Origin of the sequence: Lentibacillus saliphilus, from assembly GCF_019093865.1 — a bacterium.
GTDB classification, from domain to species: domain Bacteria; phylum Bacillota; class Bacilli; order Bacillales; family Amphibacillaceae; genus Lentibacillus_B; species Lentibacillus_B saliphilus.
Window position 1 is genome coordinate 1 of the sequence record NZ_JABJXD010000002.1, and the last position, 115,343, is coordinate 115,343.

A 115,343-nucleotide genomic window follows, 5' to 3' on the forward strand; every position below is an offset into this window, starting at 1 on the left:
TCAATACCAACGTCATTTGACTTAGAACCAAAATAGAACTTAAACAAACAGGCCGATCGCTCCTTCATAGAGTGATCGGCCTGTTTGATGCGTGAATGAACGGGCTGTAAAATGCCCTCTGATTGAATTTTACTTGGGTGAGAATTTACTGATATGCGGCTGATTAACCAAATATGAGCTGCGTTTTGGATATATGCGCTGAAAACTGGAAATATCCGTTACTTTCTCCATATATACGTGTGAAATACATGATATGCGTTTAAACGCTCTTATTCATATAAGTGTCAAAAGCGAAAGCGCGAATGAACCTGCAGATGGCAATTATGATGCGCTTATATCTAATTTTTCCTGGGTGCCAGCCCCAATCTTTTTCTTTAGGTGGTGGCTGATGATGATCCATGACAAAAATCCGACCATAGCATAAAAGCCAGCGAAAGACGTGAATAAGATGCTTAAGGTCATGAGTTTAAAAGGATACACAATGCTGTAGATGATGCCACTCATAATTGTTCCGATTGTAATCGCTAAACCGCTCCATAAAAGCACTTCTCTTAAATAAAGGCTGAGAATGTGGCGGGGTTGCCAACCGATTGATCGGAACTTGATGATCTCTTTTTCCCGTGCCTTTAATAAGGACAATAAACTTTCACTCAAGGTCAATGTTGCTAGGACATAAGCTGCTATGATTAATAGTAGGTGCCAGCGACTTGCTGCCATGTTTACATATTCACCAAGGAGGGTGACACTTGTTTCTGTAACGGTTTCAGTTAACGACACGTAAACAAATGATGCTAACAGACTAACGACAGTGAGCTGAATAAATGGTGAACGAATAAATGATTTAAAATACGTCATATTTTTGATGACGAGAAATCTATGACCACGGCGTCTTTTTTTAATGGTCGTTGCTTTAAAAGGTTTAGCTGCTATAAGTTGGCGTACCTTTCGGCGAATAATGCCGAACATAAATATTAGTCCGAGCAATAACGCGGCAAACTGCCAAAGAAACGGATGTCCAGAAAGACCAGAACCTTGATTGAGTCCAAACAGTAACGGAATCGATAAGACATATGCAACACCGATCACCATTAATAGATCACTCATATAAAACTTTAAAATATGGCGCTTCTGCCAGCCGAGCTGATGCATCATGCGTACATTTTCTGCTTGACTCACTTGCCAGAAGGATAAGCGGGTGAATACATACAACACTGCCACAATCATAAACAAAAAACCCAGAATAATATTAGTAACTTGCCATTCTTCTATTAGTGTTCCTGCTGCTCCGAGTGTTGTCCATGACTGCTCCACGAGTCCCACACCCTCAACGTCAATTTCAACCGTTTGTGGGGAGGCTCCAGCTACAACCGTTGCTTTCAATCCCATTGCTTCGATGTCGCGAGCGACTTTCTCAATGGTGTTTGCTGCTTCCTTTGTGTACCCGTTGATACCAGCCACTTTGACGCGAATCGCATCGATAGGCTTATCGCCTTTAATGATTGCAGCGCTTTCGATGTTCGTAACCCCTCGTGCCGGTGCAGGCACAAAGCTGCCTGGTGTAATTGTCGGAACGAGCTTCTGTTTTTGCTGAGCGTCATCACCAGTGTAAAGAACGGGTGCAAATTGATAAATGCCGAGAGGGCTTGATGAAAGTGTTTCCTCATGTTTGCCTGCATCAACCTCTCCGACTGGATCGATGATATAAGGAACAAGCTCATCCCGATTTTCCTTGGAGTGAGCATCCGTCATTTTTATACCTTTTTTCTCAATAGCTCTGTAGGTCGGAACGCCTTTATCGTCACCTGTAATAGGTATTTTTATAGTGTCGTCTGTGATGTGGTATTGCGGATAATCAGTAAAATAGTGGACATTTAAAAAATTAGAACCGATTAATTGATTATACCCAGCATTAAACATGTCACTCTGTTCGTCAAGCAAGGATTCTATTTGACCTTCTTTTGTAACGAAAGGAGCAGAATCAGTTTGATTAAAGCCTTTTAAGTAAGAGCCGAGATCTAGTTCGTATGCTTGTCTATTATCTTCTTTTAAAGCGATTAACTCATCGACGACTTCGTGATATTCTGGCTCAGACCATCTGAATGTATATCGATCAGGGACAGTCTGGGTAACCTTATCCAAGACGTCAAGCTGTAAATGATCTCTATAGTCTTGTATTTCACTCATACTAATGTTGAGGCGATCTACATGAAGTTTGCTCGTAAGTGGAACGTTACCACCCAAAATTTCAAGAATAGGGATGACGGCAGAATCTGGATAATGATCATTACGCCACACTTTTCCCCAGCCACTCTTGGAACCATTTGGATGAATGCCATCAAATTCAATCCCTGTCAATCGTGCCTCTTGCTCGGGATCAATTCCAGCCAGCAAATTATAGACCGGTGGCATTTTAAATTGAACAACATTATCTTTACATTCATCAAATAAATCCTCATGGTTATATAGTGCTTGGAAAGCCCCATCTTCAAACGGTGAATCAAGCTGTATACAGGCATATTGAGGACCGACATCATACGTATTTAACCCATCACTTGTCTGAAACTGCATAAGATACCTTGATGTCGTATCAGGCGGAAATACGCTCATCGTTGTGAACAGCCCAGTAAAATACCCTAAAGAGGAGACGGGTGCAGCTATGTCTATGTCTGTTCTCGATTTAATCGATTCCCACTGGTCAAGTGATATGCCACCTTTCCCGACACCGAGATAGTTTTCGGGTACAAGGCCAAGCTGTTTTTCCATTGGATGCTCATGGTCTGGTGCGCGAACGAGAATGTCATATGCCCCTCTAGCATAATGGCTTACATCAGATTCGACCTCCGTCTGAACCGTTTCTAAGGAGGCTCCGGCAAAAGGGATGATGACAAAAATAAGAATAAGCGCAAGCAGCATCATAGATCTCGTTAGTTTATCACGTTTCAATTGATTGATGAGAAGTCGTTTCATACACTAATAGCCCCTTGAAAGCTTCCGTCTCTAATGTACATATTGTGGTCTCCCCATTTAGCAACTTCCGGGTCGTGTGTAACTAATATGATTGTAATGCCTTCATTTTTTTGTAGGTCATAAAGGATGTGTAAAATGTTCTCTCTGTTTTCTTCATCAAGATTTCCTGTCGGCTCATCGCAAAGCAGTATGCTCGGTTTTCCTAACAACGCCCTAGCAATCGCAGTCCGTTGCCTTTCACCCCCTGATAATTGTTCAGGTAAGGCATGTTTTCGATGGCTCATGTCCAAGTGCTCCAATAGTTCTTCGGCTCGTTTTTCGAGTTTTTTATGGTGTTCATATGGCCATTGCGGAAGCATCACATTTTCCATAACGGTAAACTGATCGAATAAACGATAGTCTTGAAAAATGTATCCAGTGACTGTGCGTTTATAATGCTGCTTTTCGGTGGAAGTTTTTTTATTGATGTCTGTTCCGTCCACTGTGATCGTTCCACTATGAAGCTGTTCAAGACCAGCGATGACGTTAAGCAACGTCGTTTTTCCTGATCCGGACGGCCCTAAAATATTGACCCACTCTCCAGGCTCGACTTGTAAAGAAACGTCTTTTAATGCTTGAACAGGTTGAACACCCCCGAACATGACTGAAGCATTTTTGATATGTATGGTCATCTATGAAACCCTCCTTTATTGATCGTTGACTGAGGTCATCATGATGTCTTTAATATGTCGCCTTTGTTGATAGCGCTTAGATAAATACAGGTCAAGATCTTACTATGATCGTAACATCAACCGATTAAATTATCAATATATTTTGTTTTTTGTATGTTTTAGTTTTCGGGTGCGTTTTGTATACTTTTCACCAGTACGTACGAGACTTGGGTTGTTGTACAAATGATAACGGCTATTAAACCATAATTAGAGATTTTACTTAAATGGAAAGAGAACATCCCCATGTAAACCTGTTCCATTTACCCATTGTTTGCATAAACTATCGTAAACTGTAACGAGGAAGTTGATGTGAATGAAACCTTTCATGAACACAAATATGCATCCCGATATGTATGAGAACTCGGAGAAGATTACAGCTCCTAATCAAGATTATTATATGAGAAATGCGTTTGATATGTGGAAACGCGATCAACAACAGGCGCGAACACAGCTATTTCAAGCGGTTCATCATTTAAATCAGCAGTTTACAATATTATCTACTCAGCACAAAAAAGAGATAGATGACATTCGGTCACAGCTTGCGACGCTCGATATGGAGGCGGGTGTACAAGAGCAATTCAGGGAAGAGACAGAAAGGTGGTTAGCCATGCTCGATGAAAACCAAGGGAAGCTGGAACAATTGCTTGAGCATGATCGTGCCTTTAAACAGACGATTCAACAGGAGATGTCTGATTTGAATGCATCGCAGCAAACTGTCCTTGAGGAGTTAACCGGTGCACGTACACAGCTGCTGGCGCAAATGGATCGCGTTCTGGAATTGCATGAGCAGGTTACGGAAAGCTTAGCGGCTCATGAAGCAGAACAGACGCATTTGGTCAACCGTATGGCAGATCAAGAAGCGCTACTAGAAAAAGTGACACGCCAGATCAGCCATGTTCGCTCGATTTTGTTTGAGCGGTCTACCTACCTTGCTGACAAGATTGATGATAGCTGGCGGCAAACGTCAGATTATCTGTACCAATGGGTGAAAGGAAAAGATCAACCATTGACATTGCTTAATACGAAAAAGTCAGAACAGACGGAAAGAACGCGTGAAACACAGTGAGCTCACGTGTCATGAGCTCGTGTTGGACCATCGCTTAAATATGTGTGATGTTGAAAAACGAAAGGCACCCCGAACCGCCTAGAAAAATAGGCTGTCAGGGTGCCTTTTTCCGTGCGCGTTAACGATAAATAACCATTGCCTTTACTGCTTGCGTAGTGCCTAAATAACAGAAATGGCGATCGATCCTGACTAATGAGGATGTTTATAATGATATGCAAAATGTAAATGATTGTTTTATAATATACTTACAATTAAAAAAAGTTACGTGTCAAATGCAAAATGGTTTTTTTGATTAAATAAGGGTGTTGATCATGTGACGGGAGTGAGAGAAAGTGTTTAGGGCATAAAGATAATTTGAGGAGGGGTTTTGTGAGGAAGTCTTACGTTTGCTTATTCGTGATCATTGTTTTTCTTCTCATGACAACGACCAGTTGTTCAGAAAGTAAAAGCGAAAACACGTTACCAACGATTTCAATTGCTCAGGATTCCAATTATGAGAAGACGTTCGATGATTTGGGCTTAGGGATTTTATTTGATTTTAATTTTTATTTGCCCCAAGCAGATAAGAGGGTGGTTAAGCTATCGGTAGAAAAATACGAGAATGGAAGAAAAGCTTCAGAGCCAGTTGCTCAATTAGTCTACGGGAACAGTCTGAATGAGGTCGATGAAGGTCGCTTAGGATTTGGCATGCTTAACACGGATTCTGAAGACATGTTATCGGTGCTTTATTCACCTCATGTCTCACAAATAGATGCTATGAATGTTTCATCAGACAGGCCCCGGGCATCGGCCTGGTATTACGCTTTTGGAGAAGAAGAGGAAATCAAACTCACGTTGGGAGAGCCGCAACTGCTTGCAGCCTATCGGGAAACAGAAAAAAGTGTCATTAAAATAGTTGATTTACAAGATGAAGCATCAGTTCAGCAAATGATTAAAGATCATGACCTCGTCTTACTTTTAAAACTAACAGTAAAAGAAGGTGAGATAAGTGTGGATTAAAGGGGGGGTAGGCTATCCAGTTTTTCATTTAAATCTCAATCCTTAGAGGATGAATTATTTGATGACACAATCGCTCCTAGTACCGTCTAGGTGGTTTTAAAGGTGGAGTGGTGGGCAGGTTTCAATCAATCTACCGACCGGGAAAAAGCACCTGAACAACCGAAGATTTGGTTGCCAGATGTCTTTTGCCTAGTGCTTTAATCATGGATCCTGGTTTTCCCGCTCGCTCAGTGTTGGAACAGAGCTCGTGTCCTGATCAACGAATAGGCGTCTGCTTGGAATGGCGATTGAGACGTTTTCGTGTTCAAGAATCTCGAGGATACGAAGGTTCACATTTTCTCGTGTTTTTAAATACGCGCCCCAGTCGGTCGTTTTCGTGAAGAAATATAAAAATATGTCCAGGCCATTCTCTTTATATTGGTCAAAAGAAACGAAAATGGTTTCTTGATGAATGCCGTCATGGTGCTTCAGCATATCTTCAATTTGAGCGACAACGGCTTCTATTTTATGGCGTGGTGTGTCATATGTGAGACGTAAATTGAACGTGATCTGCCTTTTGCCCATTTTACTCCAATTCGTAATCGATTCGTTCGCTAAGGTCGCGTTCGGGACGGTTACGACCGCTTGAGCAAATGTACGGATTTTCGTGCTTCGGAATGTAATATCCTCTACCGTACCTTCCACACTCGGTGTTAAAATCCAGTCATTGATTGTAAATGGCTTTTCGGTAATAATGACGACACCACCGAACAGGTTCGCAAGTGCATCCTTGGCCGCTAGAGAAAAGGCAAGGCCACCAACACCAAGCCCTGCTATGAGACCACTAATTTGATACCCCAACACTTCAAGGATTATTGTTGTACTAATGGCGACGACTAAAAATTGCACGGCTCTTGATAGAAATGGAATTAAAATCTCATCTATTTTAATCGACGTTCTTTCATTAATACGTCTAAACAGCATGGACGATGATGACGCTAAATTGAACAAGCCCCAGCTTATTAAATATATGACGAACGCTCTGTATAGTTTCAGAAATAATTCATTTTGATGATCTAGATACGGATAACTTAATATCGCTGCATACACCCCAATGATAATAAAGAACCATTGAACCGGCTTTTCAAACGCGAGCAGCACGTTCGGAAGAAGCGGGTGCTTCGTTTTACGGCTTATTTTTAATAACAACGCAAAAATATATTTCGTAAATAGCTTACGGAAAAGTAAAAAGACAAGCAGAATCCCGACTGCAATGCCGAGGTGTTTTAAATGCTCTGCGGATATTAGAAATTGTATGGTCTCATTCGCTGTGATAAATCCCCAATTCATATGGCTACTCCAATCGTGTTAATACTTTTAAGAGTATCATATAGCAACACATCACACATGTAAAGGTGCTAAAAGTGCTAAATATGGTGCTGTTAGATACGATGCAAGCTCTATATTTTGTATAAAAGTCTTCATTTGCATCATCCTATTAATAGACGCCATAAAAGACCTGCGATAATATGTTAAAACAAAAATAAACACGCATGAAGCTATCAAGGTTCAACTTATCAGTAAATATCATGTGATTAACATATGATGTAGGTTCATTCATCTATGAAATAGTAGACGCTCATACTGAGTTACCTGAAACGGAAGGCGGCGACTCCAGCGGGAACAGCACGCGTCCGAAGACCCCGCAGAGGTGAGAGGAAGGAAGGTTAAAGACGCGACGTCCTGTCGCAACACCTTCATGACCAACATCCTGTTGGCCCGAGGCTGAGGCCGTGCCCGCGGAAAGCGTCCGCCTTCAGTGAAAGGTAACGGCGTTATAGCTGAATGTATGTTAGAAAATCACTTAGAATAAATAGGCTTAAAGCCAATGCCTAAATATATTATAAGAGGGAGGATATTCATGAATAAACAACAGAAATTTAATAAACAGTTCAAGGAACGAAAGCCGCATGGTGAGCATCGCAACGGGCGAAAAAGCCCATACAAAAACGCTAGTGTTCATGGTGACGGTGCACCTGATGAATATGTAGACAACACTAAACAGGACTAACATAAGGGCTAAGAAGATGGGCTGGAGGTGGTCACATTGACGCATGGTATGTTTCTTGATCGGGACGGGGTTATTAATGAGGTGTTGACAGACCGGGTGAAGTTTGTGAATAAGCCAGGAGATTTATTTTTTCTAGAAGGTGTTGGACCCGCAATTAAGCAGTTTAATGATCTCGGGTTTAAAGTGTTTGTCATTACCAATCAAGGCGGCATCGGTCTCGGTTATATGACATCAGCACAGCTTGAGCACATTCATAAAGCCATGGTTGATCGACTCGCTCAATTCGGCGCACATATTGATGACATCGCTCTTTGTCCCCACAAGCCTCATGCTGGCTGTGCCTGTCGAAAGCCTAAGCCAAAGATGATCGAGGATTTGGCAGAGCGTCATAACGTAGATTTATCAAAAAGCTGGATGGTTGGAGATCGTGATGTCGACATTCAAGCTGGAAAAAAAGCAGGAACAGGGACGATTCTCGTTGGCGATCGTAACGATTCAAAGGACAAAGTTGAAGCAGACTTATCGTTTCCCGACCTCGCTGCCGTTGCCGAATGGTTTGCCGCAGAGCAGCACTCATAGGCTGTAAAACGCCCACTGATTGAGCTTCATTATATTTGGATGAAAAAACGCGCATGAAAGGGGCGTTATGACCCGACACATGCACGTTTTTTCTGAAGCTCTAATGTCGTTTATGTAACCATAAGACCCCTGATTTCGCAACACGTGGCAGCCAGCCAGTAAAAGGCTGCTGAAACATATTGCCGAATCCGTCAGAGCTGCCGAGTGAGCCGAGCGTTCCCTTTAGTTTCGGCGGCTTCGGTACACGTGGCGCTTTGCCATGAAGTACGGCATGAAGAACGTCCGAAATGGCCTCACCCTGGGCACCGGCAAGCTGTCCACTTGGAGAAAACTCTGATGACGCACAGTCGCCAACGACATATACAGACGGATCAGCTGGTACTTGGTAAAATTCATTTAACTTAATTTTTTCCTGCTTGTCCTTGTCATAAGAAAGTGCTCGGACGAGGTGGTGTGGTTGTACGCCGGCTGTCCAAATGGTAACGTCATTGACGTAACAAACCCCGTTATTGCACACACCATCCTTTTCGACATACTCAACGTTGGCGTGGTGTAGGACGTCAACGTCATTTTTTAAAAACCAGTCAGCGACATGCGCTTGGATGCGTGGATCAAACGCTCGTAACACAGAGGCGCCTCTGTCTAGCAATCTAATGTTTAAATCAGAACGGCTTTCGCGAATTTCGGAAGCCACCTCTATACCACTCAGGCCAGCACCGACGACGGTGACTTTACCATAAGCTTTTAAGTTGCCTACAGACATCCCTGTATGACGCGCCTTTGAAAACGATTGAACACTTTCCACATATTCCGGTGCGCCTTCTACCCCATGATAATTGTCCTCACAGCCAAGCCCAATAATTAAATAGTCATAGCTGACGTTCTCGGTTCTATCACTAAACATCAGTTCTCGTGTTTCTGTATCAATTTTTTCGACAGTGGCAAATACGTATTGAACGCGGTCACTGTTAGGGAAATCCATCCGCACATCTCTTTCCGCGGCTGTTCCTGCTGCAATGGTGAAAAACTCAGTTTTGAGCGAGTGGTACGGATTTTTATCGACAACAATGAGCTGTACATCGTCAGGAAGTGTACGGGCAAGCAGTCCATTTAACACTTGTATACCACCATAGCCACCACCCAGTATCACAACATTTCTCATGCTCCCAACCCCTTAATGATAATGTTTACTGTATCAATGATAAAAACATATATTTCCACTTTAAACATTAACAAATCAAAGGCTGAAAAACTAGCAAAATCCATCTCGTCTGGTTATATGTATTATTTGAAATACTCTGTTGTTTGTGGGTGTTTGTGATATACTGTGCGCAAAGACATTGTATAAGGGGGCGGTTTTTGTGAAAGAGGTCAAACAGGCGATTCAAGATGATTATAGCGAAGATTTTGCATGGTGCTACGGGTGTGGTCGGATGAATGAAACGGGTTTACACTTACGCACAGGCTGGGAAGGTGAACAGACAGTAACGATCTATACACCTCGATCAGAGCATATGGCGCTACCGGGATTTGTTTATGGCGGCTTACTCGCATCACTTATCGACTGTCATGGGACAGGCTCCGCGGCATTAGCATTACATCGAAAAAATGGGCATGAGCCAGGTGATGAGGTGGAGCCACCACGATTCGTCACCGCGTCACTTCACGTGGATTATAAGAAGCCAACACCACTCGACGGTCCACTCAAAGCCATTGGCACCGTTGAAGAAATTCATCCGAAAAAATGGCGCGTGCAGACAAGCGTCTATGCCGGCGATGTCTGTTGTGCCACCGGAGAAGTCGTTGCGGTTGTGATGCCAGATACGTTTTTAAAAGCATAATGCTAAGGGGGTGAGTCACATCTGGTGCATTCACCCTTTTTTTATTGGTATGGAAATACGGACCAAGCTTAGCACTTAGCGGTAAATTAAAAATCGCTACATATATATGCTCTGAACGCTCACCGTATAGAGTAAACAGAATGAATACAAAAAGAAGGTGAGCGGATGAGTAAACGATTTAAAATACCTCTAATAAGCGTCATGATCGTATGTGTGATGCTCATGGCAAGCTGTGGAATGAATACAAATGCCATTCATCAAAGTGGAAATAGCGCTCATTCATTGGCAATAAAAGATCACGATCGTGACAAAGGTACACAAGATCAAAGGCTACTTGTAAAACAACTCGCAAACAAAAAAAGACAAGCAAAGATCGATGAACAGAAGGAGGCGCGTCAGGAAGAAAAGTCCCGCGATGTGCGTGGCATTTATTTAAGCCGGTCCTCATTAACGGAAGCAGCATTACAAGAAAAGATCGACCTCATTACATCCACAAAACTGAATGCTGTTGTCATCGATATAAAGGACGACTTCGGAAAGCTCACATATGATTCTCAGCTTCCTGATGTAGATCATATCGGTGCTGATAAAGGCGCAGCCATTCCTCATATGACTGAATGGCTAAAGAAGCTCAAGGCGCATGATATTTACGTCATTGCGCGAATGGTCGTCTTCAAGGATCCGTTCCTTGCAAAGCATAAGACCGACCTTGCCCTCAAAAAACGTGATGGAACCGTTTGGCAGGACGCAAGCGGCGTGCAGTGGCTCGATCCTTTTAAAGAAGAGGTCTGGTCATATGTGGCAGATGTCTCAGAAGAAATTGCTGAGCTCGGCGTTGATGAAATTCAATATGATTATGTCCGTTTCCCTGAAAATGCCAAAAAAGTCGACCAAGAAGTTCAGTACGACAAACAAGGCAAAACGACCAAAGCAGAAGCCATCATGACCTTTTTAAAAGAGATGAATGAGCGGCTTGACCGATATGCAGTTAACGTGTCAGCTGATGTGTTTGGGCTAGTAACTTCAGCCGAGGATGACATGGGGATTGGACAAGTATGGGAACAGGTTTCACCGTATGTCGATTATATTTCGCCAATGACCTATCCATCGCATTACGGACCAGGATCATATGGCGTCGATAACCCCGACACAGAGCCATACGACATTATCAAGCATGCAGTCAAGGATGCGTTAAAGCGCAATGCGACTTTAAAGGAAAACGGTGTGACACCCGCACGCATCCGACCATGGATTCAAGACTTTGACTTGAGAAGCAATTACGGGCCAATCGAAGTGCGTGAACAGATAAAAGCACTTGAAGAGTTAGGCATCCATCAATACCTTGCTTGGAACGCAGGCAGTATCTACAATAATGAAGCCTATCGATGAGCATTGCACACACCCTTATAAACGACGATAAGGGTGTTTTTTTCTACTATAATAAACCTTCATGATATGATACACACGTGAGTGTACTATGTTATGAAAAATAGAAGCTATGGCGTGCGGGTTATTCGGCGCATGGCACGCGGAAGTCAGTAAGAGCGCGCTTGGAATCGGCGAACCCGCGCGCGAAATCGGCGGGCCCGCGCGAATAATCGGCGAACCCGCCCGGAAAATCGTCACACTTGCACCGCACCACCTAAACAAACAGAATAAGATTAAGCCTCGAATCATCTACAGCTACAAAGGGGGACATACAGATGGAGCATCTGACAAACAGAGCATTGTTGAATGTTGTTGGGGAGTTGTTTTCAGATGAATTATCTATTGCGGTCGCGAACAAAGACACATATATCTATTACCGACCGAGTAAGCGGATTGATTTGAAAATAAAACCGGGTGATCCGGTTAAAGAGGGGACAATTGCTCATAAAGCCCTTAACACAGGCCAGCATGTGTCGGAGTTTATCGATCGCAATATTTTTGGCGTACCTTATCACGGTATGGCCGCGCCAATTGAAGGCAATGGCGAGGTGGAGGGGTGTGTGATGGCGATTTCACCAGCTCTAACTGAAGGGAAATCTGTTATTACGGTGAAAACAGCGGATGGCTGGAGACCGCTACCGTTTGATGATGTGAAATATTTAGAGGTCAAAGCACGCAAAACGTACGTGATCGCTGACGGATATACCGGCACACATAAATACCCACTGCAATCCTTTGAATATATGTTACCGCGTGAATTATTTGTCCGCTGTCACCGCTCGTTTATCGTGAATGTGCAACATATTAGAGAAATTTTTCCAGATACGCATTCGACATTCGTTTTGGAAATGGATGATGGTGCACATGTCCCAGTGAGCCAGACGTACGCCAGCTATTTTAGGAAACTACTCGGATTTTAAATGGCGGTATGAGTCGAACCGAACACCTTGAACATCTACAGAAACAACAGGAAAAAGCACCCTTTAAACAAAAAAATGCTGCTTTAAGAGTGTGATTGTGTCATTCATCCCTAAATTATTTGTTCCCGTTCCTTTTTCGCAATTGAAAGACATAATTAGTTAAAATGATTCTAAATAGGATAAAAATATATATAAAGATGAGGGATGGGAATGACACAGAAAGAGGGGCGAATTCAAATAGCTGAACTGCACGAACGTGTTGTTACAGCAGAAGAAGCAGCGTCCTGGATAAAGGATGGGATGACGCTCGGCCTGAGCGGATTCACCCGAGCTGGGGATGTGAAAGCTGTTCCGACTGCACTTGTGGAACGGGCTAAAATGGAGTCATTAAAAGTAAACGTATTCACAGGTGCATCGCTCGGGTCTGATGTTGATCAATTATTTGCTGAACATGGCATGCTGAATAAGCGGTTGCCATTTCAAGCAGATCCAACCATGCGCAAAAAAATAAACCAAGGTGAGCATCTGTTTGTCGATCAGCACCTGTCACATACGGCAGAGTTGATCAGAGCAGATGTGATGCCAACGATTGATTTCGCTATTTTGGAAGCGGTTTCTGTCACTGAGGATGGGTACCTCATACCAACGACTTCTATAGGGAATTCACTCGTATTTGCTGAGCATGCTGAGAATATCATTATTGAAATTAATTTGGCCCAGCCGGAAACGCTCGTTGGTGTTCATGATTTATATAGTCCAGCACAACAGGGGGAGCGTAAACCGATCCCACTTGAAAAGGCAGATGACCGTATTGGTACGACAGGCATTAAGATTAATCCTAACCGGGTTAAAGGCATCGTGTTTACGAATCAAATGGACTCACCATCGACCATTGTGCCGCCAGACGCGGAAACCAAACAGATGGCTGATCACCTTTTGACATTCCTTCGCAGTGAGATCAAGGCTGGCAGACTGACCGAAACGTTAGCACCTTTACAGTCTGGCATCGGCTCTGTTGCGAACGCAGTCCTCCATGGCATGTTGGACTCGGAATTTGAAAATTTGGAGGTCTACTCTGAAGTGCTGCAGGATGCGGTGTTTGATTTGATCGATGCTGGAAAGGTGTCATTCGCATCATGCTGTTCCATGACGATCTCCCAGGAGAAGATGGATCACGTCTTCCCGAACTTTGAAAACTATCGGGATAAAATAATGATGCGACCACAGGAAATTTCCAATCATCCGGAAATTATTCGCAGACTCGGTCTCATTTCAATAAATACTGCGCTTGAGTTCGACATTTACGGAAATGTGAACTCAACACACGTGACAGGCACAAAAATGATGAATGGCATCGGTGGCTCAGGAGACTTTGCCCGCAACGCACGTCTTGCTATTTTTGTAACGAAATCGATCGCTAAAGACGGAGACATATCGAGCATCGTTCCGTTTGCATCTCACATCGACCATACAGAGCATGATGTTGATGTCGTTGTGACAGAACAAGGATACGCTGATTTACGTGGTCTCGCACCACGCGAGCGTGTTCCGCTTATCATCGAAAATTGTGCCCACCCGATGTACCGCCAGCAGCTATGGGACTATTACGAAGAAGCCCTAGAGCGCGGCGGTCAAACACCACATGTCCTAGAAAAAGCGCTGTCCTGGCATACACAATTCAAAACGCACGGCACAATGCGAGAATTGGAAAAAGCACGCGTATAACTAAGTTTTAAGAAAGCCCCCCTGCTTGAGCTTGATATGAGCCGCGGGGCTTATTTTATTTTTGGGGCGAGTGCGTGTTGGTCTGGAATCGGCGAGAATGCGCTCAAAATCGGCGAACGCACGGTAAGAATCGGCGAGAATGTGCTCAAAATCGGCGAATGCACGGTAAGAATCGGCGAGAATGTGCTCAAAATCGGCGAATGCACGGTAAGAATCGGCGAGTATGTGTTCAAAATCGGCGAACGCACGCTATGAATCGGCAAGAATGCACTCAAAATCGGCGCTCGTCCGCAATAAAACGTCAAGCCCACGCACGAAATCCGCGCTCCTCTCAATCCTCAATAATGTCATCCAAAACTCACGTGATTAAAAGATGACAGACCGCTATGAAATCAGTAAAATAAGCGGGAGGGGGGAAGCGATTCAATGAAACAGATCAAAACAGCTTGTCGAACGATCTCACAGCATCCTATTTTTATGAATGTGATCATCGGTTTAATTCTCGTTAATGCAGTCCTCGTTGGCTTGGAAACGTATGAAGCCATCGCGAGTCGATATGCGACGTTGATATATATATTAGATCAGATTCTGCTGTGGGTATTTACGATCGAAATTATCATTAGACTGATCGGCAGTACGTCATTAAAAGCGTTTTTTACTGATCCGTGGAGTCTATTTGACTTTATAATTGTTGCGAGTGGTCATATTCTTGTCGGTGCCTACTATGTAACTGTTCTACGAATATTGCGCGTGCTTCGTGTGCTCCGGGCGATTTCGATTGTGCCGTCACTACGGCGCATGGTTAATGCGCTACTGTTAACAATCCCGTCGATGGGCACAATTTTGCTGTTGCTCAGTTTGTTTTTTTACATATACGGTGTGATTGGTACGACGTTATTTAAAGACGTGGCACCTGAGTATTTCGGCAGTTTACATGCGTCGTTGTTGACCTTATTTCAGGTTGTGACGTTAGAGTCGTGGGCGAGCGGGGTCATGCGTCCGATCTTGGCAGAGGACCCTTCATCATGGTGGTTTTTCGTCACCTTTATCCTCGTTGGGACGTTTGTCATTTTTAACTTGTTCGTCGGTGTTGTCGTCAACAATGTCGAAGAGGCAAACGCTGAGGAGCGTCCATCACCAACTGAGGTTAAGCTCGCCGAGGTCCAAAAAGAACTTGAGGATATTAAAGAACTTTTGAAAAAGAATTCAAGCAATGACGTGGGTAAATCATAGCGCACATGAACAAACCGGGAGAAAAGATTTCTCCCGGTTTTGTTTACCTTCACCCTACCTGCTTCATCGTCTCACGGTCGTGTTTTCGGTTTAATCTATAATGAATGACCACAAATGATAGGGTCAATACGATGAGGTAAAAGCCTAGAAAGGATGCGCCTAAACGGAGTAGCATCGTTTGATTGAGCGTATACAACACGCTAAACGTTAGGCCGCTCAAAATGGTTCCGAGGGCAATTGCGATGCCGCTCCAAACTGCGACTTCACCCATATATAACGTTTTTATATGGCGTTGCTTCCAGCCAATACGATTGAATAGCACAATTTCCTTTTGCCGCACGTGTAACAATGATGTGAGGCTCTCGATTAATGTAAACACTGTGAGTAAAAAGGCAGCCGCCATTAAGATGACGTGCCATTCACTCGTTTGCACGTTAATGTACTCACCGAGCAAGGTTAGATTTGTCTTTTCGACTGTTTCTGTAAGCGATAAATAGACGAAAGACGCCAACATACTGACCGATATGAACTGGAAAAACGGTGCTTTAATGAATGATGAAAAGTGTTTAATGTTTTTAACAATAAGCGATTGCCCTTTTATCCGCTCTTTTGATCTTTTGTCTGTTGATATGCTCGTTTGTTTCATGACAGTATGAATCTTTCGTGTCGTAAGCAAAAGCATGAATAGAATGATAAGAGATGCATCGACAGTCAACCACATATAGATGCTGTTCGGAAATAACAGCCATTGATTAAGAGCGTATAGGACGGGCAAAGAAAACACTGCTGAAAATCCAAGTAAATAGATCATTTCTTTCCTGAAGAACTGCAACACTTGGCCTGTTTGCCAACCGAGCTTGTTGAATAATAAGATATCCTGTTTTTTATTAATGTGCCAAAAAAACTGCCGGTTCGTCACGTACGTTACGGCGACGACAATAAAGAGGACGCCTAAAACGAGATTCGTCACGCTCCATTCACTAACAATGGTTCCTGCTGCACCCAAGGTCGTCCATGATTCTTCCACTAAGCCGACGTCCTCCACTTCAAACTGAATCTTCTGTGGAGAGGCACCTGCAATCATCGTCACCTCATATCCCATTGCTTCAATATCTTTAGCAATTTTTTCTATCTTGGTAACAGCTTCATCTGTATAACCCTCAATGCCAGCAACTTTAACCCGGATGGCGTCAATGGGGCGTTCACCTTTAACATGTGCTGCAGCTTCTATATTCGTTATCCCTTTTGCTGGAATGGGCAAAAAGCTTCCAGGTGTAGCAGTCGGTTGAAGCGGTGTTTTCTCCCCTGTTTCGTTATGAATGTGGTATGCGGGTTGGAATTGGTAAATGCCTAATGGGCTCGATGCCAGCTGCTCGTTTTGCTTTGGGATTTTTACCGTGCCGATTGGATCAGGAATAAAAGAAACATCCTTTTTCGTTTCATCATCTAATGATGCATCACCAATGCTATGGACGCCTTTTTGCTCCAACGTTCTGTAAACGGGAATATTGTTAAAGTCAGATACTTTATTGACCGTTATTGTATCACCGTTCATCTCATATGACGGATATCCAGCTAAATAATATTGCGCACTATGGTTAAGGTCAACAACGCCAAAAAATTCGCCGTCAGCAACTAAGTCTTCCATATGTCCACTTTCATTCATGAGTATGGGCTCTTGGAAAAAAACATTTAATCTTGATGCGATATCTGCTTGGAATTCATCTGTTGCTAAGGCGTCCATCGTTAAAAGGTCTTTCGTTAAAGCTTTGTATTTAGGTGTGTGGAATTGGGTTAAAAACAATGAGTCGGGCTCATTTTCTAAGTCTAACTGTTTGCTGTATGCTGCCATCTTTTCAGCGTCAACGTCTAAGCGGTCTAATTTAATTTGTGCTGCTAAATTAATCGCAGTATCATGCTCCAATTCTAATACGGGCATGATATGAGCGTCAGGTAAACCACTATCAATCGCTGCTGTTTTGCCCCAGCCCATCCGATTCATTTCGAAAGGGATGCCGGTTAACTTTTCTTCTTCCTCCGGGTCAATCCCTACGAGTAAATGGTATGACGCCGGTATGTAAAATGAAGCTGCTTGGTCACACATGTTTAATAAGTCAATATCAGAAATGATTGGTTGGAAATTAAAACGCTCTGAGGTAGAAGGCTCCAACAAAATACATTCCTGTTTATCTCCCATAGGATAGTCATTAATCCCGTCCGATGTTGAGAATTGCACCGAATATCGCGTTGATGAAGCTGGTGGTTTTAAGGTCATATTTGAACGAATACCTGTAAAATAACCAAGTGAAGATACAGGGGCGGCAATGTCGATATCGGGATTTTGTTTTAAAGTCTCCCAATCCTCTAGTGCGATGCCGCCATGACCAAATCCGATATAATTATCGGGAACAATGCCCAGCTCCTCTTCAAGTGGATGTTTGTTTTCGGGTGATCGGACTAAGAGATCATAGGTTCCGCGAGCGTAATACGATATGTCAGATTCGATTTTCTGATGTATATTGTTAAGCGAAACAATTGTTAATGGGAGAACGACTATGATTAATAGGAGTGCAAACATAAATGCTAAGTTGGCCACCATTTGCCGTTTCATATATTGCCAGATAAGTCCGCGCATACAGAACAATCCCCCCTTTAAATGTGTATGCTTTCCTCAATTTTTCCATCACGAATGTGGATATGGCGGTCGCCCCATTTAGCGATTTCTAAGTCATGGGTGACGAACAAAATGGTCATCCCTTTTTGATGAAGATCTTTCAATGTATGTAAAATCGTATCTCGATTGTTCACATCTAGATTGCCTGTCGGTTCATCACACAATAATGCATCAGGCTGGTTCAATAATGCTCGTGCGATTGCGACCCGCTGTTTTTCACCGCCAGATAATTTGCTGGGCAGTGCGTGAAGGCGATGATCCATATTTAATTCAGCTAGGCATTGTTGAGCGGTCTCTTTTAACGTTTTTTTGTTCATATAAGGCCATAACGGTACCATAACATTTTCTAAGGCGGTAAATTGTTCAAACAGCTGGTAATCCTGATAGATATATCCAACCTTATTTCTTCTATATAATTGCAACTCTTCCTTGGTGAAATCAGATAATCGTTGGTCATCTATAGACAAATCACCATTTGTTAGAGTCTGCAGACCTCCAATGACGTTGAGCAATGTCGTCTTTCCAGAGCCAGAGGGACCTACAATCGTTATCCACTCTCCTTGTTTAATGGTTAGTTGAATATCTTCAAGTGCTTTGACGATTGGGTCCCCTTGAAACTGAACAGATGCATGTGATAGTTCTATTTCCAATATTGCCACCCCTTTACATAATCGCTTTACAGATTAGTTATTATATAGCGCGTACATTAGTTATTTTTTATTTTAACACAAAAAACAAAAAAACAATAATAATCTAATAAATTCATTTAGTTTTGAAATCTTTCTGCTGCAACAAACGTATAAAGTATAAGACATTTTGTTATATGAGCTACGATCCCACAACCATCCGTTAGTCCTACAGGCGTTCCTTCACCAATGATTCCAAGATTATCAAGCGATCATAGGAGGTAAAAAAATGATTGTATCTGTTAAGGATGTTCACAAGTCATTTGGTAAACAGAAAGTGCTGGACAATGTCTCATTCAGTATTCCGGAGCCAGATATTGTTGCGCTCGTTGGTCCAAATGGCTCAGGAAAATCGACTTTGATGAACGTGATGACACATATTCTGAAAATGGACGAAGGGTCAGTTACAATTTTGGGCAAATCAAACACAGACCCTAATATTTTTCGTAATATGTCTTTTATGCAGGATCATTCTGTTCTGTACGATTATTTGACGGGCTATGACCATCTTCAGTTTATTGGCGATGTGCAGGGGCTTTCTCGACAACAGATTCTTAATACGGCCGAACGTGTTGGCATGACGGCATATTTAAATAAAAAAACAGCTGCATACTCACTCGGTATGAAGCAGCATTTGCTGTTAACGATGGCGCTTGTGAATGATCCGAAGTTGCTCATACTGGATGAGCCACTCAATGGGCTAGACCCGTCGAGTCAGATTCGGGTTCGTCAATTATTGAAGACGCTGTATCAAGAAGGTACAACCATATTATTATCCTCACACAACCTCGCTGAGATTGATCGATTAACGTCACACATTCTCTTTTTAAAGGATGGTCGCCTCATAAAAGAAGATATGTCTGAGCATGAGCAGGTTTTTTATGAGCTAACCGTTGATCGTCCTGAACAAGCGGTAGCGACGCTTCAAAAGACGACAGTGACAATTGAAAAAATAGCGGAGAATAGTTTGCGAGTATGTCTAGGTGACACACCTGTCCATCAGTTGTTTCAAAGTTTAAAAGACGGTCATGTCACGGTGCATGATATTAATAAAAAAGTCGCTGGATCTGAAGAACGGTATCGAACAATTTTCACTAAAGCGGGGCAGCGCGAATGAAGGCTCTTAAATTTGAATTGAAGAAAATATGGAGACAGAAGAAGCTGCTTTGGTTGTTGCTTATTATTGTGTTACCGACCGTATATTTGTATCAATACCATGTTCCACAGCCGGCTGAATATGCCCAAAGCCTCAAATCAAAGACGGAATCGTATCAATCGCAAGTGGCTCGGGTTGATCAAGAACTTGATATTAAAAAATTTAGCGATCAATTAGATGAACAGGGATTAAACCACTCAAAGCTCATTAAAGATGTAAGAGCTGCTCTAAGTGAATGGGTGTTAGAGATTAATCAAGAGAACTGGATGGCTGTACCCAAGAAAGAAGCAGCGTTTTTAGAAGCCTTAACGACGTTTAAAGAAGCGGGCGGCGTGCTTCCTGAGCTGGGGGGAAAGGAACTAGATGTTGAGCGCCAGAAGAATGCATGGATGCTCGTGCATGATTTGCCATATGAAGATGAACAGCATCCGATTTCACCACATTTGTTTATGAAAGAAGCAGGTAGTTGGTTATTTGGCTTAGCAGGTGTGGTTGTATTGCTTTTATTTTTTGGCCATACATTAGTAGTCGAAAAAGAACAGCATACGTGGTTGACGTTAAGGACGCAGCCCATTCAAGTGTCAAAACACATGATCGCTAAATTCACGAGTTTATTAATGGTACTTTCTGTGTATGTTGGATTAGTCATTGGCTTATCATTGCTCGTTTCAAAGCTGTTTGGTGCCGGCGCTTTATATACAGCGTATCCACATGTTCTCTCAAGTGGAACTGACATCTATATTATGACGAGTCTTGAGCACGTCGTTCGTACAATGGTATTGTTTGTCGGTGTAGGTATGTTTGTGTTTGCTTTAAATATACTTGCTGCAACTTGGATCAAGCATGTGTTCACCTCGTTTCTGATCGTCTTTTCAATTCTCGGAGTAGGTTTATTTGTAACGGATTTCTTTCCTGTGCTCCAATCTCCTGTCAACCCGTTTCAACATCTCCGTTTCACTGATGTTTTAGCGGGGATACCACAGGAGACGGATTGGCTTTATCCAGCTTTTGCGCTTGTATGGAGTGTTGTATTGGTTAGTCTTGCGATTGTGTTGCCAGAAAGTGAGCGTACTTTACTTGGTGGGCGTGTTTTTAAACCGCCATTTCGTTCTGGGCACACACGGCGATCAAATGGCTCAATGATCAGTAACGTATTCGTGTTTGAGTGGCGTAAGTTGCTGCGGTGCGGTCAATTTTTTCGTGTCTTAGCTGTCCTTTGCTTAGCAATCATCATGAGTTATGCTCTCATTTCTTATGAAGCAGAAACGAAAGCGCGCACGTATATGGCTAGTCTTGAAGCGTATCTCAACGCAATTGAATTAGAAATAAAAGATATTGAGGAATTGATCGGGTCTTCAGGAAAACAACCAGATGGAAAAAATGAACAAGTTGACCGAACACCTGAACAATGGATGACAGCCTTAAAGACAATTATGATGTTGGGCGAGAAGGCTTTGGATAGCTATAATTCTGGTAATACGAAGCCGTTAGCGGACTATCAATTGTTTCACAACAACATGCTTGATAACTCGAAGGGACCAATTTTGTTTGGTTTTGAATCGTATGGACGATTTGGGATTGAGGCAAGTATTGCAGAGAAAGAGTGGCTCGTTAAACACGACATCCAACCGTTACTTCCCGGTGACTTTATGACGAATATCCATGAGCAGTGGCAAGAAAACGATCCGCTTGAACAGGTTAAAAGGGAAAAATTTAAAGAAGAAAATACAAAAGTAAGCGACAGTGGCTTGTATAGCTTATACATGTTTTTTGAGAGATATGGTTATTTATTGCCGATCGTTTTACTCTTGTTTTTGTTGGGGGCAGGTTTTGCTGGTGAACAGGGTAAAAAACGACCACTTCATTATGTGCAAACACAGCCCGTAACAGATCATGCAATATTGTATGGGAAAATTATTCATGTGGTATTGATCATTACGTCGGTTATTGCTGGGCTCGGTCTATTGATCGTGCTCATTGGAACGCTATTTAATCGTTTCGGTGATTGGCTATATCCGATTTTACATTATGATACGCGCCAAGCGTCAACAGCACCTGGGTATGAAGGCACGTTAACTGAATTTGGAAACTACGGCTTTCATTTTATCTCGCTCGGTGATTTTATACTTCGTGAGCTCCTGCTGCTTTACCTATTGACTGTGCTCGTCGTGATCGTATCTATTGTTGTGTCCGTATTCTTTAAACGGATATTCAATGTTTTTCTGATGACAGTGCTTATCTTTGTTGGTGGATTTGTCTTGACACAAACACTGTTAGAGGGATTTACTTACTTATCGCCTTTTACGTATGTTGATATTAACCGCGTGGTGAACGGGGAGATTGCGACACAACTCGATCAACCTCTTGTTCATTGGATGGTAGGTAGTGCTGTACTCCTCATCGCCACCGTCTGTGTCATGATCATCGGTCACATCGGTTTAAAGTATAAAAAAAGAGGTTGACCAATGCGTCATTCAACGCCTACCTTCATGAATGGGTAGGCGATCTTTTTTTGTCTTTTAGCATACTTTGATCACCAAAATGACGTATATATATTGCATGATGACAAATATTGTTATATGATGATATCAGATGATAAGGAGGGAGCCGCTATGGGCTTGTTTAAAAAAAGGGCTGTACAGGATGAACGTGTCGTTAACATGAAGAATAAGATTTATGCTGAATTGTATATTTTAATCTTGGTGATTTGTGCCGCATCGGTCGTAATCAAGCGTTTTGTATATGAACCGGGTTTTGAGCATATATCCACTGAGCTGACCATTTTAATTGCGGGCGGTCTGTATTATACGTATCGCTCAGCTAAGCTCGGTGTGTTTTCTGCAGAGGTTGAATTGCATGACCGTCAAAGCAAATGGTCCATGCAGAAGAAAAACCTCGTAATGAGCATCGGTCTAGGTGTCGTCATTGCGCTTGCTTTCGGAATTAATAGTGCGGTTCAATATGCAGAAGGCTTTGCCCAAAGTGTTTATTACTTTCTGTTGACAGCTTTTGGATCTCTCATGATTTATTTACCCGTTTTCATCATGCTGCTTGTGGTCGGAAGTGAGCTTGCCAAACGAAAAAGTGAGCGAGAGATTGACAAGATGCTTGGTGATGACGATGAAAAATATTAAGTTGAAAATGGCGCGGGTTGAGCATGACTTATCACAGGCTGAGCTGGCTGAGCGTGTCGGTGTGTCACGTCAGACGATTGGCCTCATAGAGTTAGGAAACTATAACCCTACTTTAAAGCTATGTCTCGCAATCTGTCATACGTTAAACAAAACGCTCGACGACTTGTTTTGGCAGGATGCCGAGTGATGCTTGAGGAGGGTGTTATTTACAGAATGGTCATCGCTATGCCATAATATGAGTATTATAGATGTCAAAAATCTTGAACAAGTGAGGAATCAGCCGATGAAACGTGTATATACTGGAAAAACAAAGGATGTTTACGAACTTGATAATGGCCATTATTTACTGCAATTCAAAGATGATGTCACCGGTGAAAATGGGGTATTCGATCCAGGTGCTAACACAGTCGGCTTATCGATAGAAGGTGCAGGAAAGGCTGGATTACGGCTGACGACTTATTTTTTTGAGAAATGTCATGAACACGGTATCCCGACACACTTTGTGGATTCCGATATTGAAGCGCGAACGATGACGGTTGTGCCTGCTTCCGTATTTGGAGACGGTCTTGAAGTAATTTGTCGTTTTCGGGCTACAGGTAGTTTTATGAGGCGTTATGGCAAATATGCGCAGGAAGGTCAAACGCTGGATGCATTCGTGGAAGTGACGCTTAAAGACGATGATCGTCAAGATCCACCAATTAGTGCGGATGCGCTTGATATGTTAGGGATTTTAACGAAGGATGAGTACGCGGTATTAAAGCAGCGCACGCAGGAAATTGCTCAGGTCGTTAAAGCAGAACTTGATCAAAAAGGCATCGATTTATATGATATTAAACTGGAATTCGGTCGGGATCAGGATGGACAAATCATCTTGATTGATGAGATTTCCGGGGGGAATATGCGCGCGTATTACAATGGTGCGTATGTCGAGCCGTTGAAGCTTACAGACATGATTGTTGGGTTATAAAAAACGTGCAAGAGCTGCGGAACCGATTACCGCAGCTCTTTTTTGTTTTACGCCATCATGCTCGCGATGATGTCATAGGAACGAAGGCGATCTTTCTGGCTATATGTTTGCTCGGTAATGATCAGCTCATCGGCACCTGTTTTTTCAATAAGGTCGGTTAAGCCGCGCTTTACGGTATCAGGTCCACCGACGATGATTGGTTGAATGCCATGCTCCGGTATGACACTTCCGCCCACGCCTTCGTAGTCTGAAACGTCACCAATAGGAGGTTGTAAACGTGTTGGCATGCCCCGCCTTAAATTGTCACGCATCTGTTGTTGCGAGGACGCAATCCACTGAGCGTGTTCATCGGTATCCCCGGCAATGACACTTGCGCCGAGCATGACATAGGGCTTAGCGAGTGTATCGCTCGGTTGGAAATTTCTTCTGTATATGTTCAGTGCTGGCAATGTATTTTCACCGGCAAAATGACTGGCAAATGAAAAAGGGCGGCCGGTTTCCGCGGCAAGTCGGGCGCTGAAGTCGCTTGAACCGAGTAGCCAAATTGGGATTTGTTCACCTTCACCAGGGATGGCTCGCACGCGAGATTCACCGGCGAAGTAAGCTTCTAGCTCTTCAATCTGTAAGGGAAAATCCTCGACACGTTGATGAAGCGTTCGTCTCAAGGCGTGAGCGGTGATTTGGTCGGTACCAGGCGCACGACCGAGCCCGAGATCAATGCGGTTTGGATAAAGACTTGCCAATGTGCCGAACTGTTCTGCAATGACAAGGCTTGCGTGATTTGGTAGCATGACCCCACCTGAGCCGATTCTAATCTGTTCGGTTTGTCCGGCCAAGTGACCCATCACAACTGATGTTGCTGAGCTGGCAATACCGGGGTGATTATGATGTTCAGCGACCCAGTATCGGTTGAAGCCCCATTTATCGGCATGCCGCGCGAGATCAGCACTCGCTTCAAGAGATGCTTGAGCACTGCCGTCTTCTATGACAGGAACAAGGTCAAGTATTGATATGGCCGTGTCATTAAGCTTTTTTTGACCTGACGTTCTATATAATGGTAATGCATCCATCTGAATCAGTCCTCCTTAAAGGCAATATACCTTTACAGAAGAAAGAAGACCAATGATCGGCTCAATATCATTCGACACTACTCGGGGAATGACAGGCAGCGAAAAAACATAAAAAAACAGCTAGAGCACAACGCTCTAGCTGTTTTAATACCTAAAATTATAGTGCGGAGTAGCCACCATCGATTGGTAGTTCTGCACCTGTAATGTAAGCAGCTTCATCACTAGCAAGGAAGAGGATAGCGTTCGCAACTTCTTCTGGCTTACCTAGACGCTGTAGTGGAGTCATCGCATTGATGCGCTCGAGTGCTGCAGAGCTTGATTCTAGTGCTTCTGTCATTGGTGTTTGGATAACACCTGGGAATACGGCGTTAACACGTACACCAAAGCGGCCATATTCTGTTGCAGCTGCTTTTGACATAGCGCGAACAGAGCCTTTTGATGATGTATATGTGTTGAGACCCATACCGACCATTGCTGTAACAGATGATAGGTTAACGATGGATCCAGATTTAGCTTCAGCCATGTATGGAAGTGTATGCTTCATACCAATGAGTGTACCGAAGCCGTTAATTTTAAGCATTTTTTCCCATTCAGGATAGTCGATTTCACCAATTGTTTTTTCTGAGCTAATACCAGCATTGTTAATTAGAATGTCAATGCTACCAAACTCATCTTTAACATCCTTTAATAATGCTGTCCAATCTTCCTCAGAAGTAACGTCTAATTTCTTGCCGTGAATCCCATCGTTTTCGCTGATTTTGTCTAATGCTGCTTGGTTAATGTCTGCGGCAACAACTGTTGCACCTTCTGAACGGAATAATTTAACGATACGTTCACCGATCCCGGATGCGCCACCTGTTACGATTGCTACTTTGTCTTGAAGTCTTCCCATGTTTTGTTCCTCCTTGACATAAATTGGATAAGTGTTTTAACCAGTTTATTATATCATATACAGTGTAAAACGCACGTTATCTGCCTATTTGTCACTATTTGTTCGATAATTGTCTTCTTACCTCTTTTGAGCAGGAGATATCATATTATATTGACTTTTCCATACATACTATTTATAGTACATGTAACGAAAATTAAACGTACAATAAAATTTCATCATTGATTTTAATGGGGGGCAAATGATGACGCGCATATATTCGGTGCATGACTTAAAACGGGTGGCACGACAAGAGTTAGAGCCGCCTCCTTGTGATCAAACACTCCAAGTAAAGGTGCATGAAGCATCAGATGGCATTGCTCAAGGCGTATGGACGGTCGACCATCAATATATCAACGGGCTCGGTGTAGCGATGGGAGGCTTTCTAGCGTCTGCTGCCGATATTATGATGGCCTATGCGATCACTTCCCGTTTAAGTGATGACCAGGGATTCGCATCCATCGATTTACAGACGACCTTTCACCGCCCGACTGTTCAAGGTGAAGTGGAAATTGAAGCACGTGTAGAACGCCTCGGTCGAAAACTGGCTTATCTTGTGGCGGATTTACACCAACATGACAAGAAAGTAGCCTCTTGCGTATCATCTATGCTCATTACATCAAACGAATAAGCATTATTAGGAAGGGGGAGGAAAAATGATCTATACATATAACCATCACACACCCAAGATAGATGAAGCGGTTTATGTTGCGGATGGGGCAAAAGTGATTGGTGACGTTGAAATAGGCGCGTATTCGAGTGTCTGGTTCAATGTCGTCATTCGCGGCGATGAAGGCACAATTCGTATAGGAGAAAGGTGTAATATTCAAGAGAATTCAACGTGTCATTTATACGAACAATACCCGCTGACACTTGAAGACAATGTATCAATTGGACATAACGCCATCGTCCACGGCTGTACACTTCGGGAAGGTGTTCTCGTTGGGATGGGTGCAACGGTTCTTGATGGTGCAGACATTGGTGCTTATTCAATTATCGGTGCGAACACACTCGTACCTCCGGGTAAAACAATACCACCTCGTTCTCTCGTCCTCGGCTCACCTGGGAAGGTCGTACGGACGCTTACGGATGACGATATGGCAATGATTCAGGAAACGATCGATACCTACGTTACGAAAGGTCAACAATTTAAACAAGGCGCTATCTTCTCGGCAGTTAGCGACGAAACGTTATAACCCAATAAAAATCCGAACGATGATTCGTTATTTAACTTAATAACAATCATTGCTCGGATTTTTTCCTTTGTCCAAGCGGGTTTGTTCACTGTTTAATCGTATGTGGAATCTCCGCTTGATTAAACACCGTCTCAAAAAAACGTGTGGCATGCTCAGCGAGGAGTTGATAATAATCTGTAAATAGTGTTGCAGCCGAATCGCCGAGCCACTCATCTGGAAGTAATTCACGCGGCAAGCTCGGATCGACAAATAAAAACTTCCGGTATTGGTGAACGAGCAGGGCACATTTAACGAAGCATTGTTCGTCTGTGAGCGCGCCTCTTTTCATGCTGCTTTTGTCAATGACGTACTTTTGACTATACGTTTCTATAAACGTTGCATAGTGCTCGTTAATCTCATCTAAATTCCAGCATGTGTCAATCAGCTCTTGAGATGTCGCCATCCCTTCATAGGTTGCTTTAAAAAAAGATACATAAGAAGCGATATCATATTTTTTTATAAGTCCATTGACTTCTTGCTCTAATGGATTCGGTGTAATCCAGCAACTATTTGCCAGTAAACCAAAGCCACTCCAAACGAGCTCTTTTCTGAGTTCATCACGGAGGTGGCGTTTTTCCTCTGGGATGGTATAGACGAGCATGCGCCAGTGGCCGTCCCATTCAGGCGCCTCTGTTTTATAAATACGCTTTGATGCTTCCTCCATGCGAGCTTGGCCACGCTCAGTTAAGGCGTAATAGCTCTTATTGCCAACTTTCTTTGCTTGAATCCAGCCTTGCCGGTTCATTCGCGAAATAGCTGCGCGAACGGCCTGTTCATTATGACCAAAGGCTTGAAGTAATCGGATGAGGCTCCCAATCCAGACGACATTTCCGCAATGCCTGATGTAGTCGCCGTATAGGGTGAATATCATTGAGCGGGTATTAAATTGCTTTTCCATGTGGGGTGAATCCTTTCTTTTCTAAGTTGAGCAACGTCTATTGTACCATATTATGCTCCAGACATGATTATAAATTGACGTTCAAACAAAAAACGTCATATATTAATTTTTCTCCGAATATTTATATCATAAAAAGGCTTTATAAAAGGGATTTAGTATATTTTTAAACAATTTTAAACGTTTGTTGTTTTTAAAATACACGCTTGCCTAATGTATAACGTTTTGATATGATATCGTTAAATAAACGTCATGGAGGTTGGGTTATGTACAATTATGTGGAAGATGGTGATTCGCCAGCTCGTGCTCATGCAGAAGGGGACGAGGCAAAATATGACGCATTCATGACCCGAATTGAAGCAGGTGACAAGATTGAGCCAGATGATTGGATGCCAGATGACTACCGCCAGGCATTAATTAAATTGATTTCGATGCATGGCATGAGTGAAATTATGGGTGCATTACCTGAGAAGGAATGGGTTCCAAAAGCACCGACATTAAGGCGTAAGCTCGGTATTATGGCAAAAGTGCAGGATGAAATGGGCCATGGACAGCTGCTGCTTAGGGTAGCTGAAGATTTAATGGCGCCGTATGGCAAGACACGCGAGGATTTAATTGAAGATTTGCTCGCTGGTCGACTCAAGTTTCATAACGTGTTTCATATGCCAACGAAAACGTGGGCAGATGCCGGAATGGTCGGCTGGCTTGTCGATGGTGCAGCAATTATTTCGCAAACAAATATGCTTGATGCGTCATATGGCCCTTATCAACGCGCGCTGCAGCGCATTTGCCAAGAGGAAGTGTTTCATGCACAGCACGGAGAGTCCATTATTATGGCGTTGGCAGAAGGTACAGACGAACAGCGTGCCATTCTTCAGGATTCGCTTAATCGTTGGTGGGAAGCGTTACTCATGTTCTTTGGACCGGCATCTGCCGAAACAACCGGTTCGTCAAAACAGGACATTATGATTAAATATAAGATCCGTAAAAGCTCCAATGAAGAATTGCGCCAAGCATTTCTTGATAAATATTTACCACGTGTCTTTTCGTTAGGGCTGACTGTACCAGATGAGACGGTACATTATGATGATAAGCAGGAACGGTGGATTTACAAGCAGCCAGATTGGGCGCGGTTTAAAGACATTATTGCCAATAAAGGACCACGATCTCAGGAGCGGTTGACATTAAGAACGATCGCTTATGACCATAATCGGTGGGTGCGTCAGGCGTTAGCCCGATAGCTCGCGCGGAAGGATAGGAGGATGAGAAATGAGTGATGAAACACCCTTTTATCAGGAATACGAGGTGTTTAGTAAAAGAAGTCATAAAACACCACTCCAGTACCAATTTAGCCTCCTTGCGCCAAATGATGATATGGCATTGTTCATGGCTCAGGAGAATTTCATGAGGCGTCAGGATGTTGTCGATATTTGGGTCGTGCCGAGGCAGGCGGTCAGATCATTGACATCTGAAGAGCGCCAGAAATTAACGCAACGCCTCGATAACAAGGATTATCGGACGACGAAGGGATACGGCTATTTAAGGAAAAAATGGCGGGAAAAAGAACAAGGCATGCTCGATGAAAAAGAAATCATGTCGTGGAAAGAGGTGAAGAAAACGTGACACAACCTATTACCTCGGCAGATCAAGCGCAGGAGAATGTAGCTTATTTAAGAGCGCTAAAAGAACTCCTTTATCAGCTGGCAGATGATGATTTCATCATTGCCTTTCGTGGGTCAGAGTGGCTTGGTCTTGCACCACACATTGAAGCTGATGTCGCCTTTTCTTCTATCACTCAAAACACGATGGGGCATGCGGTTATGTTCTATGAATTACTTGAGGCGCTAGGAGAAGGGAAAGCTGACAAAATTGCCCATGAACGTCTTCCTCATGAACGTCGCAATGCCGTTTATTTTGAACGACAGAACGGAGATGGACAGTATTGGGAAGAGCCTTATTATGATTGGGCGCTAGCTGTTGTACGTCAGCTCCTTTATGACACGTTTAAAAAAGTTAAATTGGAAGCGATTACAAACTCGTCCTATAAACCACTTGCGGCTGCCGCTGAGAAGGTATTGCTGGAGCAAAGCTATCATCTTGCTTATTGGCGTATGTGGCTGGAGCAGCTCCAAAATGCCAATGCCGATGCACGAAGTCGAATTCAACAACGGATTGAGGAAGCGTGGAGCTGTATTGGGGATGTGCCTGTACTGGGCGAGGAAAAGGATGCGATGGAACATTATGCCCTCGTCTCAAGTGAATCCGATTTAAAGGCAGCTTGGCTCAGAGCTGTAACTGCCATCATCGACACACCTCCTAACAGGCCATTTGGACAAGAGCTCGGAAACGGAAGAATCGGTGAGCATACGGCAGATCTTCATCAAGCCATCGATACGTTTGCCGAAGTGTACAACAGTGACAGGAAAGCCGTTTGGTAAAAGGTGAAGGAGGGGGATGCGGATGACGGAAAAAACAAAACGAAACGCCGTGGAAGCCGTGTTGAAGACAGTGGATGACCCTGAATTGCCGTCTGTAAGCGTCTGGGATCTCGGGATGGTGCATAAGGTAGACATGATCGGTGAACAGGTACAGGTGACAATGATTCCAACGTTTTCGGGCTGTCCAGCTTTGCAATTTATTGAGCGGGATGTGCAAGCAGCGGTTGAACAACTGGCATGGGTCGAGCGTTGTGATGTTGCCTTTTCCATGGACATTCCTTGGACGACGGACACCATTACAGAAGAAGGAAAACAACAGCTCAAAAAACATGGCATATCACCACCACCCGAATATTACGAGCCCGGAGAGCCGTGGACGGTAGATTGTCCATATTGCGGCTCTGGATATACATCGATGGAAAATGTATTTGGGCCGACTGCCTGTAGAAGTATTTTATATTGTATGTCATGTCGCAATCCATTTGAGGCGATGAAGCCGGTCGTACGAACTCGAAAAACGCTGACACAACCATTTTAAATAAAAGGGGAGACTTAATGTGGTTAAATTAATCGCACTGTACAAACAACCTGAGGATCAAAAAGCATTTGATGACCATTATTTTAACGTTCATACACCACTTACGAAAAAAATACCAGGACTAAGGGATATGAAGGTGACGAAAATTGTCGGCTCACCAATGGGGAAGAGTGATTACTATTTGTTATGCGAGATGTATTATGACGATCACGAATCGCTCAAAGCAGCCATGAAAACAGATGAAGGTAAGGCATCCGGAAAAGATGTGATGCAATTCGCCGGCGATTTGGTCACGCTAATGATCGGCGAGGATATCGATGGCTGAGCATCGCCTTATTAAAGCCCTTGTAACAGAAGATATTGGTGTTATTGAGCTTCATCGACCTGACCGCCTTAATGCTCTCAACCGACAAATGGTTGCTGAGATTCGTGAGCAAGCAGAGGCATTTGATCAGGATGAAACGATTCGAATCATCGTTTTAAAAGGGGCGGGGCGGTCGTTCGCGGCTGGTGCTGATATCGGTGAAATGATGACAGAAACACCGCTGTCAATGGAAATAGCTGATCCGTTTGCGGATTGGGATCGCTTGCGTCAAATTAAAAAGCCACTGATCGCATCTGTTCACGGCTTTGTTTTAGGCGGCGGCTTTGAATTGGCACTTCACTGTGATCTCATCATTGCAGCGGAAACGACTGAATTTGGTTTTCCGGAGATAAAGCTCGGTGTCATGCCAGGTGCTGGGGGCACACAACTGCTCACACACGTTATGGGACGCCGTAAAGCATTAGAATGGCTGTTGCTTGGAACGTCAATGACGGCTCAGGAAGCCCATCATTTTGGCATTGTTAATCGCACCGTTGCTGATGAGATGCTAGAAGAGGAGACGATGCGTTTCGCGCAAGCCTTAGCGAAGCAGCCGCCTCTCTCAGTTCGCTTTATTAAAGAAGCGGTGCATAGAGTTGAAAACATTGAGGATGGCCTTTTACTAGAGCGAAAAAATTTTTATTTGTTATTTAATTCAGCAGATCAAACAGAGGGCATGCAGGCGTTTTTGGATAAACGTCCACCATCATTCAAAGGAGAGTGACCGATGCACCTTGAAGAAATGGAAACGATCCGGTATGAACGAGCTGACGGAATTGCGACGATCACGTTAAATCGTCCGCAAGCGTTCAACGCGTTTACACCAACAATGAATCAGGAGATCATCAAAGCGCTTAAGGACGCGACTAAAGATGCTGCTGTGCGAGCGATTGTAATCACTGGTCAAGGACGGGCGTTTTGTGCTGGTGAGGATTTAGGTGGTGTTGATGATGAAACCGATCATGCGGCATTTTTAAGGGAACGGTATCATCCGATGATGCGTCTCATCAAAGAAACACCAAAACCGATTATTGCCGCCATTAATGGAACGGCTGCTGGTGCGGGGATGAGTCTCGCGCTGGCCGCTGACTTTCGACTCGTCAAGGCAGATGCCAAGCTCATCAGTGCATTTATGAATATCGGGCTCATTCCTGATTCTGGTTTTTTATATGAACTGCCACGTCTTGTCGGCTATGCTAAAGCATTGGAAATAGCTGTCTTGGGAGAATCTTTATCTGGGCAAGACGCTTATGATATTGGCTTAGCAACAGAAGTGTTTTCAGCAGACGAGTGGGAAGAAAAGGTTCAGTCCTTCAGTCATGCATTGGCGCAAAAACCGACGAAGGCTTTTTCGCTTATCAAACGATATATGATGGATGGCATGCATGAAGCCTATGAGGTCATGCTGGAAAAAGAAGCACAAGCACAGCGTATCGCTGGAAAATCAGCGGATCATACAGAAGGATTGCAGGCATTTAAGGAAAAGCGCGAAGCACAATTTACAGGTCAATAGACGAATAGAGTGAGATTAAAAGCTTTAAAGGAGGAGAAACATATGGCAGAAACGACTACAAAGGATGTCGTCACTGAAGTTGGCACAATGAAACGGTCGCATTATGGAATGATTATTAACGGAGAACGAACAGAGAGTGTGTCGGAAAACAAATACGACACTCATAACCCAGCGACAGGTGAGGTGCTCGCCACTGTTGCAAAAGCGAACGAAGCGGATGCAGAAAAGGCTGTGCAGGCGGCCCGCAACGCATTTGATCACGGAAAATGGCGTAAGTATCCGGTTGGGAAACGATCACGCGTTTTAAATCAGATTGCTGCGATTATGCGTGAGCGCTTTAAAGACCTCGTCGAGATGGAGGTCTTGAACAGCGGTAAATCTGTTGGTGCTGCCACTGTTCAGATTAACCAAGCCATTGAAGATTTTGAGTTTTATGCTGGTGCGATCGTTGGTCACCGTGGCACCGTGAACAATATGCCGTACGGATTTTTTAATTATACACATAAGGAACCCGTTGGTGTCTGTGCACAAATTATTCCGTGGAATTATCCCATGATGATGGCAGCGTGGAAAATTGCCCCTGCCATTGCGGCAGGCTGCTCTGTCGTTGTGAAACCGGCAAGTCTTACCCCAATTACTGCTCTATTAATCAATGAAATTTGTCATGAGGCAGGTGTCCCCGAAGGTGTCGTGAATACAATTCCTGGTTCGGGGGCGGTTGTGGGTGATTATCTCGTTGACCATGAGGCTGTTGATAAAGTCGCATTCACAGGCTCAACACCGATCGGTAAAGACATTATGGCAAAAGCATCTCGTACATTAAAGCGTATCACGCTAGAGCTTGGTGGCAAGTCACCAAATATTGTGTTTGATGATGCAGATATGGAGGCGGCTGTTGCTGGTTCACTCTTTGGCATTTACTTTAATACAGGTCAATCATGTGAGGCGCGCTCCCGGATGTTTGTCCATGATTCGATCTATGATACGTTCATAGAGCAATTTGTTGCGAAAACGAAGAAGCTCGTTCTCGGTGATCCATTTGATAAAGGAACTCATATTGGCTCGATTATTAGTCAGGAGCAGCTTGATGTCATCGATGGCTATGTACAATCTGCTGTTCAAGAAGGTGCAACCATTTTGACTGGCGGAAAAGCAGCTGAAGTAGAAGGCTTTGAAGGTGGATACTGGTATGAGCCGACGGTTATCGTTGATGTGACGCCTGACATGAAGGCGGTCAAAGAAGAGATATTCGGTCCAGTCGTCGTTGTTGAGCGATTTTCTGATGAAAAAGAGGTTATTAAGCGAGCGAACGACACGAAATACGGGCTCGGTTCCGCCATCTGGACGACGAATCAGGCGCGGGCAACGCGTGTCGCTCATCAAATTCAGGCGGGAATCGTCATGGTTAACAGTCCATTTTCTGCTTTTCCTGGAACGCCTTTTGGTGGATATAAGGAATCCGGCTTCGGACGTGAGCTTGCTGTTGAATCACTAGATTTATATATGGAAGACAAGAGCGTGCTTTCCTATTATGGCTCAAAGCCTCTTAACCCGTTCGGTGTTTAATCGAAAGCCAGAGATGAAAGAAGGTGTGTCATGGACATTCAACACGTTACGGTCATCGGGGCTGGTGTGATGGGGCGGGGCATCGCCTACGTCTCCGCCCTTGCTGGCTTTACAACAACATTGGTTGATGTAGCGACTGATCAGCTTGATGATGCTCAACAGCATATCGAGGCGTTAACGAAAAAAGGTCTAGACAGAGGAAAGTTGACTGAAAAAGCGGCGGAACACCTATTGGGAAATCTGAAGACGTCAACGGACATGCCAGCTTCTGTTGCTAAAAGTCAGCTCATTATTGAAGCTGTCCCTGAACAAAAGCACATAAAACAGCAGGTTCTTGAGACGGTCGGATCGCATGCCTCACTGGATTGTGTCATTGCCTCCAATACATCAACGATGAGTCCAACTGAATTAGCGTCCTTTACAAATCGACCAGCACAATTTGCTGTGATGCACTTTTTTAATCCAGTTCACCGTATGAAGCTCGTTGAAATTGTAAAAGGGCTAGAAACAACAGATGAGACCGTTACCGCGATTCGAGCTGCGGCGGAACAGATGGGAAAAGAGACGGTTGAGGTCAATGAATTTCCTGGATTTGTGACGAGTCGCATTAGTGCTCTTGTTGGTAATGAGGCATTTTATATGCTCCAAGAAGGTATTGCGACCGCAGAAGATATTGATAAGGCGATTAAGCTTGGCCTTAACTATCCGATGGGACCTCTGGAATTGGGCGATTTGGTTGGGCTTGATGCAAGGCTGAACAATTTAAAATACCTCCATCAAACGCTTGGAGAAAAATTTCGTCCCGCACCTTTGTTAGAAACGTATGTTAAGGCCGGGCGCTTAGGTCGAAAAACCGGACGGGGCGTATACGATTATAGAGAGAAGAACAGGGGGTGATCGCTTGAAGGACGTTGTCATTGTTGATGCTGTACGAACACCGATTGGTAGATATAAAGGTGCTTTGCGAGACATTCGCCCTGACGACATGGGTGCTCTCGTTATCAAAGCACTCATAGAACGGAATCCAACCGTTCCGGCTCCGATGATTGAAGACGTCGTACTCGGTAATGCAAATCAAGCTGGAGAGGATAATCGAAATGTCGCTCGCATGTCAGCCCTTCTTGCTGGCCTGCCTGTTCAAACAGGGGGAACGACGATTAATCGGCTGTGTGGCTCCGGCCTTGATGCGGTGCTTTATGCAGCCCGCGCCATTGCCCTTGGTGAAGGGGATGTATATATAGCAGGTGGCACTGAAAGCATGACACGTGCGCCGTTGGTGATGGCCAAACCAGACAAAGCGTTTCCTCGGGGGAATATGGAATTTTATGATACGACAATCGGCTGGCGCTTTACGAATGACCGGCTCAAAACGATGTACGGTGCAGAATCCATGCCAGAAACTGCAGAAAATGTGGCCCGTACGTTTCATATTTCTCGTGCCGCACAGGATGATTTTGCTTATACGAGTCAGATTCGTACAAAGCAAGCATTGGAAAGTAGTCAATTTAACGATGAGATCATTCCGATTGAATATGAGAATCAACGGGGAGAAACCGTGCGGATTGATGCTGATGAACACCCTCGCCCAGGGACGACGTTAGAAAAGCTTGGTCAGCTTCGTCCATTATTTGATGCGGGTACGATTACAGCGGGGAATGCGTCAGGGGTCAATGACGGTGCGAGTGCCCTGTTGTTAATGAGTGCTGACAAAGCAGTTGAACTCGGTCTGAAGCCGCTGGCAACGTATCGAACGAGTGCGGTTTCTGGAGTGGAACCGTCGCTCATGGGCATCGGTCCGATTGAAGCGACAAACAAAGCACTTGAGCGGGCCCACTTGTCGGTAGCAGATTTGGATTTAATTGAATTGAATGAGGCGTTTGCCGCACAAGCACTTGCCTGCATCCATGAGCTTGGCCTCGATCACAACAAGGTGAATGTAAATGGGGGCGCGATTGCACTCGGCCATCCGCTCGGTGCGAGTGGAGCGAGAATTTTAACAACGCTGCTCCATGAAATGAAACGGCAAGACAGCCGCTATGGACTCGCCACGATGTGCATCGGTGTTGGCCAAGGCATTGCGCTCATTGTTGAAAACCACTAGTAAACGTTGGAGTTTGAGGGGGGATCAAAATGTCAGTTGTCCATGTTGAAAATGAAAATCATATTACCCGCGTAACGATTAACCGCCCAGCTCAGCTTAACGCCCTTAATTATGAAGTGCTTAAAATTTTGAATGATACGATTGAAAGATTACATATCGATCCAAATGTCCATGTCGTAATTTTTACGGGGGCAGGTGATCGAGCCTTCAGTGCAGGAGCAGATTTAAAAGAAAGAAAAGAACTGAATGAACAGCAGGTGCGGCGCAATGTGAAGCTGATCAGTCATGTGTGTGAAGGCATCGCCAACCTGCCACAGCCGACAATCGCTGCGATTAATGGACATGCGCTAGGTGGTGGCTTCGAGCTGATGCTAGCGTGTGACTTTGCGGTAACTGTATCGGCCGCGACATTCGGACTGACTGAAACGAAATGGGGCATTATTCCTGGTGCTGGTGGTACCCAGCGGCTTCCACGTCTCATTGGAGCGATGAAGGCAAAAGAAATGATCCTAACCGCTCAAACCATTACCGCGCAGGAGGCAGAAGCATTGGGGCTCGTTCTTCGTGTCGTTGAGCTCGATCAGCTAAGCTCTGCGTGTAACACGTTAGCCGATTCGATTCTGAACAATGCACCAATCGCTGTTCGCCAGGCAAAATACGCCATCCATCATGGCATGAAAACAGACTTCACATCTGGCCTTGCAATTGAAGGGAAGGCGTATGACATAACGATTCCGACCGAAGACAGACGCGAAGCTCTCGAAGCTTTTTCTGAGAAAAGAGCACCTGAATTTAAAGGGCGATGAGTCAAGAGATGTGCCCACCGATATGATTCGAGTTTTCGCTGATAACGAGCACATTCTTGCCGATAAGTGAGCGGAATCCGCCGATACCGATCGCGTTCTTGCCGATAAGCGAGCATAAACCGCCGATACCGATTGCGTTCTCGCCGATAAGCGAGCAAAATCCGCCGATACCGATCGCGAACTCACTGATAAAACCGCCATAGCTACCAATAAGTGGACGCTCGTTTAATGTCGGTTTGTCGATTAACAGCACCAAACTTTAAAGGACGCTCACTAACACGACCTTACAGATTTTGAATTGTAAATTGTCATCCGACGTAGCACGATACCCTTTCAAAACTCGAAAAGGAGGGCATTCAATGTCTTTTATCAACCACATGCTCAAAACGAAATGGCCGATTATTCAAGGTGGAATGGGTAATATCAGTAATGCGCAATTAACAGCGGCTGTATCTGAAGCGGGTGGTCTCGGTACGCTCGGATGCGGCACTTTGCCACCAGACACAGTTGAAGCGATGATGATGCAAACGAAAGAAATGACGGATAAATCGTTTGCCGTTAATATTCCAATCAATGTCACATCACATACAGACACACTTATTGACCTCGTTATTCAGCATCACATACCTGTTGTATCCCTGTCGGCAGGCAATCCTGCTTCGATCATCCCACGTCTTAAAAATGCAGGGATTAAAGTTCTCGTCGTCGTCTCGTCTGTAAAACATGCAGTAAAGGCAGAAGCAGCCGGAGCAGATGCGCTTGTAGCGGAAGGCTTTGAAGCAGCAGGAATCAATTCTCCGCTTGAACTGACGACATTTACCTTAATTCCGCAAGTCGTCAAGCATGTCCGAGTGCCGGTAGTGGCGGCCGGTGGAATTGGTGACGGTAAGGGACTCGCAGCCGCACTTGCTCTTGGGGCAAGTGGTGTGCAAATCGGAACACGGCTCATTGCGACCAAAGAAGCGCCTTTTCACGCCGATTATAAACAAAAGATCCTTGAAGCAGAGGGGACAGATGCGATTGTTGTTGGACGATCTTTAGGTAAACCGCGCCGTGTTCTAGATACGCCCTATACGCGTCAGCTTAATGCTTCGGAGAAAGAAAACCTTACACTTGAACACTATGAAAACATAACCTCAGAGGCCTTTCATCTGAAGGGCGCCCTAGAGGGAAACGGTGAACAAGGGTTTATGAATAGCGGTCAGGTTGCTGGTTTAATTGATGCGATCCCCTCTGTTCACGAGCTGTTCTATGAAATGATGCAAGCCGCAAAAAATCAGCTTTCATCATTGACAAGTCAGTTTGAAAACATCGCTCATAACAAGTCTGATGAAGCTTCATTATCTTAGTTAGCGTTATGCAGCCCCAAATATAAGCGCTTCACAACGAAAAATCTGTTTCTGGAAAAATGTGCTTGATCATATCCTTTTAAAGGAGGTTAAAACGTGAGTGTGATGAATAATCCCGTGCAGCTACACGACGTTTCCGTTCTACAGAAAATGTCCGACCATGAGCAGGTGTTATTTTGTAATGATAAACATACTGGACTCCAAGCGATTATTGCCATTCACGATACGACGCTTGGACCAGCGCTTGGTGGATGTCGCATGCATCCCTATCGTACGGTCGATGAGGCTTTAACGGATGCTCTCAGATTAGCGGAAGGAATGACGTATAAATGTGCAGCGGCTGATGTTGATTTTGGCGGTGGAAAGGCTGTCATTATTGGGGACCCGGCTCAAGATAAGTCTCCTGCATTATTTCGGGCATTTGGTCAGTTTGTAGAATCACTCGGTGGGCGCTTCATTACTGGAACAGATATGGGAACGACAATGGATGATTTTGTTCAAGCGATGAAGGAGACACATCACATCGTTGGTGTACCTGAAGCATACGGGGGTGGCGGCGATTCTTCCGTTCCAACAGCTCAAGGCATTCTTTACGGACTCATGGCGACAAACCATATGTTGTTTGGACAGGATGATCTAAATCAAGCCACTTATGCTGTTCAAGGACTGGGAAAGGTTGGATCAAAAGTCGTTAGAGGTCTTCTTGAATCGGGCGCACATGTTGTTGTATCTGACGTCGTAACGGACAGAGCAACCCGCTTGCAAACAGAAACCGCGCATCTGCCCGGCACGATAGATGTGGTTGCTGACAATGATATATATCGACTGCAAACAGATATATTTGTCCCATGTGCCCTTGGTGGTGTCATTAATGATCAAACGATAGATCAATTGAGAGTGAAGGCTGTTGCAGGCTCGGCAAACAATCAGCTGGCAACAGATGATCATGGGAAGCAGCTTGCTGAACGCGGTATTTTATATGCACCGGATTACATTATTAATTCAGGAGGACTCATACAAGTAGCAGATGAATTGTACGGTGCGAATAAAGATAGAGTCCTATTAAAAACAAAAAACATTTATAACATGATGCGTGATGTGTATGAGCAAGCAGAAAAAGATCACATATCAACCGTAGAGGCGGCCAATCGAATTTGTGAAGATGTGTTGGCTTCACGAGCAAAGCAGAACAGCTTTTATACGCGGTCTATTCGACCGAAATGGAATTTGACTCGAACACGATCATGAATGGAGGCGAATTGTGATATGAACAACCAATTTCCGATTACGAAAATAATTGACGATGATGGGACATTACTTGATACGTCATATGAGGAACAACTAACAGAAGCGCTTAGCTATCATTTATATCATCACATGTATCGCATACGGACGTTTGATCGAAAAGCCATTAGTCTCCAACGGCAGGGCCGAATTGGAACGTACCCACCATTTGAAGGACAAGAAGCAGCACAGGTTGGGAGTGCCTATGCACTTGGCGAAGATGATTGGGTGTTCCCGACGTATCGTGACCACGGTGCTACTCTAACGTTTGGCGCTGATATGACGCGTATGTTTATGTATTGGAATGGGCGTGTAGAAGGATGTGTGCCACCAGAAGGAAAACGCATCTTTCCAGCAGCGGTTCCGATTGCCACACAGATTCCCCATGCGGTCGGTGCAGCATGGGCAGAGAAAAAGAAAGGTACAGACAATATTGCACTCGTTTATTTTGGTGATGGTGCAACGTCTGAGGGCGATTTTCACGAGGGGCTGAATTTCGCAGGTGTCTTCCAAACCCCGACCGTTTTCTTTAATCAAAATAATGGCTATGCGATCTCTGTGCCGTTTGAAAAACAGACGAATAGCGCGACGATCGCTCAGAAAGCAATCGCCTATGATATACCGAGCGTTCGCATTGATGGCAACGATTGCTTTGCGGTGTATTTTACAACGAAGGAAGCGATTGATGCTGCCCGAAAAGGAAAGGGGCCGACCTTAATCGAAGCGGTCACATGGCGAACGGGCGCACATACGACAGCTGATGATCCAAGTAAATATCGACCAGAACATTTAGGGACAGATACGGTTGATCCTCTGGAACGTCTCGAACGGTTTATGAAGACATATGGGCATTGGAACGACGAAAAAATAGCAGAAATCGAACAAACATGTCAGGCAGAAGTCGAAACAGCTGTTGAACAAATGGAAAATGCCTCCCAACCAAATGTTGACGATATGTTTAATCATGTGTTTGCTGAGCTACCGGATCATTTGGCTAACCAAAAATTAGCATATGAAGCTTTTTTAAAGGAGGAGTCCTAAATGGTTCAAACACAAACAGCATCTGCGACAAAACAACTGACGATGGTTCAAGCAATTAATGACGCCCTGAAGCTGAAGCTTGAGCAAGATGAGACGACGCTGCTTCTCGGTGAGGATATTGGCAAAAATGGCGGTGTGTTCCGAGCGACGGGAGGTCTATATGACACATTCGGAGCTGACCGCGTCATCGACACCCCTTTATCGGAATCAGGGATTGTCGGTACAGCAGTCGGGCTTGCTGTCAATGGCTTCAAGCCAATCGTAGAAATGCAGTTTATGGGATTTATTTATCCGGCGTACGATCAAATTATGACACACGTATCACGGATGCGGATGAAATCGATGGGAAGGTTTACCGTTCCGATGGTGATCAGAGCTCCGTATGGTGCTGGTATTCGAGCACCTGAAGTGCATTCTGATAGTGCCGAAGCCTTGTTTACGCATATGCCGGGGATTAAAGTCGTCTGTCCAGCCTCACCGCGTCAGGCGAAGGGCTTGCTAATGGCTGCCATTGAAGATCCTGATCCTGTCTTATTTATGGAGCCGATGCGCAGCTACCGCGCCCAACGAGAGACCGTTCCGACAGATGCTTACACATGTGAAATCGGAAAAGGCCGGAGACTACATGAAGGCAGTGACATCTCACTGATTGCTTGGGGTGCGATGGTGGCAATTGCTGAAGCTGCTGCCCGAAAAGCCGAGGCAAAGGGAATAAGCTGTGACGTGATCGACGTTCAAACATTATATCCATTAGACCGCGATTTAATAGCTGAGTCTGTTCAAAAAACTGGGCGTGCTGTGATCGTCCATGAAGCCCAAGGAACAGGGGGGCTCGGCAATGATATCGTCTCCCTCATTAATGACGAGGCTTTTCTTTATTTGCGAGCCCCGATTGAACGGGTTACGGGCTTTGACGTACCAGTTCCTTTCTTCGCACTTGAAGATCAGTATATGCCGAATACAGCACGTGTCCTAAAACAAATTGAACGCGCAGTTAATTTCTAGGAGGTGACAATAATGCTTGAAGTGAAGCTACACGATATCGGTGAAGGTATGACAGAGGGTGAAATTGTCCATTATCTTGTTGAACCAGGTGATACGGTTCAATCAGATCAGCCACTTGTAGAGGTGCAAACGGATAAGATGGTTGCCGAGCTGCCGTCACCTGCAAAAGGAACCGTTAAAGAAATCATCGTCAAAACGGGAGAAACGGTCAAAGTGGGAACAACACTCATGCACATTGAGGTAGAAGGCATGCAGTCAAGAGAGAAGATGATCGCTCATTCAACTCAAGAACCAACAGAAGTTGCATTGAAGAACCCGTCACAATCACACAAACAGTCCAAACGGATCTTTAACCGTGTACGTGCCACGCCACACACACGGCGCATTGCCCGTGAGCATGGCATTGACATTGAACAGGTCACGCCGTCTGATCCATCTGGTCGTGTCAGTGAAGAAGACGTCCTCAATGTTGTGAACAAATCCGCTGAGCCAGAGCAGGCGTCTAAAGTAGAAGTACCTGCAGACGGACCTCAAACAGTAGAAGCGTCACAAAATGAGACGATTCCATTCCGAGGCATTCGTAGACAAATTGCCAAAAACATGACCCACTCTTTATTTACGATTCCACATGTCACACATTTCGACGACATTGATATGACGCAGCTGTTCGAGCTGAGAGAAACGCTCAAACAAGATGGGGTTGAGGCGTCAGTCCCGGCATTTCTTGTAAAAGCACTCGCTTTTGCACTAAAGGACTTTCCAATATTCAACGCTGAGCTGGATGAACAACAGGAACAGATTATTTTAAAGAAGTCCTATCACTTTGGAATCGCGACAGATACTGACCATGGCCTCGTCGTTCCAGTTATTAGAAATGTCAACAAAAAATCCATCACATCAATCCATCAAGAGATCAAATCGTTAACCGCCCGAGCGAAAACAAACACCCTTAAGCCTCATGATATGCACAACAGCACATTTACTGTCAGCAATGTTGGTCCACTTGGCAGTACAGGTGCCACACCTATCATCAATTATCCAGAAACAGCGCTTATAGCGTTTCATAAAACGAAAAAAATGCCCGTTGTCAATGATCATGATGACATCGTTGTGAGACAGATCATGACATTGTCCCTCTCGTTTGATCATAGGGTCGCTGATGGGGCAACAGCCGTTCATTTCACAAATCGTTTAGCTCATTTAATTGAAAATCCGTATAACTTAATGCTGGAGATGATATAAATGGTCGTCGGAGAACTCAGTCAAACGCGAGATCTGATCATTATTGGCGGTGGACCAGGGGGGTACAATGCGGCGATACGAGCGGCTCAGCTCGGTAAAGATGTGACCCTCATTGAACAAACAGCGTTAGGTGGCACGTGTTTAAACAAAGGCTGTATACCGTCAAAACTTTGGACTCATACCGCTCGTACATACCGAGACATACAACATGCTGAGGCGCTTGGCGTTGATATTGACAAAGCTACGTTGAATCTTAACAAGCTGTTGAAGCGGAAAGAATTGGTGACGAAGCAGCTGCGACGGGGTGTACAAAGCCTGTGTGAAAAAAACCAAATCGAAATCATCGAAGGCAAGGCCGTTTTTACAGGATTGAATAAAATCGGTGTTGAACACGGTCATCAGTATGATACGTATACGTTTAATCATGCTATTGTTGCGACGGGTAGCCAGAAAGAATTGCCGGAAGCGATATCGAAAACGTGTTCGCGTATTTTATTGTCAGATGACCTCTTCTCATGCTCAGAGATGCCAGATCATCTCGTCGTCTACGGGCATGATTACATTGCTTTAGAAGTAGCTTCAACCTATGCGGCCTTTGGGACAAAGGTTACGATGCTGCTTGAAGAAGCAGCTGACTTTGGATTCGATGAAACGATTAATCGTGAGCTGACGCGTCAATTTAAAAAACAAAAAATCAAATTGTATAAAAGCGCAGTCATAACCGATGTAACTGAATTTGAAGACGGTCTTCAAATTCAATTTAAAACTGAAAAAAGTGCCAATCAACCACTTGAGGCAACACATCTGTTTATAAGCGGATCGTCACAGCCCAACGTTTCAGAGCTCGGTTTAGACCGAATGGGAATAGAGCAGACGACTGACGGTTATATACAGGTCAATCATTTTCAGCAAACGTCCGCTTCTCATATATATGCTGTCGGAGATGTGACAGAAGGACCGACACTTGCAACGAAAGCGATTAAGGAAGGAAAAGCAGCAGCTGAAGCAATTGCTGGGCGACATCCTGACGTAAATCTCACCTTTGTACCAACGATTGCCCATACGTTGCCACCAATTGCATCTGTCGGGATGACCGAAAAGGAGGTGAACGCGCACGGTATAGCTGCTCGAAGCGGTGAGTTTTCTCTAGGCGGCAATGGCTATCGCGTATTGACTGGACAGCGTGACGGCATCGTCAAAATCATTTCGGATCAAGAGACGGAGCTGATACTTGGCATCCATATGATTGGTGAAGGTGCGATAGAACTGTCAGCTTCATTCGTTCAATTACTTGAAATGGCTGCAAAGGAGGAGGATGCGAAATATCCGCTAATGGCCCATCCAAGCGTTAATGAAGCATTCCAAGAAGCAGTAGAAGATCTGATTGGCCAAGCGATACACAACATTCCAACCGAAAAAGTATTAAATTAAGTCCAATCTATCTAATGAGAAAATTTCTAAAACACCTTGACTAATCATATGTATGTGATATACTCTTTGAAATTTTAAATAAAAATCAAGGGGGAATTGGTGATGAGAAAATGGTTAATTTCAGGAATTGCCATTGTAAGTTTATTGATAACAGCTGCTTGTGGATCTGATGCGACTTACACGGTCGGAGCAACTCAAATATTAGAGCATCCGTCACTTGACGCGGCATATGAAGGCTTTAAGGCAGCGCTTGAAGATGCGGAGTTAGACGTTGAATTCGATTATCAAAATGCCCAAAATGATCAAAACAACGTCAACACGATTAGTACAAACTTCGTCAATGACGACGTTGACTTGATTTTTGCCAACTCAACACCAAGCGCATTAGGTGCTCTTGCGGCTACAGAAAAAGCTGAAGCCGATATTCCAATTTTGTTTACATCGGTCACAGATGCGGTTGAAAGTGATCTTGTGACGGCCATGGATGAACCGGGAGATAACATCACAGGGGTCGTTGATCAGCATCCCGATGCCATTGCGAAAACAATTGAATTCATCGATACGTACTTCTCAGGTGCGACAGTCGGCTTGGTATATAACGCAGGAGAACAAAATTCAGTTTCGCAAATTAATGCGATCAAAGAAGCAGGAGACGGCACATCACTATCATTTGAAGAGCGAACAGTCGGAAATTCAAGTGAAGTTCAACAAGCTACTAATTCCCTCGTTAGCGATGTTGATGTATTTTATATCATTACAGACAATACTGTTGTCTCAGCGCTAGATAGCGTTGTCGGTGTTGCCAATGATCAAGACATCCCGCTAATTGTCGCAGAGCCAGATTCCTTGAAAAAAGGCGGATTCGCGACATTCGGCATTGACTATTACACGATCGGATACCGTACGGGTGAAATGGCAGTGGATATTTTGCAAGGAGACAAAACGACCAAAGACATTCCCGTTGAATACCCATCAGGTATGGAGTTATTTATTAATAAAGAGGCAGCTGAAGCACAAGGAATCGAATGGAATGCAGATTGGGATGACGCAAAAACCGTTGACAGCGAATGATAGACGTGACGTTGTTTGAGTGACAGAACGGGGGTATAATGCCTTCGTTCTGCTACTTGAACGATGACAGATTAAAGTCAATCAGGGGGGACAGCATGCTATTATCGTTATTCAATGCAGTAGAACTAGGAATTATATATGCTATTATGGCGCTCGGTGTTTATCTATCATTTCGCGTGCTCGATTTTCCTGATTTAACCGTGGATGGTAGTTTTGTAACTGGAGCCGGTGTTGCCGCTATATCCATCATGGCGGGCGTTCCACCTGTCTTAGCAAGTCTGTTTGCAGCAGCAGCCGGATTTATCGCCGGCTGTTTAACAGGTATTCTTCATACGAAGGGTAAAATTAACGCATTACTATCTGGAATTTTAATGATGATTGCCTTGTATTCGATTAACTTGCGGATTATGGGGAAGCCCACATTATCACTTTTAAATGAGTCGACGATATTTAAACAGCTCCGTGAGGTATGGGACAAGACTGGGATTGATACGTTCTTTAATGGGATCCTCGCAAATCTCGGTGCCGATCGCATGCCATCGACATGGAGCATCATTTTTATCATGCTCATTGTTACCCTTGTCATTAAACTGCTTACAGATTACTATTTGAAAACGGAAGTCGGTTTAGCGCTAAGGGCTACCGGTGACAATCAGAAAATGATACGTAGTTTGTCTGCGAATACAGATACGCTCATTATCGCTGGAATTGGTGTATCGAATGCGCTCGTTGCCTTTTCAGGCGGTTTAATTGCACAGCATGGTGATTTTGCTGACGTAAATATGGGTATCGGCATGATCATCATTGGTCTCGCTTCGGTTATTATCGGTGAAGCGCTATTTGGCAAGAAGACGATTGCCAGAGCGACACTTGCTGTTGTCGGTGGTGCCATCGTTTATCGCATTGTTGTGACGCTGGCATTGAGAGTTGATTTTCTTGATACCGGAGACATGAAGCTGATTACCGCGATTCTCGTTATTACTGCGCTTGTGACACCGAAAATGATGCAAGCAAGGCGAGAAAAGAAGCGGCGACTCGAAAAACGTGCAGCGTTAGAAGCTGTTAAAACGGAGGGCGCATAGTATGTTAAAACTACAGAACGTATCCATGACATTTAACGAAGCGACTCCTGATGAGAAAAAAGCGTTGCGAGATGTGAACCTTGAATTGAACCAAGGTGATTTTGTTACAGTAATTGGTAGTAACGGCGCGGGTAAATCGACAATGATGAATGTGATTTCTGGCGCGCTATTTCCAGACGTGGGTGATGTCATTGTAGATGGTAAGCAGGTTGTTCATTTACCAGAATATAAGAGATCACGGCTTATCGGACGTGTGTTTCAGGATCCAATGGCAGGCACATCCCCTTCAATGACGATTGAGGAAAATTTAGCAATGGCTTACGCACGGAACAAGAAACGGCAGTTTAAACTGGGGGTAACGAAAAAGCGGAGAGATATGTTTCGTGAGTATCTTGAGTCGATCCATCTCGGCCTGGAGACCCGGTTGAATGCTAAGGTTGGATTGTTGTCTGGTGGTGAGCGGCAGGCGCTATCTTTATTAATGGTCACATTCACTGAACCAAATATTTTACTGCTTGATGAACATACGGCAGCCCTTGATCCGTCTCGAGCTGAACTCATTACAAACCTCACTGAAGAGGTTGTTGGGAAATTTGGCCTCACGACGCTTATGGTAACGCATAATATGCAGCAGGCACTCGACCTTGGTAATCGTCTGATTATGATGGACAACGGACAAATTATATTTGAAGTGGCTGGCGCGGAAAAACAAGCCTTGACGATTGAAGATTTATTGCACAAATTTAAGGAAAAGCAAGGCACACACTTTGGCAATGATCGAGCCGTCCTCGGTTAATAAAATCCGAATGAAAATGATAAAAACGACCGTGATGTGGTAGGCATCCGACGGTCGTTTTTCATGTTAATCGTAATTATAGCGGCTTAATCATACGGTAATATGCAGTATGGTAGCCAAGTTTTTCATTTAACTTGACCATGTTGGTATTTTTGCTGCTGACAGTTGTATGGATCTTCTCAGCATGCATGTCCTCTTTTGCCCACGTCTCTAACGCGATCTTAAGCTGTTTTGCATGTCCTTGTCCTCTGTATGCTTCATCTGTCCATAAGGAGATGATATCGACTTGTTTGCTGTTCGACTCATTTAATTCGGCCCATATATATGAGATCACTTTGTTTTGATGCTCAATAATTGAGCAGTAGACATGTTGGTGTTGATGCTTGGCTACCAATTCTTTGGTCGTGTTTTGAATGGTCTCCTCTGACCCCTGATAGTCATCAATCCAACCCGCTGGCAGTTTCTCATGTAATTTCGCAATAAAATAAAGTTCTGCTTCATCGTGTGATGTTAATCGTCGCTGTTTATAATCTTCCATGTGCTCGTATTCCTTTCGCGCTCTTTTTGTTTAAACAAGCTCTAATTTATTTTTTCAATAAAAATCATCCCTCATGTACTTTAGTAGATAAGTGAGGAATGATTTCTAGAGCTGCCAACCCCCTCTTGATGGGGGAGTCTTTATTGTTGTCTGAACCTATTATGTTTATATGGTTGATTATAGCATGAAAACACGCATTTATTCTGATTGATCAAGATTTTTTAGCTGTGTAGTCATATGCCATCAAAAAATTGTCCTTATAGACGAAAATATGATGACCTTAATCATCAACATGCTCTGTCTTCAAGCTGTTTAACAATGTAATCGCTTGGCGTGTGGAATCAATTAAGGACGGGTCTTCCTTATCGAGCCGTAATTGAAGCGCTTCTGTAAAACATGCCTCTGCTTCTGTCAATTGGTTTAATTCCATCAGGCATTTGCCTTTATGCTGCAGAGCAAAATCGAGGTAGACGGGATGAATGCCGCTTTGACATAGAGCGATTGCCTGATCAAACAGGTGAAGCGCCTTGCTATGCTCATCACCGTATTTCATCGCCTCCCCAAGACGGATCATTGTAGCAATTTCTTTTGCTTGATTCCTTATCGTACGTGCGTCATCGAGACATTTTGTGAGATATGCTTTGGCGCGATCAGTCATCCCATGAATTCTATACAGATTTCCGAGAGTACCCCGTAAAAAAAAGCTGTCTGCGTTATTCGTACTTTGCTCTACTAATAGCGTCTCACCTAATTGAATAACGTGTTCAATTCGTTCTTGATCCGTGCACGTTTCTCTTAAATAGCGATTTTGATCAAAAAAAATGACGTTCATTAAATTAGTTAATTCTCTTTTGAATGTATCCATCGAATGCCCCCATCTTTGAAGCTGACGTTGTTTTTCTCTAGGACGTTTACTTACAATAGCGTGTCCAGTTCCGTTAGCACATCTTTAATCGTCCGTTCATGAATACAAACGTCGGCTAGATGGTCCATGACGGTCGGTTCTCGGTTGATAATGACGAGCTTGGCACCATTATCTTTGGCGGCAATCGGGAACATGTTTGCTGGGCTGACGGTGAGTGACGAGCCGAGGACGATGAATAGATCAGACTGCATTGTCGTTTGTTCTGCGTCCCAGAATGTATCCTGTGGCAACGTCTCTCCAAATAAAACGATACCTGGTCGTATCGTACCACCGCAATCACATCGGACATGGCCATCAAGATAGGCGTCACGCTCGTATTCTGTTTGACATATGTGACAATGAAAACGCCGGAATGTACCATGCAGCTCCATAACATCTTTGTTACCGGCGTCTGTATGAAAGCCATCGACATTTTGGGTAATGATGCTGTTGATCAAATCTTGCTGCTCCCACTTTGCTAGAATATGATGACCGTCATGTGGTTTGTATTTAGTGACTTCGCGCAGCCGATATCGGTAAAAGTCCACAAATTCGTCGGTGTTATTGAATAAAGCGTCGACGTTTGCGAGCTCATCAGGATTGAACTTTTCCCATAATCCACGGTTTTTAGATCTAAAGTCGGGCAAGCCACTTTCGGTTGACATCCCAGCTCCAGTAAACAATACGGTGTGTTGCGCTGCTTGGATCATTTTTGCAAGCTCATGCATCGTATCACGTCCATTTTTATTAGTCTTTCTGCATTGTCTCATGTTCAAGAGAAAAATTCACGGAAACGACCATATGACATCAGTTATAAGTTGTTAATATTAAAAAGTTCAGATAGTAGTTAAATGATGATCGATTTTTAGTAGGAATTTAGAAGATGTGGCGAAGCTTACCTGTGTTAGAAAATAGAATTTGATAACGCTGAGGAAGTTTCCGTGAAAAAGGGGCTGGAACATAAATTTAACTCAAAAGATGAACACTGCTCAACATTAGCTCCGGAAAGCGCAGTATATTTCCGGAGCGGTCGCTTTGATCGAATTTTTATTTGGTTAAAGCTCTTTTGTGCCATTCTGTTTTAAACATTATATTTTAAAGTCATTTTTCTACACAGTGAACACGTTGGTTAAATAACCCCTTGTTCCGTCATGGCATCGGCGACTTTGATGAAACCGGCGATATTTGCACCGACGACGAGGTTGCCTGGGGCGCTGTATGCTTTGGCTGCTTCTGAACAGTTATGGTAAATGTCTGTCATAATATCCTTTAATTTTTTATCGACCTCTTCAAATGTCCATGCAATACGCGAGCTGTTTTGCGCCATTTCAAGTGACGAAACGGCAACACCGCCTGCATTGGCCGCTTTTGCGGGTGCATAAAGAATGTCACTTGCTATAAATTGTTCAACTGCCGCAGTTGTAGACGGCATATTAGCACCTTCAGCGACAACCTTGACCCCATTTTTAATAAGTGTTTGTGCAGCTGAACCACTTATTTCATTTTGTGTCGCACACGGAAGGGCAATCTCGCACGGAATCGTCCAAATACCGCTACACCCTTCAACATATACGGATTGTGGGTGATAATCGACATAGTCTCGAATGCGCCGATTTTCGATTTCCTTGAGCTGTTTGACAGTTTCAAGATGGATGCCATTTTCATCATGTATATATCCATCTGAATCGCTACACGCAACGACGATCGCACCGAGTTCAATCGCCTTTTCCATTGCATGAATTGAAACATTACCGGATCCAGATACGACAACACGTTTTCCTTCTATGTTCAAGCCTTTATCCTTCATCATGTTTTCGACAAAGTAGATGGTGCCATAGCCAGTTGCTTCCTTACGCCCTAGGCTTCCGCCAAAATTTAAGCTTTTGCCTGTTAAAGCCCCTGCTTCGAAGCGGCCGCGTAGCTTTTTATATTGACCGAACAAATAGCCGAGTTCACGTGCGCCAACACCGATATCACCAGCTGGTACATCGGTATCTGGGCCAATATGCTGGCTCGATTCGGTCATAAAGCTTTGGCAGAAGCGCATAATTTCCCCGTCAGATTTACCTTTCGGATCAAAGTCTGCTCCGCCCTTTCCGCCGCCGATCGGCTGACCAGTTAATGCGTTTTTAAAGATTTGCTGAAAGCCGAGAAATTTGACGACACTGCTATTAACAGTCGGATGAAAACGTAAGCCACCCTTATATGGTCCGATGGCACTGTTGAATTGGACGCGGAAGCCACGATTCACTTGTACCGTTCCTTCGTCATCAACCCATGGGACACGAAAGGTGATTAAACGTTCGGGTTCGGTTAGACGCTCGAGAATTCGGTTGTCGATGTAGGCGGGATTTTTTACGAGTGCGGGTTTAATAGATTTGAAAATGACGTCAACGGCTTGGTGAAATTCCGTTTCGTGGGGGTCGCGTTGTTTAATCTGGGAAAAGACCTCATCAATATAGGCTTGTGCCCGTTGTTCAGTCTGATAATCTCTCTGCATTATGGTATGTGACATGCGCATCACTCCTTTCAATTCTGTTCGCTCATGAATTTTTACACTGTTCTTTAATTTTACATGGTATCATTAATCTAAACAATATGAAATATAGATACTATTAATGCCGGTTTGAGATTAGTTAAGGAGATGGTAAGAATGGAATTGCGGCAAATCAAATATTTTATTGAAGTCGCTAAGCGGGAGCATATGACGAAAGCAGCGCATGCACTGCACGTTGCTCAGTCAGCCGTTAGCCGTCAAATCTTCAATTTAGAAAAAGAACTCGGTGTTGCGTTATTTATTAGAGAGGGACGTACAGTAAGATTGACGCCTATTGGCCGTGTGTTCTTAGAGCATATGGAGCGGGCGGTTAATGTGTTTGATGATGCGAAACAAGTGATCGATGAATATACTGATCCAGAACGTGGAACGGTCCATATCGGTTTTCCGAGTAGTGTGGCCGCTTATATTTTGCCGACGGCGATTTCAAAATTCCGAGATGCGTACCCTAATGTAAAATTCAAGCTGAAGCAGGGCTCGTATTATGAACTCATTGAAGCAGTTGTCAAAGGTGAGATTAATATGGCGCTTGTTGGCCCAGTACCTGTGGAGCACGCGAAAGTAAAGGGTTCTGTTTTATTTACAGAAGCTATTACGGCGCTTTTACCGAGCAGTCATCCACTTGCCTCTAAGTCTGCCGTCACCCTTAATGAACTGCGACATGATGCGTTTGTGTTATTTCCGGAAGGGTATGTGTTAAGAGGTATAACGGTCGATGCTTGTCGTCAAAGCGGCTTTCAACCGATCGTGTCATTTGAAGGTGAGGATATGGATGCGATAAAAGGGTTGGTATCGGCTGGGCTCGGTGTATCACTCGTTCCCGAAATTACGTTAATTGATAGTTTACCGCGTGGAACGGTTAAAGTTCCGGTTAAAGAGCCTAATATGGTCCGGACGGTTGGTTTGGCCATCCCGGCTGAACGAGATTTATTACCGACAGAAGCGTTATTTCATTCGTTCGCGCATGAATTTTTTGCGATGCTAGAAAAATTTCAAAACTAAATTCGAGAAAAAAAGTTGTCCTTTATAAAATAGGGTCCGTACGTCGTTTTTCGCGTTTTTAAGTGAAATATCTACTTGAAATACTCTGTTGTGAGATCAAATGATGTATTGCGATCTATTGATTTATATGATAGGCTAATATACAAGATATTGATAGTGGATATAAAAGAAAATACTATATATGGTGTTTATTGTAGAGGTGACACACAAGTGTCTGAAAAGGGAATCCGGTGCAGATCCGGAGCTGTCCCCGCAACTGTTAGTGTAGACGAACGAAGCGACCACTGTATCACATGTTGTTATGGGAAGGGTTTCGAAAGGAAGATACACGAGCCAGGAGACCTGCCTCTGTAAATAAGTTTCATCACTTCGGGTTGAAAGAAGGTGGAACGATTGCATCCGCCTCTTGGGCGAATTGTGTCGTTTCATGCTGTCTGGCTATTTAAGTCAAGGCGGCATTTTTAAATCACGGACGATGTAGATTGATAGGAGGCATTATGTTGGGGAAAACAGTAATGAATGATGTTGTTGATCAGATGCTGCATTTGGTAGACGAGGCCACAGAAGGGTTAAAAGTTGATCAAGCGGCTTATAAAACAATGCTGTCAGAAAAGCTTGCTGGGGAGACGTCTAATGATCGAATTAGAGATATTGCTGTGAAATCTGCTTTAGAAAGAATGGATGAAGCAGAATCAGATTGGACGTTTGTTGCTGCGCGCGTTCATCTGTCAGGGCTTTATGAGCAGGCAGCGGCCAATCGCGGCTATTCAGCTGCTGAACGCTATGGCGATTTTCATGCGCTCATTTCTACGCTTACAGACAAGGGGATTTATACACCAGCTCTCTTGGAAAAATATACATCGGAAGACTTAGCGACTTTTGGTGCAGCGATCGTACCTGAACGTGACCAATTGTTTAACTATCTCGGTTTATATACGTTGTCAACGCGTTACTTGGCAACCGACCATGCGAAACATACATATGAATTACCACAGGAACGCTGGATGATCATTGCGATGCATTTAATGCAGGATGAGCCAGCAGAAAAACGAACAGAGCTTGTACTTGAAGCCTATTGGGCGCTCAGTAATTTGTACATGACCGTTGCTACTCCGACTATGAACAATGCAGGGAAAACGCACGGTCAGCTATCAAGCTGTTTTATTGATACGGTTGATGATAGTCTCCAATCAATCTATGACTCTAATACTGATATTGCACGACTGTCTAAAAACGGCGGTGGCATCGGTGTCTACATGGGCAAAATTCGTGCCCGTGGAAGTGCGATAAAAGGCTTTAAAGGGATGTCGAGCGGTGTTGTACCTTGGATTAAACAGCTCAATAATACAGCTGTAAGTGTTGACCAGCTTGGTACACGAAAAGGCGCGATCGCTGTGTACGTTGATATTTGGCACAAGGATATTGAAGCGTTTCTTGATTTGAAATTGAACAACGGTGATGACCGAATGCGTGCCCATGATATTTTTACAGGTGTCTGTTTACCGGATCTGTTTATGGAGCAGGTGGAAAACCGTGGCGAGTGGCATTTGTTTGACCCACATGAAGTACGTCAGGTTATGGGCTTTTCTCTGGAGGATTTTTATGATGAAGAGAAAGGCAATGGAGAATTCCGTCGTCGTTATGAAGCATGTGTTCAAAATGAATCGTTGTCTCGCAAGACCGTTTTAGCCATTGATCTCGTGAAGCGTATTTTAAAGTCACAGCTTGAATCAGGTACACCGTTTATGTTTTACCGTGATGAAGTGAATCGGAAAAACAACAACCCACATCAAGGTATGATTTATTGCTCGAATTTATGTACTGAAATTACTCAAAATCAATCGGCAACACAGCTTGTTGCTGAATATACAGATGAAGCAGGCATGATCGTTAAAAAGTACCAAACAGGCGATTATGTTGTGTGTAACTTGAGCTCGATTAACCTCGGACGTGCTGTTCCGGCAGATGTCTTAGAACGGTTGATCAAAATCCAAGTCCGTATGCTCGACAATGTGATTGATATTAATACACTGCCAATCAAGCAGGCGACGATGACGAATCAAAAATACCGGGCAATTGGTCTCGGCACATTCGGCTGGCACCATTTATTAGCGAAGAAAAATATTCAATGGGAGTCAGACGAAGCTGTTGCTTACGCGGATGATTTGTATGAAACGATTGCATATTTAACGATCAAAAATAGCATGGAGCTTGCCAAAGAAAAAGGCAGCTATCAAGTGTTTGCGGGAAGCCGCTGGGCTGATGGCACGTATTTTGACATTAGAGGCTATAGCGATGAAAAATGGCATGCATTAAAAGCAGATGTTCAGGCGAACGGTATGCGAAATGGTTATTTAATTGCTGTTGCCCCAAATTCAAGTACGTCGATGATTGCAGGATCAACCGCAAGTATTGATCCCGTGTTTAAGCCGTTTTATTACGAGGAGAAAAAGGATTTCAAAATCCCGTCTGCTGCACCTGAATTGGATCATCATACGTACAACGTGTACCGCAAGAGCGCATATATCGTTGACCAGCGCTGGTCTGTCAGTCAGAATGCGGCAAGACAAAAGCATGTCGACCAGTCGATTTCCTTTAACTTTTATGTGCCTTACAACATAAAGGCATCTGTTTTGCTTGATCTCCATATGCGTTCGTGGCGTGAAGGCTTGAAAACGACGTATTACGTGCGGTCAACTGCAAATGATATTGAAGAATGCGAATGGTGTGAGTCATAAGCCGTTACGGCACTAGAGAATCATTCACGATTGATAGGAAGCAAGGAGTGAGCCCGTGTGAAGGTGTTAATTGCTTATTTATCTTATAGCGGAAATACAGAAGAGGTCGCTGAGCTCATTGCCGACAATGTCCGTCAACATGGGATAAGGCCCGATATGCATGAGATCGGGCTCGACGCTCCGGTTGATGTGCGTCAGTATGATTATATGTTTTTTGGAACATTCACATGGGACAAAGGATCAACACCGGATGAATTCAAGGATTTCGTTCTTGAGATCGGATATAAACCAGACAATGTCGCCATTTTTGGAACAGGCGACACTCAATTTGGCGGTGATGCCTTGTTTTGTCGAGCAGTGGACAAGCTCGCCCACTTTTATAACAGCCGCTGGTCTGGATTGAAAATTGAGCAATCACCACGTGGCACACAAGAAGCAAGCGTTAAACAATGGACGGAAGGAGTGTTGGCGGATGCCATCATCTTTGCTTAGTAAAGCGAAAACGTTAGAGCCGCGTAACCCGAATAAATCAACTGGATTGTTTGGTGGTCAATCGAGCGGCATACTGAATTGGAATGATATTGCTTACCCACATTGGTATAAAATGTACAAACGCCTCGTCGGTAATTACTGGCAGGCTGATGAAGTGAATATGTCAGCGGATGTGAAGCAATTTGCGAATCTGACACAGGATGAACAGGACGCTTATTTGAAAATTATCGGCTTACTGTCCACATTAGACGGACCGCAGACGCGAACAGCTTTGTTGTTGTCGCTCTATGCGACAGACCCATCTGTTCAATCAATTATGGCTGTCATTGCCCAGCAAGAAGCGGTGCATAATGAAAGCTATTCATACGTGCTATCATCCGTCGTGTCTCTCGCTGAGCAAAACGAATCGTTCGAAATGGGCCGACGTGATCCCATTTTATTAAAGCGTAATGACGCCATTACCGATCATTACAACTTGTTCGTCGAGGAACCAACAGTAGAAAACATTTTGAAAACGATGGTGTATACAGCTCTCTTAGAAGGTATGTTCTTCTATTCTGGCTTTGCATTTTTCTACAACTTGGCGCGAGACAACAAGATGGTCGGGACATCGACAATGATTAGCTATATAAATAGAGATGAGCTCGAACATGGCCGGTTTATTTCTGAATTGTTCCGTGCGACGTTGGCAGAGAATCCAGACGAGAACACGGTTGAATTAACCGAATGGGTTTATGAACGATTCAAGCAGTCAGTTGAGCTGGAAATTGAATGGTCAACTTACGTCCTCGCTAAAGTAGAGGGGATTGATCTTGATGAAATGGCCGGCTATATTAAATACCGTGCGAATAAGATGCTTCGTATGATGGGCCTTGATGAGATTTATCCAGACTATGTGGACAATCCGATGAAGTGGATTAAAGCCTATGTTGATAATTTTGACGGAACGAAAACAGACTTCTTCGAGCAAAAGTCCCGTCAATATACGAAAACAAGTGATTTGAATGGCTTTGATGATTTGTAATCTATGTATGGGTGCCTGACTCTCGTGTTAGAGACAGGCGCTTTTCTTTTGCCAAACATGATTCCGCAATGCGCGCCTCAAATTGCGCAAAGCGATGCTATTATTCCGCAATGCGCGCCCGAAATTCCGCAATCCGACGGTATTATTCCGCAAAGTGGGCCCGAAATTCCGCAATCCGACGGTATTATTCCGCAATGTGGGCCTCAAATTCCGCAAACGTGCGATATTATTCCGCAATGCGCGCCCGAAATTCCGCAATCCGACGGTATTATTCCGCATAGTGGGCCCGAAATTCCGCAATCCGACGATATTATTCCGCAATGCGCGCCCGAAATTCCGCAATCCGACGATATTATTCCGCAATCCAACGAGATCGTTAATTTAAAACGCCCCTTACCGAACGCAATTTATAAAATCTGCGCGATCGGTAAGAGGTGTATTGTATATCTAACGTATGTGACTAAATTTATAGCGTATTGAGCTCAATACGCTCTCCAGTTGTGGCGTTGATGCCATACAAGCAGTCAAGCTTGCCGCATAGAACGTATTGCCCGAGTTCTTGATCATACACATAAGTAGGCATTACTTCAATGTCCTGCTGCAGCTCTGTAAAGGCGTTCTCGGCAGACAAGGTAGGCTTATCAGCAGGCGTGTAGTCTTTAAACATGTCGATCAGCATTTTATTATCAATGACATTAATCGCTTCGTATGTGGTGCGATAAAGCGCGATCTGCAGCTTGCGTTGGAAATGCTCTGATCCGGCATCCACGGGCTTGACATCGGCAAAAATATAGCCATTTTCTCGACGGAGTCCAACAAGTCGCCATAAGCCGCTGTCCTCTGGGAATACACGCTGTAAAAAGCGCTGGACTTCAGCTGTGCACGCTTCTGCAATGTCCGCTGTAATTGGAAGTGTGTCTGGGTGTGCGACATTGTTAAAGGCATCCTCGACAGTTGTCTCAAGAGCCAAATCAAGCTCCTGCCGTTCAAATGGTGTTTCATCACGGTCATTCCATGTGATGACGCTGTTCTTATCAATCGCTGTCCCAAGTTTTTCTAAGCTTTCGTAGCTAATTGTCGTCTTTCCATCATTTTTAACGAAGGTTTCTTCAATTGTATAGAGTGGCAACCATTTTCCTTCATCTTCAAGTGGAATGTCGATACGTCGGCATTGCTTTTGTGCGATGGTGGCAATCTTTTCAAAGGTTAATGAAAAAGGCTCCCACTTCACTTCAGATTCAGCTGGAAAATGACCATCCATCGTAAACATCGTCAGCATTCCGTCTTCAAACTCAACCTCTATCCAACCACTTGGACTGACAGGGATATGGTCAACAGCGGCAGCAAAAGCAAACTCTTCCTCGCCTGAATGTGCGACAGTAAATTGCTTGCCGTACGTAAGGCCTGTGACGTCCTCAATCCATTCAATCACGTCTGGCTCACTCGCTTCAGGGTATTTTGTTGTGTCGGCGAAAGACGTTTCGTGGACAAATACAAGTCGACGCACTGTTTTTGTATGTAAGTCAACGTCAACGATCGCTGTTCCTGGGGGATTATACGCTTCCTCGACTTGATCGGCTGTCGGCTGCCATTCCAGCGTAACGATATAGTGCGTGTCGTGTAATATATTTTTTTCGGGATACAGCTCATGGCGTACTAACTGATAGGCATCACAGAGCCCGAGCTGGTCCTGAATGTCGTCAGCGAGCTGCTTTAATCGTTCATCCATTACAGATAACCTCACTTTTTCAAAGATACGTTCAGTATAGCAGATCCCCCTATAGATTGAAAAAAGGTCGATGTAGGGTGTTAGGTGGTTGCTCAAAAGAATCGGTTTATAAATGCTATGCCTCAATGAAGCGCAACCATAAGGAGGAGAAATGCTTGTTTGATCCAACCATAATCTCACGCTTTGAGATATGATCAAACGACTTGAATCTTTCTAAGGCAATCTTGATTAAAATAAGCCGAAATTCACTCTGAAAATAATGGGAATAATGGTACAATGTATGATATAAGCCATTATGTAAAAAAACAGAATTTGGGGAGGATTATCTTTTATGAATCACAATGTGCAAAGTCCGAAAAGCTTTGGACAATTACTTGATCAAACATTTCGATTAAGTAAGCGTTATTTTAAAGCATTTTTTTTAGTCATCTTAATTATTACCGGACCCGTTTATTTATTCGATGCACTTGTTTTGCTCGCATCGGGAACGAGTTTTGTTACAGAGGTTAGTAGTGGTGATACATTTGTTGACCGGATTATGTCATCAGTTGAACAGAGTGAATCCATTAATATATTCAGTGACCTCATGATGCTCCTATCAGGTCTCATTTTGCTTGTTCTTGGACCTGTCGCAATGGTAGCGATCTTGCACGGTGTAAAAGACGTTTATAATGGGCGTGCGCCGGAAGCTAGCGATATTATGAAACGGGCATTCTCAAGGTTCGGTCCAATTGCAATAAGTAGTATCATCGTCGGACTTATTTTTATTGCGGCCATAGTAGTTCCATTTTTGTTTCTCGTTTTCTTTGTTATCGCTGGATCAATGATTGAACCATTTTTTGCGATTGGTTTTACTATTTTACTAGGGTTGGGCTTGTTTCTTGGTATTGTGTTACTCGCTGCACGCCTAGGCTTTTATCTCGGTCCGGTCGCATTTGAAGGGGATATGCCTGGCATATCACGCAGCTGGGAATTAACGAAAGGCCAGACGTGGAAGCTAGTAGGTCTTTTTCTTATTTTCATTTTAATTACGACCACGATCACATCTGTATTTGACGGAATACTGATGTTCATCCTCGGCTATAGTGTACTGCACACCATTCTCATTAGTCTCATTACGATCATCTTAAATACGATTATGTATGTTGGCTTTGCCGTCATCTATTTTGATTTAAAGGTCAGAAATGATGCAGACGATCTGAAGGATTTAATTGCAGATTATGAGGAAGGTGCAGCACCAACATCGACGACGGACGTCTAATGAACAAGATTGGTAGGTGAGATGATGGCGAATGTTGATGAGGCACGAGAGAAACTGGAAAAGATTCTAGCTGATAAAGAGTACCAAGTCTATTACGAGGATCATCGGAGTCTATTAGAAGTGATATGGGATGATGTAACTGCATGGTTTCTAGAGTTGCTGTCTAACGTATTTACCTTGAATCCATCAAACAACATGGGCGACGTCATCATCGTGCTCATCATTGCGGTTGTATTGGTGTTGCTTGCTATAACGATTGGCTTGGGCATTCGATCCGTACGCCGCAAATATAAATATCGATCTGTTTCACCAATCCAGTCCCCGGATGATCTCTCTTGGTCATACGAGGCGCATTTGGAAAAGGCAGAGGCCTATCGAAGTGAAGCACAGTATGCTCAGGCTGCAAGACACGTATTTTTAGCGCTCCTCATTTACTTCAATGATATTGGCTGGCTCGAAGCACAGAACTGGAAAACGAACTGGGAGTATGTCATTGAATTAAGACGGGTTAATCGTGATGGCGCGGATGCCTTCTTGAAGCTGGCTCATGTGTTCGATGAGGTGTTTTATGGTGAGCATCCGATGCAGCAAACAGAATATGAGCAGTATCGTCATGAAGCGGATCGATGGCTCAAACAAGATATAAAGCATGAGCGCAATGAGGGTTGAAGAGGAGGCTAACGTGTGAAATCGGCATTTTCAGGTAAGAAATCATGGTTATGGATTGTTGGCTTGTTAGTCTTATTGGGTGGTGTCAATTATTTAGCAATGTCTGATCAACCCGAAGCATACCCACCATACACGCCTGATTCTCCATCACCATCTGGTCTAAAGGCCTTTTATACATATATGGAGGAACTGAATGACAACGTTGAAACGTGGGATGATGCGCCTGGACAGCTTGTTGAGGAGTCTGATCAAGGTCGCCAACTGCTCATTATGATCGAACCGGACCATCTGGAAGATTCCGAGATTGCTGAGCATTATATGAATTACATAGAATCAGGTCAGACGATTCTTTTGGTTAAAAGAGATCTGAGTGGCTTGCTCAATGCGAACACAAATGTGCTCGAAACAAGCTTTATTGGTGATGTGAAAGATTCAGAAGGTGTTGATTATGAAGCTGATGTCATGTCATCCACTCGATTGCGGGTAGAAGCAGATGATGAGGTGTTGCTATCAGATGATGGGGGCGCGATTGCTTTAAAGCGATCTTATGGAGATGGCACGCTGATTGCTGTGAACACGCCGAGTTGGTTTACCAACGAAAACATACTGGAGAAGGATCATTTGCCACTGGTGCTAGGATTGCTTGAGGATGCTGGTGGTACGTGGGATCAGATTCTATTTGAGGCTGCTCATGGAAGCCAGGACACGGCTGCAGCATGGACAGATATTTATCCGTTTTGGATTATCGTATTGTCTTTATTCGTCGTTGTATGGACTGTGCTTTGGCTCTGGTTTAAAGGAAAGCGCTTTGGCCGAATTGTGACACCGCGTGAAGCGACGGTTCGCTTTAGTGATGAGCGTGTTAAAGCACTTGGTGCGTGGTATTTGCGGACGAAGAGCTATTCCGAAGCATTGGCCATTCAAGCCGATTATCTAAAAACACGTATGCAGGAGAACTGGGGTATTTCCTATCGACGGTCATGGCACGATAGGCATGATCACTTGGTGCGTAGGCTTGACGAGATGTCGGAAAAGGATGTACGTGCATTTGTAACGGGGCTAGAGCAAGTGTTGCAAAAAGATACAATAAACAAACAGGAATTTTTATTATGGTCGAAGCAAATAGATTCTGTGAGGAGAGAGGTTGAAAAATGATGAGAGATCAACTAACGGCATTGCTGAACAAATATGAAACACATATATTGGGGCAAGCCATCAATGTAAGGCTGTTGCTGTCGGCGATTTTATCAGGTGGACATGTGTTGCTTGAAGGTGTTCCGGGTACAGGAAAAACACAAATGGTCCGAACGCTTGCCAGCCTGCTCGGAGGCCAATTTAATCGGATTCAATTCACACCAGACCTCTTACCGAGCGATATTACGGGTAGTACGGTCTACAATATGAAGGATGGCGGCTTTGATACGTTAAAGGGGCCTATTTTTACAAACGTATTACTTGCTGATGAGATTAACCGGACGCCTGCGAAAACACAGGCAGCTCTTTTAGAGGCGATGGAAGAGAAACAGGTTACCATTCACGGTGAGACGTATAGCTTACCTGATGTGTTTTTTGTTGTCGCGACACAAAATCCGATAGAGTTTGAAGGAACATATCCACTACCAGAAGCACAGCAGGACCGTTTTCTTTTCAAGTTAAAAATTGATTTTCCGTCCTTTGATGAAGAAGTGGATGTGTTAAAACAGGTTATTGAAAACACCTTGGCCCCAAAAGAAGCAGACGTGATCCTAGATATTCCAACATTTTTGGCGATAAAACAGGAAATAGAAGCAGTTACGTTGCATGATGACGTGCTTGCCTACATGATGCAAATCGTCCGTCAGACGAGAGAAACTGAGGCGATCCGGTTCGGTGCGAGTACACGGGCGGCGATTTCAATGGGGCGCGCAGCCAAAGCATGGGCTTATTTGGAAGGTAGAGATTATGTCACGCCGGATGATGTAAAGATGGTTGCAATCCCAGCATTAAGACATCGGATTCAAATATCGCCACATATGGAATTGGAGGGCGTCACCGTTGATCAAATTGTTGAAGAGCTTGTGGGCGCGGTTACTGTTCCGCGATAGAGGCATTGTTCCGACGAGGCGATTTCTGATCGTCTTCGGATTGTTTGCGGTCGTGATGACGCTGTTCGCTGCAACAGACAGATTAAGCTTGGCGTGGATCGTTGGTATGATTGCGCTGTTTATCGTGTTTAGTTTATTTGATCTGCTTCAGTCACCAAGACGACAGGACATTGTGTTGAGACGGGATTTGCCACGAGAGCTTGAACGTGGATTGCGATATGCCATTCCGCTTCATATTACAAATAATGGCCACACTTCTTGCTGCCTTGTCCTTAAAGATGATGTGCCACAATCATGTGTTACAGATTTGCCAGTTGAAGCGGTTGTCGCTCAACAGGCGAGTAAAGAAATCACCTATCACATAACAGCGCCTGTGAGAGGGTCCTATCACATGGAAAGCGTATTTGTTCGCTTTAGCAGTCTACTCGGCCTATGGCAAAAACAGATGCTAGTACCTTTGGAAAATACATTTAAGGTCATTCCTGATTTAACAGAAACGAGGCATTTCCTAGAAAATGCCCAGAAGTTCTTGCTTCATGACGGTTCTAAAATTCGCAAGCAGCTTAAAGGTGAAGGCGAATTTGCCCAAATTCGAAGCTATGTTGTTGGGGATGATCCACGTAAAATTAATTGGCGGCAAACAGCTAAATTACATGATGTTATGACGAATGAATATGAGCCCGAGCATGGAAAGTATGTGACGATATTAATAGACTGTGGTCGGATGATGGGGAGTGAATTAACTGAAGGGAATCGCCTTGAAAAAGCGCTAGAGGCGGCGATGACAGTTACCGCTGCCGCGTTAAAAAATGATGATTACGTCAGTGTGCTTGCTTTTGGTAAACGTGTGCGTCTTTACGTTCCACCGGCAAAAGGGATGGCCCATATGCAGACGATCTTACATTCAATTTATGACCTTGAGGTTGAAGCAGGTGAGGCAAACTATGCTCAAGCAATGTCATATTTGCAAACCGTCCAGAAAAAACGTAGCTTAATGATGCTGTTTAGTGATGTTCATACGTTTCTACATGAGGAAAGTGCCCTCGTATACTTACAGCGTCTCCGAAGACGACATTTATTTATGATGATCGGCATAGAAGATGAAGAGCTGCACGAACAGGCACAGCTGAAGTCTGACAGTGTTGAAACGGCGATGATGAAGGCGATGGCTCAGCAGCAGATTCAGATCAAAAAGTATCGCAAAACAAAATGGGAACGCAGCGGACTCATTATGATTGAAGCAAAAGAAGAACGGCTGGCAACTGCAGCCGTCTCCAACTATATTCGTATTATGAATCAAGGCGTGCTTTAAAGGGCTGTTTATCCCATAACAATTTTCCAATAATGACATATAAAATGAGCGCAACGACGGTAATGATGGCAACAGCATATTTCATTTCTAAAGATAGGCTTGCTGGTGTGACAAAGCCTTCAATGATGCCTGCAATAATAAATAGTGGAATCGTACCGAGCAGGAGCTGGACAGAACGTCGTGCCTGGCGTTTAAGCTGATAACCACGTGAAAACGGACCAGGTGCAAATAATTTATAGCCCATTAAAAGTCCAGCACCACCAGCAATAAAGATTGCCATTAATTCAATCATGCCGTGTGGAACGATATATGCCCAAAACTCATACGTCATGCCGTGGTGCCAGAACAAGGCGGCAAGCGCACCAATGATGACACCGTTATACACCATTAAGTAAGCTGTTAACAGACCGAACGTGATGCCACCAGCAAACGCAAGAAAGGCAACTCTAATATTGTTCGTCATAATCTGAGCAGACATGAATGATGAATCAATGGCATCATGATTAACACCTAATTGCTCGGGATCAACCCCTTGTGCGATTTCGGCCGGTAGAATCGCATACATATGTAATGGATCATTCATGACGGCAAGGAAGGCGGCGAATCCACCGAAGATAAATAACATCATAGCGACAGTGACCGCTTTCCACTGCCCGATTAACAATCCAATAAACGTCGTACTGAAAAAGTGTCGCATTTGCTTCATACTTGAGACTTGATCTTGGTACAAAAGGTTGTGACTTTTAGCGACCAGCCCGTTCAGGTAAGCTGTGACCTCTTCGTTAGGATAGTATGTCTGGCAATATGATAAATGCTGGGCGGCTTTTTGATAGAGTGCGTTAAACGTTTCAATATCCACACCAGTCATATGTCTTTTATGTTTGTGGAGCTTCTGGATCATTTGTTCAAGCTGTTTCCAGTCGTCTCGATGCAGCTTGACGAACTGTTTGATCTTCAAGAACATCCCCTCTTTCCCGATTGTTATAAATTTTCTAATGATGATATATGCCTTCATTATACGTAATCTGCGTTAAAATAGAAACCTAGATTTGAAAGGAGTTTATCCATGCAGGAGGAACGTGTTGATATTAAAACACCTGAATTTGTTTCATTACAGTTTGACTTAGCGGGATTAGGCAGTAGAGCAGCTGCACTTATCATAGATCAATTAATTTTATACATTGTGACGTTGTTGCTTTTAATTCCTTCTTTATTCGTTATTGGAGCGGATGTGTTTATCGATTCCTTGTGGCCGGTGGCAATTTTGTTCATTGTACTGTTTGTGATTAATTACGGCTATTTTTTCATTGCAGAATATTTCTATGCCGGTCGAACAGTTGGCAAACGGCTGATGGGAATTAGGGTTATACAAGAAAACGGTCATAGCATTACGCTGTTATCGAGCTTTATTCGCAATTTAATTCGGTTGATAGATGCACTTCCGACCGGCTATTTTATCGGTATCATGATGATCTTTTTACATCCACAGCATAAGCGGTTAGGTGATCTTGCAGCAGGTACCATTGTTGTCCATGAACGACATGGGAAAAAAGGTCGTCTCTCTCCAACAGAAAAAGAGATTAAATCAAGAGGCTTAACGAAGGACAGTCCACTTTTGGAGGGTGTTGATTTAAATGCATTCGGAGAAAAAGAATGGAAGCTCATAAAAGCATATGCATTGAGATTCCCTCAACTGACGTCTTCAAAGCGATTCGAAATGACGAGAAAGCTGGCGACCGCTTTTTCGCCAAAATTCGCTGGTCGTCTAGAAGTACAAGCGACCAGACAGGTTGAGGATATCCTTTTTGTTCTTTATTTAAAGTTAAGGGAGGAATGGGAGTACGAGCTTTAATCATACATAACATATAGATGGCTACATCAAAAGTGTTGCTGTAGCCTACTTTAAATCAGGTATCATGACGGAGCGACTTTCTTTATGGAAGGCGCTCTTGCTGTTTTTCAAATAGTCGCGTTCACATTTTTGCCATACAACCCACTTTATATGTGAAATTAATCACAAAGATAATGTAAGTAACGTGAATATGTGGTATATTAATAGTGTAATAAGAACTTATTCATATACTTTCATGTGAAAGAATGAGCAAAAGGAGTGGTTAACATGTTCAATCAATTTATCCGTAATAACAAAATCGTCGCTGGGGTATTAGCGTTTATCCGAGTATATATAGGTTATCAATGGATAACAGCTGGATGGGGCAAAGTAACTGGTGGATTTGATGCAAGTGGATTTATGAAAGGGGCAATTGCAAGTGCAAGCGGTGAACATCCTGCCGTACAAGGATGGTGGGCAGCATTTTTAGAGCATATCGCATTACCGAATGCTGAGTTATTTAGCTTTATGGTTGCTTGGGGTGAATTACTCGTAGGTACTGCATTGATCCTTGGAATATTCACGAATTTTGCAGCCCTTATGGGTATTACAATGAACTTTGCCTTCTTATTGAGTGGAACTGTAAGTGTCAATGCACAAATGGTGTTGCTCACAGTATTTTTAATCGTCTCTGGCTATAATGCTGGAAGATTCGGACTCGACCGCTGGATCATGCCTTTCATGAAAAAACACATCGGTCGTAAGCAAGAAAAAGACGACATCAACGTCGGTCAACACGCATAACAACTAAATACTTAACAGAGCCGGTATCTGAATATCAGGATGCCGGTTTTTGTTTGTTCAATAAGAGACTTCCTTCACTCGTAAATCTTACATACAAACGACAAACGGATAAACAGCAAGCAAAGCCGTATATATGACGAAACTACCGCATAAACGTGAAGTGAGCCGCATATCGCACCGAGCAGCCGTATAATCCTAGATTCAACCGCATAAACAGAATATCAACCGCATAAATCAAAAAAGCGCCACATAAACATCACGGCATGTAGCGCCAATTGTTGAACACACGCATGAAACTGCTGTTAGTTGCTTTGCCCCGTTAATCGCCAAGCTGGACAAAACAGCCTCCACTCACATATATGAGTGGCTCCATAAAGTTAAACTGAGTCACGCACATGTCTATTAAGTATGTCAGGCGTCAGAAACATATTCACTAAGAACGCTCTGAACCTTGAAGATATTCAACTGCTTGTTAAAGGTTTTCTCAATCGGTGTGGCACTACCTGAAATCCAAAGTCTCAATTCGGCCTCAAGATCAAACGTACCGGCTGTTTCAACCGAAAAATGTGTAATGCTCCGATACGGGATTGAGTGATATTCTGTTTTCTTACCTGTTACGCCTTGTTTGTCCACAAGAATGAGCCGTTTGTTTGTAAATACCAACATATCTCGTATGAGCTTGTAAGCGTGCTCCACTTGTTCAGTTTCTGCTAGAAGCGGTTCCAGTTCTTTCGCAACCTCTTCTGATGAAATTTCGGATGCGTTGCCCATCATGCCATCGAATAATCCCATTATAAACACCTCCTATTCTAATGTATTTCAATTATATCAAATATACTTTATTATATGACATATTTTTTTAAAAAACGAATCTATTCAACATATGTTTATGAACACAAGGTTATGTACATAATTCATGTGATGACGATCTTGGAAACGGAGGTAAGACATCATGGAGAAAAAAATATGGCTGACAGGCGCAGTCTTTTTGTTCAGTCTTTTAGTCGTTACAGCTTGTAACCCTCAACCAGATGCTACACCAAACGAAAGTGAAGCAGAAGAACCTGGTGTTGAAGCATCAAAAGCAGCTGGAGAGGATGCTAAGGAAGTCGAGGCGATCATGATTAATCAGGATAACGATGTGATTGGCTCGGCCGTGCTTACCCAAAAGCCAGACGGGGTTCTGATTCAGCTTGAAGCAACAGATCTGCCCCCTGGAAAACATGGCTTTCACATTCATGAAAAAGGTGTATGTGAGCCACCAACATTCGAAACGGCTGGGGGTCATTTTAATCCAACGAATGCCAAGCATGGTTTTGATGATCCTGAAGGTCCACATGCAGGTGATTTGCTTAATATAGAGGTGGATGAGGATGGGACTGTCTCAACAGAAACGTTGGCTAATATGGTCACGTTAAAATCAGGTCAAAAGAATTCTTTACTTGATGGTGAAGGTACAGCGTTGATGATTCATTCCAAGCCTGATGACTATGTTTCACAACCTTCCGGTGACGCAGGTGAGCGAATCGCTTGTGCCGTTATAGGAAAGGACTAAGGAAAGCACGTTCTGATCTAGTGGGGTTCTTCACCAGTAGCCCCATTAGATCTATCGTAAAGTTTATCATCTCGTTTTGAAATGACCCATTTTTGAAGGTATCATGAACGTGTTAGACAAGATGTAACATATCAAAAAAACCTCTAATAACACTATTTACAAGATTTGAGGTTTTCTTTTCGAGCAAATGTCATGTATAATATGTTTCGATAAGCGAAAGAAGGGACATATTAATGAAAGATTTATCAAATACAAAAACGTTACGTCCAGACAAAATATGGTCACGAGATTTCGTGCTTATTTGTCTGGCTAATTTTTTTATTTTCCTAGGTTTCCAGATGACCTTACCGACACTGCCGTTATTTGTGAAAGAGCTAGGTGGTAGTGATCAAATGATTGGTGTGATCGTCGGTAGTTTCACATTTACGGCTTTAATATTTCGTCCATATGCAGGGCATGCACTTGAAACAAAAGGGCGGCGTTTCGTTTATATGCTCGGTATTGGCATATTTGTAATATCACTCGGGTCATTTGCGTTTATTACAACAATGACGTTGCTTATATTAATGCGAATGACACAAGGGATTGGATTTGGACTAGCTTCCACTGCAACCGGGACAATCGCGACCGATCTCATTCCGCCGAGTCGTCGGGGCGAGGGAATGGGTTATTTCGGACTCTCCGGTAACATAGCGTTGGCGCTCGGCCCTACGTTGGGACTCGCCCTTGTGGGAAACATCTCATTTAAATCGTTGTTTCTAATATGTGCAGCAACAGGTGTTGCGGCGTTTTTCTTAGCGTCCTTAGTTCGTTATAAAAAAGTAGAGCAGTCACCGAACAAAGCTGCAACCCTCAAGTTCGATATATTTGAAAAAACCGCCATACAGCCAGCGTTGCTTTTGTTTTTTATAACGTTTACGTTTGGCGGCATTGCGTCATTTTTGCCACTGTATGCAGCCGAAAAAGGTGTACCTGGCATTGAAGGCTATTTCCTCGTTTATGCGCTATTTTTAATGATTTCCCGTTTGTTTGCTGGGAAAATTTATGACCAGAAAGGCCATGTCGCGGTGTTCTTACCTGGAACAGTTCTCATTTTTGGGGCTATGCTGCTGCTGTCATGGTTACCTAGTACGTCAATCATGCTAATTGCTGCAGCGATTTATGGGCTTGGATTCGGGAGTGTTCAGCCTGCCCTTCAAGCTTGGGCAGTTGACCAAGCGCCTAGTAATAGAAAAGGAATGGCAAATGCAACCTTCTTCTCTTTCTTCGACCTTGGTGTCGGTCTTGGCGCGATCATTTTTGGGCAAATCGCCTTTATGTTTGATTACAGTGTGATTTATTTAACAGCTGCAGGATCGGTGATCATTTCTATGGTCATTTACATTTTTCTCCTCGTTAAAGCACGTCAAAGAAGCTCAATGAGTGATGTCTAATTCCGTTGCTACACTTATTTCTCCGTTGTTGCATCTGAGTGGAAATGCCCCTGATGAGCACATGCTTGTGTTAGAGCATCTCTTCTTTTAACGTCTTTAGCCATCGTGTATAATATAGGTTTAAGCGTGTTTCAACAGCAAGCCCATTAAGGGCGAAAAGTCAAGGAGCGATATTATGAATGCCATTCAAGGTCTGAATATTGAACGATTGTTTCCAATTATGACTTATCGCCGTGGCATGGACTATTATAATAGAGGGCTCGTAAGCGATCTTGTATATGATCGCAATTTTGAGCTGTGGACAGCGTGGGTGCATGGAACAGATGACTATTTTGTAGAAATAAACACTGCTGATTTGAAAAAAGGTATTTTACGCACGAGATGTGAATGTCCTGCATACGCAACATATGATTCGTGTAAGCATGTTGTTGCGGCTTTGTTAGCCATTGCCAACCAACAACCAGAGGATCAAAGCGCATTCAAGTATAAAATGACCGATCGTTTTATGGAGGCTGTTGCAAGGGCAGGCGCTCAGCAACCATCCATTCATGTGTTATCAAAGCGTATCCCGATGCAGGTAGAATATATATTAAAAAATAGCTTTGGAACATTATTACTGGAATTAAAAACGGGTACCTCTCGGACGTATGTTGTGAAGGATATTCGTGATTTCATTAAGCATGCACGTGCTAACCAAGCGTCTTACCCCTTTACAAAAACATTCACGTACAACTCTGAGGAGCATTATTTTTTAGAGCAGGACCAGGCTATTTTTAAAATGCTTGATGCCATTTTAAATCAGGAACAGCTATATGATGATGAACGTCCTTATCACTTTGATAGCCATTCACGAGCACAACGTCATATGATCGTCCCGCCGCTCGTCGCCGAAGCGCTTTTGGAGCAATTAACGACGCGACATTTAACGGTTAATTTCGATGAGGAAATCTATAAGGATGTTCGAGTCACACGTGATGCGCTGCCGTTTGATTTTTCGCTGAACAAACAAGAGGATGAGGCGCTCATGCTTCATATTAATCATATGGCAGATACGCTCTATTTTCCGCCTTATCAATTGTTGTTCTATGACGGGACCTTTTTCATTCCTAATGACGATCAAGTTAATATTCTTGAACATATTAATGAACTGAGCTTTCGGAAAACGGAGCTACCCGTTTCAAGTGAACAGGCCGACGCTTTTTTGTCTGAGGTCCTTCCGATGTTAAATAAGCTAGGGGATGTGCAAATTTCCGATGAAGTGGCGGATGAGATCGTTCAAAAGCCATTAAGAGCAAAATTATTTCTCGAGCTTGAAGAAAGTGCGATCATTGGCAACTTGGAATATCACTACGGTGTTCATCAAATTAACCCGTTTAATGATCAAGTTTCACGGGATGTTATCATCGTTCGTGATGTGGAGCAAGAGCAACAAATTATGCAGCTGATCGAGCAAGCCGATTTCCGTTATAATGGACGGCATTTTTATATCGAGCTTAACGAAGACGATCTTTATACATTTTTGTATGACATTTTACCCGTGCTCGATAAACATGTTGAGCTTTATTTAACGTCTGACGTACGCCGGTTAATCGTCGAGCAAGAGCCTGAACCTAGGACACACGTCAGAGTAGATGCATCAACAAATCTATTAGAAATTGGATTTGACATTAGCGGCATTGATGATCATGAAATAACGAATATCTTAAATGCTGTTATTGAAAAAAAGCGCTATTATCGCATGAATAGTGGTGCCATATTATCACTTGAAACAGATGAATTTCAGTCAATAGATCAGTTGTTTACGGATTTAGATATTGATAAGAAGGATATTCAAAACGGACGCATCGATATGCCGGTTTTTCGTGGTGCTCAAGTTGATGAACTCATTGATACGAAGAAAACGTACGATCCGTCCTTTCAAAAATTGCTTCATCAATTAAAGGCACCTGAAGAACAAGTGTATGAACTGCCAAGTGCGCTTAATGCCACATTACGAAATTATCAGGTGACAGGTTATCAATGGTTTAAGTCACTGAGCCATTACCATTTAGGTGGCATTCTTGCCGATGATATGGGCCTCGGGAAGACGCTACAGACGATCGCCTATATTTTATCGGAGGAAAAGCAGCATCAGCATTTGATCGTTGTGCCTTCTTCTGTCGTTTATAATTGGAAAAATGAATTTCAAACGTTTGCACCGAGCCTTTCAGTGGCCGTCATGACAGGGTCACCAAAGGAACGACAACAGAAATTCACCGATTATGACCATGCTGATGTATGGATTGTTTCATATGGTACATTGCGCCAAGACATTGATATATATAGTCAACGCACATTTCAAACGATGGTTTTAGATGAAGCCCAATATATTAAAAACTATGCGACGAAAACGTCTCGAGCGATTAGACAAATCAATGCTGGTCGCCGTTTTGCATTGACGGGTACCCCAATTGAAAATTCAATTGATGAATTGTGGGCAATATTTCAAGTCATTCTTCCCGGATTAATGCCAAGTCAACGTACATTCAGGCAGCTGTCTCATGAAAAAATAGCGTCGTTAACACGTCCGTTTATTTTGCGTCGACTTAAAAAGGATGTATTAAAAGAGCTTCCTGATAAAATTGAATCGGTTCATTTATCAGAGCTGACGGTTGAACAACGTGATTTATATGTTGGTTATTTAAGGCAGCTTCAGCAAGAAACAGCTGTGTCGTTGCAGTCATCAGGTGGCTTCAGTCAAAATCGCATGAAGATACTAGCTGGTTTAACACGGTTACGACAAATTTGCTGTCATCCATCTCTCTTTATGGAAAATTATAACGCCCAGTCTGGTAAGCTCAATCAGTTGTTGGATACGGTGAAAAACGCCAAAGAAAATGGCCGACGGATGCTCATTTTTTCTCAGTTTACGAGTATGCATGACATTATAAGGCAAGCGTTGGAAGAAGAGGGCATCTCGTATTTTTATTTACACGGTGGTACGTCCTCAGAAGCACGCGTTGAGATGAGCACGCGATTTAATGATGGAGAGAAGGATGTTTTTCTTATCTCTTTAAAAGCGGGTGGAACAGGTCTCAATTTAACTGGTGCTGATACGGTTATCTTGTATGACTTATGGTGGAATCCTGCTGTAGAAGATCAAGCAGCAGGCAGGGCCCACCGCTTTGGGCAAAAAAATGTCGTTCAAGTGATTCGGTTGATCGCTGAAGGAACGATTGAAGAAAAGATATATGACCTTCAGCAGAAAAAACGGGAACTGATTGATCAAGTCATTCAACCAGGAGAAACGATGCTTTCTAGTCTTACAGAAAAAGACGTTAAAGAACTATTAAATATATAAACCAAACGTGTCCGTTGTTTAACATTTGATTCGGTAGGTTATGATTAGCTGAAACAGGGAATACTCTCTAAAGAAACAACTGTGAGGAGGGTGTTCTAATGAAGGAACGCATTCATGCCTATTTTCGGTCAGAGGATGATGCTGAGTCAGCCCGTGCTAAACTGCAAGCACTTCGTGTGTCAGACATTGTTATAGAGGCGATGCCGAATGATGAGGGGGCGTATTTTTCTTTTCCGATGACAGGTCCAAGCGCAGGTGTAACACGTGTTACAGCTTCTGAAGTAGCAAGTGACCTATTCGGTACGGAAAAAGAGCAACTCGATCAGGCGCAGATGAGACCGCATATATTAGAGGCACAAGTTGAAGCGTCTCATTATGACGCTGCACAATCCGTTTTGCGAGAAGCAGGCGGTTACTCAGAGCTGGACAAATTATAAAAACTGCACGCCCTAGACGAGAGTCGGATGTCTTGGGCGTGCAGTTCGCTTGTTATTTGACGTGATTAATCTATTGGTTAATTTGAAAGAGCTTTCTCGGGCGTCCCCGCAAATAGGGCTTCTCTTCTCCAACAGCTTTAATGACTTCACCTTTAATGAGTTTACCTAAGGTGCGTTCAGCGCTTCGTTTCGTAACACCATAAAAATCAGCTAAATCCTGAGACGAAAATGGTTCATTGTTACGGTTGGCAATAAAATCAAGGAAATTATAGGATAATTCATTGTTTAACCGTGCTTTATGAATAAGTGCTTGATAGAGTTTGCCGGAGTCAAATTTCTTCTCGACACCGACCGGTCCGATTGTTTCCCCACGCTCATTTACGATATAGCAGCTGCTTCCGCCTTCTTTTTCACATGATTCTAGCGCAAGTCGGGCGTAATGCTCTGCTTGATTGACGTAAAGGCCGAGACCGAATCCAATTTCAACATGACCGTCAATTGCCTCTTTCGCTTCAGCCAACAGCGGGAAGCGTCGATAGTTAGACGTAATATAGTCTAGCAATTTTTTAGAACCGATCACCAGGAAGGCATCCTCGCTCGTCTGAACGACTGCCGCATTTGTTGCATCACTCAGCTCGTCTAGGAGTGCTTCAAGCTTAGACATGTTTGTTTCTGCCAGTGCCTTGCTTTGAATTGTATTATAATCTTTTAAGCGAATATAGCCAGATACAATTTGTGTGCTCGTATTTTGATTAATGTGTGCAATTGTTTTAGCTTCAGAAATACCGCGTAGTAGGTTTGCACTCGGTACCTTGACACGGGTAACAGGAATATTGGCTTCTTTGAGCTTGTCTTCAACCGCAACACTTGATGTGAGAACGAGGTCGATATGTCCGCTTTCCCAAAGATTACTATGGAAAAATACGATCTTATCAATGTCAATTACACGGTCATTCCCATAGCTATAAACGTGGAACCCTGACTTATCAAGGTTATGCTCTTTAATGACGGCATCTACATGTTGCCGATCATCAAGGTCAATCGATAGACGAGGTAATGATGTGCCATTGCCCGCTTTTAAATGGTACAGCGCAGACAGAATCATATATTCATCAAATGCAACGTGTACGGCCGGTAGACGTTTTTTATCAATTTTTTCTTTGGCGTAGTAGTAAGAAAGTGGACTCGTAAATAGATAGACATCACACATAACGGCCTTTTCAACGAGATCATAAACTTCTTCCGCATCCGTGTAAATAAACGGAAACAGCTCTGTTTTAGTGTCCATTACATGCTCTGAAAGTGTGTCGATAACCTCCTGTCTTCCAAATACTGCGACTTTAACTCTCATAAATTTACCCCCTATTTTAGATTTATATGATGTATAGTGCTCTCTCTATATAAAGACCTGCATTGTACATGCAAGTTTTTATCACTTGGATTTATCTTATGTTCATATATGTTTATATATCCGTACGAGGATTTGAATGTCATCGGGGCAGCATTGGGGAAGTGTCAGTTGTGTTTACGAGATAATAATATTTCTTTTTCGTTAATGACACAGTATGGAATTTTCGTAAAATTGTCAAGAGAAATGATTGTGTTTTTTCTTATCATTTGCTTTTTTTACAAAAACATGTCCGCACATTAATTATACACACAATGAAGAATGATGCACCTATCTTCTTTAAGTAACAGTGGCGGTAGTTTTGCGCTCGTCTAAATTAATTGCTACAATCTTTTATTTTAGTGTTGTAATAGATCAAAAGCCTCTTCTTTTGTTATGATAGGTGTGAAGATTTTTTATTATTTTGGAATTAAGGAGGCGTACACATGGTTAAGGAAGTGTATAGCAAAAAGGCGCCAGCAGCAATTGGCCCATATTCACAGGCGATTCAAGCGGGAGATTTCTTATACGTATCTGGTCAAATTCCGTTAGATGCAGAAACAGGTGAAGTCGTAGAAGGCATTGAAAATCAAACGCACAAGGTGTTAAGTCATTTGAAGTCAATTTTAGGTGAAGCTGATGCTGATTTTTCCAAGGTTGTTAAATTTACGATCTATTTAGCGTCAATGGAGGATTTTGCTGTTGTGAATGACATATACGGGAGCTATTTACAAAAGCCTTATCCAGCCCGTGCAACTGTAGAAGTAAGCCGTCTTCCTAAAGATGTCCGTGTTGAAATGGACGTCGTTGCCTACTTAGGGTAGTCGCATCATAATAATAAAATTGAGTGACTCAATATACAGCTCCCACGATTAATATCGGAAAGGGGGCTGTTTTTTAGTGCGCCTAAATAATAAAACGAGGCTGGGACAAAAGAAGTTTAATCAAATGAAGAGCCGAACACTACGACCGCTCCGGAAATATACTTCGCTTTCCGCGGGCGGCTGGTTAGCCTCCTCGTGCTAACGCACTGTGGGGTCTAACCTATGCCTTCTTCCCGCAGGAGTCTGCGTATATTTCCGGAGCTAATGGTGAGCATTGTTCGTCTTTTGAGTTAAAACTTTAAGTTATGTCCCAACCTCGTTTTCTAAATGACCGTGTTACTTATGTTCCATTCGTAACGATCTTACTGGTTGTCCGCTGTAGTTGTGCTTATACCATGTATACAACATGAGGCTGCCTGCAATTATGAGCAAGGCACTTGTGACAAAGAAGACAGAGGAAATGCCAAACCAGCCTGATAACATCCCACCAAGTGCAGGGCCAATGACATTCCCTAAAAAGCGAAGGCTCGTATTGTAGCCAAGCACTTCTCCTTGCATGGCAAGAGGTGCTTCCTGACGAATATAAGCAACTCGAACAGGAATGATGCCCCCAATTGATACACCAAGCAGAAATCTGAGCACCGTTAATTGCCAAATGTTCGTAACGAAACCACCAGGGAAGTATACGAGTCCTGCCATGAACAGAAGAATGATGAGTATCTTAATATAGCCAATCCGGTCACCTAGTCTACCCCAGCGTCTTGCCATAAGTAGGTTGCCGAGCCCTGCCGCCGAAAATGCGATTCCTGAAAATAAGGCAATGTTTTCTGGACCGTGTAATTCCGCAACATATAACGATAATATCGGTTGAATGCTGAAATGAGCGACTTGGACTAAGATCGAGACAACCATAACGATGAGTAATACTGGATGTCCGACAATATGCTGGATGACCTCTTTACTTGAATATACTTTTTGGTCAGTGTCATCATCAACAGATTTCCTTAATTCTTTAATCCCGAACGTAACGATAAGTGCTGAGAGAAATATGGTAATGGACGTCCATTTAAATGTCGCGCTATAAGAGAATACATCTGCAAGTCCTCCACCAATCAACGGCCCCATTAATGTACCTGTAATACTACCAGTTTGTAATGTCCCAAGTACTCTACCAGCAATATGCTTCGGTGTTTGTGTAGAGATGAATGCTTGTGAAGTCGGAATAAAACCTGTAAATATCCCCATAAAAAGTCTAAGGATGAATAATTGCCATACGGACGATGCAAATCCCATAAGCAAAATCGAGACACCAAGACCGATCGCTGATATGATAAGGATTTTCTTGCGTCCATATTTATCGCCAATTCGACCCCAAATTGGTGAAAAAATAAATGCTGTTACAAAGGTAATGCCGAAGATCCAGCCTGACCAGCTTTGTACATAAGCATCGGAAAAGTTACCGAACGTCTGAATGTATAAAGAAATAAAAGGGAGGACCATTGTCATACTTCCAGCAATAAAAAAGTTGGCCAACCACATGATCGCCAAGTTACGTTTTATATTCGTGTTAAATGCCTCTATTGTAGACCCTTCTTTCAATTACTTCGTCTCTCTAAATATACAGGAAAAATCATTAAAATTAAAGGATTCTGCTTATGTTGTAGCGTAAGAACATAATAGAAGATGTGGTTATTTTTTCTAAGTAGGCTATAATGATTTACAATGATAATGATTGACCTAAGACATGCATAACATAATAAAGAGACAAAAAGCAGTTTAAAACATATGAAAGTGGAAAGGAATGATCTGATTGAAATCAATCTTAAATAAAGGACTGTTCATCCTAACAGCAGCTATGCTATTTTTGTCTATCGCTTTACCTGTTCAGGCAGAAGAGGTGATCGATGAAAAACTCGGCGTACCGATTGTTGTCTATGGTGGTAACTTAACCGATGCACAACTGAAACAAACGAAAGAATTGCTCGAAATTACCGACTCCCAAATGCTCGATGAGTATAAAGTGACAGGAGAGGATTTGGCGAATTATATTGATGGAAATCCGCAGTCACGGATGTTTTCTTCTGCAAAAATTACCCGTGAAGAAAAAGGGAAGGGCTTAACGATTCGCGTTGTTACACCTGAAAATATTACGCAGGTGACGTCCGATATGTATGCGAATGCCTTACTAACAGCTGGCGTAGAAAATGCGACTGTTGATGTTGCATCCCCGGTTAAAGTCACTGGGCATTCAGCCTTGACAGGGATATATAAGGCATATGATGTTGAAGGTGAACAGCTTGATAAAGAACGGATGGAGCTTGCGAATGAAGAGCTCGGCATTGCGACAGATCTTGTTGACAAAGGTCTCACTCAAGAACAAGTGAGTGAATTGTTAACTGAAATTAAAAAGGCAATTTCTGAGAATAAGCCCGCAACGAAAGAAGAAGTAGAGCAGATTGTCAAAGAGCAACTAGATAAATTAAACATTTCCTTGAGTGAAGCAGATCGTCAAATGCTAATCGATCTATTTGAAAAAATGCGGAACCTAAATATTGATTTTGAACAAGTGAAAAATCAGCTTCAGGATATAGCAAATACAGTGAAAGATAAAATGGATGAGCTTGGCCTTGATGAAGGATTTTGGCAAAAGGTTGGCACTTTTTTCAAAGATTTTTTCAATTCCATTGGTGACTTTTTCAGCGGTCTATTGGGTTCTGAATAGTCAGGGGGCTTAACGAAACAGCCCCTATATTTTTACATTTTTTACAAGAAATTATAAAAATAGGGTGCAATTTTTGGATTTAAGTAGTATAATTCATAAATATTACCTTTTATTGCGTGCGTAAAGCTAAGAAGGATCTATCGAGCGCTTGATTTTTAGATAGGCAATTATGCCTATCCGAAAGAATAAAATGCGACAAATTAAATCGAACTGTTGCAATTAAATTGCATAAAACCTTGTGTAAAGTTTAGAGATATTATATAATTTAAACAATCAATAACTAATTTGCCAGAATATTTATATATGATTTACAAGTGCAAAACCAGATAAAAATTTAAACATAATTTTTAGAATATTAAATTCTTGAAGGGGGAAGAGCAGTTGTCACAACAAGAGAAAGATCTGCTCCAGGTTAAAAATCTAAAAACTGGCTTTTACATAGAAGGCGAATTGCATCACGCAGTAGCTGATGTCAGTTTTGAAGTCAAGCCGAAAGAGGTTGTCTGTATTGTAGGTGAATCCGGTTGTGGGAAAAGTGTTATGTCCTTGTCGATTATGCAACTGCTTCCAGAACTCATTTCAAAAATATCTGACGGACAAATTTTCTTTGAAGGAGAAGACCTCGTTCAAAAAAATGATAGAGAGATGAACAAAATACGTGGTAAGGAAATTGGTATGATTTTCCAAGAGCCAATGACTGCATTAAATCCAGTCTTTACAATTGGCTATCAGCTTCAAGAAGTATTGTTTAACCATACGACAATGTCGAAAAAAGAAGCACGTGAACGGTCAATTGAATTAATGAAGGAAGTTGGTATTTCACGTCCAGAGAAAATCATTGATGAATATCCACACCAGCTTTCAGGTGGGATGAGGCAGCGCGTTATGATTGCGATGGCAATTGCGTTACACCCAAAGCTATTGATTGCGGATGAGCCAACTACTGCACTTGATGTGACTGTACAAGCTCAAATTCTTGAGCTCTTAAAAGACATTCAAGATAAAGAGGATATGGCGATTATGCTTATCACTCACGATCTCGGTGTTGTAGCCGAGGTTGCTGATAAGGTCGTCGTTATGTATGCTGGTCAGGTTGTCGAAGATGCAGAGGTCAATGAGTTGTTTGCCAATCCGAAGCACCCATACACAACATCATTGCTCGGCAGTATTCCGAAAATGGATCAAGAACAGGACAGACTAAACACGATTGGTGGTATCGTCCCATCTTTGGAAAATATGCCACATGTCGGCTGCAGATTTGCAGACCGCTGTCCGATGGCATTTGAGGATTGTAAAAAAGTGACACCACAGCTTGCTTCTGTTAATGGTCAGCACCAGGCAAGATGTCTTCTCAACAAAGAATGCTATCCAGCAGATCACCCGGAGCATAAGGAGGCCATTTCACAATGAGTGAACAATCCGTGATGGAGCGAGACCATCAACACAGTCAAGCAGATTCCGATGTTTTGCTTGAAGTGAAAAACTTAAAAAAATATTTTCCTGTTACAGCTGGCTTTTTCAAGCGTAAAGTCGGCGATGTGAAAGCCGTTGATAATGTGTCACTGACTTTGAAAAAAGGTGAGACATTCGGGCTTGTAGGGGAATCCGGTTGTGGAAAGTCGACGACAGGAAGAACGATATTACGCTTAACCAATGCAACAGACGGTCAAATTATTTTTGATGGTCAAGATATTACACGGTTACGTGGTTCCCGACTAAGAAAGTTCAGACAAAACTTCCAGATGGTCTTCCAGGATCCATATGCCTCATTAAACACAAAGATGATGGTCGGCCATATCGTTGATGAGCCACTCCGTAATTTTACTGATAAATCGAGCAAGCAGCTTAAGTCGCAAATTAAAGAATTACTCGTTAGAGTAGGTCTCAGAGACACAGATTACTATAAATACCCACATGAATTCTCTGGCGGACAGCGGCAGCGGATTGGAATTGCACGAGCCCTTGCGGTGAATCCGAAGCTTATTATTGCCGATGAGCCTGTTAGTGCACTAGACGTATCCATTCAGTCCCAAGTCCTAAACTTGTTAAAGGACTTACAGGAAGAGTTTAATCTAACCTATTTATTTATTGCGCACGACTTAAGTGTCGTTAAGCATATGAGTGACCGAATCGGTGTAATGTATCTCGGTCACCTAGTTGAAGTCGGAAGTAATGAAGCGATTTATAAGGAGCCATTACATCCTTATACACAAGCCTTAACGTCTGCGATACCAGAGCCTGATCCGACGAAGAAGAAAGAACGGATTATTTTGGAGGGGGATGTTCCAAATCCACAAAACCCACCATCGGGCTGTGTCTTTCACACGCGGTGCCCGGTCGCAATGCCGAAGTGTAAAGAAATTGTACCTCAATTAAGGGAGGTGAGGCCGAACCACGAAGTCGCTTGTTTATTGTATGATGAAGACTGAGATTATAACAATTAAGGGGGAAATATTTTGAAAAAGAAGCTATGGTTTTTACTCGTATTGATGTTTTCTTTAACACTGCTTCTTGCTGCTTGTTCTGATGATTCATCAAGTTCAGATGGTGGCAACGACAACAACGGTAACAGCAATAATGAAGGCCAGTCAGATAACGGTGGCGATAATAATGACGGTGAAGCCTCAGGACCTCAAGAAGGCGGCACAATCGTATACGCACTTGATTCTGAACCAAAAGGTTTATTCAACATCAACTTCTATGGCGATGCTGTAGATGCTCAAGTTATCGAATTTTTCGATGACAGCTTGATTCAATATGATGAGAACTTAAAGCCACAGCCGAACGTTGCTGAATGGGCAACAGAAGATAACAAGGTTTATACATTTACGTTCCAAGAAGGCGTTAAATGGCATAACGGTGAAGAACTAACCGTTAATGACTGGGTATTTGCACTTGAAACCATTGCACACCCTGACTATGACGGTCCACGTTGGGCAAACGTTAAAAACATTGAAGGTGCACAAGCTTTCCAAGATGGTGAAGCAGACAGCATTTCTGGTTTAAACGTCGTAAGTGATTATGAAATTGAAGTTACTTTTGATCAGGCTCGTGTAAACAACCTTGAAAACCTTTGGACATATGCTATGTCTCAAAAAGAGTTTGAAGGTGTAGAAGTAGCTGATATGTCTGCTTCTGATCAGGTACGTGTAAATCCTGTCGGTATCGGACCATTCAAAGTGACTAAAATTGTTCCTGGTGAATCTGTCCAATTCGAAGCTTTTGAAGATTACTGGCAAGGCGCGCCACATCTTGATGGTGTTGTACTTAAAGTAATTGATCCAAGCCTTGTTATTGGTGAATTACAAAATTCACAGCTCGATATGACGGAATTCCACCCAAGTTCATTTGATGAAATCAGTGCAATGGATAACGTTGAAGTACTTAGAGCCCCAGGTGTAAGCTACTACTATATTGGATTCCGTCTCGGAAACTATGATAGTGATGCTGGTAAAGCAACAATGGATTATGAAAAATATCAAAACGTAGAATTACGTAAGGCGATGGCTCATGCGATTAATCGTCAAGAGTGGGTTGATGAGTTCTTCTTCGGACTCGGTGCACCGATTAACCGTCCAGTTCCATCTGCACACTGGATTTCAGCAGATGATGCTGACCTTGAAAACCATTTTGAATACGATCCAGAGCTTGCTAAGCAAATTCTTGACGATGCAGGTTATGTTGACACAAACGATGACGGCTGGCGTGAAGATCCAAACGGAGAAGAATTCTCTGTGAAGTTCAGCCATTACGCAACGAACAATCCAACATTTGAAACACGCGCTAAAACGATCACACAATATTGGGAAGATATCGGTCTAAAAGCAGAATTAGAAATGACGGATGCTAACCTTTACTACGATCTACTTGAAGAAGGTGACGAAGGTATGGAAACATTCTTCGGTGGCTGGTCTACTGGTGCTGATCCAGATCCAACAGCGCTATGGCAGTCTGATGCACTTTGGAACTTCCCACGCTGGGTTGATGAGAAAAATGACCAGTTGATGGCAGACGCCCTTGATATGGATATTGTTGGTACGGACCAAGATAAGCGTAAAGAAATTTATGTTGAATGGCAGCAAAATATCAACGAACAAATTCCAATGATTCCAATTGCTGAGCTTGAAGAAGTATTAGCAGTAAGCGATCGCCTTCAAGGTGTAGAATTGGATCTATCTGGAAAGAACAGCCCGCACGAATGGTGGGTTAAGCAAGACTAATTGATTACGAAGCAGTAGCGACGTATTAGATAAGGAGTATTGCATTATGTTGAAATACAGCCTCAGAAGAATACTAGGCATGATTCCGATGTTATTCCTTATCTCCATCGTGGTCTTTTCCCTGGCAAAGCTTATGCCAGGGGATGCCCTTGGTGGAGAAATAGATCCACTTAATACAGATCCAGAATATATTGAAGAAATGCGTGAAAAGCTGGGCTACAATGATCCAATCGTTGTCCAGTATTTTGATTGGGTAACTGGCTTTGTCCAAGGCGATTTTGGTCAATCAGTCAAATATAAAATGGATGTAAGTGATCTTATATTGGAAAAACTGCCTAATACGATATTTCTTGGGATGATGTCCCTTCTCATTACGTATGTACTCGCTTTAATCATGGGTATTTATGCGGGAAGAAAACCGTATACCGTTGGAGATCATCTAATCGGCGGATTAAACTATCTCGGTTTAGCAATTCCGTCTTTTGTTGCCGCTATTTTTGCCATTTATTTCTTTTCGTTTCAGTTAAATTGGTTCCCATCGAACGGATCGGTTGATATTATGGTTCAAGAGGGGACGCTTGATTATTGGTTGAGCCGTCTTCATCATGTAATCTTACCGGCAATTGTTCTCGGTGCGTTAAGTACAGCAAGCTATACACAATTTTTAAGAAATGACATTATTGATAATAGTAGACGTGATTTTGTCCGAACAGCAAGAGCTAAGGGGACAAGCCGTAGCAAGATTTATAATGTGCATATTTTACGTAACTCCATTATTCCTTTGGTCACGTTTCTCGGCTTTGACATCGTCTCGATTATCGGTGGCGCTGTTATAACTGAGACCATTTTTACGTATCCTGGAATTGGACAACTATTCGTTAACTCAGTGTCATCAAGAGATTACTCCGTCGTGATGGCGATTACGATGATGTTCTCTTGCTTGGTTCTAGTAGGAAACTTAATCGCTGATATTTTATACGGTATAGTTGATCCGCGGATTCGATTGGACTAGGGAGGAGGAATAATGTGAATACAGAACAAGCATCAATAAAAGCACCTAAAAGAAAGAATTCATCACCATGGGCGATTGCGAGAAGAAAGTTCTTCCACAACAAATTGGCCATGATTAGTTCAGTTTTCTTAATGACTGTGATCATTTTATCTTTCCTGGCACCTTATATTACGACGGTTGATATTAGCCGCGTTAATATTGGTGAAACTTCTCTTACGCCTTCCTCAGACCATTGGTTAGGAACCGACCAGAGTGGACGGGACGTTTTTACCAGGCTTTTATATGGTGGTAGGGTATCCCTGACAGTCGGTATGTCGGTGACAGCTATCGTTGTTGTGTTCGGCACTTTAATTGGTTCAATTGCTGGATATTTTGGTGGCTTTGTTGACAATATTTTAATGCGTTTTACAGACTTTATTTTGAACTTCCCATTTTTAGTGTTTGTAATTGTATTAAGTTCCCTTTTATTTGGCCATGTGAGTGGCGTTTGGGTACTAATAGCCGTTATCAGTGGTTTAAGCTGGGGTGGTGTCGCGAGAATTGTTCGTAGTAAAATCCTTGCAGAAAAGGAAAACGAATATATTTTAGCGGCCGAATCAATTGGAACATCATCGGCTAAAATTATTACAAGACATTTATTGCCTAACGTACTTTCGACAATTATCGTACAAGCAACATTGTTGTTCGCAACGATGATCGTCGCAGAAGCCGGCTTAAGCTATCTTGGCTTTGGTGTCCCACAGGAAGTACCAAGCTGGGGCAACATGCTCACATCCTCGCGTCAGCCTGATGTGTTGCAGAACAAGCCGTGGATATGGATTCCACCTGGGCTGGCAATCGTCTTTACAATTCTATCAATTAACTTTATAGGTGAAGGCCTAAAGGACGCATTAAATCCAAAGTCAAACCGATAATACAACACCTCCATGATCATAAGCGATCACGGAGGTGTTTTGATTTGTGTACGAATAAACTGATTTAATAAGACGATTTGATCAACAGTCTTTCTACTGTCATAATCAATTTTTTTGTCATGAATCTATTAAATATGTAATATTTTTTGAGCAAACTGGCAACCCTTGTAATAGACTTTTAAAAGTCTAGTAACTGCAATGCTCGTCCTTATATGTTAGGATGGTCATTGTGAATTTTTAAAGGAGGGTTTTGCCCATGAAGAAGCTAGTAGCGCTTTGTGCTACTGTACTCATTGCTGCCACAGGCACAATGACTGCTTCCGCACAGCAATATGAAGTCGAAAAAGGAGACAATCTCTGGAGCATCGCTCAACGATACAATACAAGCGTCGATCGCTTAATAGACATTAATAACCTCAAGACGACCGTCATTCAACCAAAGCAGAAGATTGCACTCTATGAAACATATGAGGTGAAGAAAGGGGATACGCTGACCGATATCAGCAATATATACCATGTGTCAATTGCTGAATTAATGGAATGGAACAACCTATACTCTGACCTCATTTTAATCGGCCAAGAATTACGCATTAAGGAAACTGGAACGAAGATAGATCAGCAAAACGCTATAGCAGCGAAGCAAGCAGTTAACACCAATACAAAAGCTAAAACGGTATCTAGGTCTGTATCAAACAATGACACGAGCAAGCAAAAGGTCGAAGGTAGAACAATCGCAGTAACAGCGACTGCTTATACAGCTGAATGTACGGGCTGTTCTGGGATAACGTATACAGGCGTTGATTTGAACAAAAACCGCCATGCAAAAGTCATAGCGGTTGATCCAAATTTAATTCCGCTCGGCTCTAAAGTGTATGTTGAAGGCTATGGCTATGCAACAGCAGAGGACATCGGTGGTGCAATTAAAGGCAACCGTATTGATATCCACGTACCGACCAAAACCGAAGCCTTTAACTGGGGTGTCAGAGAAGTCAATGTAACCATCATTGAATAACATAAGATTGATAAAATTGAAAGCCACTCCCTTTTAATGAAGGAAGTGGCTTTTTGTTTGTCTAAAACCCTGCCTGCCTAGACACAGTTCCTTGTTGTTGTTTATCAATGACTTGATCTGAGCCCTCTGGTTCTATAACACCAATCAAAGCAAATATAAAAACAAGCATAAAAAATATGACGATCAGCCACTTCCTCAAGACGATCATCCCTTCTCCTAGTTACATAACAAGCTCTATTATATATGATGTTCATATGATAGGGAAACGGTATTTTTTTGTAATCTGTTTCCTAAAATATGCTCACTTGTACACGTTATTGATGAATCAATTATACCAATTATGTTAAGATGAAAGTGGTTACACATATTTTGTGCGAGCCTCAAAGAAGGGACAGCACAAAAATACAATCGTTTCAATACGATGCTTTAAACATCATCATAATTCTTAAGAGGAGGACGCTTTAAATGACAAGTCACATTTTGCACACATTTTTGAATGACAATATTGCAGATTTGAAACAGCGTGGCCTTTACAATGAAATTGATCCTATTGAAGGTGCAAATGGGCCAATGATTTCAATAGAAGGAAAACAGCTGATTAATCTATCATCAAATAACTATTTAGGTTTGGCGACAGATGAACGTCTGAAAAAAGTTGCGACAGATGCCGTACATTCTCACGGAGTCGGTGCGGGTGCTGTTCGAACCATTAATGGCACGATGGACCTTCATTTGGAATTAGAGAAAAAGCTCGCTGAATTTAAAGGAACAGAAGCAGTGATTTCATTCCAATCCGGGTTTAACTGTAACATGGCTGCGATTTCTGCTGTAATGGATAAAAATGACGCAATATTATCAGACGCCCTCAACCATGCTTCGATTATTGACGGTTGCCGCTTATCAAAAGCGAAAATTATTCCGTTTAACCACTCAGACATGGATGATTTAAGAAAAAAAGCACAGGAAGCTGTTGATTCCGGTCTTTATAATAAAATAATGGTTATTACGGACGGTGTGTTTTCGATGGATGGCGACATTGCCAAGCTACCAGAAATCGTTGAGATTGCTGAAGAATTTGATTTGATTACGTATGTGGATGATGCCCACGGTTCTGGTGTACTCGGTAAAGGTGCTGGTACGGTTAAGCACTTCGGTTTACAGGATAAGATTGATTTTCAAATGGGCACACTTTCAAAAGCAATTGGTGTTATTGGTGGCTATGTAGCTGGTAAGCAGTCACTCATTGATTGGCTGAAAGTGCGTTCCCGTCCGTTCTTGTTCTCCACTGCTGTAACACCAGCTGATGCGGCTGCTGCTAAAAAAGCTGTTGAATTACTGATGGAAAGCACAGAGCTACATGACAAGCTTTGGGAAAACGGTCGTTATTTGAAGGCTGGCTTAAAGGAGCTTGGGTTCGATATTGGGGAAAGTGAAACACCAATTACACCGTGCATTATTGGGGAAGAAAATGCGACACAGGAGTTCAGTCGTCGCCTGTATGAAGAAGGGGTTTATGCGAAATCAATCGTATTCCCGACAGTACCACGCGGAACTGGTCGCGTTCGCAATATGCCGACTGCCGCACATACGAAAGACATGCTTGATCAAGCGATTAAGATTTATGAAAAAGTCGGTAAGGATATGAACATCATTTAAGACAGCAAATATTAATCAATGGATGAATTATAGTGATTCGTCAGTTGATAGACTATGACATAAAGCAGGAGAGGGTTTCGTATGAAAAAAATACTCGTTACAGGCGCAATGGGCCAGATCGGCTCAGAGCTTGTCGATCAGCTTCGACATACTTATGGTGAAAACAACGTTATCGGTTCAGACATTAAACAGCCTGACAATGCATCTGACGGGTTATTTGAAATTGTAGACGTGACGGATGGAGAACGTTTATTTGAAGTCGCTAAAAAACATAACGTCGATACGATTATGCATTTAGCAGCTTTACTATCTGCCAAAGCTGAGGAAAATCCAAAGCGGGCTTGGGACTTGAATATGGGTGGCTTACTGAATGCGCTAGAAGTTGCACGTGAGTTGGAAACGCAATTCTTCACGCCAAGCTCCATTGGCGCGTTTGGTCCGTCAACACCGAAAGACCAAACACCACAGGATACGTTGCAGCGTCCGACGACTATGTATGGTGTTAACAAAGTGTCAGGTGAATTGTTATGTGACTACTATTACAATCGCTTTGGGCTTGATACACGTGGTGTTCGCTTCCCGGGTCTCATTTCTTATGTGACACCGCCTGGTGGGGGCACGACAGATTACGCAGTCGATATTTATTATGAAGCGATTAAACAAAAGGCGTACACGTCGTTTATTGCTGAAGGAACGTATATGGATATGATGTACATGCCTGATGCATTAAATGCTATTATTCAATTGATGGAAACAGATCCAGCGAAGCTCATCCATCGTAATGCGTTCAATATTTCAGGGATGTCAGCGGCTCCTGAAGATTTCGCGAAGGCCATTCAAACGCATATACCTGAATTTAAAATGAGTTATGATGTCGATCCGGCTCGTCAACGCATTGCTGAAAGTTGGCCGAATGCGATTGATTCCACAGCCGCGATTGAAGAATGGGGCTTTAAAGCTGACTATGATTTAGACCGCATGACAAAAGATATGCTAGAAAAAATAGCACAGAAATAAAAGTTAACAGGGAGCCTGGGACATAAGAGGTTTAACCATATGGAAATATGAACAATACGACCGCTCCGGAAATACACTTCGCGACCGACAAACACGATGTTTTAGTGTCGACGTTGGCGCAGGACGCGCGGAAACTAGGAGACCGTGGGCGGCTGGTGAGCCTCGGGCCAACAGGATGTTGGTCATGAAGGCGTTGCGACATGACGTCGCGATTTTAGCCTTCCTTCCCCACGCACTGTGGGGTCTCACCTCACAGGAGTCTGCGTGTATTTCCGGAGCTAGTATTGAGCATTTTTCGTCTTTTGCGTTACACTTTACGTTATTTCCCAGTCCCTATTTAATAGCTGATTGATAACCTAACATCCAGTCTATAATTTACAAAGTGCGGTATTCGTTAATAATGTCATCGGTATGCATGATAAAGGATTTGTAGGGGGTATTTGGTAAATTCCAAATACCTTTTTTAGCTTTTTCTAAATAATGTACGGCAGCTTCAATTTGATCATTGTATACGTAACTACGTGCCATATAAGCGTAGGTTTCGTACATAATTGATAAATCAAATGGGTGTACCCACTCTGGAACTTCTTTAAATTGCGTGAGGTGATGTATGGCTTGGTTATAGTCACCTAATCCAAATAATGCTTTGCCCTTTTCCATAACATAATAATTTTTCCAACCATCCCCTGGTTCTCGTGTCGCAATGTCCTTAAATTCTTCAATATACGTTAAAGCTTTCTGATAATCTTTTTTGTATTTATTGTAATAATGTGATTGTATAAGCGGGACAAAAGCTGTGACTTCTACATCATCTGTAAACTCGCCATATAAATCTAATTTCTGTAAATAGTAATTCATGTCTTTCTTGTTACCGCTCATCATCGCATAAAAACACGCCATTCTGTATAAGCCATCAATTTTATAAAATAGACTGTTTGTTCTTGAGTAGTTAAGCGTTTCTTCCAAGAGATGTATTGCTTTATCATACTCATTTAAGGCAAACAACAGTAAAATTTCTCTTGTTGTAAATGTTAATTGTATTAACGTATCCAAATGAGCATTATATTTATTTAGCATGTCATTCTTCTTAGACAGTAATGTGTATGCGCCAGAGTAATCGCGTTGTGATGTGTATATGTCCGCGTTTTGGATCGTAAGCTGTGCAGAGTCATTATAAAGGCCTAGCTCTAAAAATATGTTATCGGCTTCATTAATTTTAACCTGCCATTCATCAGCATGTAGATGATAGAGGCTGAGTCCATATAATTTGAGAAGCTGGCCATATTCATAGAGTGGGGGATAATTGGACAGATTGTTTTCCAACTGAGCTGTGATGTCTTCAAACTTCCCCGCGTCAAACTGTGCTTGGACGTCATGTAATAAATGACGTAACGCTTGACCATTCGGTTGCCCAAGTAATTCATTCATTTCTACATTTAATTGACTTGCGATATATTCGAGGCTTTCAATAGAAGGCTTTGCTTTATTATTTTCAATTAAACTTAACATGCCCTTGGATAATTTATCCCCTGCCAAATCCTCTAACGTTAAATGCTGTTTCTTTCTTATTGTTTTAATCCGATCACCGAGTGATGTCATCGTAACACCCCTAAACTGTTTGTCGTTCAAGTCTATTTATCATAAAACGTTTCGTTAATTATGCGAGCTGTGTATTTAATCTTACCATGTTTCCCTCATATGATATAGCCAGGAGCGATAATAAACAAACTTATCACCTGTACTTTTTTAACTATATTAAACTTTTTATTTACACTAAAGAGGCATAATGGTAGTATTAGTTTAATAATATTAAACTAAAAGGGTGATGGACGTGGAGAAAATCGCAAAACTGAAGAAAGCCACCTACCACCTATGGGCTTTCGTCTTTAGTAAATTAATATCGTCTGTCGGCAACAGTGTGTATGCGTTTGGTATGAGCTTATATATTTTGGAGAGCACAGGATCTGCTACGGGTTTTGCCATTAATTTATTGTGTGGAACGATTCCTAGAACCATTTTTTCTCCGGTAGCTGGCCTTGCAGCAGATCGGTTTTCTAAAAAAGTCATCGTATTAACATCACAATCATTTTCTATATTTATTGTGATGGCATTACTCCTGCATAGTTATTTTTTTGAATTAAACATATGGGCGATTTATGTTACAACTGCATGTTTATCGGTGTCATCTATGTTCACAAGTGTGACCTTTACGTCTTCAATAGCCAACCTCATTGATGAAGAACGCATTCAAAAAGCGATTGCGTTTAATCAGACGTCAGTTTCTATATCCACTATAGGTGGTCCAATGCTCGGTGGTTTTTTATATGGGATGTCTACGATGAGCATTTTTTTAATTATCCATATGGCGTCATTTATGATCGCAATCGTGTTAGAAGCGACAATGAATTTTAAACTTTTTACAAATAAAGACGATCAGGATCATGCTTCAACTGAAGGTCTGTTGAAAAGTCTAAAGGGTGGATACGACTATATTAGACAGCAACGTCTTTTGTGGACGGTCTTGTGTACGGCTTTGATTATCAATTTTTTTTCGGCGGTTGTTGTTATAGGTATGCCTTTTATCGCAATAGAGCAGTTAGAGATTAAGCCTGCCCATTTTGGAGTAATAGAGGGTGCATTTTCGGTTGGTATATTTCTAGCATCCTTATATCTTTCAGTGAGAAAAGAGTTTCAATACCCGTTACTCATTGTGAAACGCGGCATCATATTTATTTCGATAATAATCCTTTCGTTTATATATCCACTCATGTTGGATATGAGCTATGTTTTAACGGTTGTTTCTTTTGTCGTTTTATCAGTACTGTATGGCATAACAAATTCCTTGATCAATACACCAATTGGCGTGATCTTTCAGAAACACACGAAGGAAGCGTATCGCGGCCGGGTGTTTGGCATGATGGAAACGATGGCGCAAGCACTTTCGCCGATATCAATTATTTTGTTTGGATTTCTATTTGATACAATTGGCGCTCTGTTTACCATCATACCGACATCCATAATGATGTTTTCCGTCATCGTCTACTTGTTAAGACATAAAGTCATTGTGCAGCATCATCCAAATTATGAACCGAAATGGCAAGATACCTTTAAGCATATACAGAATAAGCTTACGCCTCTTTATGCTCGTATGTTAGTCCATACAAAAAACCGGTTCCGTCAATAGGAACCGGTTCTTATGCATGTAACGTTATTCTGCATACATGGCTGCAACACGTTTTTGGATGTCTTTATCCTGAACATATTCTTCATAGGAGATTTCTTTATCAAAGACGCCTCCAGGTGTGATTTCAACCAAGCGATTGGCAATGGTATTAATGAACTCGTGGTCCTGAGTTGTAAAAATTAATGACCCTTTGAAGTTAATTAAACCATTATTGAGTGATGTGATGGATTCTAAGTCCAAATGGTTTGTTGGCTCATCTAACAGAAGGACGTTCGCATTAGAGAGCATCATTTTAGACAGCATACAGCGGACTTTTTCACCACCGGATAATACATTCGCTTTTTTCAATGCTTCTTCACCAGAGAAGAGCATACGGCCAAGGAAGCCACGTAGGAATGTTTCTGTTTCATCTTCTGGTGAAAATTGGCGTAACCAATCGACGAGTGACAGGTCGCTATTTTCAAAATAAGCGCTGTTGTCTTTCGGGAAATATGAGCGTGACGTTGTGACGCCCCATCTATACGTTCCTGAATCAGGCTCCATTTCACCCATTAATATTTTCATTAACGTTGTATTGGCGATGTCGTCTTTTCCGATGAGGGCGATTTTATCATCTTTATTCATCGTAAAGCTGACATTATCAAGTACCTTTTTACCGTTAATCGTCTTCGTTAAGCCTTGAACCTGTAATAGATCGTTCCCAATTTCACGTTCAGGTGTGAAGGCGATATATGGGTAACGGCGTGATGAAGGCTTAATATCATCAAGTGTAATGTTGTCGAGCAGCTTTTTCCGTGATGTCGCCTGTTTAGACTTTGATGCGTTCGCGCTGAAGCGGGCAATAAAGGCTTGTAGTTCCTTTACTTTTTCTTCCTTTTTCTTATTTTCCTCTTGCGCCATTTTCTTAGCGAGCTGGCTAGATTCATACCAAAAATCGTAGTTGCCGACGTAGATTTGAATTTTGCCGTAGTCAACATCAGCGATATGCGTACATACTTTATTTAAAAAGTAGCGGTCGTGTGAGACGACGATGACGGTATTTTCAAAGTTAATGAGGAAATCCTCGAGCCACTGAATGGCTTGAATGTCCAAGCCGTTTGTCGGCTCATCCATTAATAGGACGTCTGGGTTACCAAACAAAGCTTGGGCGAGCAATACCTTCACTTTTTGGTCGGCGTGTAGCTCTGACATTTGAAGATGATGCAAGGACTCACCAATGCCAAGCCCTTTTAATAAAACGGCTGCATCTGATTCTGCTTCCCAACCGTTCATTTCGGCAAATTCACCTTCTAGCTCTGCAGCGCGCATGCCGTCTTCCTCGGAAAAGTCTGCCTTCATATAAATAGCGTCCTTTTCTTGTTTAACACTATAAAGCTTTTCATGTCCCATCAAAACGGTATCAAGGACTTGGTGTTCTTCATAAGCAAAATGGTCCTGTTTTAATACGGCTAGACGCTGGTCGTTACCCATTGAAACGTGTCCAGATTGAGGGTCAATCTCTCCGGACAATATTTTTAGGAATGTTGACTTTCCAGCTCCGTTTGCGCCGATTACGCCGTAGCAGTTACCAGCAGTAAACTTTAAATTAACATCTTCAAATAGCTTTTTATCGCCATATCTTAAACCAACATTGGATACTGTTATCATCGGTGTAAATTCCTCCATGTATAAAATTAACGCACCAGCTTGTATCAGCATAACATGACATGATTTTCACTGGCAATCAACGTTAGCTTAAGCGATTTATGAGCTTACGTCAATGTTTTAAACATAATTTTACAGTGTATCAACGAATTTAAATGAAAGCAAGCCAAAAAAACATCCCAAAATCTGGTATAATGAATTGACGTGTGCGTGGTTAATAAAATAGGGCTATATTTTTTTGGGGAAATATGCAACAATAAAGCAACGGTATTTTTTTGAGTTTTCTTTTACTGGAGATGGCAAAGAGGTAAAATGTGATAAAGACGCCATCGCAATAAGCCAGCGATATGATTGCTCGCTGCAGGCGAAGGGGGAGGATCATGAAGGAAAAGACGATTTATTTTCTCTTTACTGATACAGGAACGTATTTGTCAAAAGCAATCAATTATTGTACGAGGCAGCCTTTGAATCATGTGTCAATTGGATTTGATGATGAATTATCGGAGGTTTATAGCTTCGGCAGAAAACGCCCGAAAAATCCCTTTATAGGCGGTTTTGTTCGGGAAGATATTAAAAGTGATTTTATGAGGAATTCAGAGTGTGCGATCTATAAATATACGATGACACAATCAGAGTATGATGAGGTCATTGCACATATAAAAGAAATAGAAGCGAATAAGGATTTATATAAATATAATTTTATCGGTTTATTTGGTGTATTGCTCCGTATTAGAATTGAACGATCCTATGCGATGTTCTGTTCACAGTTTGTAGCGACTGTGTTACAGAAGGCAGATTCGTTTCAAATGGTTAAAGAGCCGTGCTTTATTACACCGGCAGATATTCGCAATATCGACGGGATGGAACTCGTTTATCGCGGAAGACTTGGACATTATAAAATGAATCAAAGGCTAATGATAGGTTAGCTGGCAGATTAGAAGCACTCATATTAATAACAACTTATAGACAGCTTGACCGATTCATAAGGGGCCATACACCTATACATATGGCCCCTTTTTCTATATTTAGGAGGGGGAAAAGATGGAGCGTGGAAGCAATTATCGTTTAATGAAGTTACGTGATATTTTATTTACAGAAACAGATGAAGATCATGAACTCAGCATTGAAGACATGATTGAAATGTTAAGATTAGCTGGTGTTGAGGGGACGCTAGATAAGCGAACGGTTCGCCGTGATTTAGAGACACTTGATGCGTCTGACTTTGAAGTGATGACGCACACGCGTCGATATGGTAAACATTTTTATAGTCATCAAAGTCGTTTGTTTGAAACGTATCAGCTGAGGCTGATCGTTGATGCGATCTTATCAGCTCGTTTCATAACAACGAATGAAAAAGAAAAGCTGATTGATAAAATGAAGCAGCAGACGAGCAAGCATATTGCCAAAACATTTCCTGAACCGGTATTGTTCCATCAATCAGCAAACATGGATTATGAACGGGTTAAACTTAATATTGATCATGTACATCGCGCGATTTCAGAGCAAAAGGTGTTGACATATCAATATGGCAAATATGACGTAAACAAACAGTTTCAATTTAACCGTGATGGTGACATATACGATGTAGAGCCTTATGCACTTATTTGGGAAAAGGATTATTATTACTTAATTGGCCGTTATCAACCAACAGGGCAAATCCGTCATTACCGACTCGACCGGATTCGCAACATCTCGATAACGGGGGAACGCTTCCAAAAAGGAGACTTTAATTTGCAGGAATATGTTGACCAAACGTTTTTAATGTTTGCTGGGGATGAGATTCGGATCAAGATTCGTTTTGATAATTCGCTTGTAAATGTTATGCTGGACCATTTCGGACATGAAGCAGATATTACGAAAGACGGGGACGACTATTTTATTTTGTCAACAAAAGCAAAGCTATCGGACGGGCTCATTAATTGGATTTTAACATGGGGAGAAAAGGCAAAGGTCTTAGCACCTGATCACCTTATCGGTGAAATAGAGCAAAAAATCGCACGTATGCAGGCGGTTTATAACGATTAGGTTAAATAAAAACAAGGACTGCGCTTTAAAATAGGCAGTCCTTTCATGTATCAATCAATGCCTAATGTTTCATAAGGTACGCGAATTTTAAAGGCGAGGTTATTGGATTCAAGATCGAGTTGTTCCACATAAACGTGAAAATTACTTTTGATATCCATGTTTGTGACAGCAACGTAAATCTCTTCATTTTTTGCATCGACAGTGACCCAATCTGGCATCGGTAGATATTTCTTCATGTACTCCATAATTTTTTGGTTAGGTAGCTGAAGAAGTCCAACTGAAATGGATTTTTGCTTTAAAACAACGTCCCCATTTGCTTGAACGATTGGATCAAAACGTACGGTCAGGGGAACGGTGGTACTAAATACAGGGAGCTCACCGTTTAATTGAACGTCTTCTCCTAGTGTAATGCTGTAATGGTGTTTCGTTCCTTTTAACAATTCCTCGAGGTAGGCATTGGCAAGATCATCGACATTTTGTTTGGTCGTACGTACGATGAACTCCGAGCTATCTTCCTTCTCGATCGGCTTATGATCAGGTCTGTCAACATCGGCTGCCGGCCAAAATAAGAGCACGGAGAGGGTGAGCAGAACGATCCCGTTTGAAATGAGTAAAATAAAGAACAGCATTTTCCATTTTTTATGTGAATGTGGTTGTTTCTCTGTCACGTGCTCACCTCTTTTGTCCTGTATATTCAAGCACTCGATCAGCCATTCGTTTATAGCCACGGTAATTTGGATGAAAATGATCATCAGCGAATAGATCTTCATTTGAGGCGCTGAATAAGTCATTGATCGGTATAAACGTCGTGCTGTCAAATTTAAGCGTGACTTGGCGAAGGGTTTCATTCCAGTCGGCAATAATTGTTTCAAGTTCTTTTACATCATCAAAGTATTGTTCAAATGGATTGTAAAAGCCAAGCAGATAAACATCAACGTCACTGTTGATCGTAATTATTTTGGAGATGATTTGGTTCAGTCGCTGGCGATAGTCGCGTCGTGCTTTGTTAAAGGGCTCGATTGTAAGATTTGTAATGTTTTGCTTCACAACCTGCATAACATCATTTGCACCGATTGTGATAAGAACGATATCAGCATCAGCGATTGATGCTTGAATGTCTTCTTGCTCTAGGCGTTTCAAAAGCTGATCAGATCGATTGCCCCGCTTGCCGAAGTTGTCAAACGTAACCGTGTAAGTGGAATCTTCTGGATTAGTTGTTCGTTCTAATATGCCAACATAGCCCCCAAGGCCGGTTTCATCTCCTACCCCTTGTGTTAAGGAATCACCGATGGCTGTCACATGCGTTTCCTGACTTGAAAACATGCCAATCGCTTTTTGGATTGATTCTGTAATCATAGAGGCGAGGTGGTCGGTTAATGTTTCAGTACTGTTATCGGTATTGTTTTCAGTATCTGTATTGGCTGCTTCTTCGTTTGTCGCATCTGCATTAGAATTGTTTTGTTCGTTGTGCTCTGGTTGTTCCGTTTTTTGAACGGGTAACGTCGTTGTTGGAGCGGTCGGTTTCCATAAAGCTATTCCTCCAACGATTAATAGCAAAATGACTAATATAGTCGCCATATAAAATTTTCGCACTGTAATCACCTGTATACATTAATATGGCATACTGTTCCATGATATGCCGCTCCATATATATACCCCCAAAAGAGGTACCATAAATCATTCGTTGTAACATGATGAACATTTTTGCACTTATATTGCGTGGTCAAAGGTCTATTTCTATGCGTTCATATATAAAAGTTACATTAAAAGTATACCATGAAACAGGCCATCATATCATAAGTGTGTCAATGCCCTAAGCTATGTTGTTTGTTTCCCCTTAACCTTTAGAGCTGAACCCATATATATGAATAACGCAGTCCAAATGAGTGAAAAAGCAATCAAATGAGCCTGTGAAAAGACTTCTCCATACACAAATACACCTAGAATGAGCATGATTGTTGGAGCTAAATATTGTAAAAAACCGATCATCGACAACGGAATGCGTCTTGCTCCAGAGGCAAACAATAAAAGCGGAATGGCTGTTGCTGCGCCAGCGCCAATTAATATCAAGCCTGTAGGTGTCGTCGCTGTCTCAAATGTAAAAGCAGGACCTTCCGTTGTCAGAAGGAATATGACTGCAATTGGTGCGACAAACATCGTTTCAATCGTTAAGCCAAACACAGAACCAATTTGTACGGTTTTTTTTAATAAACCATATAAGCCAAATGAAACAGCCAGCAAAATCGATATCCATGGAAAGACGCCATAGCTAAATGTGAGGTAGAGGACACCGATGGCAGCGAGCATAAATGATACCATTTGGCGACGTGAAAGTTTTTCTCGAAGTACGATAACGCCGAGAAGAATGCTCACAAGCGGGTTAATATAGTAGCCGAGGCTTGCTTGCACAACATGATCACTGTTCACCGCCCAAATATAAGTAAGCCAATTGATGCTAATCATAATCGAGGCAAGGGCCATACCGAGCGTTTGCTTTTTGTTCTGAAGAAGTGCTTTAAAATCTCGAAAGAACGCTTTGTTTTTGCGCAATAAGATCACGAGTGCGGACATAAATACGAACGACCAAACAACACGGTGCGCCAATATTTCGATTGCAGGAACGCGATCGACGAGCTTCCAGTAAATTGGGAGCAATCCCCATAAAAAATAAGCCAATGTTGCATAGATCATGCCGCTTTTATCTTGTCTCAGCACGTGCCAACCCCCTCCCCAAAAGAAATTCAAAGTCTATTGTATGTTACTTTGATCCGAGTATTAAATTGATGTCTATTTTAAAACTAAGATCGCGAAAAATCAATCTTAACTTCTTAAGTGACCACACTCCCTTTTAAAGTACCTAAAGGGTGTTATGGGTTTTATAGACCACATAAGAAAACGCTTTCAAAATATATAGAATTAACATATGATAGGGATATCATCTTTATTTTTAGATAATGGGGGGAGTAATATGAAGAAGCACGATAAGCACATGGAAACAGCGGTTATTCATGGAGGTTATGAAGCGGAGGATATGTATGGTAGCTTAGTACCGCCTTTGTTCCAGACGTCAACGTATACATTTGAATCAGCTGAACAAGGAGAGCGGCGCTTTGCTGGTGAGGAGTCGGGTTATATTTATTCGCGGCTTGGCAATCCAACTGTAACGATTTTGGAGGAAAGAATTGCTGCACTTGAAGGTGGAGAGAGCGGCCTGGCATTTGCGTCAGGGATGGCTGCTGTATCTGCTGTCCTCATAAAGCTGACAAAGGCGAACGATCATGTGATCTGTTCTGAGGGGTTATATGGCTGTACATTTGGTCTGTTGTCGATGATGCGAGACAAATATAATATTACGAGTGACTTTGCTGCTTTGGAAACGAAAGAAGAGATCAGGGCATTAATCAGGCCTGAGACGGCATGTATATATATTGAAACACCCATTAATCCAACGATGAAGCTCATTGACCTTCAAATGGTCGCAGAAGTTGCTCGGGAATATGGCGTTCCGGTTGTTGTCGATAACACGTTTTCTTCTCCTTATTTACAACGACCGCTGGAGCTTGGCTGTGATGTTGTAATTCATAGTGCAACGAAGTATATAGGTGGTCACGGAGACGTTATAGCTGGACTCGTCGTAGGTAAAAAAGATCTTCTCGATGATATTGCCATGACGACACAAAAGGATATTGGTGGGGTTATGGCGCCATTCGACGCTTGGTTATTACTTCGGGGACTTAAAACATTACCTATACGGATGGAACGACATTGTGATAATGCCGAGAAAATTTTCAAGAAGCTAAAGGATCATCCAAAGGTGACACGTATCTTTTTTCCAGGTGATGAGACACATTGGAATTATGACATATATAAGCGTCAGATGAAACGCGGCGGTGGGATGATCGCCTTTGAAATTGATGGAACGAAGAAGGATGCTCAGGCTTTGTTAAATCGCTTATCGTTTTTGAAAATCGCTGTTAGCTTAGGAGATGCAGAGACGTTAATTGAACATCCTGCAACGATGACACATGCTGTCGTACCAGAGTTTTCACGACTCGATATGGGCATTCATGATCGGCTCATACGATTGTCGGTTGGACTTGAGGCGTGGGAGGATATTTGGGCGGATTTAAAACAATCGTTGGATCAAATATGAGTGAGAGGCGTTAAAGTGAATTTTTGATCGCTTAAATTACGTAGTTAAAGGGGATGACCTACAAAGGTTACCCCGTTTTTTTTGTCATGTTTGAATAAGGATTGACTGTGAATGATAAAGGGTATTGGTATCCACTGCTATTAACCATATAAGAAGTATGCTATTATGAAAATAGTGGATGTAAATGGAAAACCATCGTTTAGACGATTTGATTTTTTGTACATGATAATGTGCAGAACGAGCATTCAGGAGAGGAGTTTTCATAAGGTGGAAATCGGTATTATTAATATACTGCTTGGTTTTTTACTTTTCTTAAATATCGCCCTTGGGTTTTCCATTATTTTCTTGGAGCGTAAGGATGCAAGTGCAACATGGGCATGGTTAATGGTTCTTCTGTTTATCCCTGTTCTCGGCTTTTTTATTTATTTAATTTTTGGCAGACGGTTAAGTAGACGACGCATATTTACGTGGGATACTAAGAGTAAGCTCGGTGTCAAGAAAGCCGTTCAAGCACAGCTAAGAGCGATTGAAGACGATGATTTCAAATACAAGCATAAAGAATTAGCAGAATATCAGGACTTATACTATATGCACCTCCGAAATAACGATGCAATCCTGACTCAGGATAATGATGTGACGTTATTTACAGATGGTAATGCTAAATTTGATGCTTTAATAGAAGATCTAGAAAAAGCTACGAATCACATTCATCTCCTTTATTACATCATTAGATATGACCGCCTCGGAAAAAGGATTACGGATACACTCGTAAAAAAAGCTGAAGAAGGTGTAGAGGTTCGCGTCTTGTATGACGATATGGGCTCGAGACTGTTAAGTCGAAAATTTTTGAAACGGCTACGCCAGGCGGGCGCGCACGTTGATGCATTTTTTCCGCCAAAAATACCTAAGCTAAACTTTAAAATCAATTATAGAAATCACCGTAAGCTGGCAATTATTGATGGTCAGATTGGTTATATCGGTGGATTTAATATTGGTGACGAGTATCTTGGTGAAAGCCGAAAATTTGGCTACTGGCGTGATACACATTTGCGTATCTCAGGTTATGCAGTTCGCCACATGCAAACGCGGTTTATTCTTGATTGGAATCAGGCATCACGACATGATATCAATTATGAGGAACGGTATTATGACGCGAAACCTTCTGGTGATGTCGGTGTCCAGATTGTTTCGAGTGGACCAGATTCAGATTGGGAGCAAATTAAATACGGCTATATCAAAATGATTTTGTCTGCAAAAGAGTATGTTTATATGCAAACACCTTATTTCATCCCTGATGAAAGCTTGCGAGATGCGCTACGAATCGCTGTATTGTCTGGTGTAAAGATTAAAATTATGATTCCGAATAAGCCAGACCATCCATTTGTTTATTGGGCGACATTGTCTTATATCGGTGATTTATTAAACGCAGGAGCTGAGGTGTATATTTATCAAGGTGGCTTTCTTCATGCGAAGACAATCGTTGTCGATGGAAAGCTTGCATCAGTTGGAACGGCTAATATTGATGTACGCAGTTTTCGCCTGAATTTTGAAGTGAATGCCTTTTTATATGACCAATCGATTGCCCAAAAGCTCGTTGCTGCTTTTGAAGACGATATTATGCACTCAACACAAATGACAAAGGCGTTATACAAAAAACGCTCATTAGGTATTCGATTTAAGGAATCTATATCTCGTCTGCTGTCACCTGTTTTGTAACAACAACACTAAGAGACTCAATTACATTAACAATTGTAGGGGGATATGACCATGGAAGCAAAGCCTTGTAGATATTCATTAGCTGTAAAAACATCACACGTGCTGCCACCTGATACGAACGCGCATGGAACGCTTTTCGGCGGAAAGCTTGTCGCCCATATCGACGATGTTGCAGCAATAGCCGCTGTCAGACACGCTCGAAAACCGGTTGTGACAGCCTCAATGGATTCGGTGGACTTTCTCGCGCCAGTTCGAGAAGGCGATTCAGTCTGTGTGGAAGCATTTGTAACGTGGACACATCAGACGTCTATGGAAGTATTCGCCAAGGTCGTAACAGAAGACTTACTAACAGGTGCACGAAAAGTATGTACAACTGCTTTCTTGACCTTCGTTGCTCTCGGTGAAGATGGTCGCCCAGATGTTGTGCCACCTGTATATCCAGAGTCAGAGCATGAAAAAAAGCTTCACGAGCAAGCGGCTGAGCGCGCAGCCCATCGAAAACAACGACGCAAGCAATCAAAGGAATTCGCTGAAGAATTTGGTACGGATTATCCATGGAACCGATAAAGCTCATAGATGAGGTCTGTTTGTTGAAATAACAAGCAGACCTTTTTTGATTCACATAAAATGCGTGCGAGGCGGCTGTCTGTGGGAGAGCGCTGGGAATCGATAGAAGTGCGTGAGTAATCGGCAGGATCTCGTGAGGAATCGTCGGAAGAGCGTCAATGGTGATCGGGTTAAAGGTTTCACTCAATCAATGCTTAAACCTTTATTGACACGCAAGAAGAAAGCGTTTACAATGATAAATAAGAATATTTTAACATTTGAGGGATGCCAATGATGCCGATGGTAAAGCTCTATCACGGAACGAATAGAAGGAGGCGCGGTTAGACAACACCGGGTCTCTTTTTTGTTGCACTTTATTACATTAAAACAATGCTGTGGAGGTGGAACATGCACATTTTAACAGGAAATACATTAACACTTGCCGAGATTGAGCAGGTCGTTAATGGGGGTATGAAGGTTGAGCTGAGTCAAGAAGCTCGTGAACGCTTGAAAAGAAGTCGTCAAGTTGTGGAAAGGCTCATTTTAGAGCGGAAGACGATGTATGGCATTAATACAGGGTTTGGAAAATTTAGTGACGTGATCATAGATAATGGCGATCTTGACAGCTTGCAATGTAATTTAATTCATTCTCATGCGTGTGGTGTTGGTGAGCCTTTTTCAGAACACATATCACGAGCGATGCTATTGCTTAGGGCGAATGCACTTGTGAAAGGGCACTCGGGCGTGCGAGTGGAACTGGTTGAACAGCTCATTTCACTCATAAATGCTCGCATACATCCGGTCATACCGCAGCAAGGCTCTCTCGGTGCGAGTGGTGATTTAGCGCCGCTTGCACACCTTGCACTTCCGTTACTTGGAGCGGGCGAGGTGTTTTATGAAGGGAAACGTATGTCAGCGAGGGCGGCTCTAGATGCAGCACATATTACACCGTTACAGTTACACGCAAAGGAAGGGCTTGCTTTAATTAATGGTACTCAAGCGATGACAGCGATCGGTGTGGTTGCTTATATCGAGGTAACGAAATTGCTCAAACAGAGTGAACTGATTGCGGCGATGACACTTGAAGGGTTACACGGCATTATCGATGCGTTTGATCATGACTTGCATGTGGTGAGAGGGCATCAAGAACAGATTGAGGTCGCTCGCCACATACGTCAGCTGCTTGTGGATAGTCAACTGACATCACATCAAGGTGATTTACGGGTTCAGGATGCCTATTCACTAAGATGTATTCCTCAGGTACTCGGTGCGTGTTGGCAAACGGTTCTTTATTTGCGTGATTTACTTGAAGTGGAGATCAACGCTGCAACAGATAACCCGCTCATCTTTCCTGAATCTGAAAAAGTCTTGTCAGGTGGGAATTTCCATGGTGAGCCGGTTGCTTTTGCGATGGATTTTTTGAAGCTTGGTATTGCTGAGACAGCGAACATATCAGAGCGAAGAATTGAACGTCTCGTTAATCCACAACTCAATGATTTGCCACCCTTTTTAAGCCCAAATCCGGGACTTGAATCAGGGGCAATGATTATGCAATATACCGCAGCCTCACTTGTTTCTGAAAATAAAACGTTAGCACATCCGGCAAGTGTCGATTCTATTCCATCATCCGCGAATCAAGAGGACCATGTGAGTATGGGCACAACTGCGGCTCGACACGCTTATGCGATGCTTGCGAATACGAGACGTGTTGTTGCCATAGAATTAATCTGTGCCATGCAGGCTGTTGAATACCGCGGCATAGATAAGATGTCGTCAACTACGAGGCACTTTTATGATGCCGTTCGACCGTGGCTGCCAAGCATTACGAAGGATCGGATTTTTTCAACAGATATTGAACAGGTCACTGAATGGCTGCGCATAGCACCTGAGAGCGATGTTCGTAACGATCGGGAGCATTCGATAAATGTAAGTCAATCATAAAAAAGGTGGGGGATAAAAATGGAACGTGTTCATGTACAGGCAAAAAGAGGGCTTGAGCTCGAATGTAAAGGATGGGAGCAGGAAGCGGCACTTCGTATGCTGTATAACAATTTGGACCCAGAGGTGGCAGAGCGACCAGAGGACCTTGTTGTTTACGGTGGAATTGGGAAAGCGGCACGGAATCCAGAAGCGTTTGAGGCGATCGTTCACACGTTACGAAATCTAGAAAATGATGAAACGATGCTCGTTCAATCTGGCAAGCCCGTCGGTGTGTTTAAAACGCATGAACAGGCACCGCGTGTCCTGTTATCAAACTCTGTTCTTGTCCCAAAATGGGCGAATTGGGAGCATTTTCATGAGCTTGATCAAAAGGGTTTGATCATGTATGGGCAGATGACTGCTGGTAGTTGGATTTATATCGGTACCCAGGGCATTTTACAAGGAACGTATGAAACGTTTGCCGCCATTGCTAAAAAGCATTTTAATGGATCGTTAAAAGGTACGATCACATTAACCGCGGGGCTTGGCGGAATGGGCGGTGCTCAGCCACTTGCTGTCACGATGAACGGAGGTGTCGTCATTGCGGTGGAGGTTGACGAGCGACGTATTCATAAACGACTGGAAACACAGTACTGTGATGTCATGACGGATTCAATTGATGAAGCGGTTCAAATGGCGAATGAAGCTAAAGCGGCAGGCAAAGCTCTCTCAATCGGACTGCTCGGTAATGCAGCAGAGGTTCATGAGCAACTTTTGCATAAAGCGATTGACATTGACATTGTGACGGATCAGACATCGGCACACGATCCGTTAAACGGCTACGTTCCAGCTGGCTTGTCTGTTGACAAAGCAGAAGGTCTTCGGGTGAAAAATCCTGAGCTTTACGTCAAGTTAAGTAAGCAAAGTATGGCGCGTCATGTTGAAGCAATGCTGCAATTTCAAGCCGACGGAACGCTTGTCTTTGATTACGGCAATAACATTCGGCAAGTGGCGAAGGATGAAGGTGTTGACCGCGCATTTGATTTTCCTGGCTTTGTACCGGCCTATATTCGACCTTTATTTTGCGAAGGGAAAGGCCCTTTTCGCTGGGCGGCATTATCGGGCGATCCAGAGGATATATATCGGACAGATGCCCTGATTAAAGAGTTGTTTCCGGAAAATGACGCCTTAATAAGGTGGATCAATATGGCACAAGAGCAGGTTGCGTTTCAAGGGCTGCCATCACGGATTTGCTGGCTTGGCTATGGTGAACGCGTCAAGATGGGGCTCGCAATTAATGAGCTTGTCCGTAAAGGGGAATTAAAGGCACCGATCGTGATCGGCCGTGATCATCTTGACTGTGGCTCTGTCGCTTCTCCAAACAGAGAAACAGAGGGCATGAAGGATGGCAGTGATGCGGTAGCAGATTGGGCAGTTCTCAATGCCCTTATTAATACAGCAGCAGGCGGATCCTGGATATCCTTTCATCACGGTGGGGGTGTCGGTATGGGATATTCATTACATGCAGGCATGGTCGCTGTGGCAGATGGTACCGAGCTTGCACAAGAAAGACTCGAGCGCGTGCTAACGACAGACCCAGGCATGGGCATTATTCGTCATGCAGATGCCGGCTATGAAAAGGCAGTTGATTTTGCCGATGAACATGACATTCACATTCCAATGCGCCATTCATAGTTAACCTGTTCTTGGGCGCTCAGAGATATCCCCCAGTGCGTCCCGGCATTATAACCCTTTTTACGCTTAAGGGATCTGAATAAATATCGAGGGAGAGGATAGGATGAACGTCGATGTATTAGTGACCAATATTGGTGAGCTATTGCCAATGGACAAAAAAGGACCTGTCAAAGGGAAAGCAATGAATGACTTAGATGTGTCCACAGATGCGGCTATTGCAATAAAAGATGGGCACGTCACTTGGGTTGGTACAGCTGAGGACGCAAAAGACATTGAAGCAGAGCAAACAATAGATGCACACCATAAACTTGTTACCCCTGGCTTAGTTGAACCACACACCCATTTAGTGTTTGGTGGGTCTCGTGAAAAAGAAATGGCACTGAAGCAGCAAGGGGTCGATTATCTCGATATTCTCGCTCAAGGTGGCGGTATTTTATCAACCGTCCGGATGACGAGAGCCGAAACCTTTAAAGAGCTGTATGAAAAAGCGGAATTTCATCTTGATCGTATGGCGATGCATGGCATGACAACGGTTGAAGCAAAGAGTGGTTATGGGCTGGATCGAGAAACAGAAATGAAGCAGCTAGAAGTCGTGCGGGAATTAAACAACAATCACCCAGTTGACCTCGTCTCAACATTTCTCGGTGCGCATGCGATTCCACCTGAATACAAGCACAATACCGATGCCTTTTTAGATGAAATGGCTGATATGTTTCCGGAAATTAAAGAGAAAGGTCTCGCTGAGTTCGTCGACATTTTTACAGAAACAGGGGTATTTACGGTTAATCAATCACGTACATTCCTGCAAAAGGCGAAGGATGCTGGATTTCGTGTCAAGCTACACGCAGATGAAATCGATCCACTAGGTGGCACAGAACTCGCAGTTGAAATCGGTGCAGCTAGTGGTGACCATCTTGCTGTTGCATCTGAACGGGGTATTGCGCAATTAGCGCAGTCGGACACAATTGGGGTTATTTTGCCAGGCACGAGCTTTTATCTTGGCAAAACATCTTACGCGCCGGCGCGACAAATGATTGATGCTGGTGCAGCCATTGCGCTATCGACCGACTTTAATCCGGGGAGCTGTGTCACAGAAAACTTACAGCTCATCATGTCGATTGCTGCCCTTAAACTAAAGCTGTCGCCTGCCGAAATTTGGCATGCGGTAACGGTGAACGCAGCACATGCCATTGACCGTGGTGAACAGGCCGGCGCGATTGCTGTTGGACGACCTGCGGATATAGTAATTTGGGATGCGCCTAATCACATGTACATTCCTTATCATTATGGTGTCAATCATGCCCATACCGTTATAAAAAATGGGCGTGTGCTCTATGAAAGGCAGGCGTTACGATGAAGCAGGTGAGACATTTACAGCGTGCGGGGAGTGCCAGATTTGTTGATCGCTATACAACAAAAGCCGATACACTTTTACAGCCGTGGACAGGTGAGGATACAGCTTTATTTGGCCTCGTTGGCCTTCCTTTGTCAAAGCCGTCTATAAGTCATTCAGGTGCGTCATTAGCGCCTGCAGCGATTCGTGATGCGCTCAAAAGCTATTCAACGTACTCGGGTGAAACGGACTCTGAAATTGCGCGTCCAATTATTGATTTTGGCGATTTTTATATGAATCCGACAGATGTGATTGGTAATCAACAGCGTCTTTATGAAGGCATGTATGATTTGTATGAGACAAGGGCCGCTGAGCATATGATCATGCTCGGTGGCGATCATTCGATTAGTCACGCCACGATAAAGGCACTTTCACAGCAAGGGCGGAACGTTGGTGTTATTCAGTTTGATGCCCATCATGATGTACGCAATGTGGAGGATGGTGGACCAACGAACGGTACGCCTTTTCGCAGATTGCTAGAGGAAGATGCGATTAAAGGAGATCATTTGGTCCAAATCGGTATTAGAGATTTTACTAATGCGAAGGCATATGCGGATTACGTGTCTAGTAAAGGTGTTCATGTTTATACGATGGCAGACGTTTACCGACAGTCAATGGAGATGATATTAGAAGCAGAACTCACACGTTTAACGCCACTCGTTGATGAAATTTATTTGTCGGTTGATATGGATGTTCTTGACCAAGCATTTGCGCCAGGCTGTCCGGCGATTGGACCAGGTGGCATGGACAGTCGGACATTGTTGGAGGGAATCCGGGCCGCTGCCCGTCACAAGTGCGTTCGCTCTATCGACTTTGTGGAAATCGATCCAACCATCGATAGTCGCAATATGACGAGTCGTATTGCAGCCTATGGTATACTGCAATTTTTGCTCGCAAAGGAAGCGAACAATTCATGATTTGAGCGTAATCCGCTCGAATGCACTTAAAAACATTGAGCCAGCTAGCTTTTTATGAAATAATAAGTAAAATAAACGTTCTTAACAATTGGAGGATTAACGATGATTGATCAACAAACAAAAGAAAAATATGCAGAATTGGCATTGAAGACAGGTGTAAACTTGCAAAAAGGTCAAGCGCTCATGGTGAATGCACCGATTGAAGGCGCAGATTTTACTAAAATGGTCGTTCGTAAGGCATATGAAATGGGTGCCAAAGACGTACATATTAACTGGGTAGATGACGAGCTCACATTGTTGAAGTATGAATATGCACCTGAAGAGGTTCTTGCGACTGTTCCTGAATGGCGCGTCAAGCTTTACGATTATTATGCAGAGGATGGGGCGGCTGTATTATCCATTCGCTCAACAAATCCTGATTTACTGAAGGATATTGATCCATCACGTATTGCTAAAGCAAACAAGGCGAACGCTGAAGCGATGACGAACTTCCGTAAATATACGATGAATGACAGAATTACTTGGTCAATCATTTCGATTCCAACAGGTGACTGGTCACAAAAAATCTTCCCAGATTTATCGCAGGAAGAAGCCGTTTCAAAATTATGGGATGCCATCGTAAAAATTGTCCGTGTTGACCAAGAGGACCCTGTTGCAGCATGGGACGCTCATAATGCAACATTAGAAACAGCGCGTGCCATTTTGAATGAAAAAAATTATAAAAAGCTTGTTCTAACAGCTCCTGGAACTGAACTTGAAATTGAATTGCCTGAAGGTCATATTTGGAAAGGCGGCTCAGCTGTATCTGAAAAAGGCACTGTGTTTAATCCGAACATGCCAACAGAGGAAGTATTCACGATGCCACACAAATACGGTGTTAATGGTACAGTTTCCAGCACAAAGCCTCTTAACTATGGTGGTAGCTTAATTGACAACTTTACTTTGACATTTAAAGACGGCCAGGTCGTTGACTTCAAAGCTGAACAAGGTGAAGATACATTAAAGCATTTGCTAGATACAGATGAAGGTGCTAAACGTCTTGGTGAATTGGCACTTGTACCACATGAATCTCCAGTATCGCAGTCTGGATTGATTTTCTATAACACATTGTTTGATGAAAATGCGTCATGTCACATTGCCCTTGGAAAGGCCTATCCAACAAATATCGAAGGCGGATCAGCCATGAATAATGATGAGCTAGACAAACACGGTGTGAATGATAGCTTAACGCACGTGGACTTTATGATCGGCTCTGAGAAGCTCGATATTGATGGCGTGAAGGCTGATGGTACGACCGAAGCCGTATTCCGTAATGGAACATGGGCTATGGATGTAACAGGAAAATAAGACATAAGCTTAAAGTGAGTGCCCCGTTCTGGATGGACCTGATCTGTCTAGAATCGGGGCATTTTTATTGAGCGATCAAGCACACTACTTCACTCAAAATTGTGCCAAACGCATATATTAGATAAGCGCCGTATATATTGAAATTCGGACGCATATCTCAATCATTTGCCGCATAAACGAAAAAGCAGCCGCATATCGCCCGATTCAAACGTATATCGTGCCAACGCGCCGCATAAATTGAGAAACGGCCGCATAACCATTCCACGCCACACACCTAGATCATGTCATGTATCCCAAATCATACAAACCAAAAAGCGAGAAGGAAGCCGTCACGATTTATCGGCTTCCTTCTCGCTTCTAATACAACGATATGATGATACCCACATCTATGACCACTCTAGCAATACGCTACATTAAGGCATTTTTGACAAGGACGGCTTTGATCAACGTATAATCATACGCCTCTGGCAAATGCTCCTTAATGGTTTTCAACTTAGGTTCTTCTAGGTTTTCATGGACAGATAGCACGTTTTCTTCTTGTTCCTCATTGAAAAAAATGCCCCAGACAACAGGATATCCTTCTTGAGCTGCTTTAAATATGTGGCTCTCAACGGTCTGTTTCTCAATATTTCTCCGTATCGCAATGTCTTTGAGAGCAATGCCTGATTGAAACATTTGATAGCTAATCATATGGCTTGGTCGATCATCAACGTCTTTTGCTTTGACATCTCTGATCACTGGTGCACCACCAATTTTAACGGTTTTTGTTTTTCCTGCATCAGGATGGGCTTGTTTCCATACACCGATTGCTTCCATAAACGCTTCACCATATTTGGCATATTTCTTCTCTCCAACACCGGTGATGGTTAGCATGTCGCTTTCCGTATCAGGCAAATATCGCGCAAATTCCTTTAAGGTCGCATCAGAAAATATAACATAAGGGGGCACTGCTTGAGCGTCTGCCATATCTTTTCGTAATTGACGTAACGATTCGAACAAATCCCCATGGTAATCATCATCAAGCTCTCGTGTTGGGACAAGCGCAGCTTTCATGAATACGTGCTGTTTTCCCTTTAGGACATCGACGGATTTTTGATTTAACTTGAGTGTCGGGAATTTCCCTTCTTCTGTAGCCAACACGTTTTCCGCAACGAGAAATTGAATTCGGTCAGACAAATCCTTTTCTGTATAGGCGGATAACAAGCCAAATGTAGAAAGGTCTTCAAGTCCAAATTCACGAATGCGTTTATCACGCGAACCTTTAAGCACTTTCGCTGTCATCGATACCCCAAATCGTTCACCCATGCGTTTCACACAGGAAAGAATCATTTGCGCTTCTTCCGTAATGTCTACTTTTTCTTGTTGATCAGAGCAGTTGCTGCAGCGCTCGCAAGCATCATATCCTGGTTGATCACCAAAGTAATCGAGAATAAATGCTGTGAGACAGCTGTTCGTATGACAATAATTCATCATTGCTTGTAATTTACGGTATTCATTTTGCTTCGCGTCCTCGTCTGCAAGTGATTGCTCGATCAAAAATTTTTGTAGTTGGACATCCTGAGGTGAATATAAGAGAATACAATCACTAGGCTCTCCATCTCGTCCTGCTCTACCTGCTTCTTGGTAGTAGGATTCGATATTCATAGGCATGGCGTAATGGATCACGAACCGTACATTTGATTTATCTATCCCCATTCCGAAAGCGTTCGTCGCAATCATAATAGCCGCCTCATCGTGAACGAAAGCAGATTGTGCCTCCTTACGTTCATCTTCAGTTAGACCTGCGTGATATTTTTCTACGGCAGTTCCTTGACGACGGAGCTGATCATATAAAGCATCTGCTTGTTTTCTCGTAGCGGTATAGATAATCCCTGATTCGCCTTTCCGTTCGTCTAAAAAGTGTTTAATGTAGGTGGCTTTATTCTTACCTTTAACGAGATGAAAGCTTAAATTATCTCGTTCGAAACCGGTATTCACCATGTGGTCTGGTGATATGTCGAGAAGCGTTCGAATATCAGTCATGACGTCCTCGGTTGCAGTTGCTGTCAAGGCAACATATACGGGAATATTCGTCAATTTCTTTAAACGCGGTACGATTGAACGATAGCTCGGTCGGAAATCATGGCCCCACTGGGAAATACAATGCGCTTCATCAAAAGCGACGAGTGAAATATTGAGCTGTCTAATAGTATTTGCAAATAAGTTCGACTCAAAGCGTTCAGGTGCAACGTAGACGAATGTATATTGACCAGCAGCAATGTCACTTAACCGTTCCTGTTGCTCCTTTGGTGAAAGAGAACTATTGAGGTATGTCGCCTTTATACCAAGTGCGTGTAATGCATCAACCTGATCCTTCATAAGAGAAATCAATGGAGATATGATAATCGCTGTTCCATCCAAGGTAAGTCCGGGAATTTGATAACAGAGCGATTTACCGCCGCCCGTTGGCATGACAGCTAATGTATTAAAGCCATTTACGACATCAACAATCACTTGTTTTTGCCCAGGTCTGAAAGTATCATACCCAAAATAAGATTTTAAGATGTGTTCTAGTTTATCAGACATAGTTCGCCTCCTCTTACTCCTCATTATCCTATCATATTTTAATGACGTTGAAATAGAGTATCGGAATATCGGAAAATTGTGCGCGTGATAGACTCAAATTATAATTTTAGCGTCCGTCATTTAAACAAGCTAAGAGAATGCCCCTCAAAACCTATTAAATTCCACATTTTGTCAATCTGACTACTAAATTGTAATTGTTACAAAAACTATATTTATATGAAAAACGGTTTACTTTATTCATGTTCATAGATAGAATGACGTTATGTTTATAAAAAATCCTGTCTAAAAATGAATTGAATGTATGTGTATATAGAGATAAATTCAGAGTGGGGGTAGGTTATGGTTCCATCAATTTTGTTCGAAATTATGCTGATTGGTCTTTTAGGGATAGGATCCCAGTGGGTGGCATGGCGCTACCGAATGCCGGCGATCGTCGTGATGTCGATTACAGGCCTTTTGGTTGGTCCAATTTTAGGTTTGATGAATCCGGAAGAGGATTTTGGCAATTTATATAATCCGATCATATCTGTTGCAGTTGCAATCATTTTATTTGAAGGCAGTCTTAATTTAAGCTTCAAAGAAATTCGCGGACTCGGTAAACCCGTGTTTCGTATTTCGACAGTCGGGGCTTTTCTCGCCTGGATTCTTGGGTCTTTAACAGCGCATTATATCGCGGGGTTATCTTGGGCGGTTGCCTTTGTAATTGGTGGCTTGTTCATTGTAACAGGGCCGACGGTCATTATGCCGCTGCTCCGCCAATCCAAGCTTAAGCCGCGCCCAGCGAAAATATTAAAATGGGAAGGCATCATTGTTGATCCAATTGGTGCGTTACTTGCGGTTTTTGCCTTTGAAATTATTGCTTATTTAACAGCACATGATCCGGATGGTACCAAGCTGTTAACGTTCTTTGCGGCATCTATTTTCGCAGCGATTTTCGGTTGGGCACTTGGTCGTGGAATCGGCTGGATGTTCGAAATGGGGCATATTCCAGAGTTTCTAAAATCACCCGCCGTATTCGTTGTCGTCATCTTCTGTTTTACAGGTGCCGATGAAATCATGCATGAAACAGGTCTATTATCTGTAACGGCGATGGGCATTACCCTTGCTAACATGGGAATTAGCTCTGTTGCTGATATGCGACATTTCAAGGAAAATATATCGATTTTGCTCATATCAGCAATCTTTATTATGTTAACAGCCTCATTGCAGGTAGATACGTTGTTGCAAATTTTTAATCCGAACATTATCGGGTACGTGCTTTTAATGATGTTTATCGTCAGACCGTTATCAATCTTTATTTCAACGATTGGTTCGGGGTTATCCTTTAATGAAAAAGCACTTGTTGGCTGGATTGCACCAAGAGGGATCGTCGCCTTGACGGTTTCTAGTTATTTTGCTTCAATTTTGCTTGAAGCGGGGTATGAAGAAGCAGAGTTATTAACAACGCTAACATTCGGACTCGTATTTTTCACGGTTATTGCACATGGTTTTTCCATCAGCTGGTTAGCTAAAAAGCTTCATTTATCAATGGAGGGAAGACCTGGAACGCTTATTGTGGGCAGCAATCCATTTACAGTAGAGTTGGCAAAATCACTCGCCAAATCACAGGCGCCAGTAATTATCGTTGATTCCTCGTGGGAGAACCTGCGTGATGCGCGTAATGCTGGTGTACCATTCTACCATGGCGAGATGCTATCGGAGCAGACGGAATACAACCTTGATACGATTCCGTATGAGTATTTACTTGCTGTTTCTGAATTTCACTCATACAATGCGCTTGTCTGTACGACGTTTATGCCGGAGTATGGCAGGACAAATGTGTTTAAAGTGAGTCCATTTGAGCAAATTAACGGGCGGGCAAGCGATATGGTCGATAAAATTGGCGGACGCATACTCTTCAAGGAAGAAGTGTCGTTAGAGGATTTAAACGATAAAGTTGCGGCAGGCTATGTGTTTAGACAAACAACGATTACGGCACAATATCCATATAAGCAATATCTTGCTGAACGACATGAGGAAACGGTTCTATTGTATTTAATCAAACCGTCTGGACAAATTAAGTTTTACTCAGAAGAAATGCGTACTGTGCCAGGAACAGGAGACATTATCGTTAGTCTGACGCCTCCACATAAAGAACAGCTGAAGATTCAAGAAAGACTCGTCTACCAGCGTAACGGTAACGGAAATGGAAACAACGACAATGGTGAAAATGCTTAAATAGCATGATCCAACACAGATTCACATGAAAAGCGGCGCCTACACTCAAAGTGTTGGCGCCGCTTCGCATATGTACGTCTAATATATTGTGCGAACACGCATAATTGTGCAGCTGGACGCATATATGTAATGAGTACCGCATATCATGGCATTACAACGCATAATAAAAATTTGAACCGCATATCTGGACATTATCCCGTATATCTATAAACTCAGCCGCATATTAATAAATTCCAACGTATAAAGTCAAAACTCATCACATAAAGGTTTAGACCAATTTCGAATCCTATTAAAGTCAGTAAAAAGCCATAAAGCGCCTCACAGCAATGGTGGACTACTTTATGGCTCATCTCAGCAAGTCTGATCTGTATATAAATAAACAAAAGTACACGCGATGCTGTTCTGCCATTCACTTCACTCTGATAAATGGTCCAGTTGACGATTGACTTCAGCAATTTCCGCTTCAAGACGGATCAGCTGTTCCTCAGCAGCGGAAACACGACCACGTACGTACTCCAATTTGTCCATGTCGCCTTGAATGCGGACGTAATCCGCTTTTAAATGAGCGAGTTTTTGTTCTAACGCTTCTTTTTCCATTCCACATCAAGCCCCCTCAGTAACCAGTCTATATGAAGATGTCCTTTTATGACAAGTAAACAAAACAGCAGAAACCGCAATATAGCAAATAATCAAACGTTTGATCAACGTTCATATTTCTGTTTAGCCCAGGCTGCTAGATGAGTACATCTTCTTTGTCGGGCTTGGATGCTTCATATGTTTTATAAAAATGGACGATGATTGTTTTAATTACAGCATATAATGGTACAGCGAACAATATACCGATAAAACCAGCAATGCTACCAGCCGCAAGTATGACTGTAATGACTGTAAGCGGATGGAGGCTAAGCGCCCGTCCCATTACATTTGGTGAAATAAAATTACTTTCAATTTGTTGTGCGATTAGCATGATAAGGGATACCCAAAGCAGCATGATTGGCTTTTGGAACGCCCCGACGATTAAAGCAGGCACAACAGCAATAAACGGTCCAATGAATGGAATGACGTTCATAATCATGGCAAACAAAGCAAGTGTTAGTGAGTATTTTAGATCAATAATTAAATAACCAATGAACAGAAGCACGCCAACACAGAAGCTCACGATGAGCTGACCTTGAATAAAAGAGGTGAGTGTGTCATCGATTTTTCCCATAAGTAGTCTTATATTATCAGCCTTCTTCTTGTTGAAAATTTGCGTGATGAATGGGACAAATTTTTCCCCATCCTTTAGCATAAAAAACAAGAAGAATGGTATTAGAATGAGTGCCGTTACAAAGCTAATTAATTGCCCAATAAAGCCAAAAATATAGTTGATGACACTTTCAATATGTGCTTGTAAATTATCGGTAAAATCGTTAATCGCATTGTTCACTTCCTCTGGCAGGATCGTCTGATTTGACTGCCAGTAAGCAATGACATCCTGTGCCCAATCAACCATTTTTGGTACATTACCGAGCAGGTTGGTAAACTGCCGCTGGGCAATTGGTGCAATATAAATGATGATCACAAATCCAATGAGTAGCAATACGATAAACACGAGAAAAATAGATATGATGCGGTTAATCTTAAAGCGCTCGAATAATTGCATCAACGGTTTGGT

Annotated in this window: 102 protein-coding genes and 1 riboswitch (1 of these 103 running past the window's edge); of the genes, 74 read left to right on the forward strand and 28 right to left on the reverse strand. The window is 42.9% G+C overall.

The window, feature by feature from the left end; all coding sequences use genetic code 11:
- Positions 1-321: 321 nt before the first annotated feature.
- Positions 322-2,967 carry an FtsX-like permease family protein gene (locus tag HPC67_RS04440; protein WP_217586264.1) on the reverse strand — a complete coding sequence of 882 codons (2,646 nt, stop codon included), beginning with the start codon at positions 2,965-2,967 and terminating at the stop codon, positions 322-324.
- Positions 2,964-3,638, reverse strand: a complete 675-nt coding sequence (locus HPC67_RS04445; protein WP_217586265.1) for an ABC transporter ATP-binding protein — start codon at positions 3,636-3,638, stop codon at positions 2,964-2,966. The genes HPC67_RS04440 and HPC67_RS04445 overlap by 4 nt, the downstream gene beginning before the upstream one ends.
- Positions 3,639-3,990: 352 nt before the next feature.
- On the opposite strand from HPC67_RS04445, the gene HPC67_RS04450 reads away from it, so the two are divergent.
- Together HPC67_RS04450 and HPC67_RS04455 are read left to right on the forward strand one after the other, a co-directional pair.
- Positions 3,991-4,743, forward strand: coding sequence for a coiled-coil domain-containing protein (locus HPC67_RS04450; protein WP_217586266.1), 753 nt, complete (start codon positions 3,991-3,993; stop codon positions 4,741-4,743).
- 369 nt (positions 4,744-5,112) lie between these two features.
- Positions 5,113-5,742: a hypothetical protein gene (locus HPC67_RS04455; protein WP_217586267.1), complete on the forward strand. Its 630-nt coding sequence runs from the start codon at positions 5,113-5,115 to the stop codon at positions 5,740-5,742.
- A 201-nt stretch (positions 5,743-5,943) separates the two neighbouring features.
- Here HPC67_RS04455 and HPC67_RS04460 read toward each other — a convergent pair whose 3' ends face one another.
- Entirely contained in the window at positions 5,944-7,071 is a 1,128-nt protein-coding gene (locus tag HPC67_RS04460) for a mechanosensitive ion channel family protein (RefSeq protein ID WP_217586268.1), read from the reverse strand.
- Between the two features lie 571 nt (positions 7,072-7,642).
- Between HPC67_RS04460 and HPC67_RS04465 the strand changes: the two genes are divergently transcribed.
- Complete coding sequence (locus HPC67_RS04465; protein ID WP_217586269.1) at positions 7,643-7,792, forward strand: hypothetical protein; 150 nt, start codon at positions 7,643-7,645, stop codon at positions 7,790-7,792.
- Positions 7,793-7,828: 36 nt separating this feature from the next.
- Complete coding sequence (locus HPC67_RS04470) at positions 7,829-8,371, forward strand: D-glycero-alpha-D-manno-heptose-1,7-bisphosphate 7-phosphatase (protein WP_217586270.1); 543 nt, start codon at positions 7,829-7,831, stop codon at positions 8,369-8,371.
- Between the two features lie 100 nt (positions 8,372-8,471).
- Here HPC67_RS04470 and HPC67_RS04475 read toward each other — a convergent pair whose 3' ends face one another.
- Positions 8,472-9,533, reverse strand: coding sequence for an NAD(P)/FAD-dependent oxidoreductase (locus tag HPC67_RS04475; protein ID WP_217586271.1), 1,062 nt, complete (start codon positions 9,531-9,533; stop codon positions 8,472-8,474).
- A 199-nt stretch (positions 9,534-9,732) separates the two neighbouring features.
- On the opposite strand from HPC67_RS04475, the gene HPC67_RS04480 reads away from it, so the two are divergent.
- The 5 genes from HPC67_RS04480 to HPC67_RS04500 all read left to right on the forward strand — a co-directional run bounded on the left by HPC67_RS04480 (position 9,733) and on the right by HPC67_RS04500 (position 15,518).
- Entirely contained in the window at positions 9,733-10,212 is a 480-nt protein-coding gene (locus HPC67_RS04480; protein ID WP_343327806.1) for a PaaI family thioesterase, read from the forward strand.
- A 165-nt stretch (positions 10,213-10,377) separates the two neighbouring features.
- Positions 10,378-11,601 (forward strand): putative glycoside hydrolase, encoded by a 1,224-nt coding sequence (locus HPC67_RS04485; RefSeq protein WP_217586272.1) that lies wholly within the window; start codon positions 10,378-10,380, stop codon positions 11,599-11,601.
- Positions 11,602-11,915: 314 nt separating this feature from the next.
- The gene (locus HPC67_RS04490) at positions 11,916-12,560 is read left to right on the forward strand and encodes a LytTR family DNA-binding domain-containing protein (protein WP_217586273.1); all 645 of its coding nucleotides are present in this window, start codon (positions 11,916-11,918) and stop codon (positions 12,558-12,560) included.
- Positions 12,561-12,770: 210 nt separating this feature from the next.
- Entirely contained in the window at positions 12,771-14,285 is a 1,515-nt protein-coding gene (gene scpC, locus HPC67_RS04495; protein WP_217586274.1) for a succinyl-CoA:acetate CoA-transferase ScpC, read from the forward strand.
- Between the two features lie 426 nt (positions 14,286-14,711).
- Positions 14,712-15,518 (forward strand): ion transporter, encoded by an 807-nt coding sequence (locus HPC67_RS04500; protein ID WP_217586275.1) that lies wholly within the window; start codon positions 14,712-14,714, stop codon positions 15,516-15,518.
- Positions 15,519-15,567: 49 nt separating this feature from the next.
- Here the strand turns inward: HPC67_RS04500 and HPC67_RS04505 are convergent, their stop codons facing one another.
- Together HPC67_RS04505 and HPC67_RS04510 are read right to left on the reverse strand one after the other, a co-directional pair.
- Positions 15,568-18,153 carry an ABC transporter permease gene (locus tag HPC67_RS04505; RefSeq protein WP_217586276.1) on the reverse strand — a complete coding sequence of 862 codons (2,586 nt, stop codon included), beginning with the start codon at positions 18,151-18,153 and terminating at the stop codon, positions 15,568-15,570.
- Between the two features lie 17 nt (positions 18,154-18,170).
- Positions 18,171-18,842, reverse strand: coding sequence for an ABC transporter ATP-binding protein (locus tag HPC67_RS04510; protein WP_217586277.1), 672 nt, complete (start codon positions 18,840-18,842; stop codon positions 18,171-18,173).
- 265 nt (positions 18,843-19,107) lie between these two features.
- Between HPC67_RS04510 and HPC67_RS04515 the strand changes: the two genes are divergently transcribed.
- The 5 genes from HPC67_RS04515 (at position 19,108) to HPC67_RS04535 (ending at position 24,135) form a co-directional block, all read left to right on the forward strand.
- Entirely contained in the window at positions 19,108-19,995 is an 888-nt protein-coding gene (locus HPC67_RS04515; protein WP_217586278.1) for an ABC transporter ATP-binding protein, read from the forward strand.
- Positions 19,992-22,496, forward strand: a complete 2,505-nt coding sequence (locus HPC67_RS04520) for a hypothetical protein (protein WP_217586279.1) — start codon at positions 19,992-19,994, stop codon at positions 22,494-22,496. Before HPC67_RS04515 ends, HPC67_RS04520 begins: the two co-directional genes overlap by 4 nt.
- Before the next feature lie 150 nt (positions 22,497-22,646).
- Positions 22,647-23,168, forward strand: a complete 522-nt coding sequence (locus HPC67_RS04525) for a DUF6773 family protein (RefSeq protein WP_217586280.1) — start codon at positions 22,647-22,649, stop codon at positions 23,166-23,168.
- A complete protein-coding gene (locus HPC67_RS04530) occupies positions 23,155-23,355 on the forward strand; it encodes a helix-turn-helix transcriptional regulator (RefSeq protein ID WP_217586600.1) in 201 nt (66 codons plus the stop codon). Before HPC67_RS04525 ends, HPC67_RS04530 begins: the two co-directional genes overlap by 14 nt.
- 96 nt (positions 23,356-23,451) lie before the next feature.
- The gene (locus HPC67_RS04535) at positions 23,452-24,135 is read left to right on the forward strand and encodes a phosphoribosylaminoimidazolesuccinocarboxamide synthase (protein WP_217586281.1); all 684 of its coding nucleotides are present in this window, start codon (positions 23,452-23,454) and stop codon (positions 24,133-24,135) included.
- A gap of 47 nt (positions 24,136-24,182) precedes the next feature.
- On the opposite strand, the gene HPC67_RS04540 is transcribed toward HPC67_RS04535, so the two are convergent.
- Positions 24,183-25,205 (reverse strand): LLM class flavin-dependent oxidoreductase, encoded by a 1,023-nt coding sequence (locus HPC67_RS04540; RefSeq protein WP_217586282.1) that lies wholly within the window; start codon positions 25,203-25,205, stop codon positions 24,183-24,185.
- 157 nt (positions 25,206-25,362) lie between these two features.
- Positions 25,363-26,097 carry an SDR family NAD(P)-dependent oxidoreductase gene (locus HPC67_RS04545; protein ID WP_217586283.1) on the reverse strand — a complete coding sequence of 245 codons (735 nt, stop codon included), beginning with the start codon at positions 26,095-26,097 and terminating at the stop codon, positions 25,363-25,365.
- A 241-nt stretch (positions 26,098-26,338) separates the two neighbouring features.
- Between HPC67_RS04545 and HPC67_RS04550 the strand changes: the two genes are divergently transcribed.
- Both HPC67_RS04550 and HPC67_RS04555 read left to right on the forward strand, forming a co-directional pair.
- Complete coding sequence (locus HPC67_RS04550; protein WP_217586284.1) at positions 26,339-26,764, forward strand: PaaI family thioesterase; 426 nt, start codon at positions 26,339-26,341, stop codon at positions 26,762-26,764.
- A gap of 25 nt (positions 26,765-26,789) precedes the next feature.
- Positions 26,790-27,329 carry a gamma carbonic anhydrase family protein gene (locus HPC67_RS04555; protein ID WP_217586285.1) on the forward strand — a complete coding sequence of 180 codons (540 nt, stop codon included), beginning with the start codon at positions 26,790-26,792 and terminating at the stop codon, positions 27,327-27,329.
- An 85-nt stretch (positions 27,330-27,414) separates the two neighbouring features.
- Here the strand turns inward: HPC67_RS04555 and paaX are convergent, their stop codons facing one another.
- Positions 27,415-28,266: a phenylacetic acid degradation operon negative regulatory protein PaaX gene (gene paaX, locus HPC67_RS04560; RefSeq protein ID WP_217586286.1), complete on the reverse strand. Its 852-nt coding sequence runs from the start codon at positions 28,264-28,266 to the stop codon at positions 27,415-27,417.
- Positions 28,267-28,529: 263 nt separating this feature from the next.
- Between paaX and paaA the strand changes: the two genes are divergently transcribed.
- From paaA to HPC67_RS04615, 11 genes are read left to right on the forward strand one after another with little or no spacing between them, the layout of a single operon-like run.
- The gene (paaA, locus tag HPC67_RS04565) at positions 28,530-29,504 is read left to right on the forward strand and encodes a 1,2-phenylacetyl-CoA epoxidase subunit PaaA (RefSeq protein ID WP_217586287.1); all 975 of its coding nucleotides are present in this window, start codon (positions 28,530-28,532) and stop codon (positions 29,502-29,504) included.
- A gap of 28 nt (positions 29,505-29,532) precedes the next feature.
- Entirely contained in the window at positions 29,533-29,886 is a 354-nt protein-coding gene (paaB, locus tag HPC67_RS04570; protein WP_217586288.1) for a 1,2-phenylacetyl-CoA epoxidase subunit PaaB, read from the forward strand.
- Positions 29,883-30,701, forward strand: a complete 819-nt coding sequence (paaC, locus tag HPC67_RS04575) for a 1,2-phenylacetyl-CoA epoxidase subunit PaaC (RefSeq protein WP_343327807.1) — start codon at positions 29,883-29,885, stop codon at positions 30,699-30,701. The genes paaB and paaC overlap by 4 nt, the downstream gene beginning before the upstream one ends.
- Positions 30,702-30,723: 22 nt before the next feature.
- Positions 30,724-31,239 carry a 1,2-phenylacetyl-CoA epoxidase subunit PaaD gene (paaD, locus tag HPC67_RS04580; RefSeq protein ID WP_217586290.1) on the forward strand — a complete coding sequence of 172 codons (516 nt, stop codon included), beginning with the start codon at positions 30,724-30,726 and terminating at the stop codon, positions 31,237-31,239.
- Between the two features lie 19 nt (positions 31,240-31,258).
- On the forward strand, positions 31,259-31,564 hold the full coding sequence (locus tag HPC67_RS04585) for an EthD family reductase (protein ID WP_217586291.1): 306 nt from the start codon (positions 31,259-31,261) through the stop codon (positions 31,562-31,564).
- Positions 31,557-32,327, forward strand: a complete 771-nt coding sequence (locus tag HPC67_RS04590) for an enoyl-CoA hydratase/isomerase family protein (RefSeq protein ID WP_217586292.1) — start codon at positions 31,557-31,559, stop codon at positions 32,325-32,327. Before HPC67_RS04585 ends, HPC67_RS04590 begins: the two co-directional genes overlap by 8 nt.
- 3 nt (positions 32,328-32,330) lie before the next feature.
- Positions 32,331-33,116: an enoyl-CoA hydratase/isomerase family protein gene (locus HPC67_RS04595; protein ID WP_217586293.1), complete on the forward strand. Its 786-nt coding sequence runs from the start codon at positions 32,331-32,333 to the stop codon at positions 33,114-33,116.
- A 42-nt stretch (positions 33,117-33,158) separates the two neighbouring features.
- Positions 33,159-34,682 (forward strand): aldehyde dehydrogenase family protein, encoded by a 1,524-nt coding sequence (locus HPC67_RS04600; protein WP_246569717.1) that lies wholly within the window; start codon positions 33,159-33,161, stop codon positions 34,680-34,682.
- 30 nt (positions 34,683-34,712) lie between these two features.
- Positions 34,713-35,579 (forward strand): 3-hydroxyacyl-CoA dehydrogenase, encoded by an 867-nt coding sequence (locus HPC67_RS04605; protein WP_217586294.1) that lies wholly within the window; start codon positions 34,713-34,715, stop codon positions 35,577-35,579.
- A 4-nt stretch (positions 35,580-35,583) separates the two neighbouring features.
- Positions 35,584-36,783, forward strand: a complete 1,200-nt coding sequence (locus HPC67_RS04610; protein WP_217586295.1) for a thiolase family protein — start codon at positions 35,584-35,586, stop codon at positions 36,781-36,783.
- Between the two features lie 29 nt (positions 36,784-36,812).
- Positions 36,813-37,589 carry an enoyl-CoA hydratase-related protein gene (locus HPC67_RS04615; RefSeq protein WP_217586296.1) on the forward strand — a complete coding sequence of 259 codons (777 nt, stop codon included), beginning with the start codon at positions 36,813-36,815 and terminating at the stop codon, positions 37,587-37,589.
- A 1-nt stretch (position 37,590) separates the two neighbouring features.
- Here the strand turns inward: HPC67_RS04615 and HPC67_RS04620 are convergent, their stop codons facing one another.
- On the reverse strand, positions 37,591-37,845 hold the full coding sequence (locus HPC67_RS04620) for a hypothetical protein (protein WP_217586297.1): 255 nt from the start codon (positions 37,843-37,845) through the stop codon (positions 37,591-37,593).
- Between the two features lie 103 nt (positions 37,846-37,948).
- Here HPC67_RS04620 and HPC67_RS04625 point away from each other — a divergent pair, with 103 nt between their 5' ends.
- The 9 genes from HPC67_RS04625 (at position 37,949) to HPC67_RS04665 (ending at position 47,890) form a co-directional block, all read left to right on the forward strand.
- Entirely contained in the window at positions 37,949-38,938 is a 990-nt protein-coding gene (locus HPC67_RS04625) for an NAD(P)H-dependent flavin oxidoreductase (RefSeq protein ID WP_217586298.1), read from the forward strand.
- Between the two features lie 96 nt (positions 38,939-39,034).
- A complete protein-coding gene (locus HPC67_RS04630; protein ID WP_425514299.1) occupies positions 39,035-40,186 on the forward strand; it encodes a Glu/Leu/Phe/Val dehydrogenase dimerization domain-containing protein in 1,152 nt (383 codons plus the stop codon).
- Between the two features lie 18 nt (positions 40,187-40,204).
- Positions 40,205-41,263, forward strand: a complete 1,059-nt coding sequence (gene pdhA, locus HPC67_RS04635) for a pyruvate dehydrogenase (acetyl-transferring) E1 component subunit alpha (RefSeq protein WP_217586299.1) — start codon at positions 40,205-40,207, stop codon at positions 41,261-41,263.
- The gene (locus HPC67_RS04640; protein WP_217586300.1) at positions 41,264-42,268 is read left to right on the forward strand and encodes an alpha-ketoacid dehydrogenase subunit beta; all 1,005 of its coding nucleotides are present in this window, start codon (positions 41,264-41,266) and stop codon (positions 42,266-42,268) included.
- A 12-nt stretch (positions 42,269-42,280) separates the two neighbouring features.
- A complete protein-coding gene (locus HPC67_RS04645) occupies positions 42,281-43,510 on the forward strand; it encodes a dihydrolipoamide acetyltransferase family protein (protein WP_217586301.1) in 1,230 nt (409 codons plus the stop codon).
- Positions 43,511-44,941, forward strand: coding sequence for a dihydrolipoyl dehydrogenase (gene lpdA, locus HPC67_RS04650; protein WP_217586302.1), 1,431 nt, complete (start codon positions 43,511-43,513; stop codon positions 44,939-44,941).
- Positions 44,942-45,043: 102 nt separating this feature from the next.
- Positions 45,044-46,012 (forward strand): ABC transporter substrate-binding protein, encoded by a 969-nt coding sequence (locus tag HPC67_RS04655; RefSeq protein ID WP_217586303.1) that lies wholly within the window; start codon positions 45,044-45,046, stop codon positions 46,010-46,012.
- A gap of 95 nt (positions 46,013-46,107) precedes the next feature.
- Positions 46,108-47,094 carry an ABC transporter permease gene (locus HPC67_RS04660; RefSeq protein WP_217586304.1) on the forward strand — a complete coding sequence of 329 codons (987 nt, stop codon included), beginning with the start codon at positions 46,108-46,110 and terminating at the stop codon, positions 47,092-47,094.
- Between the two features lies 1 nt (position 47,095).
- Positions 47,096-47,890 carry an ABC transporter ATP-binding protein gene (locus HPC67_RS04665; RefSeq protein WP_217586305.1) on the forward strand — a complete coding sequence of 265 codons (795 nt, stop codon included), beginning with the start codon at positions 47,096-47,098 and terminating at the stop codon, positions 47,888-47,890.
- A gap of 76 nt (positions 47,891-47,966) precedes the next feature.
- Here HPC67_RS04665 and HPC67_RS04670 read toward each other — a convergent pair whose 3' ends face one another.
- The 4 genes from HPC67_RS04670 to gdhA all read right to left on the reverse strand — a co-directional run bounded on the left by HPC67_RS04670 (position 47,967) and on the right by gdhA (position 51,847).
- Positions 47,967-48,428: a GNAT family N-acetyltransferase gene (locus HPC67_RS04670; protein WP_217586306.1), complete on the reverse strand. Its 462-nt coding sequence runs from the start codon at positions 48,426-48,428 to the stop codon at positions 47,967-47,969.
- Positions 48,429-48,708: 280 nt separating this feature from the next.
- The gene (locus HPC67_RS04675) at positions 48,709-49,293 is read right to left on the reverse strand and encodes a hypothetical protein (RefSeq protein ID WP_217586307.1); all 585 of its coding nucleotides are present in this window, start codon (positions 49,291-49,293) and stop codon (positions 48,709-48,711) included.
- 50 nt (positions 49,294-49,343) lie between these two features.
- Entirely contained in the window at positions 49,344-50,060 is a 717-nt protein-coding gene (locus HPC67_RS04680; protein ID WP_217586308.1) for an SIR2 family NAD-dependent protein deacylase, read from the reverse strand.
- 401 nt (positions 50,061-50,461) lie between these two features.
- Positions 50,462-51,847 (reverse strand): NADP-specific glutamate dehydrogenase, encoded by a 1,386-nt coding sequence (gene gdhA, locus HPC67_RS04685; RefSeq protein ID WP_246569719.1) that lies wholly within the window; start codon positions 51,845-51,847, stop codon positions 50,462-50,464.
- A 138-nt stretch (positions 51,848-51,985) separates the two neighbouring features.
- Here gdhA and gltC point away from each other — a divergent pair, with 138 nt between their 5' ends.
- From gltC to HPC67_RS04710, 5 genes are all read left to right on the forward strand, one after another.
- The gene (gltC, locus tag HPC67_RS04690) at positions 51,986-52,891 is read left to right on the forward strand and encodes a glutamate biosynthesis transcriptional regulator GltC (protein WP_217586309.1); all 906 of its coding nucleotides are present in this window, start codon (positions 51,986-51,988) and stop codon (positions 52,889-52,891) included.
- Positions 52,892-53,071: 180 nt separating this feature from the next.
- Positions 53,072-53,255, forward strand: a riboswitch (cobalamin riboswitch).
- A gap of 151 nt (positions 53,256-53,406) precedes the next feature.
- Positions 53,407-55,629, forward strand: a complete 2,223-nt coding sequence (locus HPC67_RS04695) for a ribonucleoside-diphosphate reductase subunit alpha (protein ID WP_425514303.1) — start codon at positions 53,407-53,409, stop codon at positions 55,627-55,629.
- Between the two features lie 57 nt (positions 55,630-55,686).
- Positions 55,687-56,121, forward strand: a complete 435-nt coding sequence (locus HPC67_RS04700) for a flavodoxin (RefSeq protein ID WP_217586311.1) — start codon at positions 55,687-55,689, stop codon at positions 56,119-56,121.
- The gene (locus tag HPC67_RS04705) at positions 56,102-57,145 is read left to right on the forward strand and encodes a ribonucleotide-diphosphate reductase subunit beta (RefSeq protein ID WP_217586312.1); all 1,044 of its coding nucleotides are present in this window, start codon (positions 56,102-56,104) and stop codon (positions 57,143-57,145) included. Before HPC67_RS04700 ends, HPC67_RS04705 begins: the two co-directional genes overlap by 20 nt.
- 82 nt (positions 57,146-57,227) lie before the next feature.
- Positions 57,228-57,530 carry a hypothetical protein gene (locus HPC67_RS04710; RefSeq protein WP_217586313.1) on the forward strand — a complete coding sequence of 101 codons (303 nt, stop codon included), beginning with the start codon at positions 57,228-57,230 and terminating at the stop codon, positions 57,528-57,530.
- 81 nt (positions 57,531-57,611) lie between these two features.
- On the opposite strand, the gene HPC67_RS04715 is transcribed toward HPC67_RS04710, so the two are convergent.
- The gene (locus HPC67_RS04715; protein ID WP_217586314.1) at positions 57,612-58,874 is read right to left on the reverse strand and encodes a hypothetical protein; all 1,263 of its coding nucleotides are present in this window, start codon (positions 58,872-58,874) and stop codon (positions 57,612-57,614) included.
- Positions 58,875-59,205: 331 nt separating this feature from the next.
- Here HPC67_RS04715 and HPC67_RS04720 point away from each other — a divergent pair, with 331 nt between their 5' ends.
- The 5 genes from HPC67_RS04720 to HPC67_RS04740 are packed head-to-tail and all read left to right on the forward strand — an operon-like array spanning position 59,206 to position 64,200.
- Positions 59,206-60,135: a hypothetical protein gene (locus HPC67_RS04720; RefSeq protein ID WP_217586315.1), complete on the forward strand. Its 930-nt coding sequence runs from the start codon at positions 59,206-59,208 to the stop codon at positions 60,133-60,135.
- A gap of 24 nt (positions 60,136-60,159) precedes the next feature.
- Complete coding sequence (locus HPC67_RS04725; protein ID WP_217586316.1) at positions 60,160-60,804, forward strand: DUF4129 domain-containing protein; 645 nt, start codon at positions 60,160-60,162, stop codon at positions 60,802-60,804.
- 15 nt (positions 60,805-60,819) lie between these two features.
- Positions 60,820-61,959, forward strand: a complete 1,140-nt coding sequence (locus HPC67_RS04730; RefSeq protein ID WP_217586317.1) for a DUF4350 domain-containing protein — start codon at positions 60,820-60,822, stop codon at positions 61,957-61,959.
- The gene (locus HPC67_RS04735; protein WP_217586604.1) at positions 61,959-62,888 is read left to right on the forward strand and encodes an AAA family ATPase; all 930 of its coding nucleotides are present in this window, start codon (positions 61,959-61,961) and stop codon (positions 62,886-62,888) included. Before HPC67_RS04730 ends, HPC67_RS04735 begins: the two co-directional genes overlap by 1 nt.
- The gene (locus HPC67_RS04740) at positions 62,839-64,200 is read left to right on the forward strand and encodes a DUF58 domain-containing protein (protein ID WP_217586318.1); all 1,362 of its coding nucleotides are present in this window, start codon (positions 62,839-62,841) and stop codon (positions 64,198-64,200) included. The genes HPC67_RS04735 and HPC67_RS04740 overlap by 50 nt, the downstream gene beginning before the upstream one ends.
- Here HPC67_RS04740 and HPC67_RS04745 read toward each other — a convergent pair.
- The gene (locus tag HPC67_RS04745) at positions 64,178-65,158 is read right to left on the reverse strand and encodes a stage II sporulation protein M (RefSeq protein WP_217586319.1); all 981 of its coding nucleotides are present in this window, start codon (positions 65,156-65,158) and stop codon (positions 64,178-64,180) included. The genes HPC67_RS04740 and HPC67_RS04745 overlap by 23 nt on opposite strands.
- Before the next feature lie 108 nt (positions 65,159-65,266).
- Between HPC67_RS04745 and HPC67_RS04750 the strand changes: the two genes are divergently transcribed.
- Both HPC67_RS04750 and HPC67_RS04755 read left to right on the forward strand, forming a co-directional pair.
- A complete protein-coding gene (locus tag HPC67_RS04750) occupies positions 65,267-66,052 on the forward strand; it encodes an RDD family protein (RefSeq protein WP_217586320.1) in 786 nt (261 codons plus the stop codon).
- Between the two features lie 267 nt (positions 66,053-66,319).
- On the forward strand, positions 66,320-66,835 hold the full coding sequence (locus tag HPC67_RS04755; RefSeq protein WP_217586321.1) for a DoxX family protein: 516 nt from the start codon (positions 66,320-66,322) through the stop codon (positions 66,833-66,835).
- A 411-nt stretch (positions 66,836-67,246) separates the two neighbouring features.
- Here the strand turns inward: HPC67_RS04755 and HPC67_RS04760 are convergent, their stop codons facing one another.
- A complete protein-coding gene (locus tag HPC67_RS04760) occupies positions 67,247-67,627 on the reverse strand; it encodes a PH domain-containing protein (RefSeq protein ID WP_217586322.1) in 381 nt (126 codons plus the stop codon).
- A gap of 160 nt (positions 67,628-67,787) precedes the next feature.
- Here HPC67_RS04760 and HPC67_RS04765 point away from each other — a divergent pair, with 160 nt between their 5' ends.
- The 4 genes from HPC67_RS04765 (at position 67,788) to HPC67_RS04780 (ending at position 73,600) form a co-directional block, all read left to right on the forward strand.
- On the forward strand, positions 67,788-68,390 hold the full coding sequence (locus HPC67_RS04765) for a superoxide dismutase family protein (protein WP_217586323.1): 603 nt from the start codon (positions 67,788-67,790) through the stop codon (positions 68,388-68,390).
- 233 nt (positions 68,391-68,623) lie between these two features.
- The gene (locus HPC67_RS04770) at positions 68,624-69,823 is read left to right on the forward strand and encodes an MFS transporter (RefSeq protein ID WP_217586324.1); all 1,200 of its coding nucleotides are present in this window, start codon (positions 68,624-68,626) and stop codon (positions 69,821-69,823) included.
- A 175-nt stretch (positions 69,824-69,998) separates the two neighbouring features.
- Entirely contained in the window at positions 69,999-73,163 is a 3,165-nt protein-coding gene (locus HPC67_RS04775; protein WP_217586325.1) for a DEAD/DEAH box helicase, read from the forward strand.
- A gap of 98 nt (positions 73,164-73,261) precedes the next feature.
- Positions 73,262-73,600: a hypothetical protein gene (locus HPC67_RS04780; RefSeq protein WP_217586326.1), complete on the forward strand. Its 339-nt coding sequence runs from the start codon at positions 73,262-73,264 to the stop codon at positions 73,598-73,600.
- A gap of 70 nt (positions 73,601-73,670) precedes the next feature.
- Here HPC67_RS04780 and HPC67_RS04785 read toward each other — a convergent pair whose 3' ends face one another.
- Positions 73,671-74,951, reverse strand: a complete 1,281-nt coding sequence (locus tag HPC67_RS04785) for a hypothetical protein (protein ID WP_217586327.1) — start codon at positions 74,949-74,951, stop codon at positions 73,671-73,673.
- A gap of 482 nt (positions 74,952-75,433) precedes the next feature.
- On the opposite strand from HPC67_RS04785, the gene HPC67_RS04790 reads away from it, so the two are divergent.
- Positions 75,434-75,811: a RidA family protein gene (locus tag HPC67_RS04790; RefSeq protein ID WP_217586328.1), complete on the forward strand. Its 378-nt coding sequence runs from the start codon at positions 75,434-75,436 to the stop codon at positions 75,809-75,811.
- Positions 75,812-76,147: 336 nt separating this feature from the next.
- Here the strand turns inward: HPC67_RS04790 and HPC67_RS04795 are convergent, their stop codons facing one another.
- Positions 76,148-77,350, reverse strand: a complete 1,203-nt coding sequence (locus HPC67_RS04795) for an MFS transporter (protein WP_217586605.1) — start codon at positions 77,348-77,350, stop codon at positions 76,148-76,150.
- A 271-nt stretch (positions 77,351-77,621) separates the two neighbouring features.
- Here HPC67_RS04795 and HPC67_RS04800 point away from each other — a divergent pair, with 271 nt between their 5' ends.
- The 7 genes from HPC67_RS04800 (at position 77,622) to HPC67_RS04830 (ending at position 85,691) form a co-directional block, all read left to right on the forward strand.
- Positions 77,622-78,533, forward strand: a complete 912-nt coding sequence (locus HPC67_RS04800; protein ID WP_425514300.1) for a DUF1002 domain-containing protein — start codon at positions 77,622-77,624, stop codon at positions 78,531-78,533.
- Between the two features lie 381 nt (positions 78,534-78,914).
- Positions 78,915-79,943 carry an ABC transporter ATP-binding protein gene (locus tag HPC67_RS04805; protein ID WP_217586329.1) on the forward strand — a complete coding sequence of 343 codons (1,029 nt, stop codon included), beginning with the start codon at positions 78,915-78,917 and terminating at the stop codon, positions 79,941-79,943.
- Entirely contained in the window at positions 79,940-80,962 is a 1,023-nt protein-coding gene (locus tag HPC67_RS04810) for an ABC transporter ATP-binding protein (RefSeq protein ID WP_217586330.1), read from the forward strand. The genes HPC67_RS04805 and HPC67_RS04810 overlap by 4 nt, the downstream gene beginning before the upstream one ends.
- Positions 80,963-80,989: 27 nt before the next feature.
- On the forward strand, positions 80,990-82,753 hold the full coding sequence (opp4A, locus tag HPC67_RS04815) for an oligopeptide ABC transporter substrate-binding protein (RefSeq protein WP_246569721.1): 1,764 nt from the start codon (positions 80,990-80,992) through the stop codon (positions 82,751-82,753).
- A 46-nt stretch (positions 82,754-82,799) separates the two neighbouring features.
- Entirely contained in the window at positions 82,800-83,765 is a 966-nt protein-coding gene (opp4B, locus tag HPC67_RS04820) for an oligopeptide ABC transporter permease (RefSeq protein ID WP_217586331.1), read from the forward strand.
- A gap of 14 nt (positions 83,766-83,779) precedes the next feature.
- Positions 83,780-84,679 carry an oligopeptide ABC transporter permease gene (gene opp4C / locus HPC67_RS04825; protein ID WP_217586332.1) on the forward strand — a complete coding sequence of 300 codons (900 nt, stop codon included), beginning with the start codon at positions 83,780-83,782 and terminating at the stop codon, positions 84,677-84,679.
- A 256-nt stretch (positions 84,680-84,935) separates the two neighbouring features.
- Complete coding sequence (locus HPC67_RS04830) at positions 84,936-85,691, forward strand: LysM peptidoglycan-binding and 3D domain-containing protein (RefSeq protein ID WP_217586333.1); 756 nt, start codon at positions 84,936-84,938, stop codon at positions 85,689-85,691.
- 61 nt (positions 85,692-85,752) lie between these two features.
- Here the strand turns inward: HPC67_RS04830 and HPC67_RS04835 are convergent, their stop codons facing one another.
- A complete protein-coding gene (locus HPC67_RS04835) occupies positions 85,753-85,890 on the reverse strand; it encodes a hypothetical protein (protein ID WP_217586334.1) in 138 nt (45 codons plus the stop codon).
- A 266-nt stretch (positions 85,891-86,156) separates the two neighbouring features.
- Here HPC67_RS04835 and HPC67_RS04840 point away from each other — a divergent pair, with 266 nt between their 5' ends.
- Positions 86,157-87,347 (forward strand): glycine C-acetyltransferase, encoded by a 1,191-nt coding sequence (locus HPC67_RS04840; protein WP_217586335.1) that lies wholly within the window; start codon positions 86,157-86,159, stop codon positions 87,345-87,347.
- An 81-nt stretch (positions 87,348-87,428) separates the two neighbouring features.
- On the forward strand, positions 87,429-88,364 hold the full coding sequence (locus HPC67_RS04845; RefSeq protein ID WP_217586336.1) for an L-threonine 3-dehydrogenase: 936 nt from the start codon (positions 87,429-87,431) through the stop codon (positions 88,362-88,364).
- 375 nt (positions 88,365-88,739) lie between these two features.
- Here the strand turns inward: HPC67_RS04845 and HPC67_RS04850 are convergent, their stop codons facing one another.
- Positions 88,740-89,963, reverse strand: coding sequence for a helix-turn-helix domain-containing protein (locus tag HPC67_RS04850; RefSeq protein ID WP_217586337.1), 1,224 nt, complete (start codon positions 89,961-89,963; stop codon positions 88,740-88,742).
- 232 nt (positions 89,964-90,195) lie between these two features.
- Between HPC67_RS04850 and HPC67_RS04855 the strand changes: the two genes are divergently transcribed.
- Positions 90,196-91,548, forward strand: coding sequence for an MFS transporter (locus HPC67_RS04855; RefSeq protein ID WP_217586338.1), 1,353 nt, complete (start codon positions 90,196-90,198; stop codon positions 91,546-91,548).
- A gap of 24 nt (positions 91,549-91,572) precedes the next feature.
- Here HPC67_RS04855 and HPC67_RS04860 read toward each other — a convergent pair whose 3' ends face one another.
- Positions 91,573-93,195 (reverse strand): ABC-F family ATP-binding cassette domain-containing protein, encoded by a 1,623-nt coding sequence (locus HPC67_RS04860; protein ID WP_217586339.1) that lies wholly within the window; start codon positions 93,193-93,195, stop codon positions 91,573-91,575.
- Positions 93,196-93,572: 377 nt separating this feature from the next.
- Here HPC67_RS04860 and HPC67_RS04865 point away from each other — a divergent pair, with 377 nt between their 5' ends.
- On the forward strand, positions 93,573-94,118 hold the full coding sequence (locus tag HPC67_RS04865; protein ID WP_217586340.1) for a hypothetical protein: 546 nt from the start codon (positions 93,573-93,575) through the stop codon (positions 94,116-94,118).
- A gap of 115 nt (positions 94,119-94,233) precedes the next feature.
- Complete coding sequence (locus HPC67_RS04870; protein WP_217586341.1) at positions 94,234-95,217, forward strand: helix-turn-helix transcriptional regulator; 984 nt, start codon at positions 94,234-94,236, stop codon at positions 95,215-95,217.
- A 50-nt stretch (positions 95,218-95,267) separates the two neighbouring features.
- On the opposite strand, the gene HPC67_RS04875 is transcribed toward HPC67_RS04870, so the two are convergent.
- The 3 genes from HPC67_RS04875 to rarD form a co-directional block, all read right to left on the reverse strand.
- The gene (locus tag HPC67_RS04875; protein WP_343327808.1) at positions 95,268-95,885 is read right to left on the reverse strand and encodes a YpmS family protein; all 618 of its coding nucleotides are present in this window, start codon (positions 95,883-95,885) and stop codon (positions 95,268-95,270) included.
- 4 nt (positions 95,886-95,889) lie between these two features.
- Positions 95,890-96,810 carry an SGNH/GDSL hydrolase family protein gene (locus tag HPC67_RS04880; RefSeq protein WP_217586343.1) on the reverse strand — a complete coding sequence of 307 codons (921 nt, stop codon included), beginning with the start codon at positions 96,808-96,810 and terminating at the stop codon, positions 95,890-95,892.
- 225 nt (positions 96,811-97,035) lie between these two features.
- Complete coding sequence (gene rarD, locus HPC67_RS04885) at positions 97,036-97,932, reverse strand: EamA family transporter RarD (protein ID WP_343327809.1); 897 nt, start codon at positions 97,930-97,932, stop codon at positions 97,036-97,038.
- 253 nt (positions 97,933-98,185) lie between these two features.
- Between rarD and megL the strand changes: the two genes are divergently transcribed.
- The 8 genes from megL (at position 98,186) to HPC67_RS04925 (ending at position 108,904) form a co-directional block, all read left to right on the forward strand.
- A complete protein-coding gene (gene megL, locus HPC67_RS04890; protein WP_217586344.1) occupies positions 98,186-99,370 on the forward strand; it encodes a methionine gamma-lyase in 1,185 nt (394 codons plus the stop codon).
- A gap of 273 nt (positions 99,371-99,643) precedes the next feature.
- Positions 99,644-101,086, forward strand: a complete 1,443-nt coding sequence (cls, locus tag HPC67_RS04895; RefSeq protein WP_217586609.1) for a cardiolipin synthase — start codon at positions 99,644-99,646, stop codon at positions 101,084-101,086.
- 51 nt (positions 101,087-101,137) lie between these two features.
- The gene (locus tag HPC67_RS04900; protein ID WP_217586345.1) at positions 101,138-101,653 is read left to right on the forward strand and encodes an acyl-CoA thioesterase; all 516 of its coding nucleotides are present in this window, start codon (positions 101,138-101,140) and stop codon (positions 101,651-101,653) included.
- Positions 101,654-102,040: 387 nt separating this feature from the next.
- The gene (gene hutH / locus HPC67_RS04905) at positions 102,041-103,573 is read left to right on the forward strand and encodes a histidine ammonia-lyase (RefSeq protein WP_217586346.1); all 1,533 of its coding nucleotides are present in this window, start codon (positions 102,041-102,043) and stop codon (positions 103,571-103,573) included.
- 18 nt (positions 103,574-103,591) lie between these two features.
- Positions 103,592-105,247 carry a urocanate hydratase gene (gene hutU / locus HPC67_RS04910; protein ID WP_217586347.1) on the forward strand — a complete coding sequence of 552 codons (1,656 nt, stop codon included), beginning with the start codon at positions 103,592-103,594 and terminating at the stop codon, positions 105,245-105,247.
- A 103-nt stretch (positions 105,248-105,350) separates the two neighbouring features.
- A complete protein-coding gene (hutI, locus tag HPC67_RS04915; RefSeq protein WP_217586348.1) occupies positions 105,351-106,604 on the forward strand; it encodes an imidazolonepropionase in 1,254 nt (417 codons plus the stop codon).
- The gene (hutG, locus tag HPC67_RS04920; protein ID WP_217586349.1) at positions 106,601-107,557 is read left to right on the forward strand and encodes a formimidoylglutamase; all 957 of its coding nucleotides are present in this window, start codon (positions 106,601-106,603) and stop codon (positions 107,555-107,557) included. The genes hutI and hutG overlap by 4 nt, the downstream gene beginning before the upstream one ends.
- Positions 107,558-107,659: 102 nt before the next feature.
- Positions 107,660-108,904 carry an aminopeptidase gene (locus HPC67_RS04925; RefSeq protein ID WP_217586350.1) on the forward strand — a complete coding sequence of 415 codons (1,245 nt, stop codon included), beginning with the start codon at positions 107,660-107,662 and terminating at the stop codon, positions 108,902-108,904.
- A gap of 408 nt (positions 108,905-109,312) precedes the next feature.
- On the opposite strand, the gene recQ is transcribed toward HPC67_RS04925, so the two are convergent.
- Positions 109,313-111,469, reverse strand: coding sequence for a DNA helicase RecQ (gene recQ, locus HPC67_RS04930; protein WP_217586351.1), 2,157 nt, complete (start codon positions 111,467-111,469; stop codon positions 109,313-109,315).
- 339 nt (positions 111,470-111,808) lie between these two features.
- Between recQ and HPC67_RS04935 the strand changes: the two genes are divergently transcribed.
- Positions 111,809-113,686, forward strand: coding sequence for a cation:proton antiporter (locus HPC67_RS04935; protein ID WP_217586352.1), 1,878 nt, complete (start codon positions 111,809-111,811; stop codon positions 113,684-113,686).
- A 414-nt stretch (positions 113,687-114,100) separates the two neighbouring features.
- Here HPC67_RS04935 and HPC67_RS04940 read toward each other — a convergent pair whose 3' ends face one another.
- Positions 114,101-114,283 (reverse strand): SE1832 family protein, encoded by a 183-nt coding sequence (locus tag HPC67_RS04940; RefSeq protein WP_217586353.1) that lies wholly within the window; start codon positions 114,281-114,283, stop codon positions 114,101-114,103.
- 136 nt (positions 114,284-114,419) lie between these two features.
- Positions 114,420-115,343: the 3' portion of an AI-2E family transporter gene (locus HPC67_RS04945; RefSeq protein ID WP_425514304.1), read on the reverse strand. 165 nt of this gene lie beyond the right edge of the window; the window shows 924 of its 1,089 coding nt (coding positions 166-1,089); the start codon falls outside the window, past its right edge; the stop codon is at positions 114,420-114,422.

Bases quoted from the DNA above. Each gene is read 5' to 3' on its own strand.
- HPC67_RS04440 (WP_217586264.1), bottom strand. From the start codon at position 2,967: ATGAAACGACTTCTCATCAATCAATTGAAACGTGATAAACTAACGAGA.
- HPC67_RS04445 (WP_217586265.1), bottom strand. From the start codon at position 3,638: ATGACCATACATATCAAAAATGCTTCAGTCATGTTCGGGGGTGTTCAA.
- HPC67_RS04450 (WP_217586266.1), top strand. From the start codon at position 3,991: ATGAAACCTTTCATGAACACAAATATGCATCCCGATATGTATGAGAAC.
- HPC67_RS04460 (WP_217586268.1), bottom strand. From the start codon at position 7,071: ATGAATTGGGGATTTATCACAGCGAATGAGACCATACAATTTCTAATA.
- HPC67_RS04465 (WP_217586269.1), top strand. From the start codon at position 7,643: ATGAATAAACAACAGAAATTTAATAAACAGTTCAAGGAACGAAAGCCG.
- HPC67_RS04475 (WP_217586271.1), bottom strand. From the start codon at position 9,533: ATGAGAAATGTTGTGATACTGGGTGGTGGCTATGGTGGTATACAAGTG.
- HPC67_RS04485 (WP_217586272.1), top strand. From the start codon at position 10,378: ATGAGTAAACGATTTAAAATACCTCTAATAAGCGTCATGATCGTATGT.
- HPC67_RS04490 (WP_217586273.1), top strand. From the start codon at position 11,916: ATGGAGCATCTGACAAACAGAGCATTGTTGAATGTTGTTGGGGAGTTG.
- scpC (WP_217586274.1), top strand. From the start codon at position 12,771: ATGACACAGAAAGAGGGGCGAATTCAAATAGCTGAACTGCACGAACGT.
- HPC67_RS04500 (WP_217586275.1), top strand. From the start codon at position 14,712: ATGAAACAGATCAAAACAGCTTGTCGAACGATCTCACAGCATCCTATT.
- HPC67_RS04505 (WP_217586276.1), bottom strand. From the start codon at position 18,153: ATGCGCGGACTTATCTGGCAATATATGAAACGGCAAATGGTGGCCAAC.
- HPC67_RS04515 (WP_217586278.1), top strand. From the start codon at position 19,108: ATGATTGTATCTGTTAAGGATGTTCACAAGTCATTTGGTAAACAGAAA.
- HPC67_RS04520 (WP_217586279.1), top strand. From the start codon at position 19,992: ATGAAGGCTCTTAAATTTGAATTGAAGAAAATATGGAGACAGAAGAAG.
- HPC67_RS04525 (WP_217586280.1), top strand. From the start codon at position 22,647: ATGGGCTTGTTTAAAAAAAGGGCTGTACAGGATGAACGTGTCGTTAAC.
- HPC67_RS04530 (WP_217586600.1), top strand. From the start codon at position 23,155: ATGAAAAATATTAAGTTGAAAATGGCGCGGGTTGAGCATGACTTATCA.
- HPC67_RS04535 (WP_217586281.1), top strand. From the start codon at position 23,452: ATGAAACGTGTATATACTGGAAAAACAAAGGATGTTTACGAACTTGAT.
- HPC67_RS04540 (WP_217586282.1), bottom strand. From the start codon at position 25,205: ATGGATGCATTACCATTATATAGAACGTCAGGTCAAAAAAAGCTTAAT.
- HPC67_RS04545 (WP_217586283.1), bottom strand. From the start codon at position 26,097: ATGGGAAGACTTCAAGACAAAGTAGCAATCGTAACAGGTGGCGCATCC.
- HPC67_RS04550 (WP_217586284.1), top strand. From the start codon at position 26,339: ATGACGCGCATATATTCGGTGCATGACTTAAAACGGGTGGCACGACAA.
- HPC67_RS04555 (WP_217586285.1), top strand. From the start codon at position 26,790: ATGATCTATACATATAACCATCACACACCCAAGATAGATGAAGCGGTT.
- paaX (WP_217586286.1), bottom strand. From the start codon at position 28,266: ATGGAAAAGCAATTTAATACCCGCTCAATGATATTCACCCTATACGGC.
- paaA (WP_217586287.1), top strand. From the start codon at position 28,530: ATGTACAATTATGTGGAAGATGGTGATTCGCCAGCTCGTGCTCATGCA.
- paaB (WP_217586288.1), top strand. From the start codon at position 29,533: ATGAGTGATGAAACACCCTTTTATCAGGAATACGAGGTGTTTAGTAAA.
- paaD (WP_217586290.1), top strand. From the start codon at position 30,724: ATGACGGAAAAAACAAAACGAAACGCCGTGGAAGCCGTGTTGAAGACA.
- HPC67_RS04590 (WP_217586292.1), top strand. From the start codon at position 31,557: ATGGCTGAGCATCGCCTTATTAAAGCCCTTGTAACAGAAGATATTGGT.
- HPC67_RS04595 (WP_217586293.1), top strand. From the start codon at position 32,331: ATGCACCTTGAAGAAATGGAAACGATCCGGTATGAACGAGCTGACGGA.
- HPC67_RS04600 (WP_246569717.1), top strand. From the start codon at position 33,159: ATGGCAGAAACGACTACAAAGGATGTCGTCACTGAAGTTGGCACAATG.
- HPC67_RS04605 (WP_217586294.1), top strand. From the start codon at position 34,713: ATGGACATTCAACACGTTACGGTCATCGGGGCTGGTGTGATGGGGCGG.
- HPC67_RS04615 (WP_217586296.1), top strand. From the start codon at position 36,813: ATGTCAGTTGTCCATGTTGAAAATGAAAATCATATTACCCGCGTAACG.
- HPC67_RS04625 (WP_217586298.1), top strand. From the start codon at position 37,949: ATGTCTTTTATCAACCACATGCTCAAAACGAAATGGCCGATTATTCAA.
- pdhA (WP_217586299.1), top strand. From the start codon at position 40,205: ATGAACAACCAATTTCCGATTACGAAAATAATTGACGATGATGGGACA.
- HPC67_RS04640 (WP_217586300.1), top strand. From the start codon at position 41,264: ATGGTTCAAACACAAACAGCATCTGCGACAAAACAACTGACGATGGTT.
- HPC67_RS04645 (WP_217586301.1), top strand. From the start codon at position 42,281: ATGCTTGAAGTGAAGCTACACGATATCGGTGAAGGTATGACAGAGGGT.
- lpdA (WP_217586302.1), top strand. From the start codon at position 43,511: ATGGTCGTCGGAGAACTCAGTCAAACGCGAGATCTGATCATTATTGGC.
- HPC67_RS04655 (WP_217586303.1), top strand. From the start codon at position 45,044: ATGAGAAAATGGTTAATTTCAGGAATTGCCATTGTAAGTTTATTGATA.
- HPC67_RS04660 (WP_217586304.1), top strand. From the start codon at position 46,108: ATGCTATTATCGTTATTCAATGCAGTAGAACTAGGAATTATATATGCT.
- HPC67_RS04665 (WP_217586305.1), top strand. From the start codon at position 47,096: ATGTTAAAACTACAGAACGTATCCATGACATTTAACGAAGCGACTCCT.
- HPC67_RS04670 (WP_217586306.1), bottom strand. From the start codon at position 48,428: ATGGAAGATTATAAACAGCGACGATTAACATCACACGATGAAGCAGAA.
- HPC67_RS04675 (WP_217586307.1), bottom strand. From the start codon at position 49,293: ATGGATACATTCAAAAGAGAATTAACTAATTTAATGAACGTCATTTTT.
- HPC67_RS04680 (WP_217586308.1), bottom strand. From the start codon at position 50,060: ATGCATGAGCTTGCAAAAATGATCCAAGCAGCGCAACACACCGTATTG.
- gdhA (WP_246569719.1), bottom strand. From the start codon at position 51,847: ATGTCACATACCATAATGCAGAGAGATTATCAGACTGAACAACGGGCA.
- gltC (WP_217586309.1), top strand. From the start codon at position 51,986: ATGGAATTGCGGCAAATCAAATATTTTATTGAAGTCGCTAAGCGGGAG.
- HPC67_RS04695 (WP_425514303.1), top strand. From the start codon at position 53,407: ATGAATGATGTTGTTGATCAGATGCTGCATTTGGTAGACGAGGCCACA.
- HPC67_RS04705 (WP_217586312.1), top strand. From the start codon at position 56,102: ATGCCATCATCTTTGCTTAGTAAAGCGAAAACGTTAGAGCCGCGTAAC.
- HPC67_RS04715 (WP_217586314.1), bottom strand. From the start codon at position 58,874: ATGGATGAACGATTAAAGCAGCTCGCTGACGACATTCAGGACCAGCTC.
- HPC67_RS04720 (WP_217586315.1), top strand. From the start codon at position 59,206: ATGAATCACAATGTGCAAAGTCCGAAAAGCTTTGGACAATTACTTGAT.
- HPC67_RS04725 (WP_217586316.1), top strand. From the start codon at position 60,160: ATGGCGAATGTTGATGAGGCACGAGAGAAACTGGAAAAGATTCTAGCT.
- HPC67_RS04735 (WP_217586604.1), top strand. From the start codon at position 61,959: ATGAGAGATCAACTAACGGCATTGCTGAACAAATATGAAACACATATA.
- HPC67_RS04750 (WP_217586320.1), top strand. From the start codon at position 65,267: ATGCAGGAGGAACGTGTTGATATTAAAACACCTGAATTTGTTTCATTA.
- HPC67_RS04755 (WP_217586321.1), top strand. From the start codon at position 66,320: ATGTTCAATCAATTTATCCGTAATAACAAAATCGTCGCTGGGGTATTA.
- HPC67_RS04760 (WP_217586322.1), bottom strand. From the start codon at position 67,627: ATGGGATTATTCGATGGCATGATGGGCAACGCATCCGAAATTTCATCA.
- HPC67_RS04765 (WP_217586323.1), top strand. From the start codon at position 67,788: ATGGAGAAAAAAATATGGCTGACAGGCGCAGTCTTTTTGTTCAGTCTT.
- HPC67_RS04770 (WP_217586324.1), top strand. From the start codon at position 68,624: ATGAAAGATTTATCAAATACAAAAACGTTACGTCCAGACAAAATATGG.
- HPC67_RS04775 (WP_217586325.1), top strand. From the start codon at position 69,999: ATGAATGCCATTCAAGGTCTGAATATTGAACGATTGTTTCCAATTATG.
- HPC67_RS04780 (WP_217586326.1), top strand. From the start codon at position 73,262: ATGAAGGAACGCATTCATGCCTATTTTCGGTCAGAGGATGATGCTGAG.
- HPC67_RS04785 (WP_217586327.1), bottom strand. From the start codon at position 74,951: ATGAGAGTTAAAGTCGCAGTATTTGGAAGACAGGAGGTTATCGACACA.
- HPC67_RS04790 (WP_217586328.1), top strand. From the start codon at position 75,434: ATGGTTAAGGAAGTGTATAGCAAAAAGGCGCCAGCAGCAATTGGCCCA.
- HPC67_RS04795 (WP_217586605.1), bottom strand. From the start codon at position 77,350: ATGTGGTTGGCCAACTTTTTTATTGCTGGAAGTATGACAATGGTCCTC.
- HPC67_RS04810 (WP_217586330.1), top strand. From the start codon at position 79,940: ATGAGTGAACAATCCGTGATGGAGCGAGACCATCAACACAGTCAAGCA.
- opp4B (WP_217586331.1), top strand. From the start codon at position 82,800: ATGTTGAAATACAGCCTCAGAAGAATACTAGGCATGATTCCGATGTTA.
- HPC67_RS04830 (WP_217586333.1), top strand. From the start codon at position 84,936: ATGAAGAAGCTAGTAGCGCTTTGTGCTACTGTACTCATTGCTGCCACA.
- HPC67_RS04840 (WP_217586335.1), top strand. From the start codon at position 86,157: ATGACAAGTCACATTTTGCACACATTTTTGAATGACAATATTGCAGAT.
- HPC67_RS04845 (WP_217586336.1), top strand. From the start codon at position 87,429: ATGAAAAAAATACTCGTTACAGGCGCAATGGGCCAGATCGGCTCAGAG.
- HPC67_RS04850 (WP_217586337.1), bottom strand. From the start codon at position 89,963: ATGACATCACTCGGTGATCGGATTAAAACAATAAGAAAGAAACAGCAT.
- HPC67_RS04860 (WP_217586339.1), bottom strand. From the start codon at position 93,195: ATGATAACAGTATCCAATGTTGGTTTAAGATATGGCGATAAAAAGCTA.
- HPC67_RS04865 (WP_217586340.1), top strand. From the start codon at position 93,573: ATGAAGGAAAAGACGATTTATTTTCTCTTTACTGATACAGGAACGTAT.
- HPC67_RS04870 (WP_217586341.1), top strand. From the start codon at position 94,234: ATGGAGCGTGGAAGCAATTATCGTTTAATGAAGTTACGTGATATTTTA.
- megL (WP_217586344.1), top strand. From the start codon at position 98,186: ATGAAGAAGCACGATAAGCACATGGAAACAGCGGTTATTCATGGAGGT.
- HPC67_RS04900 (WP_217586345.1), top strand. From the start codon at position 101,138: ATGGAAGCAAAGCCTTGTAGATATTCATTAGCTGTAAAAACATCACAC.
- hutH (WP_217586346.1), top strand. From the start codon at position 102,041: ATGCACATTTTAACAGGAAATACATTAACACTTGCCGAGATTGAGCAG.
- hutU (WP_217586347.1), top strand. From the start codon at position 103,592: ATGGAACGTGTTCATGTACAGGCAAAAAGAGGGCTTGAGCTCGAATGT.
- hutI (WP_217586348.1), top strand. From the start codon at position 105,351: ATGAACGTCGATGTATTAGTGACCAATATTGGTGAGCTATTGCCAATG.
- hutG (WP_217586349.1), top strand. From the start codon at position 106,601: ATGAAGCAGGTGAGACATTTACAGCGTGCGGGGAGTGCCAGATTTGTT.
- HPC67_RS04925 (WP_217586350.1), top strand. From the start codon at position 107,660: ATGATTGATCAACAAACAAAAGAAAAATATGCAGAATTGGCATTGAAG.
- recQ (WP_217586351.1), bottom strand. From the start codon at position 111,469: ATGTCTGATAAACTAGAACACATCTTAAAATCTTATTTTGGGTATGAT.
- HPC67_RS04935 (WP_217586352.1), top strand. From the start codon at position 111,809: ATGGTTCCATCAATTTTGTTCGAAATTATGCTGATTGGTCTTTTAGGG.
- HPC67_RS04940 (WP_217586353.1), bottom strand. From the start codon at position 114,283: ATGGAAAAAGAAGCGTTAGAACAAAAACTCGCTCATTTAAAAGCGGAT.